A 93,188-nucleotide genomic window follows, 5' to 3' on the forward strand; every position below is an offset into this window, starting at 1 on the left:
GTGAGGTCATGTCTGTGAGTTGGCGCTATTCCTGAAATTCCAGGATCCACCTGAAGTGGATTAACATAGAAAAATCTTTTACCATCAAGCTGCATTCCGGCCAGAACAGTGTTGTAGAAAGCCTGCTCCATCACATCAGCGTATTCGCCCTTAACTTCATTCTCAAGCATTCTGGAAGCAAAGAACATAAGTCCAATTGAAGCGCAGGTCTCAGCGTAGGCTGTATCTGAAGGAAGGTCGTAGTCAACAGTGAAGGCCTCTCCATGCACAGTTGAACCGATTCCGCCAGTCAAGTACATTCTCCTACGTGTAATGCTGTTCCAGAGCCTATGACAAGCCTCCAGCAGCTCTTTATCATCAGTCTCAGAAGCAAGATCAGCCATTCCAGTATAAAGATATACGGCTCTTACAGCATGACCAACAGCGTCAGACTGCTCTCTTACTGGCTTATCAGCCTGTCTGTAATCATTGTCCATAGGATTAGAGTTCCATACAGACCAATCTCTTTTCTCAGCTTCCTTTTTGTAAAATTCAACATCAACGCCTCTTGCATCTATGAAATACTGACACAATTCAAAAGCGTGCTTATTTCCAGTTGCTCTATAGAACTTCATAAGAGCAAGCTCAATCTCAGGGTGTCCTGGGAATCCGCCGTTTTTCTTGTTGATGAAAACGTCGTAGATATGCTCTATATTTTTTTCCATAACATCAAGAAGCGTGCGCTTTCCTGTGGCCTCATAGTATGCCACAGCCGCCTCGATAAAGTGACCGGAACAGTAGAGCTCATGGGCTTCCAAGAGGTTACTCCAACGCTTATCTCTGTCCTTGATGGTAAAGAATGTGTTGAGATACCCGTCCTCATCCTGAGCAGCAGCAATGAGATCAATGAGGTCATCTGCTGCCTTCTCAAGCTCAGCATCCGGGTTATTTATAAGAGAAAATGCCACAGCCTCAATCCACTTGGCTGCATCGCTGTCCTGGAACACCATTCCATAGAAGCCATCACCAACATCCTCGCCCTTCAGAGCCTTAGCAGCGTTGACAAAGTTAGCTACCACATGGCTCTTTTCCGTATCAGGAGCCTTGTCCTGAAGAACGCTGTACTGATATGGAATAACAGTATCGCTTATGAGCTTCTGATATTTACCGATAAAACCTGCTGCCTTGTAGGCTTTTTCACTAATCTGGGATTGTTTCTTCATGTTCGGTCTCCTATTGTTCTTTCTATTATCCATCTATCTGGATTTCTGCTTATCTCATGTATTTCTATTTATACATTTTTGTTATCAAATAATTACTATTAAATATTAGATATTCCTGTCTTTTTTGAAACTAATAAAATATTCATCATACTATATATGTATTATAATATTATCCAAACAATAATAACATGGATAATAGGACTATCTATATGGACAATAATACTTTTTACGTACAAATTAATACAGTACAAAATCCCATTCTTTTGGAGTGCGCCGTGCTTGCAACTCCCACTCCCTTTATGCATGTGGATAGAGTTGCTGATTTCAATGTCATGATCGTCGTTCTAAGCGGTGTTATCTACGTTACTGAGAGCGATACAGACTACGCTGTACATGCAGGTGAATTACTGTTTCTCAAGAGTGGAATCCGTCACTATGGTAAGCTAGAGATTCCTGCCGGTACTCGCTGGTTCTACGCCCACTTTACTTCTGATGACGGAGGTCTCCCCGAATATCAGGAAGGCTCTTCTAACGGCGAATACAGCATCACTCTGCCCAAAGAGCTGTCTGTTCCTGAAGATTACATAAATCGCCTGATCCAGCTAAATAGTTCTTTTTCCAGCTCTGATCCCATGAGTAGGCTGAGCAAGAACGCCAAGTTATATGAAGCTCTTTTAACCCTTATCAGTATTCAACAGGCTTCTGAGGAATCCCTTACTGATAAGCTTTGCCACTTCCTGGCAAGTCATTTAGACAGGTCTTTTTCCAAAGAGCTACTCAGTAAGCAGTTCTTTCTAAGCTACAGCTATTTGTCTGCAACCTTCAAGCGCGATATGGGAATGTCGCTTGGGGACTACCACAACAAGCTTCGCATGAAAAGAGCCTGCGAACTCTTAACTTCTACCGAGAAGAGTGTGGGGGAAATCGCCAAAGAACTTGGCTTTGAAGACATGCTATATTTCAGCCGCCGGTTCAATAAAACAAAGGGCATCTCTCCTACTGAATATAGGAAAAACGCCCTCTCAAGATACTAAAATTATAAAGCTTCATTCATGCTGCCCATTTTGTAGCCATGCATATCAAGAGATACATATAAAAATCCGATCTCTTTGAAGCGCTTGTAAACTGCCTCGCGAATGTCATCTGCAGCAAGACGGGTAATATCTTTGGCCGGAACCTCAATTCTTGCAAGATTACCGTGCATTCTGACGCGTTCCTCGTAAAAGCCGTTCTCTATAAGGAACTTTTCTGCGCTTTCGATCATGTTCAGCTTATCTCTGGTGATTTCCTCGCCATAAGCTATACGTGTCGCAAGACATGCATAAGCCGGCTTACTCCAGGTCGGAAGCCCCATAGCCTTAGAAATCTCACGAATCTCGGATTTGTAGAGCTTAGCTTCTCGCAGCGGACTCGTAACTGCAAGCTCTTCAACCGCGCGAAGTCCAGGTCTATAATCTCCCAGATCATCCATGTTGGAGCCTTCTGCAATATACTCTATTCCATTTTCAGCCGCTACTTTCTTTATTTCTGTGAACACAGCACGCTTACAATAATAGCATTTGTCCGGTGCATTATGCCTGAACTCGTCGATCTGAAGCGGATCATATTCACATATGAAATGGCGAATTCCTTTTTCTTCGCAGAACTCTTTGGCTTCACCAATTTCACGCTCTGGAATAGCAGCATTTACCGTTGTAACTGCAATAGCCCTGTCACCCAGAACTTCATGTGCCACAGTCAAAAGAAATGTCGAATCCACACCACCTGAAAATCCTACTGCCAGTGAACCAAGATTCTTGATGTATTCCTTAAGTGCATCAAGCTTTTCCTGCAGCTCTTTTGATAAGTTTTCCATATAGCTACCTCTGTTATTGCATAAAACAAATTGTATACTATCTAATAGTAACACGTTTTGAATTGTGTGCAAGTTACATCTGTTTATATTTATCGTTGTTTATAAACCTTAGTATGGGTATCTATATGCCTAATTGATCTTAGCGCATTCATACAGAGATAATTCATGTCCAAGAAGCTCAATGATCCTCAGCTCGTCCACTGCATCATAAACTGCATTATGTACTTCGCAGTAGTAATTATCACCTGTGAGCATTCTTGTAATAGGTTCAACACCATAATTGGTCTTAAGACGCCCTGTTTTGCAGCAAGCCATAGACTCAGTAATAGCGCTATTGTACTGCTTGTAGGCAGCAAGTCTCATGATGTCGTACCACTCAAAATCATCAAGTTCTCGTAGGTGCCCCAAGTCAAACTTAGCATTATAAGCAAATATCTTAATGACGCCATTATCTGTCAGATATCGTTTCATCTCCTGAAGTGCCTTGCTTCTGGAAAGAGTCACTTCCAAGCATGAAAGCCTCCTCTCTCCGTTGTCCCTATAGTGGAGAACATTGGAATATATTCCGCCAACTCTGTACTCTGGATCTATGATGTAATATCTGGTATCAGTACACTTGAAGGTCTTACTATCTGCTAGAGCTACACCGATTGACATCACCTCATCTCGCCAGTTGGTCTCGGTGTCGATGACGGCAATTACACCTGCTGAATTTTTATCGACATCTGCTTTTGCCACATTTGTATGCTTCTTTATGCTATTGCTATCTGAAGTAGTCTTGCTGATACAACTATGTCTTACTGATACACTACTGACATCGGACTTGATCATATTCAGAAAATCTAGTGATGGATTATAACTCATTTCTTATCTTCCTATTCTAGAATCATGTTCTTTCAGTCACCGCATTAAATGCGATTTTTGATAATTCAGGTCAAGATATCATATCTTTCACAACCTCTGATGCTATAAAGAGCCCGGCTACTGATGGCACAAAGGATACACTTCCAGGAGTACTGCGCCTACGAGTGCCATTATCAGTGGTTTCTGTTTTCGGCTCAGATGTCATATTTGAAACTCCATCTGGATTATTATGATTGTCAGATACAGCTGGCTTGATCGGCTGCTCCTCAGAATAAACAACCTTCAGCTTATATACTCCTCTTTTCTTGAGTTCTCTTCTCATAACCTTGGCAAGAGGATCCATATGAGTCTTGGAAATATCTGTAACTGTCAGCATCGCTGGATTAAGCTTGTTTCCTGTTCCCATTGAGCTGATAACAGGCACATTTGCAGCCTTAGCTCTCATTATTATCTCTATCTTCGCTGTAACTGTATCCACAGCATCAATTACATAGTCATACTGAGAGAAGTCAAAAGAATCCGCATTTTCTGGTAAAAAGAAGCACTCGTGAACATTAACCTTCACATCAGGGTTGATATCAAGCATACGCTCCTTCATCACCTCAACCTTGCTCCTGCCTATGTTGCTATGAAGTGCAATTATCTGCCTGTTGAGATTTGATTCTGCAACAGTATCATTATCTATAATATCAAACTCGCCAATTCCGCATCGCACAAGCGCTTCGCAGACATATCCGCCTACACCACCTACGCCAAATATGGCAACTCTTTTCCCTGATAATTTATCAAGCGCCTCTGAGCCCAGAAGCATCTCGGTTCTAATAAACTGTTCTCTCATTTTTCATACCTATTATCTTTATACACTATCATGATTCATTTCCTTCAACATGAAATTCAGGAACTCATCCATGTCTTTATCATTATACAAGAATCAATATTATAACCAATATAATCTATGGTTAGAACTCTGTCCACATAGGGAAAATAGTTATTTCTCACAGTTTTCACTTACACAATTCGCATATTGTCTTTAGATAGTCTTTTATATTGAATTGATGATCTGCATCCTCAAAAGTCATAATTAGATTCTTTCCCTGGACTATTCCCATTTTCTCAAAATTTCTCATTTTCCAAAAGAAGCTTTCTCTATATCCTTCTGAGGCCATTTTGCCGAAATGTTCTATATATACGCATTCTCTTTTCCTGACATTTAGCACTGTAAAATCGGGATTAAACATGGTCTTGCCCTGATAAACATAAGGAAGCTCATATTGATAAAGGATTCCAAGCCTTAGCAAAGTATCCGCGATAATTACTTCTGATTTAGACCTCACTGCCTCGCCTCGTTATAGCTACGAAAAATGGATGGAATGTTACTATCGTTGTATGAGTTTATGATAGCATCTATCAATTCCTCTTTTTGCTCTAGCTCATGTATTACATCCTCAGCATATCTTTTCTGCGCCAACTTCTTCGCCAGATTCATATCTTTTGCCTTAATGAAAGTCCCAGTGCGGTCAGCGGAATTCTTGCGATGGTAATAGCGTGGATTAGATTTGGATCTTGTTATCCTAAGTGTCCCTTCAGGAGATTTCTCAATGTCTTCCCTTGCTTTTGACAGTATTTCTATTATGCGCTCCTGCTCGTTTAATAATTCTTCTAAAAACATGTTAATTAAGCTACTTCTCTCACTTTCTATTATTTATTATTAGCGCTAAATACATGCCACAAGCTTATATAGTACAGCTAGAGGTGTAGCTAGTGGTACAGCTAGGTAAGGCTACCCCTTTGTATATAGCACATCTGTATTCCTAAGCATATGTTGGTGAAATGTGTATTCGAACGCCCGATATGGACACACACTTTTCTAAGAAACATATAGAAACTGAAAGAGAGTATACTTCATCTTAATCTTGGTTGTCAATAAAATACATTGGTAATGGGTTAGCTTTAGCCGCATCAATTATTTTATGATGCTTTCGGCTAATGGGATTTTGTGGATTTTCGAGCTTGATTAGCCGAATCATTGGGTTATGTGAGTTTGCGGCTAATACATTTTCTTGGCTTCTTCGATAGTATTAGCCGCATTTTGCAGAATCTCGTGTTTGCAGCTAATGCCCGATGCTCTTTAAATTTCATGTCATTAGCCGCACAAAAAGGCTCATATCAAATGCGGCTAATGGCCTCAAAAATCTCTTGAATTTCCATTAGCCGCACTTATATCTCATCATACATTGCGGCTAACAGTTCCCAAATACCCCATATAATTCATTAGCCGCAAATACTCCCACATTTTATTTGTGGCTAATATTGATACTATAATGCCTCTAATACCCTTGCGTTTCCCTAATCATAAAACATAACAAAACCCGGCGGGTGCCAAATTATAGCATCCGCCGGGTTATAAAGCACCATGTTATATAGCGCCAGACAATAACTAGGCTAGTTATACGTCAACCCCTATCACTTATCTCATCTTATCCAACAACACCAAATCCAAGAATTGTAAATTTCTTGTCTGCCATGCCATCTGTCATCTTGATCTCGATGACGTGGCTCTCAGCCTTCTTGTTGTTGAAGATGATGACTGAATTGCAATGAGTCCAACCAACCTTGAGTGGATCGGCGTCCATTACCTTCTTGTCATCTACATACACTTCTGCAGTTCCGTGAGTAGGACTTCCGGAATCCTTGAACAGGAGCAGAAGCTTACTGCAGGTGATCTTCATCTTGAAGCTCTCTGTACCGCTCTCATGGCACCAGTTGTATGGGAACTCTGGAACTGGCTCAATCTGAGTATCCATTTCAACCATCTGAAGCTCCTCGTCAGTCTTGTTAAAGGAACCTTCTTCAAGCATACCAATGTGATACTTCTTCTTAAGTCTGGCAAGCTCGTGTCTGTCGATGAGCTCAACATTCTCGAAATCTGCTCCGATAACAGGCTTGATCTTGGATAGATCCTTCTCCTCGACACCTGTATCGAGACTTGTAGCATTGCCATTCACTTCATCCATCAGGTTGATGAGGCAATCGCTCATGATCTGGTGGCCCAGGTTACTTGGATGGAATACATCGTAAAAGAACTGATTCTTGGAAATAACTCTTCCGTCCTCTGGAAGTAGGTTAAACTGTGGAGTTACAGCATCAAGAACGCTGACCATAGGCACATCGTAGCGAACACCAACTGGTCCAAGTCTGTCCTGAAGATTCCAATCAAATGAGAATACTGCAAACAAAAGAACTACTGCAGGCTTCCATGGAAGTGCAAGAGCCTTACGAACAAGACTCTCATAGCATACGCCCTTGGTCTCATCACCTTCATCGTTAACAGCAAACTCGATAACGATCATGTCAGGTTTTCTGACACCGCCGCGAAGGATGTCTCTTTCAAATCTAACCATTCCAAGCTCTGAAGGAGTTCCGCCTACACCGGCTTTTAAAAGAGTAACCTTTCCGCCGTTAGCATATTTCTTTTCAAAACTATCTGCAAATACCTTGGGATAGCATTTTTCATTGATAGGAATAGCACCTGCGCCCTGAGTAATTGATCCTCCGATAAAGCCAAGAGTAACATCTTCGCCCTTGCCTGCTTTCTGTAGAACTTTCTCAAGTCGTCCTATGTTACCTGCCTGCATAAGGCTTCGACTGATCATCTCTTTATAGCCCTTTGATGTGAAATCAACCATAGATTCCATAGGCTGAATTGGTGCTACAAAGCCATTATTTAGATAAAATCTGACATCTGCTGATGCCTGTATACCAGAACTTGCAAATTCAAAGCGAATCTGTCCTGGTTCATAATCAGTTGATACCCAATCAACATCGGACATCTGGATAACCTGTTCCATACCGTCCATATCAAGCTCTTTGACAATCTCTGTTGATGGTTCACCTGGTTTTTTCGGATACATCTGAAAAACAAATTTTACTTTTTCGTCTTTTAATCTTCCTGATACACTTACCCCAATTGAGTGTACCATCTTCTTTAATCCCTCTGTGGTCTTAAGAAGTTCAAGCATATAATCATCTGTGATATTTCCGGCAATTTTCGCTGCATTTATGAGTCTGCCGCTATCCTCATAAATAAACTGGATTCCTCTTCCATCTGGCTGAGGTGCTCCAAAAATGTCTTTCCCCTGCATTATAAAAAAGAATGGTTTTTTCTTGATAGGATCCTTGGGTGCCTTGGGTCCTCTAACTTCTGTTGCGTCCATTGCGTATACCCTCTAGTCTAAAATAAGTCATAAAAAATGAGGCGGCGTTTTAAGACGCCGCCTCTATAAACCTTTAATTATAAAACCTCTAAAAGCTTAATTATTTGTTAGCTTCGTCAACATAAGCCTTCCATGTATCACGGATAGCTTCAACCTGCTCTGAAACAACAGCGCCAGGTCCGATGTTCCATACGAAGTCTGAACCAAGGTTAAGGTTAGGAACCATTCCGTGGTAAGCAACAGTACCCTTTTCTGTCATCATCTGGATTGTCTCATCAACTGCTCTCTCATCGAACTTACCATTTCTAGCTGTTGAAAGGTATCCGTTGTAATCAACGTACTCAGCTGCTGGTGGATTTGTCCAAAGGTTCCAAGCAAATGCGATCTTCCAAGCCTTATCAGCATCGTAGCAACCAGGGATTGCTGCTGGGTTGTTAGACCAAACGTTTACATAATCATCCTTCTTAGGTCCCTTAGGGAACATAACGAAGCCGATCTCATCCTGCATATCCTCAAGGAAGTTACCTGGGCATGCTGCATACTCATCTTCTACCATGAATGCTGCCTGACCGTTGATGAACTGCTCTTTGTAGTAATCCCACTCAGCGCCCTCTGGGTTAGCAACTTCTGCATCATATGTATCGAAGATCTTAACTGTCCACTCAAGAGCCTCAAGTGTCTCAGGAGACTCAAGGTTGTATACGAACTTACCGCTAGCATCCTTGTCGATGTAAGAACCGTTGTTTGAGAATACTGCAGCTGTTGTCATGTTACCTTCGTTAAGTGTAAGACCGTAAACATCGATTGTACCATCGTTGTCCTTATCCTGCTGAACCTTGCTCATAAGCTCTTCGAACTTATCCCATGTCCATGTTCCGTCAGCCTGCATATCGTAGATTGACTCAGGATCGATACCAGCCTCTGTAAGGAGTCTCTTGTTGAAGTAAACACCTGTACGAGCCTCTGAGTATCCAGCGAACATAGCGTAGATGCTGTCGCCCTTTGAATACTGCTTGTGAAGAAGGTTTCTCTGGAACTTAACATCGTTGAAGTCAAGGCAGTCAAGTGTTGAAAGATCATACATAAGACCGTTTGACATAGCAGATGTGATAGCTGGATCATCACGAAGGATGAATACATAGTTCTCATCTCCGCCTGTTGTAGCGTAGTCTACGAAATCTGTAGGTGTTGAACCCCAGTCAGACATAGCTGTCTGTGTAAGTGTGAAGTTGTATGTCTCCTGGATCCAATCTCTGTAATCCTTAAGTGCCTCTTCATACTCGTTCTGTGGCTCTGCTGGGTCGCCTGACCACCAGTCACGGATAACTACTTCGATGCCACCAAGATCTACTGGGTTGCCATCTGCATCTGTGATAATCTGATAAGGATCATACTCGTCAGATGCTGCTTCTTCTGCAGGTGCCTCTGTAGCTTCTGCAGTTGCAGTCTCAGCTGTTTCTGTTGCTGTTGTCTCAGCTGGCTGCTGTGTGTCTGTTGATGCTGGTGCTGTCTCAGCTCCGCATCCTGCCATGCTTGTGAGCATAGCTGCTGCTGCGATAGCAGCTGTTGCTTTTGTTGTTAGAGACTTTCTCATACTCTAATCCTCCTTGTTAATGTATCCCCTTAGGATATGTTTAACGAAAAAACTACTAACTTATATTATAAGTTTGTGCATGTTTTTCCGATAATCAACTATTGCTATAATATTCCCCAACTTCTCAAATATTGCTAAATTACATTTTGATTCCCGTTGCCGCAATACTCTCTACGAATGATCTCTGAGCGAAGAGGTAAAGTGCGATGAGTGGTACGATGATCATCAGTGTTCCAGTAGCAAGAATACAGTTGGAATAAGCTATTGAAATTGTTGTCTTAACGCCGTTAATTCTCTGAATGTATGCACCAAGGCTATCTACGATTCTTGAAAGACCTGTGCTGACAAGCTTGGTATTACCAAGGAACATTCTGGAATAGAATCCATCTGTCCACTGCCATACGAATGCAAACAGGAAGCAAGATGTAAGAATAGGTGTAGCCTGTGGAAGCATAATTCTAAGGAATGTCTTAAGTGTTCCACATCCGTCAACGTAAGCAGCCTCTTCAAGGTCGCCAGGAATGTTACGGAAGTACTGACGGATCATGTAGATATACAGACCGTTCTTAAGTCCCATACAGCCGGCACTCATCAGATAGTAAGGAATCTTGGAACCACGAAGGTTGATAGTGTCACCTGTGATAAGCTTGATGATTCCAAGGATATCAAAGTATCTGAAGTGAAGGTGCAGTGAGCTGGCAATTGTCTGTGGTGGAATAAGGATTACAAGGATAACCATTGCGAACCAGAGCTTCTTGAGTGGGAACTCAAATCTGGCAAATCCATAACCAACCAGTGTACAAACTGCGATCTGAAGTGCAGCTATAGTAAATGAAATAAGAAGTGAATTAAGTACCGCTGTCTTATAGTTCATAAGCTCAGCTGCAAGTCTGTAGTTTCCTGTTGTAAAGTGCTCAGGGATGGAAACAACAATCGGGTTATAAAGGTCTTTTTCTGTCATGAAGCTGACAGAGATCTTATTGAAGATTGGCTGAAGAATCAGGAAGCACATTCCAAATAACAGAATGAATCTTACGATACTAACAGCTTTCTCCATTATTACTTTCTGAAGAAGATAACCACCAGAGAGTTTATTTCTTTCCCAAAATGTTAACTTTTTGTATCCTGTGCTATTTTGTACATTACTCATAATAATAAACCCTCTTTGAAATCAAGAATGACGTAAGTCCTACAAACGCAAGTACCAATAAGAAGTATATCCATGACATCGCTGATGCATTTCCATACTGCTGCTGATCGATCATAACCTTCTGGATCTTCTCGATTACTGCATTGTCAGATCTCATACAGAAATCAACAACTGTGTAGAGCCAGTTTACAAGGAACAGTGAACTGATCATTGGGAATGTAATCTTCCAAAGGCTCTCCCACTTTGTACATCCTTCGATATCAGCTGCCTCATACATACTTGATGAGATAGTCTGAAGACCGGAAAGGAAGATGATAATCTGAATACCAGAGGAAAGTGCTACGTCATAAATGTTATCAATTACTTCAAAGACCTTCTCATAAGCTCTTACACCAATGCCCGCTGTTCTGAGGATATTCTCAAGGGCTGCTGTAACACTTATTCCTGAAGTCGTCTGCTCAATTGTCTGAGCCAACTGATCCATCAACTGGTTGTTGGACTCAAGTCCAATGATTACACCAGATGAGAGGATAACAGGAAGGAAGAAAATCGCTCTTACAAGTGCTCTTCCCTTGAACTTCTGATTCAGTATAAGTGCCACGAAGAAACTGAATACGATAATGGCAAGTGAATAAACCATCATTCTGGAAATTTCTTCCCACAGAAGTCTGTTAAACTCTGGATCAACTCTAAATGCAAATATGTAGTTTGTAATTCCATTCAAAGTCTTTGTAACGTTACCAGCTGCAAGACTTACCTCACAGAAGCTCATGTAACAAGACTCAAAAAGTGGCTTGACCATAAAGACCAAAAAACCAATTATGAACGGAGATATGAAAAGATATCCCGATATTGCCTTACGCTTTTGAAGCCCGGCTAATTTATTTTTCTGCTTACTCATGATAAATACCTCTTTTACCTTGTTACAATGTAATCTCTTGCAGGAACCTTAACACTACCAGCTGTGTAATCTGTATAGCCATAGTTGACATATACCTTAGTACCATCAGCGTATTCTGTGCAGGAAACATCAGTTGTAAGGTTCTCGTGACCTGTCATTTCCTGATTGAAGGTGTGTCCAAGTTCATTGTTGTATCTGGTATATATCTCTAGGACGTTGTCCTTGATAGAATCGAAATATGCACCGTAGTACTCGGTGTAAAGAGTCTTCTGAGTTGCAAAAGAGCTCTCTTTCATAAGTTCAAAGCAAAGGCCTGCGCCATACTCTGCTGAGTAAAGAACTTCGTTCTCCATGTTTCCACAGGTGTTGATTGCTCTTCCTGTGTAATCAACTCTGCCGTGTACAGCCAACTGGAAGAAAGGAATACACTCATCAAGGATTGTGTACTCACTTCCTCTAAGATCCATGTTTGTAACCATCTGGCAGAAAGGAACTGCGTAGTCGTTACCCATGTTGATCATAAGAGGTGTACCACCGTCATTGTAAGCCTCAAGCTTAGCTACCTGCTCGTTGAGAACCGCTTCGCGGCTGTAGGTCTTCTTTCTGTAGAAGTCAGATGAAAGATCCATTCCAAGATCCTGGAAAGAAGCTCCCGCGCTGTACTTCTGTGCTGCCTTTACAAGGTTGTCAGCATATTTGTTAGCAATATCTGTATGTAAGAGGAAATAGCTGTTATCCGCATTTTCTCTCTGTGCATATGTTACATTACTGTACTGATAGAGCTCTGCTCTTTCCTTACTGATGAGCTTAGCTGCATCTCTGTAAGAGAAGAATCCATCAAAGATATTGCTGTCATATGCATACTGTGTAACACCGTTGAGGTATACAGTATTGCCATTTGCTTCTGCTGTGTTAATGAGGTTCTGAAGGTCTTTCTTGCTACCAAGAGCATTTACTGTCTTAGCCTTAGACAGAACCTTCTGGTTAACACCACCGTTACACCATCCCTGGAGTTTAACGTGCATATTGGAAAGTCCCATAGCTGTGAGCTCGTTGAGGATTTCTGTTGTTTCGTTGTAGCTTGTGAGCTTAAGAGGTCTTGATACAGGAACACCAACAATCTGTTTAACCTTATCAATTGCTCCAACAATCTCGATAGCTACTGGTGTGCTTGTGTCGCTTACAAGATCAAGATATCCTGCATATTCGTTCTGGAGATACTCACCGTAAGTCTTGGCCATATCTACATAGCTTCCGGAATTAACGAATTTGTATCTCTGTGTGAGAGTCTCGTCTGGGAGTTTTGTTGCATACTCATAAATCTCACTGTTTGCGATATCACCTACGTCGTACTGCTCTCTCTGGCATACGCTGTACTTGGCATTTACAAAGTTGTAGCTATGATTCTTACCAGCGATATCTGCCTGAATTGATGCATAGCTTCTGCCCTCTTCGAGGATACATACGAAGGAGTCATTTCCTTCTGAAATGCCATAAACTCCGTAGTAAGCTCTAGTGTTATGTACTACAGCATCTCTTGAAAGGCACATGTCCCAACCATAAACGTTTGTGTAGTAACTGCTCTGTGATGTCTTACCGTTGTTGAAGTTTATAAGTGCTCCGCCGCCCTCAGGAACTACCATGAATCCTGTATCATCAGGACCGCCTGCTCCAAAATATGGAAGAGGAGTAATTGTATAAATAGGTGTTTCAGGATCGAAATCAAGATCTTTGAATGGTACTTCTACAACCAGGTCTTTTCCATCAAGCTTGTAAACAATACTTGCGTTGAAGATAGGTGTATCTGATGAAGATGTTGAAAGATCCAGTTCCTTGTCAGCAAGGTAATCATCATATGTGTATCCTGCTGCTTCGAATTTATCCTGAATTGTCTTACGTACGTTGTCCTTAGTTGCAGTTCTGAGTACGTAGATAACCTCTGTCTCCATGATAGGATAATTTGCAAGAAGTGCATCCTTGTCGTCCTTGGGAGTCAGCTTGTTGATATCGTACTTCTTGTAGTACTGCTTGATCAGATCAACTTCTTTTTTCTCCAGGTTAGCCATAAACTTATCGAAGTTTGTCTGTGTGATTACTGGAGGAATTGTGAATTCCTTCTGTACACTACCAAGTGAGTAATTAACTCTGATCTCATTCTCGCCAGGAACAATCTCATAGATTCCGTTCTGAGCACTGAATGCAAAAGAGTTATAGGTTGTCTCAAGTCCCTGTGTGATTGAGTAGGACATAACAAGTGGAGACTGAAGGTAATTCTTCTGATCATCAAGTGCTCCTGCATCTTCTGCAGCGCCCTGTGGGTTTGAGTACCAAACTTTTCCACTGTCCTTAACTTCAATTGAGAACTCTGTTGTCTTAGGATCCATTGTGAGCTTGAGCTGTCCGTTATCCACAACTACCGGCTCATCTCCACCTTCATAAGCATATGGTGGAATGGGTTCCTTTGTTTCTGTAGGAGCTTTGGTATTGATAACGTAAAGAGCAGCTCCAACAATTATCAAAAGAACTATGATTGAAGGAAGCAGGTTTAAAAAGCCCTTCAATATTTTTTGCTGTAATTCATTCTGCTTTTTATTCTTATCTTTTTTCAACTTGGTCACCTCTTCATTCCTACATTCGGAACATCAATTCTCTTGCCAGAGAGATGAAATATGCAACTCCCTGTGAAATCATGCTAAAGAAGATCATCAGGATGAAGATCATGACTAGCATTGCGAACAAAGTTGCTACTGTAAACAAAAGATTCTTACCAGCTGAGTACTCATGTATCTGTCCCATGGCTGCTATGACTAGCAGTGCTGCCCATACGAGAGACAAGGCACTGACTACGCTGTAGAACTCAGCTTCATCTACTGTTACAAAGTTACTGAAAATCATCAGTGGGAACTGGATAAGTGGATAAGGTGTAAGTGCATAGCATGTTGCCATGTAAACCTGTCCAAGTCGTCCCTTACCATCAAACAGTGTGGTAAGTCCCCAGTTTCCTACAACCCAAAGGGCAAGTGGGAAAAGAATACTAGCAAGGTATAAAAAGATATTAAGATCTTCCCAGTAAACCTTCAGGAAAATAAAGCTTGTAAATCTCAGCTTGAGAATACGAATCAGAAGTGTAAGGAAAAGAATCGTATTTGCAGCTGCATAAGTACCTCTTTTTTCATGAGTCAGATCCCAGAAACCATCGAGCGGATGTGTAATGCAATAGAACGCGAATTTCAGGGAGTCAAAATATTTATCTTTAGGATTATCTAATTGTTTAGTATTTGCTATCATATTCCTCACCCTTTTTTCTCTATTACAAAAATATCTGCGGTATCTATCTCATGACGAATTGCCTTAATTCTTCCTATAGTAAGAGGAATCAGGAACAACGCCAGAATTACAATTACTATGATCACGATGTGATCTTCTACCCAAATCTTTCTGTACTGCTTGTATGCTTTGGAATAGTTGTCCTCGTCGTACTTAAGCTCGAAATACTTCATAGCCTCTTCATACTGCTCCTGACGAAGAAGTGCTCTACCAATTCCAATGTATGCCAGGTCGTAGTTACCGTTCTGGTTCATTACTTTCTTCCAGGATTCTCCGGAAGCTTCGTACTGACCTTTATCGAACTGTTCGATGGCGTCATATACAAGTTCGCCGAACTGTGTAGGAACAAATACTGTTATTGAGTTATCCAAACTGTCTACTACGTAAAGCTCATGTCCTACATGATCGATAGCTGATGGTCTTCTGAAGTAACCGTCCATGTTACCGTTACCACCGAAAGCGAATACCATACGTCCCTGATCATCGTAACCAAAGAGTCGTCCTCTGTTTCTGTCAAGGCAGACATAAATGTCGTTGTCCATAACAGTTATATCTGTGAGGATTGATGGTCCTTCATAACCACCACCAGATCCAAGATAGAGGTCACCACCTACTGACCAGTCACCGTTAGAAACCAGGATGTCACTACCAAGAAGATTCAGCTTTCTGATAGCATTCTCATCTGATCTTGCCTGATCTTCTGTACGGGCCTTTGATGCATATATAAAGCCTTCATAGTCCATATAGATGTTCTCGTACTCTGTAGGAACGAAGGATTCCATCTTAGCTCTCTGTTCCTGAGAAGCAAGTTTCTTCCATATATAATCTGTCCAGTCAAAAGTAACTGGTGTAGCTCCTACAAATCCTGAGAAAGTAGTATCGTTCTCATACTTGATAAGACCTTTGTTGATACCAGTTGCGATACAGTAAACACGCTCTGCTGTATCAACTACTACCTTAGTTGGCTGGAATACCAGCTTAGGATCAAGTGTGTTGTCTGTAGGCTTAACAAATTCCAAAAGGAAGTTAAGATCCTTATCAACCTTGACTACTCTTGCATTACCATTATCTGCAATGAAGAGGTTTCCATCCTCTGATACTGCTATATCAGTAGGATTGTTAAGAGTATTAACGCTTGATCCCTTAATGGAATCAATTATCCTTACAACTTCAAGCTGTTCAGGTGATACTCTGTTAAGTTCTATGATTCTGTTATTACCGCTGTCACACAGATAAAGTGTGTTACCATCTGCGAAAAGACCCTGTGGATTCTTGAGCTTAACATCAAGGCCAAGCTCTGAGGATGTGAACACCTTGCAGGAATTGTAGAAGTCTGCACTGTCCATGTAATCGCCCCAGTAGTCATAGTTGTATGTGTAACTACCTTCATTTGTGTTCGCACTAACCTGAAGTGGCTGAAGAAATGCTGTAGCTAACGCAATTACTGCCATTCCAGTTCTTAAAAAGAAATTCTTTTTACGCATAATGCTTCAACCTTTCAAATTAATCCTTAAGTCCTGAGCTAGCCATTGTCTCGAGGATCTGGCTCTCAGAGAATACGAAAATCAAAATTGGAACTATCATTACTACTACAAGAACCGCAGCTCCCTGACCTGTTCTTGCGATACCACCACTCTGAATCTGCTGAAGAGCAAATACGAGAGTTTTCTTTTCCTCAGAATAGATATATGTTGATGCCTTGTTGTTCCACAAGCCCTGTACTGAGAAGATGATAAGTGTCATCCACGCTGGCTTAACGTTTGGCATAACGATTCTGGAAAAGACTGTCCACTCATTGGCACCGTCGATCTTGGCAGCCTCAATAAGTGCTGTTGGGAGACCTTCCATGAACTGCTTCATAAGGAAAAGACCCATTGGTGAAGCGAAAGCTGGGATAATGATTGCCCAGTATGTATCGATCCAGCCGAGTTTGTTCAAAATGAGGTAGTTAGGAATTGCTGTTACCCAACCTGTGAACATCATCGCTACAGTTACAATCTTGAAGAATGTCTGGTTACCAGGGAATTCGTACTTAGCAAGTACGAAAGCACCCATGGAAGCAATGATGAGGTGTCCTGCTGTACCAACAAAAGTGATGAACACTGTGTTGAACAGGTATCTTGTAAATGTAACCCATGACTTACCCATGGTTACAAACAAGTCTGAGAAGTTATCAAGTGTAGGATGCTGTGCGAAAATCTTAGGTGGGAACTTGAAAAGTTCGTCCAAAGGCTTCAACGCACTACTTACTGCGTATATGATTGGGAATGCCATTACGAAGGCAACCAACAACAGGAAAAAGTAAAGTGCTATATCGCCAGCAATTGATCTATTAGGCTTTCTTTTTTTAATTATTTTTGCGCTCATATCAAGTACCAACTCTCCTTAACAGACTCTGGATTGCCTTGTTGCAAAGTATCATCATAAGGAACAGGATTGTAGCTATTGCACAGGCATAACCCATTTCAAATCTTGAATAACCATAGTCAAACAGGTGTGTTACGATGGTACGTGCTGCGTAATCCGTACTAGGATATCCGCAAAGAGCCATTGTTACATCTGCAACTCCAAAAGAAGAAGTGATTGTCATAACCGCACCGAACATAAGCATTGGCTTCATGCTAGGAAGGGTGATGAACCACAGTTCCTGCCATCTGTTCTTGATACCATCCATGTATCCAGCTTCGAACATTGATCTGTCGATACCCTGGAGACCAGCTACGAATGAAAGGAATCCGGTTCCCAAACTCATCCACAGAATAACGATCATACAAATAGGAAGCATGTATCTTGGATCAATGAGCCATAATCTTGCTGTATCGATAATACCCAGATTCATCAGGAAGGCGTTTACGTATCCGTAAGCATCACCTCTGAAGAATACTGAGAAGATTACGTAACAGTTACCAGCAATGGAAGGGGCGTAGAACACGATGACCGCGATACTTCTGATCCACACTGGTAGCTCATTTATGAGCCAGGCAAAAAGGAAGGATAAAATATATCCAAGGGGGCCTGTAATCAGAGCTATCATCAACGTGTTCTTAACGCCTATCAGAAAGATATCATCCTGGAGTACCAGAGAGATATAGTTCTGCAATCCGATGAACCGAGGAGGTTCAAGTATGTTGTAATATGTGAAGCTGTAGTAGATTGAAGCCACTACAGGGAACACATAAAACATCGTGAATAATATTGCATATGGTGCCAGGAAGAGGTAACACATCTTACGGTTCTTGGCCTTCTTCCAGGCTACATTTAAATTATGTTTACGAAGTGTAAAATACTTCTGAAGATATTCCTTCATCACCTTGTCTCCCAATAAAGTGTTGTTTAGTCAACCGGCATACCAAACTCAATACGTTTCTTCTTGATCTCTTCATCAATCAGGATTGAGTAGTCAATAATTGTCTCTCGAGAATCAACCTTTTCGTTGATAACCTTTCTGATCGCGTTGGAGATATGTCTACCAGTGAAGTAACCACCAGGAACCTCTCTGATTCCTACTGTGCTATCCCACTGTGCATCGAGAACTTCAATGTCCTCTGTACTCCAGGAGAGATTTGCGAATGCATCTCTGTTTGCTGTTGCATATCTTGCGGATGATCCCAGGAGAGCTTCGATCTCACGGCCAAATCTAACCTGTGTTTCTGCATTAGCCCACCACTTCATGAATTCCCATGAAGCAAGTCGGAGTGCTTCATCATCAGTCTTGATCATCATTGTTGCACTACCAGTGATGAAGTCTGATCTATCAAGATACTGTTTGCCATTTGCATCTGTTCTGTAGGTTCCAGGAATAAGTGTGAAATCCCAGAGACCTCTGATCTCAGGTGCTGATACCATCAAAGTGTTGTAAGTAGAATATGGAGCAATTCCGATTGGCATTTCTCCTGAACGGAATCTGCTTACAAAATCGTAAACTGTAGGGATACCATAATCGTTAAAGTATCTTACATAATCATCGAATGCTGCTACACCAGCCTCTGTGTTAACAGTTGTCTTAGTGCCATCCTCGTTGTACATGTCTCCGCCATACTGATAAAGGAGAGCGAAGTACATTGAAAGATCAGGAACATTTGACATGATTGATGTTGAAGCAGCTGCTGCTCCACTACTTCCTGCTGCAGTAGGAATACCTACTGAAAGGTTGTTACCCTGAATTGTAGGAAGAAGCTCGATGAGTTCTTTCCATGTATTAGGAACTTCAAGTTCCATTTCTTCAAGTACGTCTTTTCTATAGAACATTACGTTGAAGGTCTGTGTCTCTGGAATTCCGTAGATGTGTCCATCTAATCCATACTGCTCATATGAGCTCTTTGAATAGTGGCTCATTACTTCTTCCCAGCCTTCGAACTGTGTAATGTCTTCTGCTGCTCCACGGAGCGCGTAGTTAACTGGCTGATCTGCACCAACTGAGAGAACTACGTTTGGTCCACGTCCAGCAAGTACTGCATTAAGAAGTGCTCCTGGGTCAACAATCTCTACGTTAACCTTAACTCCTGTTGATGTTGTGAAGTCATCATCAACCATTGTCTTAAGGATTGTTCCCTGATCACGTCCTGTAAGTACCCAAACCTTAACTACCTGGTCTGCTGTCTTCTCATCGTATACATCACCTACTGAGTTGTAATCTACAAAGAAGGATGCGATGAAGGACTTGATCTCGTGTGCTGCCTTTGTAAAGAAGTTTGCTTTTTCTTTCTTAGGTGTAACATCTGTTCCTGAAACTACCAGGTAATCTACATCAAGCTTGGTCTCACTGAGGTTAAGTGATGCAGTACCAAGTGATGTGATGTTATCTTTGAAAGTAACGAACTCTGTTGTGATCTTCTGTGGCTTCTCACAGAATCTCTCAAGCTGCTGAGCTATTGTCTGTGCTGTGGCGATGTTATCTGCCATCTGTCCTGAGTAAGCAACCATGTCATCAACAATCTTGTAAAGTCTCTTGGACTCAAGTTCCATAGCCTGCATGATCTCAGGATAGGTTGTATCAATGTGGTAATCTCTGTATACGTCTGGTGAAGCACCTGTGTATACGAGGATTCTTCTGTAAATCTGGTTAAGTCTGTAAGTGGAATCTTCCATCTCCTCAAGGATTGCACCCATACCACCAAGAGTTGCCTCAAGTCTGATTGTGTGCTGACCCTTTGTCAGGTAGAAGTTGAAAGGTGTTCCATTCTCATCTGCAAGATCCTTGCACTCCCAGTCGTTTCTATAATCAAATGAAATTTCTGAAAGATCCTTGAAAGGAACCTCGCCGTCAATAAGTACTGTTCTATTTGATACAGATCCTCTTGAGTAGTTCTGTCTAGCTTTTACCATGATGTTGTAGTAACCATCTTCTGGTACTTCGAAGTTCCACTCAATCCACTGTCCTGAACTTCTCCAGGCATCTCCACCTACATAGTTAAGAACTGTTGTTGTAACACTGTTAGGAACTGTTGTTGGTGAAGAACGATCATATTTAGCATATAAGGAAGATTCAGATCTAAGTGTTGAATCCTCACCCTGAACTACAAGGTTATATGTCTTGGCTGTATCTGATCCAGCGTTCTGTGGCTGCTGTGCAAGATACTCTTCGTAGCTTGGCTTATCTGTGATAGCTTTAAGCTCTACATTTGATAAAAGCATAGGCTCATTGTCTGCTATAAATGAAAGCTTGTTATCACCCTTTTCAAAGTAGAAGACATAAGGTTCAGCAACGAATCCCATATCATCCTTGAAATAAGCACTCTGCCATCCGAAGTATTCAACCTGACGTGGTCTGATCTGGTTGCCCTGGTTATCAACCTTGACATCACCACCATCCATCCACATTCTGGTGAATGCTATGTTTCTGGCATCTTCGAATGGAAGCACATCGTTGATCATTACTGTTCTCTCTGCAGGAACGCCTCTGCTCTCAGTAATCTTGTAATCAATGAAGAGTCTGTACATTCCAGCCTGTGGAACATTTACGTTCCAGGTTACTGTTGAACCTGTGTCAGTAAAAAGTGCATCTTTGTTATCATCAGTTGCTCCCTTTTCTACTCTGACTGTTCCTTCAGACTCATAGTTGAAGATGTCTACCTGAACATCATTTGCAGGATGTGCATCGTTAAGATGTTCGTTAACATATCCTGTGTAGGCTCCAACTCTTTCCATACCTTCAATTTCCTGAGTAAGATCTACTCCTTCATATTTAGCATGGAAATCTGTTCTCTCTCGTCTTGTTAATACAAGACACAGGCAAACGATTGCTGCCAAAATACCAAGTACTATCAATAATTTTTGTAAAGTCTTATTCATATTCTTAAGTCCTTTAGTTAGTTTCTGCAAAAACCCAAAATGCCGGCTTCGGCTTGTACAAATCATCAAAGAGCAGTGGGCATTGAGCCTTTTCCTTATTGCTGCCACCACCTACTGTAGATCTGTGCTGAAGCCATGAATACTTGTCAATTGTTCCCCAGAAGGTAATGCCCGTAACGTTCACTCCGGAATTCTGAACTGACTGAAGTGCATAATACTGAAGGTTGTAAGTCTTACGCATCTTCTCATATTCTTTTTCCTTGGACTCGGCACTACCATCGTAGTCGTCGCTGGAACTAAGATCCCATTCAGTTATCTGAATGTTTCCTACCACATCTCCATAAGCCTTGGCTGATGCCTCGACATCTGTATATGAAGGAGAATCAACACTGTAGTGTCCCTGCATTCCCATTGCCGTGATTCTCGTTCCAACTCCTGGCTCGCCTTCCTGTGATTTAACTTCCTGCAAAAGAGCTACAATTCCTTCTCGCTTCTTGGCTACGCATTCGTTGTAGTCGTTGTAGTAAAGTTCCAATTCAGCAGGCGCGTATTTATTAGCGTACTTAAATGCATTTATAATGAACTCTTCGCTTTGGTAAACATGCCACCAGCTGGAGTTATTACCATGTGTATCATTAGAAAGATCTTCGTTAGGATTCTCTGTATCTGTTCTGTAAGTTCCTGTAGCATCTGAAACAGCTTCATTAACTACGTCCCATCCATAGAAAAGATCTTTGTAAGGACTGTTGTCCCCAGTGAAATGAGTAAGTACTTCTCTTATGTACCACTCCTGTCTCTTGTCCATCTCCTGAGCTGATACATAAGGCTTGGTCTTGTCGTAGTCTTCATGGAAGAACCATTCGGGTGTCTGTGAATGCCACACCAGTACATGCCCTCTTACCTTGATCTCTCTGTCGGGATGAACTTCATTCCACTTAACTAATTTATTAAGTATCTTCTCGGGATTACTGAAGTTCAGAACCGGTACTGTAATAGTCTCACCGTTCAGCTCAGCTTCCTGAGTTCCCGGACATTTACCATTGCTATATCCAAATAGCGAATCCGGTTTAAGCTCATTTCCAAGAGTAACTGCATTGAAGTGGGTCGTTACTAGATTCCATAATGGAATGTCCCATGGTTCCTTACCCGTTATCGCGCATCCGATCCGGCATCCCATTTTTTGCTCTACGCAATCTCTAAGCGCCGGAATCGCCTCTTCTTCGCTCTCTTTATCCTGAGCGTCAGCTTCTACTTTATTCGATTCATCTGTGGAAGTATTGATAAGTGAATTATCTGATGTTGCCGCAACACTCTCAGCCTCAGATGCCGTAGCTACTTGACTTTCCGTGGTCCCCCCACAGGCTGTAAGTGCCAGCATCACTGAAGCTGCCGTGATGGCAACTAAAGATTTGCCTCGTTTGTACACTTTCCTTTTGCCTCCCAGTAAATAATACTCAAAACTTGCTACCATCGACCCCCATCGACAAGTATAAGCATAAAGGCTTTGGTCCGCTATCGCCTACCATTTTTTGCCTGATGGTAATCAGATGTTGCTTTTTACTATCAAAAAATGCGGTACAGTTTTTGTGCACTTTTAACAAAATAGACTATAAAAATCATGCACCATTTATTTAATGTGAGCACGAATCGGGCAATTATAGCAATATTTGATAAGAATGATTTGTCAGAAAATGTTATTATTTGCTAGTAATTTATCTGCTATTTGAGTAATGGGGAGGATGATCAAATGGCTAAGAATTCTGAGAACAATGTTACTTTAGATTACTATCAGCAGAACACCGACTTCAGAGAGCGTTTTCTTGATGGTAATAATGAAAAAGCAATTTTTCCAAAGGATAGTTCAATCCGTATCTGGTACAACGAACAGGCTTATGACTATCCATCTCACTGGCACAATGCATTGGAGATCATTGCTCCAATCGACAACTACTATGATGTAGAGATTGAGGGAGAAATACATCGTGTTAAGGCCGGCGAGATTGTCTTTATTCCGCCTAGGAAATCCCACTATCTTCACGCGCCTAATACAGGAAGCAGATATGTGTGTCTCTTTGATATTGATTTCTTTTCATCAGTAAGAGGCTATTCAGGACTTATGAACATGCTCCAGGACTGCATTCATATTACACCTGAAGCATATGCTCCTATATATAATGAAATAATGGCTTTATTCTCACAGATTTGGAACGAGTATTTCCAGAAAACTGAGTTCTACGAGTTTTCAATTTACTCACATCTGTTCCAGATCATGACAATTCTGTCCAGGTACAAGCTCAACAAGATCAATCTTTTCACTGAGTCTACACCTGTTAAGAGAAGAGAGTATTTTGAGAAGCTCAATACTGTTATCGACTACATCGATGAGAACTATGCTTACGATATAACTCTTGAGGATGCTGCTTCCTACAGTGGCTTCTCCAAGTTCCATTTCTCCAGATTGTTCAAGGAGTACATGGGTTGTACCTTCTATGATTACCTTATTGGTCAGAGAATCAAAGCTACTGAGCTGCTGCTGACAAGAGATGATCTGTCAATTACAGATATCGCTCTGCAATCTGGATTCTCCAGTATCTCTACCTTTAATAGGACCTTTAAATTAAAGAAGGGATGCACTCCAGGTGAGTATCGTTCACTCTTCTCCGGTGGTCTCGGCAAAGAGAAAGGCGATGTTTCTGCCAAGGTTGCGAAGTAATCAGGTTGGCGAATGCGAAAATGCAAAATGCAAAAACAGATAAGTGCCTTACGACGCTTATCTGTTTTTTCTTTATTGATTATCTTGCGATCCAACTGTATACATCATAGCCTTCACCAGCATATACAAAATATACGTTGTGCTCGCCGGTAATTGGCTGGTCGAATGTTGCTACGGCCTTTACGCCATCAGCCTTTTCATTCTCAATTACTGCATAGCCTACAGCTTCAGCTGAAGGGCTGTCGAGGCAAACCTTAATAGCTCCTCGGAAGTCTCCGTTTGTGTTTGTTTCTTTTACATCAACTGTAAACTCTATCTCTTTTGCTCCAGTTGTTCCAAAATCAACTCCGGCAACACTTGTCCAGGCACCGTCTGTGATTCCTGTAAGGATCATATCTCCAGATCCGCACTTCTTGGCTGTCTCACCATACTGTTTTGTATTGATTCCAGCAGCATTTGAAAGAGTAACTGCCTTAACTTCTGTGTATGGATCAAGAGCCTTGAGCTGTGCCACGCCGGCTCTTGTACCTGTGCTCTTGGATGGCTCATTCTTGTCGTTAAGAAGAAGCTTATCTACATTAGTGCTGCGGTAACCACCGTCCATATCAAGACCTTCCTCAAGAATTCTTGAGTGATATGTGATGTAGTATTCACCATTAAACTCAAACATGCAGTGATGGTTATTACCGCCACGGCCAAAGAATCTCTCAGGGTTCTTGAGAACTGCGTTACATCTCTCAAATGGTCCCATTGGAGAATCAGACTTCATAGTAACAATCTCACCTGATTCAAAGCCAAGTTCAGAAGTTGCCTGTGGTGTCACATTGAAGTTCGAGCAATATGAATAGTAATATGTTCCGTCGATCTTATTGATTCCGGAATCCTCAAAAAGATAATCTACATTCTCAATGGCAATTGGATCTCCATCAAGACTCATCATATCATCCCCAAGCTTGCAGACTCTTGCTGTTCCCGGGTTCGCAGCCTTATCAGGAGAAGGAACTCCTCCTCCTACATAGATATAGCTGCTACCATCATCATCCATAAGCACTGCAGGGTCAAAGAGCCATGTAACCTCTGCACAATTAGGAGTCTCTCTTGAAATAAGCGGCGTACCAAGTTCATCAACAAATGGTCCAACAGGTGAATCAGATGTGAGAACTCCGATACCATTTCCGTTATTGGCAAAGTATAAAAAGAACTTGTCCTTGCCATCAATGTTCTTATAAGCTGCAGCAGGTGCCCATGAGTTAGGTCCCCAGGATGCTGCGCCGGTCTTACCTGCAGCGTATACTGTTCCATGATCTGTCCAGTTAACAAGATCATCAGATGAAACTACATTAATAGTATTAATGTTGCCATATGTATTTTCTTTTACCGAACCATCAGCATTGTAGGATGGCTTGTCACCTGTCATATAAAGATATACTCTTCCGTCATAGACCAGTGCATATGGATCCGCACCAAAACGCTGTACCATAACCGGGTTATGATCAGTTATAGGCTTAGCGCTCTTAATAAGCTCTATTCCATCAAACACTTCCTTAGGATCAACCACTGCCTGTGTCTCCTTTTCCATTTCTACACTCTCCTCTACGTTTGTTACTTCTTTTCCTTCATTTCCCTCATAAAAACCGCAACCACTTACTAGAAGGCTTGTAGCCAGGATCAAGCCCATAAAGCTCTTTAGGCTCCTTTTGTACATATTTCTTTTGCCTCCAAAAAAATCATTTGTGTCATTTGCTCTAAACACTATAAAGGGTAAAAAATAATATAACCACTAAATAATTGCTGAATTAATCTCGCAAATTGCGCAAGCTCATAAGTTAGCAAAGAATTGAGAATTCCTAGCAATATTTGGGTGGATGATAAGGCTGGGATAAAGATAAATTTAATGTGAATATATTCTTATTATGAAGAAACAGAAATCTGCTATCACTGCTGCAGATTTAGATTTATAGCAAAAGAAACATATAAGATATCGGGGAGACACACTATGCTTAGAGAAACTACAGTCAAAAACGGCAAAGTCAGAGGTCAGGCCGGAACTGACCCCAGAATCACAGTCTATAAGGGAATCCCATTTGCAGCCAAACCAATCGGCGAGAACAGATGGCGCGCTCCACAGCCATGTCCAGACTGGGATGGTGTACTTGATGCCTACAATTTTGGCCCCATTTCATATCAGGACAGACCTGGAATGGGCACAGATATTTATTGTAGAGAATGGCACGTTGATCCAGAAGTTGAGATAAGCGAAGACTGTCTCTATCTGAACATTTGGACACCTGCTAAAAAGACAGATGAAAAGCTTCCAGTTCTCGTGTGGTATTTCGGCGGTGCTTTCCAGTGGGGATACACAGCAGAGATGGAATTTAACGGAGAGCAGCTGGCTAAGCGTGGAATCGTTGTTGTAAGTGTTGCTTACAGACTTAACTGCTTCGGTTTCCTTGCTCATCCTTCTATTACAAAAGAGGCTCCAGAAGCTCCTTCTAACTTTGGTCTTATGGATCAGTGCGCAGGACTTAACTGGGTTCATGACAATATTGCAGCTTTCGGAGGCGACCCTGATCATATCACTATTTCTGGTCAGTCTGCAGGCGGTTCCAGCGTTATGCACCAGTTGACACACAAGGGCAACGAGAAGCTCATCAAGGGCGCTGCTATTTTCAGCGGAATCATCAGACCTTCTGATCCTTCCGTAGATATATTCAAACCTCTTAACCTGACACAGGCTGAGAAGATCGGCGAAGAGTTCTTTGAGTGTCTTGGTGTCAAGAGCCTTGAAGAAGCAAGAGCGCTTACTCAGGAAGAAGTATTTAACGGTTACAACCGCTTTGTAGCTAACCATCCTAGAATGTTCCCTATTCAGGACGGCGTATTCTGCATGGATGATCCTGTTCAGCTCTTTATCGACAGAAAGTGCGCAGATGTTCCTGTTATGGCAGGTAACACAACAGACGAGTTCTCAGCTGCAGGTGTCAACACTGTTGAAAAGTCCGTTAAGTCAGTGTTTGATGCTGCTGGCAAGAATGCTCCAGACCAGAACTTCTATTATTATAGATTTGATCCTGAGATTCCTGGAGACGGACATCCTGGCGACAACTTCCCAGGCACCTTCCACTCCTGCGATCTGTGGTTCTTCTTTAACTCAATAGATAAGTGCTCAAGAGCCTACAGAGGTAAGCACTTCGATCTTGCAAGACAGATGTGTGACTATTACGCAAACTTCATTAAGACTGGTGATCCTAACAACACAGGCGATAAGTACATCATCCTTCTTCCAGAAGTACGCAGCGTAGAAAAAGATAACGGCGATCTTCAGCTTAATTACGATTACAAGTGCCGTGATAAAGAAGCTCTTCCACAGTGGCTTCCATTCAAAGCTGACAGCAGATATGAGATGGAATTCCTTGGAAACGGCGCTGCTCCTAAGTTTGAAGGTGGTATCAGACAGGGTAGCAAGAAGCAGGCAGTTAACCCTTATCTTCCATCATGGGAGTACATTCCAGACGGCGAGCCTTATGTATTTAACAATCGCGTTTATGTATATGGCTCACACGATCTGTATCAGGGCGAGACTTTCTGTCTTGGTGACTATGTAACCTGGTCTGCTCCAATCGATGACCTTGGCAACTGGCACTACGAGGGAGTTATCTATCCTAAGCTTGCTGATCCTATTAACAGAAATGGCAACATGTGTCTCTATGCTCCTGACTTAACAGTTGGTCCTGATGGCAGATACTACTTATATTATGTACTTGATAAGGTAAGCGTTGTATCAGTTGCTGTAAGCGATACTCCTGCTGGTCCTTTCGAGTTCTACGGTTATGTTCACTATGAGGATGGTACAAGACTCGGTGAAAGAGCCGGCGATGAGCCACAGTTTGACCCAGGTGTTCTGACAGAAGGCAATGATACATATCTTTTCACTGGTTTCTGCGGACAGGGTGACAAGTCAAGACACGGTGCAATGCTGACAGTTCTTGATAAGGACATGCTCACCATCAAAAAAGATCCTGAGTTTGTTGCACCTGGTAACTGCTATAGCGAAGGTACAGGCTATGAGGGACATGCATTCTTCGAGGCTCCTTCTATCAGAAAGCATGATGATACTTACTACTTCATCTATTCTTCAGAAGTTATGCACGAGCTCTGCTATGCTACTTCCAAGAGCCCACTTGGCCCTTACACCTACGGCGGCGTAATCATTTCTAACTCAGACCTTCACATTGACAGCTACAAGAAGGCCGAGGAAGCTACAGCATACGGTGCTAACAACCACGGTAGTATCGTAGAAATCGGCAGCGATTGGTATATCTTTTACCATAGACATACAAATGGAACCTGGTTCTCACGTCAGGGCTGCGCTGAGAAAATTCACTTCGAGGCAGATGGTTCCATCAAGCAGGTTGAGATCACATCTTGCGGACTTAACGGCGGACCACTTTCAGATGTTGGCGAGTATCCTTCATACATTGCCTGCAACATCTTTACTGATGAGCACAAGCTTTATGTTGAGCCAGGCGCTCCACGTGTAGTTCAGGAAGGCGGCGACGGAGATGCTAATGTTGGCTACATCAAGGCTATCGTAGATACAACAACTATTGGCTTTAAGTATTTTGATGTTAAGGATGCTACTGGTCTTCGAATCAGAACCAGAGCTTACTTCGACGGATGCTTCGATGTTAAGACAAGTCTTGACGGTGAAGTTATCGGCCAGATCAAGGCTAATGGTTCTAATATCTGGGAAGCACACGAGTGCAAATTCGCAGAAAAGTTAAATGGTGTGCACGCTCTTTACCTGCGTTATAATGGAAGCGGTAGTTGTTCACTCGCTAGTATTGAGTGGCTCCACTAATTTATAGATTAACTGGACGTTCTGTGAGTTGAAGCTGCTCCAGGATATACAGGTTAATACTCATGGTTCTAAGCATTCCATCAAGCCCAGAGAATCAATTGTTTCGTGCATGGGCACTCACAATTGATTGGTCTTGATTCCATAGAACCAAAATCGTTTTAACTCTGTATATCCTGATCGCAGACACATACTCGCAGAACTGTACACTAAAAGCTCTAAAAATATGAGGTTACATTATGAAAAAGAAGATTCTATCAATTATTCTTACAGCAGTAATGACGTTTGGAGTTTTATCGGCATGTGGAGAAACTGAAGTAGATACTACACCAGATAATACTTCTACATCAGTATCATCAAATGTTGAGTCTTCAGATGCTTCAAGCGAAGAAACATCTGTGGAAGATACTGCAGAGGAAATTTCGGTAGTCGTTAAAGGGATTACAGAAAGGAGCGATGAGATGCGTGATATTTCTGCAAAAGAGCTTGTAGCCGAGATGACAGCTGGTTGGAATCTGGGCAATACTTTGGAAGCAACTGGTGGCGAAGGTCTTTCATCTGAGACAAGCTGGGGAAATCCTAAGATTACCAAAGAGATGATCGACACAGTTTGCGAGAAGGGCTTTGATTCTATCAGAATCCCTATCACATGGGGTAATCACGTAAGCGAAGCTCCTGACTATACAATTGATCCTGAGTGGATGGATAGAATTGAAGAAGTTGTTAACTATGCTCTTGATGATGGCATGTATGTCCTTATCGACACTCACCACGAGGAGTTCTGGAGAATCCCTGATGATGAGCATATCGAAGCTGTTGATGCTGAGAACATTGCTCTTTGGAAGCAGATTGCAGAGAGGTTCAAGGACTACGGCGATCACCTTGTGTTTGAAGGTCTGAACGAGCCTAGAACTAAGGGAAGCGCTGGCGAATGGACTGGTGGTACTCATGAAGAGCGAGTTCTAGTAAACCGCCTCAACAAGTCTTTTGTCGACACTGTACGTGCTACAGGTGGCAATAACGAAAAGAGACTTCTTCTTATTACAACCTATGCCGGAGCAAATATGCCTGAGGTATTAAATGACCTTGAAGTTCCAGAGGATGAACATATCGGCGTAGCTATTCACGCTTATGAGCCATATAACTTCACCTTCGAGAACAGTGGAGACGGCGACTACAACACATGGGACGGAAGTCACAACGGCGATATCATCAAGCTCATGACTCGTCTTGAGACAACTTTTATCAAAAACGATATTCCTGTTCTCCTTACAGAATATGGCGCTATGAACAAGAAAGAGAACACCGAGGAAGTTGTTAAGTGGGCTGAAGCCTATGTTTCCCGCGCTACAGAAAGAGGTATTCCATGCTTCTGGTGGGACAACGGAATCTACACTCAACAGGGCGAGAAATTCGCAATCCTCGATCGTAAGAATCTCAAGTGGTATCGTGAAGAGGTTGTAGACACTATCATCCGTGAGAGCTACAAAGACAAAAACTAAAAAATGTCTTTTTCTGGCGGATATTATTAAATTTTATAAAACTCTTTTTGTAAAAAAAATCCTGTGCTATAATTTTTTCCGTTAGGCCAAGATAACATAGCTTAGCATAAATTTATAGTTTTACGGAGGACTAAGATGAGTACAAGAATCGGAATTTTGGGATATGGTAACCTCGGTAGAGGCGTTGAACTTGCTGTTAAAGAAGCACCTGATATGGAGCTTGTAGCAGTTTTTACTAGAAGAGATCCTTCTACACTTACAATTCAGACTGCAGGCGTTCCTGTTGTATCAGTTAACGATGTAGCTGATTGGAAGGACAAGATTGATGTAATGATTCTCTGCGGCGGAAGTGCTACAGACCTTCCTACACAGACTCCTGAATATGCTAAGCTTTTCAATGTAGTTGATAGCTTTGATACTCACGCAAGAATTCCTGAGCACTTTGCTAACGTTGATGCAGCAGCTAAAGAGGCTGGCAAGATCGCAGTTATCTCATGTGGCTGGGATCCTGGAATGTTCTCACTTGCAAGAGTTTATTCTAACGCTATTCTTCCAGATGGTAACGACTACACATTCTGGGGCAAGGGCGTTTCACAGGGACATTCAGATGCAATCCGTCGTATCAAGGGTGTCAAGAATGCCAAGCAGTACACAATTCCTGTTGATGCAGCTCTCGAGGCAGTTAGAAGTGGTCAGAATCCTGAGCTTACAACACGCCAGAAGCACACAAGAGAATGCTTTGTAGTTCTTGAGGACGGCGCAGATGCAGCAGCTGTAGAAAAAGAGATCAAAGAAATGCCTAACTACTTCGCAGACTACGACACAACAGTTCATTTCATCAGCGAGGAAGAGCTTCTTACAAACCACAGCGGAATGGCTCACGGCGGTTTCGTATTCAGAAGTGGTAAGACAGGTGCCAACAAAGAGCACAACCACATCATTGAGTACAGCCTCAAGCTTGATTCCAACCCAGAGTTCACAACAAGCGTTCTTGTTGCAGTTGCCAGAGCAGCTAAGAGAATGCAGGATGAGGGTATGAAGGGCTGCAAGACAATCCTTGATATTCCACCAGCATATCTTTCAGATAAGAGCGGCGAAGAGCTTAGAGCTCATCTTCTTTAATAAATACTTATTAGCAATTTTCAAGACACCTATGCAAATGCATGGGTGTCTTTTTGTGTGCCGAACTGATATACTAATTTATGCTGGTCGAGAATTTTGTATATGTATTAGGGGGACCAGTTTTTTGTGCATATACATGGGAGGTTACAATGTCACAAGTTAAGTTTCATTTACCGGGGTTACGTTACAATTTCCCCCTGAACATGTTCTGGCTGAACATGATGAAGCAGTATCCACATTATTTCAGAGAAGGTGTTGAGATTGCTTCTTTCTTCGGTTGTTTCCCATTCTCTCTTTGGAATGGCGGACGACTCATTTCAGATGATCAGTGCGATGCAGGCTTTGTTAAGCACGTCATCAGCAGCATTAACGCTCAGGGTATTCCTGTTCGTTTCACTTTCACAAATCCGCTTATTAAGGAAGAGGATCTTGATGATGAATTCTGCAATTTCTGCATGAAGGCTGGAGATAACGGCAAGAACGAGGTCCTTGTCTTTTCACCAATACTGGAAGAATACATCCGCAAGAACTATCCTTCCTACAAGATAGATTCCACAACCTGCAAAGAGATCAGGGATGTGGATACTCTTAACAAAGAGCTCGAGAAGTACTACAAATACGTAGTTCTTGATTACAACATGAACAATCAGTTGGATATAATTGAGAATCTGGACCACAAAGAGAAACTCGAGGTACTGATAAACGCTCTCTGCGTTCCTAACTGTAAGAGACGTGGCGATCACTACAAGAACATCGCCCTTAACCAGGAGATCATGAAGGAGAACAGAACTCTTCCTCCTGAAAAGAGAAAGCACATCATTCCTTGGACCTGCGAGTACGGAGATAAGAACAATCTCTACACCATCCAGGATTACTGCACTTTCGTTTCTCCAGAGCTTATCTGGGAGAAATATGTTCCAATGGGAATCAATAACTTCAAGATCGAGGGTAGAACAGCTAACCTCTTCTCTCTCATTGAGACCTATTGTTTCTTTATGATCAAGCCTGAGTATGTTGGAGAGGCCAGACTCCTTCTCCTTCATAACCTTGAAAAGAATCATTTCATCCAGGTCAACAAGCCAAGACCAGGAGTATTCAAACCTGAATAATCATTTACCGTTTTTTACATAAAACCTCATTTGCGGTAAAAGAATTAGCCCCTTGATCTTAGATACTTTTACCGCATTCTTGGCAAAGATAATTTTACGGTAAAAAAAATGATAGAAAAGAAAGATTGATATATAAATATCTTTACCGCATGCTAGGCGAAATCTATATTGCGGTAAAATAAAGAATAATTATTATAAAAAAACTTTACCGCATCATATGTAATACTAAATTTGCGGTAAAGTTTTTTTATCGGATGCTCTATTTGCCTCTACAAATATTGCATTTATCAGGATTCTTTTCCATTTACTACACTCAGTTTTCTATCTCGTAATATAAGCGCTTCCTTCTGCGCTCTGGTCATCTGCTTGATATGCCACTCACGGCTCATGGCTTCTTCCTTGGTATCAAACTCTTCGCGATAAACAAGTTTCACGGGAAGCCTTACCCTGGTGTACTTTCCGCCCTTACCAGCATTATGCGCAGCAACTCTTTTCTCCAGATCATTGGTCCAGCCGCAGTAAAATGTGCCATCTGCACATTCTAATATATATGTGTAATTCACTTGATCTTCCTCTTACTATCTACACACATTCGCCAATTACTTTTGGGTAATAATTTACACCAACTCAAATTCTGCTTCGTTTTCTGTAGCGCTGTCTAAGCCTATAAATACCTTGAACTTTCCAGCTTCGCTTTCAAATCTGTTTGAAGCAGTCCAGAATTTCAGCATTTCCTCTGTGATTTCGAATGAAACCTGAGAATTCTCTCCTGGTCCGAGGGATACTTTCTTAAAGCCTTTCAGCTCCTTGATTGGCCTGACTACACTGCCTGCCATGTCGCGAATATAGAGCTGAACAGTCTGGGTTGCTGCATAAGCGCCTGTATTCTTTATTTCTACAGATGCAATGGCTTTGTCAGAAGCGCTACTTCCTCTTGTAATACTTGTTTTATCCAATTTCACCTCAGAAATCTCAAACTCCGAATATGTAAGTCCGAATCCGAATGGATATCTTGCTTCATTTGGGCAATCAAGATATCTTGAGGTAAATATTGATGCTCCTTCAAAAGGCTTTGGTCTTCCTGTATTGAATCTGTTGTAGTATAAAGGTTCCTGGCCTACAGTCCATGGGAAACTCATAGGAAGCTTTCCCTGTGGTGAGGTCTTTCCAGTAAGGACATCTACTATTCCGTGTCCACTCTCAGTTCCAGGTCTCCAACAGATAAGGAGCGCATCAGATACCTCTGGAATATCCCCGAGATCAAGTGGTCTTCCTGTGAAGATAAGAGTAATAAGCTTCTTGCCTTTTTCTTTTACCTTGCCAAAAAGCTCCAGTTGAACCTGAGGAAGAGTTATCTTTGCTCTACTTGTAGACTCTCCGGACTGCATGAGACTTTCTCCAAGACACATGATTATCGTGTCACACTCATCCGCAATCTCAAGAGCTTCTTTCATGAGTCTGTCATTGTCTTCTCTAAAAGTATCCGAATGGAATTTCAAAAAGCCAAGGTCTGAATCATTGTCTACCATAAGGCTTCCATTGGAATATTTGACCTCTACATCACTTCCTGCAAACTCTTCTTCAAAAGCCTGCCTCAAGGTAATGTTATTTTCCTTGTTACATGTGATAGCCCAGGCACTATGTGTATCTTTATCATCAACATATGGACCGATAAGCGCAATCTTTTTGCTACTAAGAGGAAGTGTTCCTTCTTTGTTCTCCAAAAGAACAAGCGATTTTCTCACAGCATCCCTTGCCTTTTCTCTGCTGTCTTTTGAAAGTGTGATCTCTTTATATCTCTCTTCCGAAGCGCCATGATACGGATCTTCAAAAAGTCCAAGGTCATTTTTAAGCTCGAGAACACGCATTACAGCTTTATCCAAAAGAGCTTCAGAAACCCTACCTTCCTTGATTAAAGCCTCAAGACTTCCGCTGTAGCTTTCTGTACACATGTCTATGTCTACGCCTGCATCCATTGCCAGTGCAGCTGCTTCCTTGAGGTCCTGAGCAAAGCCCCAGTTCACCATCTCAGCAATAGCAGCCCAGTCAGAAATAAGAACGCCATCAAATCCCATCTCATCCCTTAAAACATCTCTCATGAGCCACTTATTTCCTGATGAAGGGATTCCGTTTAATGTGTTAAAAGAGGTCATAACAAGACGGGCACCCTCACTAATAGGCAATCTGTAGCCCTGCAGATACTGATCTCTTAGTGTGTGTTCAGATATTTCGCAGGTATTATAATCACGTCCTGCCTCTGCTGCACCATAGGCAGCAAAATGCTTAACACAGGCTGCCACATGCTCTTTATCTGCTATAGAATCTCCCTGATAGCCCTTGACCATGGCTGCAGTCATAAGACCATTAAGATATGGATCTTCTCCAGTGGATTCAACAACTCTTCCCCATCTTGCATCTCTTACAAGGTCTGCCATTGGAGAAAAAGTAACCTGAACTCCATCAGCTGCTGCCTCTTTAGCCTGCACCTGCGCTCCTACTCTGGCTACTTCAGGATCAAAGGTTGCACCCTGGGCCAGCGGACAAGGAAAAACAGTATCGTGTCCGTGAATAACATCAAGCATAAACATAAGAGGAATATGGTGAGGATGATTTTCCATATATTCCTTCTGAATTGCCTTTATCTTATCTGCCCCGTGAAGGCCCAAAACACTTCCAGCTAGGCTCTTCATCTTTTTAGCCTTTTCCATGTCAGCAAGACCTGTAACCGCGGCAGTTTCCTCAAAGGTTTGTCCTGGAAGCTGCACCAGCTGCATTATCTTTTCCTCAAGGGACATATCATTTAACAGTGCCTGTAAATCCTCTTTTTTCATAATCATTCACCCCACTGAATCTTCTCAAGATCCGCAACGCACTTGCACAAATAGGTTGCATTCTCTCTCATATGTTTCTCGTTCTCTGGAATATCAAAGCACCAGCATGCTGCAGCAAAATCAATGCCTGCTGCCTTGGCCATATCAAGACCTGGTTTAAGGTCGTCAATCATAAGGATATCCTCAGCCTTAAGATCATACTTTTCCATGATCTTGTAGATTGGAATTGGTGAAGGTTTTCTCTCTTCAAGAGGCTGCTCCCACCCAAAGATCATGTCAGGCTCAGGTAAGTCGTTATGAGCATAGTCCTTGAGGATATTCTCAGAATATGAATGAGAAACCACAACAACATAGCCACCCTCTGCCTTCTGGCGATCCATGATCTCTTTTATCCCAGGAAATGCATCTGCATAGTGATTCTTGGCAAAGTTGTACCAGAAAATCTCTTCCTGTTTGAGCTCCTCATCTGACATCTGACACATGTCCTTAAAAAAGGTGATAACGCCCGGATCAAAGTTGTAGCGGACATACTCTTCCAGCGAATACTGAACATCCGGACGATATTTATTCATATACTCAACAAAGCTTGGATAGTGAATCGTAGCTGTACTATTAACTGTTGTATCATCATGGTCAAAGACCAAGCACTTATACTTCATCTATATCAACTCTCCCTAAAACTTTTCATACCATTTCAGTCTTATGCAACTGACACAATACCATTCAAGTTAACATAATTCATACATCTGTCTGGATTATTATCTTATTTAACAAGGAGCCCCTGCATCTTCTCGATAATATTCTCAGTATCCTCAAGGAGCTTCTGCTCTGCCTTGGTAGGGTTCTTGTCCTTGTCATAAGTATAGACAAATACTGGAACTCCGGCAGCATGGAAGGTCATCTTGCCCTTGTAGCTGGCAACAAAACCTGGAATCTTACCTGAATCGATCTTGGCATTAGGATTGACCTTGATCTCAATCTTACCATTTCCGCCCTTGATCTCAGGAATATAGAGGGCATGCGCCCTTGTGCGTAAAAGAGATATGCGAAGGAGGTTGATCGCCGTCTCTGGAACTTCTCCAAATCTGTCGATAAGTTCATCCTTCATATCATCGCACTCGCCCTGATTCTCAAGGCTGGCAATTCTCTTGTATATCTCAAGCTTCTGCTCTTCATTGAGGATGTAATTGTCAGGAATAAAGGCGCTGACATCAAGATCAATACTGGTGTGGATATCATCAAGTGTGTAATCTCCATCAGCGTCATCACTCTTCTTGTGTCTGACCGCCTCTCCAAGCATCTTGCAGTACAGATCATAACCGACTGCCTGCATATGTCCTGACTGTTTTCTTCCCAGAAGACTTCCTGCGCCTCTGATCTCAAGGTCTCTCATGGCAATCTTGAAGCCCGAACCAAGATCTGTAAATTCGCGGATCGCAGACAATCTCTTTTCCGCAACCTCTTTGAGCATCTTATCCTTCTTGTACATTAGGAAGGCATAAGCCGTCCTGTTGGATCGTCCAACTCGGCCACGAAGCTGATAGAGCTGAGACAGTCCCATCTTGTCTGAGTCGTGAATGATCATGGTGTTAACATTTGGAATATCAAGTCCGGTCTCGATGATAGTAGTAGACACCAGAACATCAATTGTTCCATCAATGAAGTCATACATGATCCTCTCAAGCTCAGACTCCTTCATCTGTCCATGAGCAAAGGCAACATTGGCCTCTGGAACGAGCTTCTGGATCTGGGCTGCCACATCAGCTATAGTATTGACTCTGTTGTATACGTAGTAAACCTGACCATTTCTGGCAAGCTCTCTTGCGATAGCTTCTCTTATGAGCTCGTCGTTGTACTCCATGACATAGGTCTGAATAGGCATTCTGTCGTTTGGAGCTTCCTCCAGAACGCTCATCTCCCTGATTCCTACAAGAGACATATGAAGTGTTCTTGGAATAGGAGTTGCAGAAAGAGTAAGTACATCAATATTCTCTTTGAGGGTCTTAAGCTTTTCCTTGTGAGTTACGCCAAAACGCTGCTCCTCATCTACGATGAGAAGGCCAAGGTCCTTGTACTGCACATCCTTGGAAAGGAGTCTGTGTGTTCCAATAACTATATCAACGAGACCTTTTTTCAGGTCTACAATTGTCTTTTTCTGCTCTGCTGCTGTCCTGAATCTGGACATAAGATCCACTCTTACAGGGAAGTCACGCATTCTCTCAGAGAAGGTGTTGTAGTGCTGCTGAGCAAGAATTGTTGTAGGCACTAGAACTGCAACCTGTTTGCCATCCTGAACTGCCTTAAAGGCCGCTCTTATGGCAATCTCAGTTTTACCAAAACCAACGTCTCCACAGACAAGTCTGTCCATGATGATGCTGGATTCCATGTCGCGCTTGGTATCCTCGATGGCATTGAGCTGATCCTCTGTCTCCTGATAAGGGAAAGCATCCTCGAACTCCTGCTGCCATACAGTGTCTGGACTAAACTGATGTCCCTTGGCTTCCTGTCGCTTAGCATAGAGCTCCACAAGATCCTGAGCAACCTCTTCAACTGCTGCCTCAACCTTACTCTTGGTGTGGCTCCACTCAACGCTTCCCAGCTTATTGAGCTTGGGCTTATGAGTTGTCTCGCTGTCATCGCCGCCTGAAGCATACTTCTGGATAACCCCAAGGCCGGTAGCAAGAACATAGAGATTACCGCCATCTCCGTACTCGATCTTGATATAATCCCTGACTACATGGTCGGTCTCAATCTTCTCAATACCTCTGTAGATTCCAAGGCCGTGATCCTCGTGAACAACGTAGTCACCGATCTTAAGGTCTGAAAAGCTTGAAATCTTCTCGCCCTGATACTCGCTCTTTTTCTTCTTTTTGCGTTTCTTGACGTGCTCTGTGAAGATATCACTCTCAGCAATTACGGCAAACTTGATCTCAGGGTACTCAAAGCCCTTGAGAATCCTGCCGTAGTAGGTCATGATCTCGCCGGGCTTAAGAACTCTTCCCGGATCTTCGCTGTAAAATGCTGTGACCAGGTTGTCCCTAAGGTCATCAACGATTCTCTTGGCCCTTGTTCTGGAGCCTGAGAGAATAAGCACTCTGTAGCCTTCCTTAACATATTTCTTAAGGTCGGAAACGAGTGATTCAAAACTGTTATTATAAGGCGCAATACTGCGAGCGCGAATGTCCCAGGTCTTCTCAGGTTCAAAGAGGTTCTGGCTCTTTGGCATCTGAAGTGCTGAAATGAGAACGCGCCTTCCATTTCCCATTCTGGCAATACAGTTATCTATAGAATAAAGAAGGTCCATCTGACCTGGCAGAATATAGCCCTTTTCAGCCCTGTGGGTCATGCTCTCTTTAAACTCTGTCTCTACAGCCCAGGCATGCTCCTGAACTCTTTGTGGCTCGTCTATGAAAATGCAGCTCTTTCCCTTGGGGAACATCTCCTGCATTGTAACTGTGTCAGGGTAAAAATATCTGATGTAGCTCTCGAGGTTAACAAGTGACTTAAGCTCAAAGAGCTGCTCGCGAAGTTCTTCTGTCTGAGTCTTGAGCTGATGCGCCTCTTTGGTCTTAAACTCAGAGCGAAGAAGCTCAACTCTTTTATCGGTATCTTCCTGAATCCTGTCCATACCTTCTGACAGTAGTTTCTCATCAAGGATGATCTCGGAAGCTGGATATATCTCGATTGACTCAAGCTTTTCAAGAGATCTCTGTGACAGAATGTCAAAGCTTCTGATTGACTGAATCTCATCTCCCCAGAGCTCAATACGGAAAGGGTTATCCTCTGTCAGATCAAAGACATCCACAATATCACCACGAACAGAGAATTCGCCTGGTCCTTCAACCTGGTAGTTCCTGATATAGCCCATGGTTGTAAGGCGCTTTGCAATCTCTATCTCATCGATTGGCTTGTGTCTGTCAATTTCTAGGATATGTTCCTTAATTATCTCAGGCCTGATCTGTGGTGCCATGAGAGCAGCGAAGGTAGTGACAACTGTGACTGGTCTTCCCTCGAGAAGTCTTCTCATGGTGCGGATTCGCTGTCTTACTATCTCGTTGCTATGAACATCTGCCTGGTAAAAGATAAGGTCCTTGGCGGGATATACTGTGACATTCCTGTCATAAAACTTATAGTCCTCGTATATCTCTTTGGCTCTGAGGTCAGAATAGGTGACAATTATTCTGTACTTGAAACCAGCTCCCAGGCTGTCAATAAAATGAAGCTTCTGGGAGTCTACGCATCCTGTCACCTCTGCGCAGGCAAAGGGCTTATCAAGATATTCATTTATTTCCTGGAACTGCCTTAGTTCTGTTAAAGGAGTCTGAATCGCTCTCATATTTTTACACCATAAAAAATATACAATCAGTCTGCTACTTATTTATCGCTATCTTTTTTCTTGTTGGAATTGTACTTGTTCATTGCAGAATCAACGCCGGCAGCTATTATCTCTTCAACCGCGCCTACAGCTGACTCAATTCCTTCCTTGATGGATACTGCATCCTCGCCTTCAAAGTGGCCCAGAACCCAGTCCACCATATCCCATTCCTTGGGCTTTTTGCCAACGCCGACACGAACTCTGTTAAACTCGCTGTGTCCGAGCTGGGCAATAATGCTCTTAAGTCCGTTATGTCCACCGGCACTTCCCTTAGGACGAACTCTGATGTTTCCTACATCAAGCTCAACATCGTCAGAAATAACGATGAGTTCCTCCTTGGAATCCACCTTGAAGTAGTCGCAGATTGGTCTAATAGCCTCTCCACTAAGATTCATATATGTAAGGGGCTTAACGAGGATCACTCTGTCAGCTCCTATTCTTCCTTTTCCGTATACTGCCTTGAACTTTGTCTCAGTGAGCTCAATATGATATTTATCAGAAAGGGCATCGATAGTATCAAAGCCCACGTTGTGTCTTGTTCCAAAGTATTTCTTTTCAGGATTACCAAGTCCTGCTATAACGTACATCTTACCTGTTTCCTCTTCTTTCTCTTTTACAAACAATCTCTTTAAAAAATCAAACATTTCCCCACCTATTTCCACACAACAAAATGTCTTTTCCCACAAATAGCCCGATTTATGGGCATGCGTATATGCGCCGGAAGCAAAATGATGCCCCCTGCGTATTTGCAATCCTATAATAACATAAGGGAGCTCAGAAATCTAAGCCCCCTTATACATTATTTGATATTAAATTTTCTGATTTACTCTGCTACAGGTGCTGCAGAATCCCCCTCTGCAACTTCGTCAGCAGCCTTATCGTACGCTTCCAATATGGTGTCCTGAAGAACCTTTCTCATATCGGAGTTGATAGGATGTGCGATGTCTCTATACTCTCCATCAGTTGATTTCTTGCTAGGCATTGCGATAAACAAGCCTCTCTCGCCTTCGATCACTTTGATGTCATGAACTACAAATTCATTATCAAAAGTAACTGAAACTACTGCGCGCATCTTACCCTGCTTGGTGACTTTTCTTACTCTAACATCCGTAATCTTCATTTTGTAACCCCCTCTTGGTTAGACTGAAGCTGTCAATTGTTACAGTACGTACCGTTCATTGTTCTCGACAACAACCTTGATGCCGTTATCCTCTTTATAATAAGAGTTAGCCTGGATTGTACCATGGCTCTCAACAATGCAGTTCTCAATGTGTGAATTGTCCCCGATGTACACATCATTAAGTATTATTGAATTTTTGATATAGCAGTTATTTCCGATGAAAGCCCCCTTGAATACCAATGAATCTTCTACAGTTCCATTGATAATGCATCCACTGGAAATAAGACTGTTCTTGACGTTAACACCTACGTTGTACTTGGCAGGTGGAAGATCAACTACCTTGGTGTAGATTCCTGGATAATCGCGGAAGAAGTAGTTACGAACTTCTGGCTTGAGGAAATCCATGTTGGTTCTGTAGTAATCCTCAACTGATGCGATATTGTTCCAGTACTCCTTGATCTTGTAGCCGTAGATACGCTTCATATCCTTGTATCTAACGAGGATGTCTCTAACGAAGTCATATCTCTCTTCTGCCTCAGCCCTCTCGATGAGCTCGATGAGCTGTCTACGTCTGATTACGTAAATACCACAGGAAATGGTGTTAGATCTTGATACAACAGGCTTCTCTTCGAATTCCTCGATTCGGCTCTCCTCGTTCATACGGATTGTTCCGAATCTCTCTGTATCAATGCTTGCTGGCATATCCTTGCAAACCACTGTGATATCTGACTGCTTCTGAATGTGATATTCAAGAAGCTTAGCGTAATCCATCTTGTAAACACAGTCACCTGAAGTAATGATTACGTATGGTTCGTGACAACTTCTCAAAAACTCAAGGTTCTGTGCAATGGCATCTGCTGTTCCTCTGTACCAGAGGTTACCAGAAGCCTTAACTGCTGGAGTGAATACATACAGACCGCCCTGTTTACGTCCGAAGTCCCACCACTTGGAGGAGCTAAGGTGTGTGTTAAGACTGCCTGCGTTATACTGTGTGAATACGGCAACTGTCTGAATGTGTGAGTTGGTCATGTTACTAAGAGCAAAGTCGATACTCCTGTAAAAACCTGCCACTGGCATAGCACAAACCGCTCTGCGCTTGGAGAGCTCCTGCATTCTGCTACTGCTACCGCCTGCTAAAATAATGCCAATCGCCCTCATGTCAATCACCTGCCTTATCTAATGTTCTGCCGCTTTCAAGGATTCCGCCTGGGTAATCCTTTTCAGTGGTCTTACCTGAAATCATTGTATTCTTACCAATCTGTACATTGTCTGGAATAACTGATTTCTCACCGATAGTGCAGAGACCTTCACAATAAATTCCGGGCTTGGTCTCATTCTCTTTTTCTTCGAAGGCTCCGATTGTAACCTTGTTACCAATCTTAACCTTCTCTGCGATGATGCCCTTTTCTATGTTACAGCCTTCGCCGATCTCTGTCTCATTCATAATGATAGAGTGGCTGACTACTGTATCCTTGCCAATCTTGACGCCAGGTCCGATAACTGAGTTATAAACCTTACCATAGATCTCGCAGCCTTCACCTACGATACTGCGCTCAATGGCGCTGTCAGGTCCAAGGTACTGTGGTGGCTGAACATCGCTTGCTGTGTAGATCTTCCAGTACTCCTCATAAAGGTTGAACTCTGGAACGATATCGATCAGCTCCATGTTAGCTTCCCAGTATGATGTAAGTGTTCCTACATCCTTCCAGTAACCATCAAATTCATAAGCATAGAGAGCCTGTCCCTGTTCCTTGCAATAAGGAATTATATGCTTACCAAAATCAAGTCCTGCCTGGTCCTTGTTCTTGATAAGAGCTTCCTTAAGTGCCTTCCAGGAGAAGATGTAAATACCCATAGAAGCAAGGTTGCTACGTGGATGCTCAGGTTTCTCTTCGAAATCTACAATGCGCTTGTTCTGATCGGTAATCATGATACCAAATCTACTAGCCTCTTCCATAGGAACAGGCATAACTGCAATGGTAGCATCTGCGCCACTTGACTTGTGGAAATCAAGCATTGTCTCATAATCCATCTTATAGATATGATCTCCTGAGAGAATCAGTACATAATCTGGATTGTAGTTCTCCATATATTCTAAGTTCTGGTAAATAGCATTGGCTGTACCGGTATACCATTCACTGTTGGAACTCTTCTCGTATGGTGGTAAGACTGTTACACCACCGAAGTTACGGTCAAGGTCCCACGGAATACCAATTCCAATGTGAGAATTGAGTCGAAGCGGTCTGTACTGTGTAAGGACACCTACAGTGTCGACTCCTGAGTTAATACAATTGCTGAGCGGGAAATCGATTATTCTATACTTCCCCCCAAACGAAACGGCTGGCTTAGCCATCTTGGCTGTCAGCACGCCCAATCTGCTGCCCTGGCCCCCTGCCAGTAGCATTGCGATCATTTCCTTTTTTATCATGTTCCACCTCGTTGCAAAAAATCGCTTTATTTCCCTATATAAAAGTATATCATAACTATTTACCTTGGTGACGTGATTTTGCATGTTTTTTAAAATTTATAATTACTTAATAATTGTAATTTTGACATTGTTGTTATAAGTGCTAGAATATAATCCGGTAAAAGACATATTAATTATAGGTAGAATCGAGGACTATTTTATGTACCAGATAGATTTCAAAAACCCTGTCCACGTATATTTCATGGGCATTGGCGGAATTTCAATGAGCGGCCTTGCCCAGATTTTAATAGAAGAGAACTTCAAGATTTCAGGTTCAGACAACAAGGAATCAGACCTTACAAGATCACTTGAGAAAAGAGGCGTAACAGTATTCTACGGTCAGAAGGCCGAGAACATTGCTGCTGCCGGCGATATAGATGTAGTTGTTTACACAGCTGCAGTTCATCCAGACAACCCAGAGTTTATGGCAGCCCAGGAAGCCGGTATTCCAATGCTCACAAGAGCTGAGCTTCTTGGTCAGATCATGAAACAGTATGAGCTTCCAGTAGCAGTAGCAGGAACTCACGGTAAGACTACAACAACATCAATGCTTTCCAAGATTCTTTTGGAGGCAGATACAGATCCTACTCTTTCAATCGGTGGAATCTTCAAGGATATCAATGGTAATATCCGCGTAGGTAATTCTGAATACTTCGTAACAGAGGCCTGCGAATATACCAACAGCTTCCTTAGCTTCTTCCCTAAGGTCAGCATCATTTCTAATATCGATGCAGATCATCTTGATTTCTTCAAGGACCTTGATGATATCAGACATTCCTTCAGGAAGTTTGCTCAGCTCCTTCCAGCTGACGGAACACTTGTGATCAACGGCGATATTGAAAACGTAGGCGAGATCACAGATTCACTTCCTTGCAGCATTATTACTTACGGCTCCAAGGATAGCTTCGACTATTATCCAACTGATATTACCTACAATGAACAGGGCAATCCTTCATTTGTAGCTCACCTTAAGGGAGGCGAAACTCTTAACATCAGCCTTGCTGTACCAGGTGTGCACAATGTGTATAACGCTCTTGCTTCTATAGCAGTAGCTAATCTCTTTGGTATTTCCAAGGAGCACATGGTATCCGCTCTTTCACAGTTTGGCGGAACCAGCAGAAGATTCGAGTATAAGGGCGAGATTGGCGGCGTTACTATTATTGACGACTATGCTCATCACCCAACAGAGATCAAGGCTACACTTACAGCAGCTCAGAATTATCCACACAACAAGATCTGGTGCGTATTCCAGCCACACACCTACACCAGAACCAAGGCTCTTCTGAATGAGTTTGCTGAAGCTCTTTCACTTGCTGATCACGTTGTTCTTGCTGATATTTACGCAGCCAGAGAAAAAGATACACTTGGTATCAGTTCCAGAACTCTTCGCGATAAGATTGTAGAAAATGGACATGAGTGTAATTATTTTCCAACAATTGAAAACTTTAGTGAAATAGAAAAATTTCTTTTGCAAAATTGCACTAAAGGAGATTTGTTGATAACCATGGGAGCCGGCGATGTTGTGAAAATAGGGGATGAACTCCTTGGAAGATAAACTTATCCACATTTCCACTTTGGATAAGTCAAAATATTAAACGATTTCGGTGGATAACAGCCTGACATTTTCCACTTACTTTTTTAAAGGGTAAGGGTTGATGGTTAGGCTGTTTTTGATTATTCAGGTAAAAAATAATCCACGTTATCCACATTGTCCACAAAGTGGTCCAAAATCGGAAACCGCGCATGGGCACTGGATTTCTTCGTCACTTTTTCCAATATCATTTAAAAAATTGTCATGCTATAATTTCAATTGTTCAAGGGAGTGCAGGTGAAAAAGCTTGATTTACGTCTGACGTCGGATCAGACAGTAATATGACCTCAGAACACCTAAATATTTATAAGAGGTGATCAGATATATGATGGGGAAAGTAACTATAAGTCATAGTATGGGGGAGGATTCTACCAATGTTTCCAATATTTTCATTGACGAATACATGCAAGATGCAAATGATGCGCAGCTCAAAGTTTACTTGTTTTTATTGCGTATGATGGCATCGAACTTACCAACAAGCGTTCCAGATCTTGCTGATAAGTTCAACCACACAGAGAAGGATGTAATCCGTGCTCTCAAGTACTGGGAGAAAAAGGGTCTCATCAGTCTTGTTTATGATGCAGATCAGAATCTGACCAGTATCCACATGGAAGAGATTTCTTCTCACAGAGGCTATGGCAGAAGAAAAGAAGACAGCGTTATCCACGCTCTTCCTTCTATTCAGAAAGCCCCTGCTAACGAGGTTGCTGAACCGGTTTATGAGAAGCCACATTACACAGCAGCTCAGCTCCGTAATTTCAAAGAGAATTCAGGAAGCGGAATCATGTTCGTAGCTGAGCAGTATTATGGCAGACCTCTTAATCCTTCAGAGATGTCTACAATTTATTATATTCATGATGAACTTAAGTTTAGCGATGAACTTTTGGACTATCTGATGCAGTACTGCGTCGATAATCATAAATCTGATTTCAGATATATGGAGAAGGTTGCCATTAGCTGGAATCAGGAAGGCATCAAGACGCCAAGACAGGCTCGTGCGGAAAGCTACAAACATGATGGGGACATTATTTCAGTAATGAAGGCCCTGGGTATGGAAAATTCACCAACTATAACGGAGGGGTCCGTTATCAGTTCGTGGCGTGGGGAGCTCGAATTTTCGATGGATATCATTATGGAAGCCTGCGAACGCACTGTCATGGCCACACAGAAGAATCGCTTGAAGTATTGCGACAGCATTCTTCGTTCCTGGCATAAGAGCAAAGTAACATCAAGGGAGGATATTGCCAGATTAGACGATGCGCATACCGCTGACCTTCGTAAAAAGAAGGCTAAGGCTTCCGTTTCATCCATCGATGTTAAGGCCCGCTTAGACGAATCATATATTCGTCCTAACGGTTCCCAGAATCACTTCAATCAGTTCCAGCAGAATACATATAATTTTGCTGAGCTCGAGTCGAAGCTTCTGGACAACTGATATATGCATTTCTCATATCTGGCCTGGGAATCAGGTATGAGCATCACAAGAGCCCAGCCCTGTACTTTGTTTTGGTGGCGGTAGTACTACCTTCCCCGGAACACGTACGGGGCTATATTGTGCACATTACTACATAACTTGGAAAATTAAGGAGACATCATGGCATTAACCAACGCTCAATATGACGCAATAATGCATGAATACGAAGAAAGGCGCTCTCTCCACAGACAGGAGTTGGAGGACAGACAGCGCTATGTATATGATAACGTTCCAGGCTACAAGGAGTTAGAAGATGCCATTGCTACAACAAGTGTCAACTTTGGTAAAAGACTTCTCTCTGGCGAACGTCTCGACAGATCAGCACTTAGAAATGAAATCGCTGAGCTTTCCAAGCAAAAGCTTACTCTTTTAACAGAGGCAGGCTTTTCTTCTGATTATCTTGATATGGGTTATACCTGCCAGGATTGTAAGGATACTGGCTATGTAGGTAACGAAAAATGTCATTGCTTCAAACAAAAGATCATTGAAGCTCTTTATGATAAATCCAATCTTAAAATCATGACAAAATCCGCTAATTTCAAGCTTCTTTCCGAGAAGTACTACTCTGGAGAAGACCTTAAAAGATTCCAGGGTGCTGTTCGCACTAGTGAAGATTTTGTTAAGAATTTCAACTCTGACTACCAAAATTTATTCTTTTATGGTACAGTTGGTACTGGCAAATCATTCCTATCGGTTTGCGTTGCCAACGAACTACTTAAGAAAGGGCATTCAGTCATATATTTCAGTTCCCTAGGCCTATTCACAATGCTTTCCGAATATGCCTTTGACTACAAGGCCAAGCAGGAGCTCCACGATATCTACGAAGATTTGTACAACTGTGAGCTTCTTATCATAGATGACCTTGGCACGGAACGAATCAACAATTTTGTGTTATCTGAGTTTTTCTCCTGTATCAACGAGCGTGATATCAGGAAGAAATCAACGATCATAACCACAAACCTTTCTCTTGAAGACTTACAGGCTATTTACTCGGATCGAATAGTGTCGAGAATTGTCAGCAATTACAAGCTTCTCAAACTATCTGGTCCAGATATCCGTAAATTAAAGAAAATTGCTAAAAAAGAAAGCGAGGATTTGCAGTAATGCCAAAGAGAGAAGAGAAACGTAATCTGGAGACAATTCCTGTAGGATCACTTGGAATCATCCCACTTAAGGGTGTCAAGCCTCTTGCAGAAAAAGTTGATTACTATCTCGTTAAATGGAGAGCTGAGAGGGAGAACGAGCACAAAGGAAGTCTTGCTTTTACAGGCTATGAGCGTCCATCTTACATTCTGGATGCTGAGGTTCCAAGATTCGGAACTGGTGAAGCCAAGGGTGTTATCAGGACTTCAGTTCGTGGAGATGACCTCTATCTTCTCGTAGATGTATGTAACTATTCACAGACCTATTCTCTTTTTGGTCAGGAGAACCACATGTCTCCTGATGATCATTACCAGGATCTCAAAAGAATAATCGCAGCTGTTGGTGGTAAGGCTAGACGTATCACAGTTATCATGCCTTTCCTCTATGAGTCAAGACAGCACAAGAGAAGCTCAAGAGAATCTCTTGACTGCGCTATTGCTCTCCAGGAGCTGGTTAGCATGGGTGTTGATAACATTATTACCTTCGATGCTCATGATCCTAGAGTTCAGAATGCTATTCCTCTTAACGGATTTGAAACAGTCCGCACTACATATCAGTTTATCAAGGCTCTCCTTCGCAATGTATGGGATCTCAAGATTGATTCAGACCATATGATGGTTATTTCCCCTGATGAAGGCGGAATGGGAAGAGCTATCTATCTTGCCAGCGTACTTGGTCTCGATGTAGGTATGTTCTACAAGAGACGTGATTATACACAGGTTGTTGACGGACGTAACCCTATCGTTTCTCACGAGTTCCTCGGAACAAGCGTTGAGGGCAAGTCAGTTATTATCGTTGATGATATGATTTCATCAGGTGAGAGCCTTATCGATGTTGCCAAGGCACTCAAAGAGCGTAAGGCAGCCAGAATCTATGCATTCTCAACCTTCGGTCTTTTCACAAACGGACTTGAAGAGTTTGATAAAGCTTATGAGGAAGGTCTTATCGACAGAGTACTTACTACTAACCTTGTATATCAGACTCCAGAGCTGTTATCACGTGAGTGGTACATTAGCTGCGATATGAGTAAGTACATTGCTTACCTTATCGATACACTTAACCACGATGCTTCTATCAGCGATCTTCTGAATCCTGTAGAGCGTATCAACAGCATTATCGAGCGCTACAACAGTGGCGAGCTTCGTGCTTCACTTGAGGCAGAAAAGAAAATCTGATAATTTACAGCAAATATAAGCCTGGTTGTTATCTCTAACAACCAGGCTTTTCTATATCTATACCCTCTAAACCCCATAATCTGAATCTGATTAGAATGACAAGAATGTGAGCGAATCAATGATTCCTGCAAGTCTATCAGATACTTCCATATCCAACTCTTCATTACCACTCTTGTGGCCAATTACTTCAAAGGAAAGATATCCTTCCATGTAATCTCTTGTTACAGCTTCCATATAAAGACCTGAACCTGTCTCTGCTGGAGGACATGAAGCCCAGTATCCATGAATCTCTTCTGTTCCTGGGAAAACACCTTCTGATGTAGTTGCGTTTTCACCATATTCCTGAACAAATGCATCTCTGGCTTCCTTGGCACTCTTATCTACATCATAGGTAACCATGATCATGTTGGTTCCTACGCCCTCTCCGTTGTAGACAATAGCTACCTTGTTACCATCCTGAGTTATATCAAACAGATTAGGATCATACTTGATGCTCCATCCATTCTGATTCTCGTAGATGTAATCACCATCGCTTACATAGTTGATAGCGTTGAAGGTATCAGGATCTGCATCTGGAAGATACTCAAAAACAAGCTCAAGCTTCATATCATCGTCGTAGTAACCATAGACATTTCTGTCCTCTACGCCTGTTACCACTAATACATCCTCTAATACGTCAACACTGCCAAAGGAAAAGCGAACCTGTCCATCTTCCTGTACACAGTCAAATGGAATTCCTGCGCCATTTGATCCTTCCTCTGTACGCCCCCAGTCATCACCATTGAAGACATAGAAATAATTCTTGGCAGGATCTTCAGCATCTTTTGCATAGTTTACATAGACGCCCTTTTTGAAATACTGTATGGCTTCTGCAGCTTCTGAAGTCTCAGCTTCTGCTGCAAGTGCTACAGATTCTTCTTCAATCACTTCTTCTGTGATCTCTGAAACCTCAAACTCCGCAAGGTCTGATGCAGCTTCAGCGCTTCCACAGCCAGTAAGTGTCATTGCTGCAAGTGATAAGATTGCAGTAAGTGTGAGTAACTTCTTTGAAGACTGACTTTTCATAATATTTCTCCCTCCTAAATAAAAACTATGTTTCACTATCTCGCCCCTCATGTGAAATAATGTTACATTGAAGATTATATTACTCCTCTTATTGCCCCAATGATATTAATAAAATATAAAGTATTATAAAAACTTTATTTAAAAAGCCTGACTCCTCAGGTAGAATCAGGCTTTGTTACAGGTTTCATTATTCAAAAAGTTTTTTAATATCAAGAAGTGAATCTACGCAGGAGTAGAGCTTACCTCTTAGTTCCTCATCAGGCTGCGATAAATCTGGTACCATTATGACGTTGCAACCAGCAAGAAAAGCGCTTGTAACACCGTTAGGTGAGTCCTCTACAGCAAAGGTCTCATTTGGAGGAAGGCCCAGCTGCTCGCAGGCGTATGCGTATATGTCTGGCGCCGGCTTACCAAGCTTGACCATATCAGAGCAGATAATCCTGTCAAAATGGTCAAATAATCCCAGTTTATTAAGGTATCCCTTGGTTCTCTCATATTCATTGGCTGTAGCGATACAGGTTAATATTCCATGCTCACGAAGCCATATGAGAATCTCTTTTGCTCCAGGTTTAAGGGGAATTCCCTGCTCTTTAATAATATCTGCAACAAGGCCCTTACGATATTCTCTGACCTCGTTGTAATCAAAGTCCTGTCCAAACCACTCTTTGAACTTCTCAGGCGCAAAAGGCCTTCCAAGAGATCTTAGTTCCAGTGGCATCCATGGCTCGCACTTATATCCAAAGTGTGCAAGAGCCTCAGGCCAGGCCTTCTGATAGAATTTCTCTGTATCTGTAAGTGTACCGTCAAGGTCAAAGATTACTGCCTTAATGTCTTTGTTCATCAAATATATTCCTCGGATGCTTCAACATATTTAATAATATACGAATTGCTCCATGGCTTTCGACGCTTATATCATTAGATTATAGCTCATAATACTCCGCATTGATATACTTGGTATCATCTTCAAAGGCTGAAGGCTCAGAACTAACATTACTATCTTCTGCCGCGCTGCCAAATAATCCCTCAAATAGCGAACTTATGGTGTTTGTTCCGATAAGCGCAACATCGCTGGAAACAGAGCTAACAGCGCCCTTCTGGTCGTTGGAGCAGCTTACCTTAGCACAGTCTCTTATCTTAAGGCGCTGTCTGATAAGCTCAGGTGGAACATCCTTATCAATCTTAAGAAGTGCTACATCGCTTACAACCATTCCACCAGCCGCTGCTTCCAAGGTAGCCCTGTCGATATTAGCTATGGCAACATCTCTGATTTCTGTTCCCTGCTTAATAATGAGCTTATCGCATTTAGCTCCGATCTCCTCAAGTCTCTGAACGCACGCTTTCTCAGCACAGATATCACCCTCCACAATAAGAGTTTCAATCTTTTCTAGTGCTCCCAGATTAGAAGCTGCAATATCCGCATTTCCAATGATGTAAAGGCTTGTTCCATTGGCATTTACAAATTTCTCATCAATCTCATTCTGATCAGACACAACAACTGTGCAGTTATCAGGAATTTCCACGATCTCAGCCTCAATATTAAAAAGAGGAAGAGCTGTCTCAATGTTTTTCTTTCTAATGTACACTTTCTCTGTGCTAAACTTTATATTCTTCTCGGCCAGCTTTGCAAAATCTGTCTCTTTGTCCCCATCATAGATGAAATTCGCTGCAAAATAGCCCGTATTCTCAGGTGCTCGCAATGGAAAATACTTATCCAGCTTATACCTGTTGTCCATAAGTGTATAATCATCGGGATATGACTTGGTCATACCGTTGATGGACAGTCCAGGGAATGGCAAAAGAGCTGCAATACTCTTAGGACACAGAATAAGGCCATTGATAGAGATTCTGCTAAACTTTCTAAGCGCATCCTGTGCACCAGGCGCAATCTTGAGAAGTCCATTTATAGTGATAGCTGTTCCTTCAGCAACATCTGTCTGTGGTGTTATCTCATAAACGCCATTGATGTTGAGGTTCTTGTTGCCAGGATCCTCGCTCATATCCTTACTTCTGACTTCCTCAGCCTTGATATTGAAGGGCAATCTATTAAGAATCTCTTTACTTCTATCGTCAACAATAAGCTCTTCTGTATATATCCTTATCTGACTGAACTCTCTATAATTCTCTTCATTGATCTTTCTCGCATCACATTTCTGGCAGTTAATTCTAAGCTTCATCTTTTTTCCCCTTTCGTATTTCGCATCCCCTTGTAAACAATCTGTTTTACAATAACCTCTTTAAATGTTCTCTGGCTTCATGGAGCTTGCTTCTGACTGTTCCTGCAGGAATTCCCAGCATAGTACCGATCTGCCCAGATGAATATCCATCCACATACCGAAGTATCAGTAGCTTAGCCTCCTGTACATCCATAGAAGCAAGGACACTCATAAGCTCTTTTTCTGAGTAATTGTCAAAAGAATTTCCTGGTACTGGCCCAGTATCCATTCCACTTGTATCAGCAAAAAGACTTTCATTCTTGCGTTTTCTCATGGTATCAATGAAAATATTCTTGATAGTCCGATAAAGCCAGGCTCTCTGCTGATTAAAATCAAGTCCACTGATATCGCCATAGTGGTTTATAGCCCTAAGAAACCCTTCCTGGACAATCTCTCTTGCCATATCCTCATTCTGGGTCATCATAGAGCACCATTTGACTAGTTCAGGATTCAGTTTTTCATACAGGTATGCTATTTCCTGCTCCATTTCCCCATGCTCCCCAAAATAAGCAGTAATCAAAAGTACTTTCTGTATATATAACGTTTGGAAATTAAAAAGTGTTGGAAAAATTTAGAATTTTAGAATATTTTATTTCAAAAAGACGGAGTGCGTCAATCAAATCCGCACTCCGTCTGCATTTCAAGTATTTATATTGTATTAGAATCCCAGATTATCGTTAACAAGGATTACATGAATTCTGTCCTTGTGTCTTGAGAATCTTGTGATAAGGAACTGACAGCAGATAGTATCTGGTGACTTACAGTTCATACAAGAGCCTGTCTTGGCACATGGTGTGTTAAGTCCAAAACGCTGAGCATTGATAGGAGCAGCAACGTTTCTGGCTCTCTTCATGGCACCATCCACATCGTCGCAGATTTTGTTCATACCAACGATGAACAGAACCTTCTTTGGTCCCTGTGCTATAGCAGATACTCTGTTGGAGTTACCATCAATATTGACAATAACGCCATCTTCAGTCATTGCATTAGCACTAACAAGGAATACATCTGCATCGTATGCAGCAAGCATTGCAGCGCGCTTATCCTCTGCCTTATCTCTGTCGATGAAGTTATAATTGCCATTTTTAACAGCTTCTACAAGGCCGATCTCGTGAGCACTCATAGCTCCGCCCATAGTTACGCTGCTGCCTTCTGGAATAAGCTCAAGAGCTTTCTTGAGGGCTTCTTCCTTATTAGCTGCGTAATAGCCGGTCATGTTTCTGGACTCAAGGCCTGCGATAACCTTTTTTGCCAATAATTCGTTTCTCTTAACAATATTCTCGTTCATGCCATACCTCCTACAATCTTCACATCCAAAACCTGTATATATCAGATTCCTCTGAAGCTCATAACGAATGTAAGCTTCTCGTCATTAGGAAGCAGGAACTCAGGATGAGTCTTAGCTCCCCAGGTATCATCGCCAGCGATACCCATCTGCATGCTGCTGCAGCGAACGATAGTCTTAGTCACTCTTGGAAGCTCATAAGGATGATCTGCTGCTTCAAGTTCATCTGGAAGATATGGAATAGCGCTGAAGTTCATTGTATCAGGAGCTTCGAACAACAATCCTCTTCCTCTGTTATCTGTAACCTTTGCCCATCTAACACCGGTTCTGTTACCAGTCTCTTCTGGAAGAAGGTAGCTCTCCATAGCATCTGTAGTAGTTGTATTAAAGATGCCAAGCTTAGCTCCTCTGTTTCTATCAACATAGTTCTCCATAGGGCCATTTCCGTAGTACTCAACCTTGTTAAACTCAGGGCTGAATCTAAAGAGCATACCAAACTCAGGCATAGGAGTAAGTCCCTTAACTGGCTCGTACTCTTCCTTGATCCATACTCTTCCATCACCAGTAACTGTATATGTTACGAGTACAGAAGCTGCTGGAGTTGTAGGAAGATAGAACTTGCAGGTAATGCTAACGCTGTTCTCATCCTCTACTACCTTAGGATACTCGCGTCTCTCATCATAGCTTCCGTTTACGTATCCGTTGGACTCCTCGATGATAGGAGATGTTGTTGCATATGCGCTTGCGATCTTCCACTGAGCATATCTGCCAGCCATGTTGTTACCTCTGTCGTTTTCAACTGGTGCACGCCAGAAGTTTGGTCTTGGAAGTCCAAGTCCCTGGATCAGTTCTTTGCCAGCATAGTTATATGAAGTGATATTGCCTTTTTCTCTTGAGAACATCACGCTGAAGTGATTGCCCTTAACTCCGATGTTGTAGTCACCCTTAACTACCTTAAGACCACCACAGCTGATAACTGTAGAAGCTGCAATTCTAAATACGCCCTGTCCGAAAGCAACTTCATGGCCGCGCTCAGCCCAGATTGTATCATCACGAAGTCTGAAGGAAACTGTTACTGCGTACTCATCAAGAGGGAATGGACCATTCTCGTTATAGCCCTCTACTCCCATAACTGACATTCTTGCTGTAATAGCTTCTGGAAGCTCATACTCTTTTTCTGAAAGAGGTTCAACATCTGTAGCCATGCGCTTCTCTAAAAGCTTCTTGCCATCTCTTTCAAGGATAACTACACAGTCATATTCATTAGTATTAGTGAAAAGAGAAGTGTTAATGATCTTAACCTTATCTCTTTCTACAATTGCCTTGATGTTCTGATAGTTGAACTTAACATCCTGCATCTTGGCGTATGGCTCACGCTCTGAGTTAACAATTCCGTTACCACTGAAGCTATAGTCAGTAGGTCTTTCACCGTGATCTCCGCCATATGCCTGATAATCTTCACCAAAGCAGTTCTTGGTTCTGATTGTCTGATCTACATAATCCCAGATAAATCCGCCCTGATAGCGTGGTTCTCTGTCAGCAAGGTCTGTGTATTTGAACATACCACCGCAGCTGTTAGCCATGGCGTGTGAATACTCGCAGCAGATAAATGGCTTGTCAGGATGCTCAGCAAGGAACTTCTCGATGTCCTTAACTGGTGGATACATCTGGCTCTCCATATCACTTGTATCGTTGTAGGTTCTGTCGTGGCAGATTCCTTCATAGTGTACAAGTCTGTCTGGATCAAGCTTTCTAAAGAGCTGTGACATCTCATAAGGAACCTTGCCTCCGTGAGACTCATTACCAATTGACCAGATCAGAACAGAAGGATGATTCTTATCAAGCTGATAGGTTGAATTGATCCTATCAAGCATCATGGACATGCAGTTGTCACGACTTCCAGGAATCGCAAATGGAATAGCAGGCTCATTACCAAGGTGAGACCAGCTGCCGTGTGACTCTAAGTTATTCTCAGCGATCATGTACAGACCATAAATATCGCAGAGCTCATAAATTGCAGCAGAGTTCTGATAGTGGCTTGTTCTGATAGCATTGATGTTGTTGCGCTTCATAGTGATGATATCCTTGAGAGTATCCTCGTAGGAAACAACACGTCCGCTGTCGCAGGAGAACTCGTGACGGTTAACACCCTTGAACACGATTCTCTTACCATTTATCAGCATGAGGCCATCCTTCATCTCGAAGCGTCTAAAGCCCACATTCTGGCTTACAACCTCACATACATTTCCGTCTGCATCCTTAACCTTGAGAACCAGCTGGTAAAGGTTAGGATCCTCGGCGCTCCACAGCATTGGGGAATGCACTTTTTCTTTGGCCACCTGATCTGCCCCTGCAGGGATTGTTCCCTTAACAACAGGGTGATTATTTCTAAACAGTGTAAACTCTGTCTCTCCAACGTTCTTACCGCTTGTATTAAGTGTAAGCTCAAGCTCTGCCTCTGAGAAATCGTCGTTAAGCACAGTTCTGATCTTAACATCATCAAGATGTGCAGCAGGAATCACCTGTAAAAAGACATTTCTATATATTCCAGAGAATCTGAAGAAATCCTGATCCTCCATCCAGCTTGAAGATGTCCATTTAAATACCTGAACAGCAAGCTTATTAGTACCCTCTTTAAGGAAAGGTGTAAGATCAAACTCTGAAGGAGTGAAAGTATCCTCGCTATAGCCAACATACTGGCCATTGAGCCAGAGTGCGTAGCCACTTTCTACTCCGTCGAATACAACATGAACGTCCTGACCTTCCCACTGAGCAGGAAGATTAAAGTACTTAACATAACTTCCAACAGGATTAAACTCTTCTGGAACCTGGCCCAGCTCAATCTTCTCATGTCCATCCCATGGATACTGAACATTTATATAGGCAGGAATGTCATAGCCTTCCATCTGCATATGTGCTGGAACGTGAATATCATCCCAGAAATTGCAGTCATAGTCCTCTTTTTCAAAGCCTGGTACTACTGCTCTGTAGTTCTTGGCGTAGTGGAACTTCCACAGTCCGTTTAATGAAATTCTAAGAGAAGTATCGCCCTCTGCAAGCTCATCCTCTGTAGCAAAGCTCACAAAATCTCCGTGAGCAGGGAGTACGTTGTCTTTAAAAATTTCAGGATTTGCGATAAAAGAATAGTCAAATCTCTCCATTATTTTTCCTCCATAATGTAGGTAATAAAATGATTACCGTTTTCCTCAAAAAGCTTTTCTGAATCATTCATTCCGTATTTATAAACAGTACCAGTCGTTGGGTTCATCAGTACTGTATTAAGATCGTTGAAACCAATTATCAGCATTGCTGTGCCATCGTTGAGCATCGCCATTACAGGAATATCCTGATTGGTGTAATAGAGCATTGCTGACATCGGGCATCCATCCAGGTCAAGAATCCTTGCATCTGGAAGGGATGACTTGAGAATCTGGTAAACACTATCACCATCACTTAAAAGAGCATCAACATTTCTGTTTACTCCTTCGTAGGTCAGTATCAGGTCCAGACACACAGATACCGGATCCTTGCTGGTCATATCTGAATATACTTCTGCAGCTCTCGTAACTGACATATTCTGGTTGGATCTAAGGAGATTACCCTTTATCCAGACATATCTGTTATTGTCACCAACTACGGTGGCAGGAGCATTATATGCAAGCTTAACAGCTTCCGCAGGATCACTGTATATTCCGTTTATTCCCATGAGACCATATACATAATAGAATGGCTTCTCATCTGTGTTACGCTTAGAATCTATGCTGACATCTCTGTCACCTTCAAAAAGAGTCTGCGCAGGAGTCAAAACTCTTATCTGCTTGGTCTTGATCTCACTCTTAGCAGAAATCTGTACTATCTTTTCATATGTATCTACAGAAACTGTAGAAACCACATTGCTGCCCTTCTCAGCCTTGAGAGTACTCATGATCTGGTCATCATAGGTGCTTACGTACTTGGCTCCATCTTCATCTTTGACAACTCTGGTCATCCTGATCTGATTATCACTGATAGAAACAGATGTTACATATATTCCATCGGGATGGTAGTTCTCCAGGATATTTCCATCACCATCCTGAATCTTGATATTGTACATGGCATAAACCGGATTGCCCATCTGGTCGTTAAGTACGTCGCTTTCATGTACCATGCCATATACCATATCTTCGCCCATAAAGCCCAGAACTCTAATGAAATCTCCATCATCAGCAGTAACCTCAGAAACAGTCTTGGTTCCAAGATTCATCATGTTAAGACTCTTAAGGTCTCCACTTTGCCATGCGATTGTGTTCATGGACTCTGAAATCTTGTATTCGCCTGAGCCAATATCATCAACAACTGATGAATAGGTTCTGTCGTGAAGATCTATGGCATAAATGTTCTGATCCAGCATCACGAAAAAGACATCGCTGTTATTAACATAAGCAATAGTATCCACATACTCCATCAGGATCTGAGGATCGCTCTTACTCTTAATGAATACCTGCTCTTCCACTGCATTTATTGTTGCGTTGTAGTCGTAGACAGCTATTCCAACCTGACCTTCGTGCATTCCCCTGTTCATATAGCCAGCTACAGCAAACTTAACATTTCCAGCTTCATCGACCTTGAGTATCTTGATCCTGTTCTGATCCCACCTGGTCCTGATGTCATTGTTATTATCATCATAGAAGCCAAACAGATAAGCCAGCCTGTTCTCTGAGTTGTTGAGCATGTAGAGTCTGTTCTCAGATACGAAAGCAAAGGCACTACCACTGCTACTCTCAACAAGCTGAAGCTCCGGATCAGATATACTAAGTCCGATCACGTTCTTGGTAATAGAAAAAGACTTAACATCAAAAATATAATTAACTGTTCTCTCAAAGTTGAGAAGATATATTCTGTCACTGGTAAACCTGAGTCTGTAGGCCTCGCACACGTTGTAGACCTTGTTAAGTGCTCCTTCCTTGATACTGATCCTGTATCTCAAAAGGTAGCTTCCTGTCTGACCATGAATATCTGTTACATAAATCTCAGGGTCTGTATGCTCCACAATCTGCAGATCTCCCCATGTAACCTGGTTAAAGCTGCTGTGGATATTTACCTTGTTAAAAGTAGTATTGTCACCCTCTGAATTGGATTCCAAATATCTGGAATACTCTGTAGCTGCCTCTTTATCAAAGGTTGCCAGGCTGAAGTTTCTGACAAAGTCCACCTCATCATCCAGGTGATACCTGAAATCATCGTTAGTCCAAACAATTCTTGTATAGAATCTGGCTTTGCCACTTTCTGTATCCATGAGCATTACCAGCATATATTCCGATCCGGAAGTAATCAGGTCTTTTAACTGAAAAGTACCTGTGATGGTATCAGAAGTCTCCATATAATCCTGGAGCACAGTGTTCTCAACCAGTCCGGAGCCATCAATATTTCTGACCTCAAAACTAAGGTTTGAAACCTTCTGACCATAGGTGTTTATCTTATAATTGATATCTCTTCCGCTTCCTATTGGAAAAACAGTGCCTCTGATGTGGCTGATATCCATTTCCTCCAGGTATCCGTGAAGAGGATTGATTTCTTTGAAATTACTGATAAATGTAACTGTTGGCAGCGTAGCCTCTGGCATGTGTGCTGTCATATCCGCTTTATCACCAGTAGAGACTCTGCTGATGATCAAAACGGCTATTACAAAGATCAATACTGCATATATGGACTTTATTATAGTAAGTTTTACTGATTTACCCTGCATAATTGACTTTCAATTTGAATGATAGTAAGATTTTGATAATACAATTTAGGTTGTTTGCAGTTTTCTCGAAAGGAGAGAATATGGATCATCCAATCTTGTACCGCAAGCGCTTCATTCCAGACGAGTGCCTAGAACTCAAGGACGACATTATCCTGGAATGCAACGATAAGCTAATCATAACTAAATGGAACACTATCCACGCCAGATGTGATCTGGCCAGAGGATACTCCTGTTATTACATCGATCGCGGCTATAAAATCAGCAAATTCTTGCGCTCTGATGGATCTCTCCTATGCTGGTACTGCGATATCATAACCTGCGAATATGATTCTGAGAAAAATTCCCTATTAGTAATAGATCTTCTAGCTGATGTAAAAATATATCCAGATGGTCGTCAGCGTATTGTTGACCTGGATGAATTATCCGAGGCCTTCGAAAAACGCCTTATTGACGAAGCCCTTCTGAAAAAGAGCCTGCTCTCACTGAACAAGCTCCTTAATGATCTGTATGAAGGTGGCATACAACAACTTGCTGAGCCGATAGAAAAACTCATCGAAAACAACGATCAGTAGAATACATGACCACCAATATTTATTCCGCTAAGTCCTGGAACCGGTGTTCTGAAATAAACACAGTTTCCAACATTTGAATAACCTTTCATAGCTTCATCGGCAGCCTGATAACAGGCTGCTGTTGCTTTTCCTTCAGCAAGTGCCAGCGCAAGTCTTCCGCTGCTAGCTGGAGAAAACTGCTTGTTCTGATAAATAACTCCCACAACAGTATCCGGATAAACTGAACTCAGCACTCTGTTGATAACAACAGCTCCTACGGCAACCTTACCCTCGTAAGGCTCTGATCCCGCCTCGCAGTAGATCAGGTTCGCCAAAAGATATCTATCTCCCTCAGCAAACTGAACCTCAGAAATGTTCCTCCAAGCCGATGATGCTGCCAGTTTGGAAAGTCTCATTTCTTCAGCAAGCTTGGCCTCAAGCTTCTTGATATCTGCCTCCTGCTCCTTGATCTGATCCTCCAGGGCCTGAGCTCTGGCCTCAGCATCAGAAATATCGTTGGCATACTGCTTGATGGTTCCGGATGTCTGATTAACAAGACCTGACACCCTGCTCTGTTCTGCCTGAGCCTTGACCTTGTAGTCATCGAGCTGCTCTTTTTCTTCCTGAAGCTTGGCTTCCTTGGCTTCGATGTTCTGCCTGGTCTCGATATATTTCAGGAACATCTTCCTGTCATAAGCGGATAACTGTTCAATATAATTATTCTGATTAAGGAAATCTGCGAAACTTGTGGCTCCAAGGAGCATATCAAACAGCACAAAGTTCTGTTTCTCGTATATGAACTGAACACGCTTCTTCATGCTGGCATACTGATTAGTCTCAGTTTGTCTGGCTAAATCCAGCTCTGCCAGTGTATTCTCTATTTCAGTCTCTTTGTTATCAATCTGCTGTTCCAGGTCCTCAAGGTTACTGCTGACCTCTGAAAGCTGATTATTAAGTGTGTTGAGCTGAGTCTGAAGTGACGACTTCTCCTCGTTCATCTCGGCGATGTCGTCCTTGGTGTTATCCAGATCATTTTGTGACTGTTTCTTTTTCTCCTTAGCTTCTTCCAACTGTTTCTTGGTTGACTCCGTTGCTATAACCTTCACAGAAGGCACAGATGCAGCGCCAATGGCAAGCGCAGCCAGAATCGCTATTATTTTTTTACCACAAACCCAGTTAGTCTTCATCATAATTGTCTCAAATGGTAATTTTAATATTTCTGCCACTTGGCTGATACTGATAATACCTCACTCCTGCAGCATCAAACATCTTCTTGGACGCTCTGGTGCTGGCAGAAGTGCTGTACTTGTCACTGTCATAAACCACAGTACGGATACCCGCCTGTATTATAGCTTTGGCACATTCATTACAAGGGAAAAGAGATACATAAATCTTGGCACCAACAAGGCTTCCACCTCTGTAGTTGAGGATGGCATTGAGCTCACTATGAGTAACAAAAGGATACTTGGTACCCAGCTCGTCTTCGCCGTCTCTTTCCCATGGGAATTCCTCATCAGAACATCCCTTAGGAAAACCGTTATATCCCATTGAAAGAATATTGTTGTCTTCGCTTACTATGCAGCTTCCAACCTGTGTGTTAGGATCCTTGGATCTCATGGCTGCAAGCTTGGCAACTCCCATAAAATACTCATCCCAAGATATGTAGTCTTCTCTTTTCATGTATCCTCCCTTAGTTAGTCCGTGATAAATGCATGTCTTCACTCCGTGATAAACGGATAGCTTCATGCTTCGCATTCCCGCTATCCTACATACATTCGGAAATCAATATGCTCTCTACATTCGCATATTTTTTCCTCATGTATGTTCGGTCCTCAAGGTCACATTTATATACATGCAAGCATGCATAAATGTGACTTTTCGTCCCTATATCACTCATTTTGTACCGAAGATTCTATCTCCTGCATCGCCGAGACCTGGTACGATATAGCCATGGTCATTGAGCTTCTCATCAAGTGAACCAACGTAGATATCAACGTCTGGATGCGCTTCCTGCATTGCCTTAAGTCCCTCTGGAGCAGCAATGATGCACATGAAGTGAATATGCTTGCAGCCTCTGTCCTTGAGCATCTGAATAGCTGCAACTGATGATCCGCCTGTAGCAAGCATTGGATCAACTACGAAGATTTCTCTCTCAGCTACATCTGCTGGCATCTTGCAGTAATACTCAACTGGCTTAAGTGTCTCTGGATCTCTGTAAAGACCGATATGACCAACTCTTGCTGCTGGAATAAGAGCAAGCATACCATCTACCATACCAAGACCAGCTCTTAAAATAGGCACTACGCAGAGCTTTCTACCCTTGAGCTCCTTAACAGTAGTCTTGCAGATTGGAGTCTCGATCTCTACGTCCTGAAGCTGAAGATCTCTTGTTGCCTCGTAGCAGATAAGTGTTGCGATCTCTCCGATTGTATCTCTAAAGTCCTTAGTTCCTGTATCAGTTCTCCTGATATAACCTATCTTGTGCTGAATCAGTGGATGATCCATAATAACTACTTTTCCCATACATGCCTCCTAAAATGCTCTTAGTATTATTTTTATCGCACAGATCCTAGGATCTGCTATTGTCTTAATTACTCAAGCTCTGAAATCTTGGCAATTCTACGGCTATGCTTCTCAAGATTTGAAAATGGTGTATCAAGGAATGTATCAACAATCTCGTTAGCAAGTACAGGGCCTACAAATCCACCGCCCATTGCCAGTACGTTAGCATCGTTATGCTCTCTTGTAAGTCTTGCTGTTGAAATCTCTGAGCAAAGAGCACATCTTACTCCCTTAATCTTGTTAGCAACAATTGAAATACCAATTCCTGTAGTGCAGATCACGATTCCCTTTTCGCACTCACCTGCTGCTACTGCCTTAGCTGCTGCAGCTCCAAAATCAGGATAATCGCAGGAATCAAGACCATAAGTACCGAAGTCCTTGTACTCGATCTTTCTCTCATCCAGATGCTTCTTAACTGATTCCTTAAGTTCGAATCCGCCGTGATCACTTGCTAATGCTATCATTTCTCGTTCCTCTTTCCTTATATATTATAATGTTTTTACGCAATATTGAACATATATGATATGGTCATGGAGCAATTCGTATATCATATTATGCTATACCGACTTAATATTATGTCCTGCTGCCTTGAGAAGTCTGTTCATTATAGCCTGACCAATTCCACTGTCGTCAAAAGACTCTGAGAACATTATATCTATCTGTTCATCATCAAACTCACGGAGAACCTTGAAAAGCTCATGAGCTATAGTGCTCTCATCCTCTCTGTTTCCTACGCTCTTAACAACATCCGCTCTGTACATGGCCTTGGTAGCATCCGTAGCTATTACGCCAACACGCTTTCCCTCTGCCATAGCCTGCTGTGACTTATCATTAATATATGAAACAACATTGTCCTGAGCGCCCTGAACTATCATAAGATCGCCCTTAGGTGCGTAGTGCTTGTATTTCATACCAGGAGCCTTGGGCTTCTCAGTAGATGTGCTATCAATAATGGTCTTATCAATACTGATCTTGCCAAGTACATCTTCCAGCATCTGTGCTGTAATGTAGCCTGGTCTCAATATCATAGGAACTTCAGATGTAAGATCAACAATTGTTGACTCAAGACCGATACCTACCTGGCCTCCATCAATTATCATCTCGATCTTGCCAGAAAGATCCTCTACACAGTATCTTGCAACTGTTGGGCTTGGCCTTCCTGATGTATTAGCAGAAGGCGCAGCAATATAGCCCCCAGACTGTCTTATCAGCTCGAGAGCTATCTTATTGTTAGGCATTCTGATTGCTACAGTATCAAGGCCACCAGTTGTTTCGTAAGGCACCTTGTCATTTTTGTTCATTATCATTGTAAGCGGGCCAGGCCAAAAAGCGTCAGCCAGTTTCCTTGCAGCTTCTGGAACCTCTTTTACAATATCTGCAAGATCATCCATATTGGCAACATGCACTATCAGTGGGTTGTCAGATGGTCTGCCCTTGGCTGCATATATCTTCTTGGATGAAAGAGGATTAAGTGCATCTCCGCCAAGACCATAAACTGTCTCAGTTGGAAAAGCTACAAGACCGCCGTCTCTGATTATCTGTCCAGCTTTCTTAAGGCCTTCAAGGGCCTCTTCATCCATATCACTTTCTTCTATTACTATTACTTCTGTTTCCACTTCTTTATTCCTCAATATAACTTGCAATCACATCCCAGACATCTGCTGTTTCCATGCCAAGAGACCATGCTGCTATTCCAGCAATGTTCTGTGCTCTCATAGAATCTATCTTCTGTCCGATAGAAGTTGCATCCTCCATCCATATCTGGTTAAGTGTACCATCAGATGAAGTGAATTCACCATAGTTCTGTCCAGCCTCTGCATCCCAGTTCATCTGAATGCTGTGGTTAGAGATATACTCCTTGGCTGTCTGCATTGATACAGCTTCACTTGAAAGTGCTCCGCCTGAAGTATGCCATATTCTGGTATAGAATGGCACTGCGTTGATAACCTTGGAAGGATCTGCCTTGGCAGTTGTGCTGATAAGTCCATTTTCTACATAGCTAAGAGAAGCTACTGAACCAGCCTCTGCTGAACCTGCATAATGTTCGTCATAGCCCATGATAATAATATAATCAGCAACAACGCCCTGCTCGGCAATGTCGTAGTGGTCATTGAAATGAAGCGGTACATAATCATCTATAGAATAAACAAGGTTATTAGCTCTGCAGGCAATTGATAATTCCCTTACAAACTCTACATAAGCCTGTCCATCTGCAGTATTGATCTGCTCAAAGTCGAGGTTAATACCGTCTACACCGCTCTCTGCAGCAAGTGCCATAAGCTGACTGATGGCATTCTGTCTGCTGCTATAACGTGAGAGGAACTCAGATGTTGAGAAATCTCCAGTACCTGTAAAGTTATCAAAAAGAGCCCATACTTCAAGCCCCTTATCGTGAGCTGTCTTAACATAAGAACTTGATGCAAAGCTAGTTACATCACCAGCGCTTGAATTAAGCTTGTACCATGTAGGTGAAACAACATTAAGACTCTTAGCCTGTGCTACAACTGATGAAAGTGTATCATTACCAGCCGGGCCACCAATATTGTGGAATCCAAGATTGATCTTGTGTCCTCTGTTAAGAGATGTGTATTCCTCTTCCACATAATCAGTTACTGGAATAGGGCTTCTGGTTGTAGTATCTGAAAGCCTCTTATTCTCTACATAACCGATGTAGGAATCAGCGCTCTTGACCTTAGACCAGTTCTCAAGTACCTCGAGAACAACAACTGTGTCATCCTTGGCAAGATCCTCTAAGATCTCACTCTTAACACCGCCCCTTAAACGAAGCTGTGTATTCTTATTAATAGTAGCAACCTGTTCCTCTTCCCAGCTTGTAGTAAGCTGCATATGATTAGGCTCTGTAAAGCCTTCATAAGAGAAATTAGTAAACTTCTTAACATAGTCAAGAGCCACATAGAGCTCCTCGCCTTCTGTTCTGGCGATAACATAACCAAGATCCTCAGATGAACCTGTAGAATCTGTCATAAGAGAAGATCCAATCTCAGCCATGATCACTTTGCTAGCTGTTGTATAGAATAAGGTATTATCTGCCTCTCCGTAGTAGAATCTTCTATTAAGATACTTCTGAACTGATGCAAAATCCATGTAATAGTGGCCATCGAGGAGTCTGGCTCTCTCTTCTATCCTCTCATTGCCAAGGATAATGGCTACATCTGTATCTCCACTAATATCGAAGTAACTATTGAGATCAGCTCTCTCAGTACTATAGGAATAATGCTGATAAGCTATCTGTCCGGCGTATATTCCGCCAATAATTAAAATAAGAGCGATTATAATAATCGCTGGAATCACTTTCTTTTTCATGCTCTAGCTCCTTTACAATCGCTCTATATTATAACAGACTATTAAGTTTACGTCATTATCAAAGTCTATGGGCAAAAAGCCATCATGAATTGTATATGTCAAGGCGGGGTCCTCTCGATTTACATAAATTTATTAGTTAAAAGATTGATAGTTTTTACCCACTTTTGACTTCTCAAATTGTGTATTTCACGCAACCAAAAGGTTTCTTCCATGTGATAAATTCTGAAGCATTTCCATAAAATACACTCTTATTATTGACGTTTTTTAATATTTGAGGCGCCACTAGCCTAGTCCTTTGTTTTGATGAGTGTCGAGCTCACCAAATATGGTATAATAAAGTTAGGAAAATACCATAAGTTGTCTATGCAATTAGTGTTGTTGTTGTGATTAATTTAAGAAACTTAAATCGAAAAAATCTTAGTAAGACATTTCATACATCGGTATGAAACAATGAAAAAAAGAAATAAAACGATTATGTTTCTGATTCTCGCCTCCTTTCCGGACTGTGATGTCCAGGCAGGCGCCTCACAAAATTTATGGTAACAGGAAATTCTTAAGATTTACCGTCGAAATTTCTTAAGATTTTCTTAAGATTGAAAATAATTTCCTTTTTCCTTATCGTTTGATTGTATAAAATTTAATTTTTTTGTAAAATCTGACGATAACTCTATTGACATAGAATACTCAATAACTTAGTATCTATGTATTCCAAAGTCAGGAGGTAAGCATCATGAAAATTGAAAAAGTCAATGATCACCAGATTAGATGCACACTTACCAAAGATGACCTTGCGAAGCGCGACCTTAAGATTACAGAGCTTGCATATGGAACTGAAAAGGCTAAAGAGTTGTTTCAGGATATGATGCAGCAAGCAAATTTACAATATGGTTTTGACGCAGAGGATACTCCTCTTATGATCGAGGCTATCCCCATCAATTCAGAATGTATTGTTCTTGTCATCACCAAGGTAGAGGATCCGGAAGAGCTTGATACTCGTTTTTCCAATTTCGCTCCATCTGTTCACGAAGAAGATGATGAAGAAGAATATGACTACTATGATGAGGATGAAGAATACGAGGAGGATGAGGAAGAGGATGTAATGGGACTCTTCAGAAGATTACAGCATAGTAATCTTGGAGATTCACTTGATTCCTCAATGAGCAGTCCTTTCGCAGATTCCAAAAAGCTTAAGGAGAAAACTACTAATCCTCGCAAGAAGGGCCAGCCTAGCAGAAAGGGCTCACGAATCTTTTCATTCGACTCCCTTCATGAGGTTACTAGATTCGCTGCAATAGTTAGCAGGAAATTCAATGGTAGCAACACCCTGTACAAGAATGAAGTAAATGGTAAGTTTTACCTGATCCTTCATCAGGGCGATCTCGAAGATAATGTTTTCGCCAACATCTGCTCACTTCTTACAGAGTATGGCAAGACAGAAATCGGTAGTACAGCTGAAGAGCAGTATCTCTCAGAGCACTACACAACATTGGTCAAGGATAATGCAGTACAGGCACTTTCCAAGATCTGATAATGCATCTAAGGACAGGAGATTTATCTCCTGTCTTTTTTTATTGCCTGAATACTTATCCACATAAAAAGGAGCCGGTTCATTACTGAACCGACTCCCTTATTATTTGTTATCAAACTAATTCCTGACGGAATCAATCCTTACCATAAAGAGCAACAAGCTTCTCAAGGTAAGCTCTGTGCTCCTTAGCATGCTCTGCAGCAGCAGCGTTGAGCTTAGCAGCTCTCTCAGGATTCTTGAGCTTAAGTGAAAGGTATCTAACCTCACCGTCAAGGAAGCTCTGGAAGTCTTCTGTAGCTGGCTTAGAATCAAGAGTGAACTTGTTCTCTGCCTGAGGATTGAATCTGAACATATCCCAGTATCCTGTAGCTACAGCCTTCTTCTCCTCATCCATAACCTTGTTCATGCCGGCCTTAAGACCCTGGTTGATACAAGGAGCATATGCGATGATAAGTGAAGGTCCTGGATAAGCTTCAGCCTCTTTAATTGCATTGATTGTCTGCTGCATATTAGCGCCCATAGCGATCTGAGCAACATATACGTAGCCATAGCTCATTGCGATAGAAGCAAGGTCTTTCTGCTTAATCTCTTTACCACCTGCAGCGAACTGTGCAACAGCACCTGTAGGAGTAGCCTTTGATGACTGTCCACCTGTATTTGAGTAAACCTCAGTGTTTACAACGAGAACGTTAACATCCTTACCGGAAGCAAGTACGTGATCGAGACCACCGAATCCGATATCGAACGCCCATCCGTCACCGCCGAAGATCCACTGTGACTTCTTAGCTGCGAAGTCTTTGTTCTTGATGATGTACTTAGCAGCATCTGAGTTGTCGCCCTTAAGAGCTTCAATAAGAGCATCTGTAGCAGCTGAGTTCTCAGCGCCGTTTGAGAATGTATCGAGCCACTTCTGAGCAGCATCCTTAGCAGCGCCGCCAGCAGCTACAACAGCCTCAACCTGCTCCTTGATAGCATCACGAAGTGCGTTCTGAGCAAGTACCATACCCATACCAAACTCAGCATTATCCTCGAACAGTGAGTTATCCCATGCAGGACCCTGTCCCTTAGCATTTACTGTGTATGGTGTTGAAGGTGAAGAGTTACCCCAAATTGATGTACATCCTGTAGCGTTTGCAACGTACATTCTGTCACCAAAGAGCTGAGTAACAAGCTTAACGTAAGGAGTCTCACCACAGCCTGCGCAAGCGCCTGAGAACTCAAGGAGTGGCTGCTTGAACTGTGAGCCCTTGATTGAGCCTTCACCAAACTTAGCAACAACATCATCCTTAATAGGAAGTGTTACAGCATAATCGAAGTACTTCTGCTCATCCTTGTTAGCTGCGATAGCACCCATCTTGAGTGTCTCGCCCTTGTTGTTACCAGGACATACATTTGCGCAAGATCCGCAACCTGTACAGTCAAGAGCAGAAATAACAACTGAATACTTATATCCATCCATTCCAGCGAGAGGCTTTGTCTGAAGTCCCTCTGGAGCCTTAGCGATCTCGTCGTCTGTAAGAGCGATTGTACGGATTGCAGCGTGTGGACATACAAGTGAACAGAATCCGCATCCGATACATGTTGTAGCATCCCATGCAGGAACGTTAACTGCGATACCTCTCTTCTCGAATGCAGCTGATCCTGAAGGTGTAGCACCGTCAACATATGGAAGACAATCAGATACCTTAAGAGTATTACCTTCCTGAGCGTTAACCTTTGTCTGGATGTTGTTAACGAAGTCTACAACGTCCTTACGGCTTCCTTCAGCCTTCTTGAAGTCAAGACCTTCATCCTGTGCGTTAGCCCATGACTCAGGAATCTCAACCTTGATAAGGTTCTTAGGATCTGCACCAGCATCGATAGCATCCCAGTTCTTCTTAACAACGTCTTCACCCTTACGGCCGTATGTCTTCTGAGCAGCGTCCTTCATGAACTTGATAGCGTCTGCTTCAGGAATGATCTTAGTGATGTTGAAGAATGCTGACTGAAGAATTGTGTTAATTCTTGTAGGTCCCATTCCAACTTCAACACCGATCTTAGAACCGTTCATGATGTAGAAGTTAATCTTGTGATCATACATGAACTTCTTAACCTGTCCAGGAATCTCAGCCTCAAGCTGATCTACTGTCCATGGGCAGTTGAGAAGGAATGAACCACCATCAACAAGTTCCTGAACCATGTTGAACTTGCGGATATATGATGGATTGTGGCAAGCTACGAAGTCAGCCTTCTTGATGAGGTAAGTTGACTTAATAGGCTTCTTACCAAATCTAAGGTGAGACATTGTAACACCGCCAGACTTCTTGGAGTCATAGTCAAAGTATGCCTGAGCATACATATCTGTGTTATCACCAATGATCTTGATTGAGTTCTTGTTAGCACCAACAGTACCGTCAGCACCAAGACCCCAGAACTTACAGTTTGTTGTTCCCTCTGGAGTTGTAACAAGAGGAGCACCAGCATCAAGTGAAAGATTTGTTACATCATCCTCGATACCGATTGTGAACTCTTCCTTCTTGTCGTTCTCGAATACAGCAACGATCTGTGCAGGTGTTGTATCCTTAGAACCAAGACCATAACGGCCACAGAATACAGGAACTGACTCGAACTTAGTTCCCTTAAGAGCTGCGATAACATCAAGAGCGAGAGGCTCACGATATGATCCAGGCTCCTTTGTTCTATCAAGAACTTCGATTCTCTTAACTGATGCAGGAATAGCATCAACGAGAGCCTTAGCTGAGAATGGTCTGTAAAGACGAACCTTTACAACACCAACCTTCTTGCCCTGCTTCTCAAGGTAATCGATAGTCTCTTCGATTGTATCGTTTACAGAACCCATAGCTACGATAACTACCTCTGCATTAGGATCGCCGTAGTAGTTGAATAGCTTGTAATCTGTACCAATCTTAGCATTAACCTTGTCCATGTACTTCTGAACGATCTCAGGAAGCTCGTTGTAACCTGTGTTACAAGCTTCTCTTGTCTGGAAGAAGATATCAGGGTTCTGAGCTGAGCCCATCTGGCAAGGGTGGTTAGGATTAAGAGCGCCAGCCTTGAAAGCATCAATTGCTTCATGGTTAACCATCTCGTCAAGATCCTTGTAGTCCCAAACCTCGATCTTCTGAATCTCGTGTGATGTACGGAATCCATCGAAGAAGTTGATGAAAGGAATTCTTCCCTCAATAGCTGCGCAATATGCTACAGGAGTAAGGTCCATAACTTCCTGTACGCTGGAATCACAAAGCATAGCAGCACCTGTCTGACGGCAAGCGTATACGTCTGAGTGATCACCAAAGATGTTGAGCGCGTGAGAAGCTACGCAACGAGCTGATACGTTGAATACGCCAGGGAGTCTCTCACCTGCTACCTTGTAAATGTCAGGGATCATAAGAAGAAGTCCCTGTGAAGCTGTGTATGTAGATGTAAGAGCACCTACTACCAGTGATCCGTGTACAGCACCAGCTGCACCAGCCTCAGACTGCATTTCTGTAATCTGTACTGTACGGCCGAAAATGTTCTTCTTTCCGGCTGTTGCCCATTCATCTACATGCTCAGGCATAACAGATGATGGTGTGATTGGGTACATAGCAGCAACTTCAGTAAACGCATAAGATGCATATGCGGCTGCTTCGTTACCGTCCATGGTTTTCATGTTTCTTGCCATTTTGATTCCTCCTACCTTAAATTTTTGGATTATTTTGGCTTATATAATAAGTTGTATAGAAAACCTAAGAAACCGCGCAAAAATACCGTTCACATTTTCTTCCTCCCGTGGAAAACAGATGTGACCGATATTTCACTCGTATTCTGCCGTATTCAATAGTATCATCAAATCTATACTGATGTCAATGTTTTCAAGGGTTTGAAGCCAATTTATGTAAACGCTTACATTTACCGAATTTATCCGTATTGTCAGTTAATTTATATTTATTTTATGTTTTGCGCTGATAAAAGTTTTCGTTTATGGTCTTGCGCAAAAACTTTTGTTATATTATCATTATCATGTATCAGAAATGGCGTGGCTAGCCATTTCGTTTTGTTACACAATATGGCATTTTATATGATGGAAGGAGACTTATTATGGCATACGTTATTAGTGATGGTTGCATCAGCTGCGGTTCATGCGCTGCTCAGTGCCCTGTTTCAGCTATTTCTCAGGGAGACGCTCAGTACGTTATCGATGCAGATACATGTATCGACTGCGGTTCATGTGCAGCTCAGTGCCCTGTTAGTGCTATCTCACAGGGTTGATAAACGCATATTAAAAGAGCTTCTCTTGCGAGAAGCTCTTTTTTTGTTGTCTTAATGTCCTTTTTCCAAATTGGCGAATTTCGTATACTGAGGAAGCCACAGCAGCTCTACTGTTCCGATTGGGCCGTGTCTCTGCTTGGCGATAATAACTTCTGCAACACCCTTCTTCTCAGTATCTTTATTATAATAATCATCTCTGTACAGGAACATTACCATATCTGCGTCCTGCTCGATGGCTCCGGACTCTCGAAGATCAGACAGCATAGGTCTGTGGTCTGGTCTCTGCTCAACTGCTCGTGACAGCTGTGAAAGAGCTATAACAGGAACATTTAATTCTCTGGCAAGTGCCTTAAGAGATCTGGATATCTCTGAAATCTCCTGCTGTCTTGATTCTGAAGCTCGTCCTGTTCCTCCTGACATAAGCTGAAGGTAGTCGATCATGATAACCTGAAGATCAAACTCCATCTTGTACTTACGGCATTTGGATCTCAGCTCCTGAATTGAAATACTAGGTGTATCATCGATTATCAGCTTGGAAGATCCTATAACATCTGCACTTTCGATCAGTTTCTCCCAGTCCATATCTGACATATTACCAGTTCTGATGTGCTGTGAATCAACGTGTGATTCCATGGAAAGGAGACGGTTTACAAACTGCTCCTTAGACATTTCCAGTGAGAACATGGCAACGCACTTATTATCATGAAAAGCCATATACTCAGCAATGTTCAGAACAAAGGCTGTCTTACCCATAGCAGGTCTGGCTGCGATAAGGATAAGGTCAGATGGCTGGAAACCAGCTGTATTAAAGTCAAGGTCTGTAAATCCTGTGGAATGACCTGTAACATTACCCTTCATCTTGCTTGCAATCTCAATTCTGTTGAGGGCATTCATAACTACCTGATCGATAGAAACGAAATCACCAGTGTTACGCTTCTGTGTTATCTGGAAGACTTTCTTTTCAGCGTCGTTAAGTACGCCTTCCATATCATCTGCGTCATTATAGCAGGCATTGATTGTCTCTTCGCTTACATGAATAAGCTTTCTTAGAGTAGATTTATCAGCTACAATCTTGGCATAGTATTTAACATTAGCTGATGTAGGAACTGCATTGATCAGATCTCCAATAAATTCTACACTGCTGACATTAGGTGGAACATTCTTTTCACGAAGTCTGTTCTGAAGTGTGACAATATCAACCGCGCTGCCTTCTCTATTAAGTTCAACCATTGTTTCAAAGAGTGTTCCAAGCTGCCTGTTGTAGAAATCATCAGCAGTTACTATCTCGGCTGCTATCTCGATGGCATCCTTATCCATCAGCATAGCACCTACAACAGACTGTTCTGCTTCAAGGCTGTTAGGCGCAACCCTTTTTAACAGCGTTTCTTCTGCCATATTACTGTTCCTTTACGCATACCTTAATTGTAGATGTAACCTGTGGGTGAAGCTTAACAGGTATCTCATAAGTTCCAAATGACTTGATTGGCTCAGCAAGCTGAAGCTTCTTCTTGTCGATATCAAATCCAAACTGCTGCTTGGCAGCTGTAACAATTTCCTTGGTTGAAACGGAGCCAAATACTCTTCCGCCCTCTCCAGCCTTCATTGTAACCTGGATTGTTTCCTTGCTGATTCTCTCGCCGTAAGCTTTAGCCTCATCGAGCTGCTGCTGTGCCACGATACCATCTCTCTTCTGCTGATTCTTGAGCTCATTGAGTGCCTTCTGAGTTGCCTCAACTCCAAGCTTCTTGGGTATTACAAAGTTCTTGGCATAACCATCACTTACCTTAACAATCTCGCCTTTTTTGCCAAGTGTCTTAACATCTTCTAATAAAATTACCTGCATTTATTATAGTTCTCCTTCTTCCATCATTCTATCCAGCGTCTGCTTGACTATTTCTATAGCCTGCTCAGCATTAACATTCTCAATCTGACATCCGGCAGAGCTCATATGACCACCGCCGCCAAGCTTCTCCATGATGACCTGTACATTGACTTCATCAATTGATCTGGCACTTACGTATACCTGATTCTGATACTCAGTGCAGATAAAGCTGGCTCTTACGCCCTTGATATTAAGAAGTTCATTGGCTGCCTGAGCACCAATGATTGTAGGGCTCTGAAGCTCATCGTTCTTGAGAACGGATATAGCAAATTTTCCTTTATAAACCTGTGCCTGACTGACAACATCAGCCTTAGCCTTGTATTCAAGGGCATCCTCTCTAAAGAGCTTACGCACACGGGTAACATCCGCGCCATTTCTCCTGAGGAATGCTGCTGCCTCAAAGGTACGAACACCGGTTTTATTCATAAAGTTATTGGTATCAACGATCATACCTGAATACAGGCTGTCAGCCTCTTCGTTCTTGATCTTGACGTTTTCTCCAATATACTGCAGAATCTCTGAAACCATTTCACATGCAGAAGAAGCATAAGGCTCTACATATGAAAGAGTTGCATTCTCGATAACTTCTGTACCAGCTCTATGGTGATCCAGCACCACGATAGTCTTACAGAATCTGAGAAGCTCAGGACACTCTGTAATGCTGGGCTTATTAACATCGACAACTACCAGAACTGTGTTGCTGCCTGCCATATCAATGGCCTGCTGATTGGATATGATCATATCCTCTTCATAGTCCGGATTATTCTTGAACAGGTCAACCAATGGCTGCATGGAAGTTGTCACGTCATTCAGAACGATATGACACTTTCTATCAAGAGTCTTGGCTATTCTATAGATACCAACTGATGAACCAAAGCTGTCTACATCGCCGATTCTGTGACCCATAACAATAACTGTATCCTTGCCGGAGATGATCTCTCGGAGGGCATGAGCCTTAACTCTCGCCTTAACTCTGGTGCTCTTCTCGATCTGCTGACTCTTACCACCATAGTAAGAAATATTGTCATTACTCTTAACAACCGCTTGATCTCCGCCTCGACCAAGGGCAAGATCGATGGCGTTTCTGGCAAATTCGTAGTTCTGAGCGTAGGAAAGACCATCAAGTCCGATACCAATACTCAGTGTTACCGCCATCTCATTACCGATATTAACAGTCTTAACATCCTCAAGAAGATCAAACTTCTGATCTCTAAGCATCTCACAGGACTTCTTGGGCATTACTACAAAGTACTTGTCCTTCTCAATCTTCTTGGCAATACCATTGCAGGAAGCAATGTACTTGTTGATCTTTCTATCGATAAGGGCTGTCAAAAGAGACCTTCTAACCTCTTCTACACTATCAAGAGCCTCTTCATAGTTATCGAGGTAGATAAGACCTGCTGCCAGTGACTGATTATCAACTTCTTCAATAGCAAGCCTCAGTGCTGTCTCATCGAAAAGATAAATTGCAATAAGACTGCCTTCATATTCCTGAGCATCAATAATATCGCTGTTAACAGCCATCTCATGAAGGGAGATTCTCTTTATCTTCATGGTGTAATTGCTGTTCTCATAATCTATCTCGTAGGATAATTCCTCATAGCCTTCCGGGAACTTGTCCGGAGTAATGCTCGGGAAAAGAGTTGTAATAGACTTTCTGTAGCCTCTCTCTAAATGAACAATTCTCTCAAAAGCCTGGTTGGTCCACACAACCTTACCAGTGTCATCAAGAACAGCATGTGCCAGGTCCAGCTCTCTAAGGAGCTTCTTCTGAATCTGCCCATACTCCGTGGCAAAGCTCACAAGCTCATTCATGATAATCGGCTTATTATAGAAATTCAGGTAGAGAACTACCACGAAATATAGACCGGTGAATGCTAGCAAAATAAGACCTGCTGTGAAATCAACAGTAAACACCGCTATATTGATCAGAATCAGCAGAATTCCAAGATATGTAAAGACACGAAGATATGTCTTAAGCTTCCCCTTTAACTTAACTCTGTTCTTGTTAGGCATTATTCTAAGTCCTCTTCCCCAAAAATTTGGACATGTTATCACTTACTATAGTATAGCACAAAACTCCGTGATAGAAATCTCTATCACGGAGTTTATAAACTAAAGCATATTTACTTTTATAACGCCTTAATTATGGTATAAGTCTACCTTCTCCATCAAATGTATACTTGTGGAAATATCTTGTGATCGTCTCGTTTCTTGCAAGTGTTCCATCCTTCTTAGCATAGTATGTATAACCATCTACTGTAAACATAGCATCCTTGGCAAGTCTACCGTTCGCCTTACCATAATATTTCTGTCCTTCAAACTCAACAATGCCCTTAACAGCCTTGCAGTCATCGCCCATGATGTACTCTGAGTGGTATTTCTCAATCTTTACATTACGTGCAAGCTTACCATCTGCAAGTGAGATGTAGTAGTCATCACCGATATTGATAAGGCCTGACTTGGAAATCTTACCATCTGCCTTAGCATAGTACTTATCGCCGTTGTAATCGAAGATAGCTGATGTTACAAGCGCACCTGTATTATCGAGGTAGTAATCTGAGCCGTAAACAGTAACAATCTCATTCTGAGCAATTCTACCATCTGCAAGAGCTCTGTACTTCTTGCCATCATAGTTAACCCACTTAGTAACAGCCATTACACCAGTTTCTTCATCAAAGAAACGACGGATTCCGTCTACATAGTGGAAGCCTCTGAGCTTATCGCCATTCTCATCAATGAGGTAGTATCTGCCATACTTCTTAACCAATGTAGCTGTTGGCTCTGGAGTAGGCTCATCTGATCCAACTGAAACAAGTTCAATTTCTGCTCTGTCACGAACTCTCAGGCACGCTCCGTCAGGATTGTAGTATGAAAGACCAACTGCGCTTACAGTGTTTCCAACTACAGCATCTGCAGCTACTGTATCATTTCCGTCAGAAGCAAGGATATAACCATCGATGAATACTCTTGCCTCAACGCCTGACTCATCTACAACGTAGAAGTAGTCAACACCTGAAGAGTTAGTTACAACCTTTGTAACCTTACCTTCAACCTTAAGAAGTGATCCGCCAAGTGCGTTGTAATCAGCAGCCTGCGCAGTTGTTACTTTCTTAGGCTCAATAACCTTCTTCTCAGCATCAAGAACCTTGTAGTTGTAAATCTGGATTTCCTTATCGCCCTGATATCCATCTACAAATCCTGTTACTCTTACCTTAGTTCCAAGTTCGATACCTGTATCAGCGATAGGGAATACTGTTGTACCAGCAGTCTCATCCTGAATATAGATTGTATCAAAGAACTTATTTCCTTCTACTGCTGTTCCTGCTGTTACATAACCTTCTACTGTGAAAATATCACCAGGCTCACCAGCACGAAGCTCAGCAATTGTGCTAACCTTGATTTCTTTCTTGTTCTGTGAGAGGTAGTTCAGAAGAATGTTGCGGTTAGAGTAGTACTCCTGTCCGCCGTAATCAAGCTCTGTCTTAACCTCAAAGTTTGAAAGGAATACAGTACCAGCAACAATGATCTCTGATCCACTTGAAAGTGTTTCTCTTGCTGCTGCAACTACGCTTCCCTTAGGAACTTCAACATACTGACCGCCAAACTCCTTGCAGTCCTTGGTGTATGTTGTTGCATGACCATAAACAATAGCTTCTGCCGTACCAGCTGCAACAGCTTTCTCGTCAAGACGAACTGAGCATGCACTGTATGCGCTATATACCTGAGTATCTGATACTCCCTTTGTAAGGTAGCAGTCTCTGTTATGCTTATCAAAGTAGAGTCTGTACTCCTGACCGCCATTCTTGTCATTATCAACGATCTCGTCAGAGTTAAGTCTTGTTGTAGCACCAACAGCTTCAAGAAGCTTATTGATCTCTACTGATGACTGTCCATCCTTGGTATCCTGATAGTCAGCAATACCGCAGACAATAAGATTTCCGCCATTAGCCACAAACTCTTTAACCACTTCGATAAATGAATCCTCAAAGTGCTTTACATCGCCATACCTGGTGTTCTTGTTAGGAGCTGAAACTACGAGAACAGCTGCATCTGCAAGAGTCTCTCTTGTAATCTCATTCTTAACAACATCAACCTTAACATAATCGCCAGCAGCGATATCTGCAAAGTTTCCAACGTTACCAGCATAGTAACCTGATACATAGTCGTTAAGGTGTGAACCATCTACAACCACGTGTGAAACCATCTCAGGTGCTACGAATACAACATCCATAGATGCTGTGTACTTCTTCTCTTTACCGTTAAGATAACCTGTAAGAACTACTTCTACGTACTTCTTACCTACTTCGTTACAAGTGTACTCAAAAGTATCATCGAACTCACTCTGGCTCTTGATCACAGATGTGTTCTCGTCAAGCTCAAGGCTGCGAACAACTTCACCAGAAACATTGTATGTGATAGATGTTACTTCAAAGTCAGATGCTTCGTTGTTGTAGAAGTTAGCCTTAACCGTTAAAGGCTCTCCTGCAACAGGAAGTGCTGTCTCAGTTGTGATTGATCCGATACCAACTGCCTCTACATCTGAAAGCCATACAGGAGCTGTAACTGCAATGTTACCATCTGCCTGAGTTACTCTGATGTAGTAGTAGTTATAGTTAGGAGCAAGTGTAAAGGTTGTCTCAGCTTCTGCCTCTGCAACAGTCTTAGATGCTACAGAAACACCGCCGTTTGCAATAACCTCTACAGTCATTCTGCCTGAATCTGTAGGATCTGATGTCTTAACCTTGATGTTAACCTCTGAAGGTGTCTCCTCAAGGATAGTACCCATATCTTCACCGTTAAGTGTGTAGTAGATACTAAGGTCATTATCTTCTGTTGCATATACTCGCATGTTACGGATAGCATCGTAGATGTTCTCACGTGAAAGAGTATCTGCAAGAATTACAGTTCTTCCTGTGTTAGCATCTCCCCATCTGCCCTTATGGTTATCCTGGTTGTTTGCAGGAGCTACATGCCAGCCCTTATCAAGTGCTCTTGTGTAATACTCATATGAAGGGAAGTAACCTGCGCTTCCGATAGCACCTTCACCGTTACCAACCTCGATAAGAGTGATCTGCTGGTCATTAGCCTTAGTATAGTAAGCAAAGTCATAGAAATCACCGAAGGTTGTACCTGGGTGGTTGAACATGCTGATTGAATCAGGTGTGTTAACGAGCTGTGCATAGTAGTTCTGAAGAGCTGTTCTGGACTTACTCTCATAACCTGTCATGTTACGGCTCATGAATCCGCCTGTATTAAATGTGTTCATATGACCAGGAGCTCCGCCTGACCATGTCATCTCGTATCCGTAAAGAGCTACGAAATCATCTGCTGTGTACTTATCAGCAAGCTGATGTCCCTCAACCCACTCTGATGATACAGAACCATCTGTGATAGTTGCCTGTGTATCATTGTCAAAAGAGTTTGAGTGGTCTGTTACTGCAAGGAAGTCAAGGTTCTCAACTTCGTTAGCAGCGTGATTGAATGCTTCGTCACAAGTACCAGCACCATCTGAGTAGCTTGTGTGTGAGTGAAGCTGTCCAAAATAAATGTTGTAAGACTCATTAACTCTCTCAGTAAATGTGAAAGTAGCTACTGCACTGTCAGCGTAATTCTCGCAAGTTGCCTTAGCAAGTACAGTTGCTGGAAGAGTCTCAAGCTTGAATGGTTCCTCATAATCAAGCCATGTCTCGCCATTATCAAGAGAGTAGAATATCTTAGCTCCCTCTGTTGCTGTTGCAAGAGTAACAACATTGCTCTTTCTGATTGCACCGCCGTTAGGACTAGCCTTAACAGTTGCAACCTGTGCCTGTGTATAAACAAATGTCTTCTTAACACTGTCTGAACGGCCTTCGCTTGTAGCATATGCTACTACTGTAGCCTTCTTGACAACATCAAGTGCAGAAGAAGTAACAAACATATCCTGTGTAAGAACAGGCTTAGATGCATCGCTATACTCTGCGAACTCGCTATCATTGATTGAATATAGAATTGTAGCGCCTTCTGTAGCGCAGCTCATTGTAAGTTCCTGTCCAAAAGGAGTCTCGCCTTCTTCTGGAAGAATACTTACTGAAGCAGTGATATCAGGAGCTGCTACAGGGCTACCTGTAATCGTGATTGGATTAAAGCGGTTTACTCCGCCACTTGCTACAGTTTTTCCATTGATTGATGTTGAATCTGCAGGTCCAATCTTGAAGTAGAGCTTATCAACATGCTTAACTGTAGCTGGAACGCTGAAAGTATACTCTTTCCAGTTAGTAGATACTTCGAACTTATCTCCAATATTTGAGAAATTCTCGCCATCTGTACTGTAAGCTACTGTCCAGTTCTTGGCACCAGTATTTGAACCCTTCATGGAGAATGTAAGCTTGTAAAGACCATAACCCTTACCAGTTACTGTTACAAGGTAATAATCCCCTGAAGTCATTCCCTTTGAACCAAGAATGCTTACATTGTTATCTCCGCTCTTATAGGTATAAACAGGAGAAACCTGCTTGCCACTCTGATAAGCTGTTATTTCATGATCCTTGTTCTTGCCATCGTTGACTGCAGCACCATCTGCATAAATAACAAGGTCTGATGCAAATGCTGAAACGTCACTTCCTGTAAATGTTGCGATGTTCATTGTAACAGTGTCATCTACAACAGGGTCTACAGGCTGTGAAGGCTGTGGAGTTACAGGCTCATCCTTAACAACCTCTACCATCTCATGAGTAGCATCAGAATAAAGAACTATCTGAATGCCCTTATAATCGCTGACAGCGGCTGTTACATTAACCTTGGTGCCTTCTTCGAGCTCGCCAAAAGCCTTAGTAACATTATTCTTGTCATAAACAAGAATTGTTGTATCTCCACTGGCAAGTGTTACCTTGCCCTTTGTAATATCAGCCTTAGATGAAACAGTTACGTTCTTGAGAATAACTCTCATGCACTCATAGTCATCATGATTAGCTACAAGTGTTGCAATCTCGTCACCATCAAAGGTTGTAAATCCATAGTCTAATGTGTTAGTTTTGTCATTCTCTACAAGAGTTGCACCAGACAACTCAAGAAGTCCGTTGTAATCCTGGAATGTTCCCTTTGCTGTTACAAGATTGCCAACAGCAAGTCCTGTAATACCATACAGGCAAATAGCACCAGTATCATCCTGCACATAAGCGTTCTTGCCACTTACATAGTTAACAACGCCCTTTACAGTAAATTCTCCAGATGCCTTTTCCTTTACTTCCTTAATAGAAGTAATTGTTACGGCTGCAGCTGCCACTTCTTCGGTCTCTTTAATCTCAGTAGGCTCAACTGCCTCCTCTTTTACCTCTACTGGAGTACCTTCTGTAGCTACATCTGTCTGCTCTATAGCAGGTGCAGCCTCATCCACGGTAACTTCAGCAGAAGCTTCTTCAGATGTAGCCTCGCTACTAGCATCAAACACAACAACTTCTTCGTCAGATGATGCTTCCAGGCTAGCTTCTGTCACAGCAACTTCAGTTCCCTCTGTAGCAAATGCTACAGTGCTTGTAGACTGAAACGCTGTTGTTACTGACACAAATCCAGCAAGGATAAGGGCCAATAAACGCTTTCTGTTCTTCATACGCTCCCACCTTTCAATACTTTTTCTTCCCTCTCTCAATTTCTTTTCTCTATAGTGGCAGAGAGAATTGCCACTATCGGTACTGTAAGTACTATCCCTATACTGCCTGCCAGCCCCTGAATAACTTCTCTCGCAACCATATCAGTGTTGATAAGCTGCGTAAAACCAACGTTGTAATAATAGATAAGAAGGAGAAGTGTAAAGGATGATCCTACAAAAGCAAGGATCAGGGTGTTGGCCATAGTTCCCATAGCATCACGTCCAATGTTCATCCCTGAACGAAATAGCTCCATGGCCGTCATCTGGTCGTTAACCTCGTGAAGCTCATGTACGGCAGATGCAATGCTCATTGCAACGTCCATTACTGCTCCCAGAGATGCGATCAGAATACCCGCTGTAAAAAGACCTGAAATTTTCATTCCATGGTCTGTACCGATCAACAATAACTCTTCAGCCTCATTAGTCTGAAATCCTGAAATGTGTGAAACATAGCCGGCGAATGCCGCAAAAATACTTGCGATCAAAACTCCCGCAAGAGTTCCGAGTGCACCACTGATGGTCTTCTTATTGATCCCATCAATCAAAACAAAAGTGAATACCGTAGTATAAAAGACAATTAGAACAGTAGCAGGTATGGCTGGAAAACCATACTCAAGAAGCGGGAACAATATCCACACTATAGCAAAAAGAGTAAACAACAGAGAAACCAGCGCCATAGCGCCCTTGCCTCTTCCTATTAATATAAGAGACAACGCAAACACTCCAAACATCACCAAAAGTATCCCGGTTCTGTCATAGCTATAGATAAAAGCACTATAGCCTTCGCCCTGAGGATCAAGACGCACAATAACTCTCGTCCCTTCCTGCGCATTTATATTAAACAGTGCGCTCAGGTAATTAGTGGTCTGATACTGTTTGCCCTTAAAGGCTCCAGATGACACCTGTACTATAACTTCCTGTGATCCACGAAGGATTCCTTCTGTATTCTCATCTCTCTGGGTATTATCCTGAATAAGCTGCGTTACACGCGCTCTGACGAAATGCGATGTGGCACTGGTATCGGACTTCTCTACCAGTCCAAATCTGATCAGACAAACAGACACGACAAAAATTGCCACCAGAATAGTAATGGCCGCAATACGTTTAAAGTCCCATTTAGGATTAAGAGTCCTTGTCCCCCGAACATTCCCCATTATTCGACAGTAGCTCCTCTAAAAATACATGACTAAAAACCGATAAAAAACGCACGCCTGAATTATTATTTTCAAGGGGTGCGTTTAATATTCTAACAGATTAAATTCATAATTACTACATTAAATCTTAAGATAATTTTAATATTTTTTGCTGAAGGACAGAACGTTATGGTTGTCCTCATATTTATAAGTCATAGAAGTCATTGTCTTCTTGACCATAAATATTCCAAGGCCACCAATCTGCCTCTCACTTGGAGGCTTTGTGACATCAGGATCAGGCTTTTCCAGTGGATTATACTTAAGTCCACCATCAATAAACGTAATCGTAACCTCCTGATTCTCATCAGATACGATCACCTCAATCGGCCCTGTTCCCGAATCCGGGATGGAATCTCCGTTTTCATCCAGTTGCCCATAGGCATAGTGGGCCACATTAACGTAGATTTCTTCCACAGCCACAATTATCTGGTCATGGACAAGTTCGTCGGTAATGTGTTCACTTATGATATCATCGACAAAACCTGTAACCACGTTTAAATTGTCCATCGTAGCTTCTAATTTAATATTTTTATCCATTATTCAATCTTCAAAAAGTCTGAGAAACCTGTAATTTCGAATACTTCCTGAATCTGAGGGCCTGCGTTTTTGATAACAAGCTCGCCCTGATCATTCATAACCTTCTGAGCATTAAGGATTACCCTTAGGCCTGCAGAGGAAATAAACTTAAGGTCAGTAAAATCAAGTACCATCTTCTTGGTGCCACTAAAGGATTCTTTAAGTGCTGCATCAAGATTAGGTGCTGTTGTAGTATCCAGCTTACCCTCAAGAGCAATAATAACTTCATCACCGTTTTGAGTCTTGTTGATTGTCATGGTTATCTCCTCCATGTTCTTTTTAATGGTTATTTTTATAGTAGCACATTAACGAGTTTCTGTGCAAAAATATCCGGATTATCCATAATAAACATATGGTTACCCTCAAATTCTTCAGATCTAAATTTATTGGCTGTGTTTTCCCTATACCAGTTAACCAGCTTAGGAGAAAATATAGACCCCGGATTAGCATAGAAATATACCAAAGGAACATTCATCTTTTTGACAACAGCTCTGTTATCCTGCGCATCCAGTGATTTGATAAGGCTTCTAAGTACGGTCTCATCACAATCATCAAGTCTCATTTTGATCAGTCTGTCCAGAACAGGCTTGGGAACCTCAATAAGCTCAGGCATTGACTTAAGGGAGAAGTCCTTGTAAATAGTATAGAAATCATACTTCTCGTAATCATCTGCTTCTTTTATTAATGAATCTTCTATCTTACTGCCAAGCTTCCACTCCGCGTCATTTAGCTGCTTGGGAGACATATCACAGATAATGGTCTGCTTGATCTTGCCGCAGCCATACATATCAATGTACTTAAGAGCTACAGCGCCGCCCATGGACCACCCAAAGAGGTTGATATCCTTAAGTCCAAGGGTAGTGATCAGTTCATTAAGGTCTGAAGCCAGAGTCTCTATTCCAACCTGTTCCTTGTTGGCATCCTTACTCTCTCCATGTCCGCGAAGGTCATAGATGATAAATCTTGCCTTTTCCTTCATAAGCTCAACCGGTCTTGAATAGATCTCGTGAGAGCTTGCCCATCCATGCACCATTACAACAGTTTTCCTGCCACTTCCTATATCCTGGTAAAAAAGCTGTTCTCCGTCCTTTAATGTTAACCAGCTCATTTAGTCCTCCTGGAAGAATTTAGTCACGTCATCAAGAACTTCAATACTTTCCGGCAAAAAGCTCTTCTGTGCAGGAAATGCATGTGTCAGTTCCTTGTTCCCTCTATAGAACATGACTTTGCATTTATTTCCCGCTCTCTTAAGAGCATCAGCAAAAGACAAAGTGTATTTGCCAAGAAAATCCACATCACTGGATGTCAGATGCATCGGCGGGAGAATATTTATTATCTCCGGATTTTCCGGGTTCATGAGCTTCATGAATTCCTTGTCCTTGCGCATTTCCTTGAATATCTGCTGCGGATAAAGTACCCCAATGAGATCTAGCTTATCTGTGTAGTACATTCCGCTAAAACATGCCATTTTCCTTATATTAAGTGTAGAAGTTCTGCAGTTTATCTTTTCCCACAGAGCCTGAGATCTGTGTATAGCCACAGTGTAGATTGACAAATAAGCTCCAGCGCTCTCTGCCACTACATTTACCCTGTCCCTGTCGCCATTATAATCCTGCAGATGCTTGTCTACATATCTAAAACCTGCTGCCACATCTGCGATTTCCTGCATGAGTGTTGCGTCATCCATCAGACGATATGAAATAGCAAATACCAGAAATCCCCTGATAGCCAGTAGCTGACACAGGTTATACTCGATGGTCTGATTGCCTGTGTACAACCCTCCGCCATGTACCATGATGATAACTGGGAGTTTTGCACCAGACTCAGCATACTTTTTACCTCTGTAGACATCCACCTTAAGAGGATTTCCATCATCTCCACGGTATTCCAGATTAAGTTCCGCTGAAATATCATCCCTTATAACCGGAGTAATTGACTCCAGTATCGGGTCTGCTTTCCTCTGAACAAGCTTGGAAAAGTAGTACATAAAGCTGTTCATAGCTTAATCCTCATAGTAATAGTCAGTCTTGGAAGGCTCAAACAGAACTGCAAGCATTGCCATAAGCTGCTTCTTGGACTCTTCTTCTGGGTTCACATCCGCAGCTGCAGGCTTAGCGTTCTTTTTCTGACCAGCCTGTCCAATGATATTCATGACAATAATTCCAATCTTCTGCAGAATTTTATTCATGTCATGGACATTTCCATTAATATCTTTCCATATTAATGGGTTGTTAACTGCAGGAGCAGCCATTGGTCTTACCATAGGCACCATGCGAGGCGCCTGCATCTGCTTAACTGGCCCAATACTGAACAAATCCTTATCTGACTTCGTTCTTCTGCCAACTGCCTTCATCAGATAGTTATTCAGGACTACTATCTGAGGGTGGGCTCCATGCTTAGCAAAGAAAGCCTGAAGTGCTGCCATTTTCTCTTTTTCCATCTTCTCTGTGAAAAGATATACCACATCAAGGCTGGATGCATTCATCTTATGTCCCTTGGCATAATTTACGATTCTCTCGATATCGATTCTCCTCAGGAACAGGTAGTTAACGTGATTTCTGCACACATTCTTGAAGAACTTCTTGTTATAGCCTGCCATATGAGTGATAACAAGCTGATTTCCAAGGAAAAATGTAAGCTGAAGCTGATTGATCATGGCTGCACGCGCATACAGATCACAGGACAATGCAGTGATCGCTGTCCTTCCATCCTTGGCGTAGAGTGAGCCAAGCTCATAGATACTCTTGTTTATCTGATCATCAGAAAGCTCCACTACTTTATACTTATCCTCAGTGTCATTAACTTCATGGAAAATGACAGTAGGTTCATCAGTGTTATCAGAAGTAACGATTGGTGTCGCCTCATATTTCTGGATAAGCTCTGACATGAAGCTTATTCCCTGAACCTTCTTAAGGAGCTTGACGTTATTCTTCATCAGATTGAGATTAGCTTCAGCAATCTCTTTCTCCTCGAGCTTGGATTCCAGAACTATAATATTTCTAAGACCAAGCTTGTCCTTGTTATCCACAAGATACTTAGCATAGCTTGGAGGAGTCGCATAATCTGTGAGGATCACGTCTGTGATCTTCTCATTCTGTATCAAGGTAGCAAGCTGCTCAGGATAGCCCAGAATCTGATATGGGCAAAGAGATACTACCGCGCCTGTCATATTAAGTGCGTAGAAGCTGTAGATTGCCTCCGTTGTCATAGCACCCGGAATCGCAACACGGGCTTTATTCTTGCCTGTAAGACCTATAGCAGAAAATACTTCTGCATAGTTATCCCATTTTCTGAACATCTGACGGTAGCTGACCGCCTTGTCGTTACTCTTAAGGGCAGGTGCATCAAGTCTGTCATCTCCAAAGGAATTGACTGTTCTGATAGCCTTATGGAGCTTGATCTTACCAAGCTTTCCTGTCTCCATCTGCTTTTTAAGAGCCTTGAAATCCTTTTCCTGCTGAACAGAGTTAAGCTGTCTTTCTGCATAGATAGCAGCCTCTTTTTCAAAGAATTCCAGCATTTTATTGTTGGCATCGATACTCTGCTCAAGGTCGGGATGTGCAAAGTTAAAGGTATGCATCAGGTAATCTTCGCTGTAATAGAGCATCTTGGAAGTCTTGCCCGCACGCTTTAATGCTTTGTTAAAAGAAATAGTGTACTGGTTAAGGAAATCGCCCCTACTTGTAACAAGGAAGGTAGGCGGAAGGTTATTAACAATTTCAGGGTGCTCAGGGTTCATGTACTGGATGAAATTAGGATCATCCTTCCTGTCACCGTAGAACTGCTCAGATAAAAGAGCTCCCAAAATATCGTCCCTGTTGGTATAGAACATACCACAGGAAATACCAAGAGCCTTGAATACCATACGGCTTGGCTCATGGCCGATAACCTTCTGAAGCTTAACTGAATTCTTCATGGCAGCTGTATAGATAGCAAGGAATGCTCCTGCACTATCGGCTGTCAGGAATATTCTGGAGTAATCAACATCGTATTCAACCAGCTTTTTACCCACAAGATCCAGTCCGGCGCAGACATCATCAAGCTGCTCGCAGACATTGGCTCTAGGCGCAAGCCTGTACTCTATAGCGAATACAAGATAGCCCCTTGAAGCCAATTCTCTTGACAGATTAAGGGAAATCTTACGATCTCCGGTAATAAGTCCGCCGCCGTGAATAGCAACGATTACAGGAAGTTCTCTGCCTTCATACTCTTTGCCTGAAGGTTCAAAAATATCCATGGCAAGAGGGATTCCTTCACGGTTAATATACGGATTGTTCCTAAGTTCCCTGACATTCTTGGGAACCTCTTCCTCTGATGGTTGCGCAACACTACCTGTGTTTAATCCCTGGAGCACCTCGAGTCCGATACGGATAGCTCCGCGCCTAATTTTTCCGGCCATAGCAGCATTTTTATCAGCCATGATGAATTCCTCCTTTCCGGATATCATTTAAGTTTTCCTAGTCCTCTTTCATTCATTACATCTACAAAGATCTTGTCATAAGTAGGTATCATGCCAGGATCGTTATGTAAACTAAAGTGATCTCTGTCAGGGAATTCAATAACCCTGAAATCTGCAGAGTTCTGCTTTGCAAGGGCTACTCTGATCTCAATCTCCTCCTGGGTATTATTCTGCATTGCAAGAAGGAGTATTGTAAGACCTTCATAGCACTCAAAGCTCTTAGGTCCAGCATTGAGGAAACTAAGCATACTGTACGCAAATAGCATGTTCTCCTCAGGAATATTGTTCTCTTCAAACTTCTGAACAAGGAACTCATCCAGATCTTCATGCTTATAAGTCTTAGCGAAGCTCTCGCCCTGTGAAGGAACCATGTCAGAGTCGCCAAGGAATACAGTAGGTGCACTTCCTCTGATTCTTCTGGTCTTGGAGGCCAGACTGTGTCCAAGCTCTCCACCAAAGGAATATCCGATAAATCCGAATATGCCGTCGTCCTTAGGAATAGACAGCTCCAGAAGAGTCATAACAGAGTTGGATACCTCATCGAAGTTCTCACCTGGATACAACTCGTTGTAGTTGTAGTTAATATCTTCAACTACGATTACGTTAAATCTCCTGCACCAGTCATCCACAAAGTGCTGAATACTCATCTGAAGAACGATTCCCAGAGTAATTACCATTGTAGGCTTTTCTGGAACATACTCATTGTAGTACTCGAAAACTCTCATTCCCTTGCGCTCAAGCTTTCTGACAAAGGATGTGCCCAGCATATCTGTAAGAGCAAAGTTATCCTTGGTTATATCTGCAAGATAGGACATTACCTTGGTGGACAAAAGATATCCTGTAAGTCCTGTGCAAGCACTGATAACTGGATGGCACGCTATTACAAGGAAGCTTTCATCGCCCTTTCCTGTGATGCAGAATACGTTAAAGAGCTGCTCTGTAAGAGTATTAACCTTCTTATCCAGAAGCTCTGTATGAAGCTTCATAGCCTCTTTTTCCGGATCTGTCTTACCAGCATCTATGAAGGTTGCAGTGAGCCTTCGGCTTGTAAATACGAGCCTGTCTGCTTCCACGTTCTCATGAGCAAAGGCAGTATTAACAACTGTAAATCTGCTGTTTACCTTATCAAGAGTCTTCTGAAGGTCTTCTTTACCAATCTTGGTGCCAACCTTGAATACTCCTGCGTAGTTGTACTTACTAATGTCGCTGCCTTCAAGTATCTGAGTAAGATCATCTGCTTCAGCCTGTGACAGAGGTCTTATACTCTCAATTGCTTCTCCTGCAGAAGTTACCTCATTCATTACGTAGTCAAACTCTTTCTGTGACCACTCCTTCTCCTGATAATCTTCAGCAGTGTAGATAGTTTCTTTCTGAGCATTCAGGAAAAGAACTTCATCCTGCAGCTGAGTTAAGATATTCTCTGCAATACTCTCTATCTTGTTCTTACTGTAAATAGCCTCATTGTAAGTAATATCGATTCCGAAGTTACCGCCAGTAACCACGCAGTTAATGTTAATATCAGAGCCAAAGCCATTTTCGCCGAGGTTACTATCTGCAAATTCTGGAAGCTCAAGTACTCCCTGAACTGGCTCGAAGTATCCGCCTGACCTGTCGGCATCATCCATTTCACCCAGATAGTTAAAGCTGATCTTGGCAATATGATCTGCTGAGTATGTAACCTTATTATCTCCATCTATGAAGCGGAGAATGTTGTAGCCAACACCCTTAACAGGAACTCTGTGAAGAGTTTCCTTGGTAAGTACCAGGTCAGCTTTAAGGTCATCTCCCTTACCACCTGTGATTCCGCTCAGTACAACTGGGTAGATAGAAGTAAACCATCCAACTGTTCTGTCAGTAGCAAGCATTTCAGAGATATCCTCTCGTCCATGGCCCTCAAGCTGAATAGAAACGTCAGATACTTTTTCTTCCTGACAATAAGCTCTTGCAACTGCTGTGATGAGAACATCGTTCATATCAAGATGGATCACATCTCTCTTAGCACCCAGAAGGGCCATTGTATTGCTCTTGTCCATCTTAAAGCTTACAGAGCCAAAGGTTCTGTTATAATCCTTGGCATCTGAATATGGCATTGAAGAAAGCTTCTCTTGAACCTTATTCCAATATGGAATCTCTGATGCAAGAACGTCACTGTTTCTATAAGTCTTAAGAGCATTTACATAATCTCTGTAAGTACTTGTCTTGGAATCAAGAGTAATCTCTTTATCCCTGAGTGTAAGCTTATAAGCCTTCTCAAGATCCTGAACAATGATTCTCCAGGATACACCATCGATGATAAGGTGATGCGCTGCAATAAAGATCATATCCTGATCATTACCATGAATAAGTGCTACTCTTACAAGAGCCTTCTCCATGTTGATACCATTCTTTACATCACTGCAGATCCTTGCCACATCACTATCTGACTTGGCTGTGTATTCCTCGAGTGGCACGTCACTACTTACGCCATTTACAAGGAGTTTACCATCTCTATAAACTGCCCTTAACAGGTCATGCTGATAGAAAATAGCCTTAAGTGACTCTTTTAACTTATCTATTTCTGCACGCTTCTTCATACCAAGCAGAATCTGCTGTGTGAAGTGTGCGCCCTGTGGAAGATCAAGGTCCTTATAGAAGGCTACGATCGCACTGTCTTCAATCTCTCCCTCTATTGGATTCTGATCTATGTCGATGAGGAACATTTCTTTCTCAACCTTGGCAGCAATATCACGTGCGGTCTGCAGGCTGAGGATATCGCCAATCCTGAGCTGTATTCCCTTGTTATGAAGGATACTTACAAGTCTGATTCCTTTGATGGAATCCCCGCCAAGTGCCTGGAAGCCTGCTGTTACGCTAACCTTATCAGTCATTCCAAGAGCTTCCTGCATAGCATCAGCTACTATCTCTTCATACTTGGTCTCTGGCTCAACATAAGCGTCTTCGTTCATTATCTCTGGCATAGGAAGAGCCTTACGGTCAACCTTGCCATTGACTGTCATAGGAATAGCATCAAGTGCTACAAATATGGATGGAACCATGTAATCAGCAAGCTTCTTGGCCATATACTTGCGCAGATCTTCACTTACCTTATCTGCTTCAAGGCTTGCCTTCATAGCTTCCTTGAGTGTGAAGTACAGGATCAGCTGATTCTTTCTGACATCAGCTACTGCCTGCTCTACAGCGTAGTGATCATCAGCAATCTTCTCAATTTCACCAAACTCTACTCTGAAGCCGCGAAGCTTAACCTGATTATCTATTCTGCCCACATACTCAAGCTGATCGTCAGCATTGTATCTTACAAGGTCACCAGTCTTATATGCTCTAAGCTTGTTTCCAGCAACTGTTATCTCTACGAAACGGTCGCGGGTAAGTTCATCCTGATTCCAGTAACCCTCTGCAATCTGAGGTCCTGCCAGGTAAAGCTCACCTACCATCTGCTGAGGAAGGAGCTTGCCATAAGGATCACATACAAGGCTCAAAGTTCCCGGAACAGCTCTACCGATAGGAATATCTTCCTCATCTCCGTTTACTACATAGTAGGAAGAACATACTGTAAACTCAGTTGGTCCATAGCCGTTTATTACCTTGAAGGATGTAGCAGCAGAAGGAAGAAGCTTCTCGCCACCCATCATCAGGTAATCGAGGTCAAGATCCTGATCATACTTCATAAGTTCCATACCAATAAGTGTGGATACAGTAAGACCAGCAATCTTGTGCTCTGCTATATACTCATCCATCTCAGGAATATTCCTACGGAGGTCTTCACTGAAGATGTGAAGTGTTGCACCAACCGCAAGTGGACAAACAAGGTCATCAAGTGATCCATCAAATGCAAAGCTGTTAAAGTGTCCATAGCTCTTTTCCGCACTTATCTCAAGCGCCTTGGTTCTCCAGCTTGCAAAATGTCCAAGTGATCTGTGGCTCTGAACAACGCCCTTAGGTCTTCCAGTAGAACCTGAGGTATAGATCATGTAAGCATAGTTATTAAGAGTAGGAAGATTTATCTTCTCCTTACCATTTCTTGCAACTGCTTCGTCAATGATCTCCTGAGTCACAACAACCCTGGCTCCTGAATCCTCCAGCATATATCTGATTCTCTCTGGTGGATACTCAGGATCAACAGGAACATAAGCTGCTCTTGCCTTCATGATACCAAGCGCTGCTATTACAAGCTCTTTGCAGCGGTCCATCTTAACTGCAACAAAGCTGTTCTCTTTGACCTTCTGTGAAATAAGGTAACGTGCAAGGGCATCCGATCTCTCATTAAGCTCCTTGTAGGTCAAACTTCCCTTATTATCAATAACTGCCACATGCTCAGGATATTTTTCTGCCGATGCTACAAACATATCAATCCATGTAGCCTTATTCTCGGCTGCCTTTTCTCCCTTAGACAGCTCAAACAGAGCCTTTTCTGTCTTCTTATCAACAGTCTGAACAGCTGAAAGCTGCTCTTCTTTTGCAAGAGACTGTGAAGTCTGTGCGATGGCTTCTGCGAAGATCTTCATATCTTCCTCAGAATATCTGTTTCCGTCATATTCGATAGCGATATTGTAATCATCGCCCTCTGGATATACAGTTACAGCAATCGCAAACTTAGTAGTATCTGTTGAAAGAGCTATCTGCTCTATTCCATCAATCTGTCCACCTTCGAACAATCCGCCCTGGAAGATGTACATGATCTGCGCATGCTCGCCAAGGTCTGTAGCGATCTTTGTATATGGATACAGCTCGTTGGCTGTTGTTGCACGCATCTGCTCATTCATATCCCTTACAAAGGAAAGTGTATCTGCAGGAGAAGCGCTTCTGTCTACCAGAACAGGAAGTGTTCTTGCGAACATACCTACGCTGTTCATAAGTCTTGTATCAGCAGAACGTCCGCTACTGATAGTTACATAGAAGGACTTATCCTGTCTTGTTACTCTCTTTAAGGTCTCTGAGAATGCAGCCTGCATGAAGCTTGCAGCAGTAACCTTATTCTTCTTGCAGTACTTATCTATTGTCTTGGCACTAGTCTTAGTGTTGATTATTCCGTAGGCCTTTCCATCAGGCTTAACAGAATCCATGTAGGAAGCTGCCTCTGCGCCGCTAAGAAGCTTATCAAAGTATGTCTTGGCGTCATTGTAGGCCTGTCCCTTTATGTAATCCTGTTCAAAGAGTGCATACTCACAGCCTGAAACAGTCTCTTTTTCCAGAGTCTGTCCATTATAGGCTGCCATAATATCGCGCATGAGAACTCCAGCGGAAATTCCATCGTAGATAATGTGATGGATATCCATAAAGAGCCATGTCTTCTTAGGTCCGGCAATTACTCCGATTCTGTAGAGTCTGTCACCAATAAGGATAAATGGCTGAACTCTCTTCTGGAATTCTTCAACTGGTGGCTCTTCCGGTGAAGCGTTAAAGAGAATCTGAGGTTCCTCATCTCTTCGCTTCTGCATCAGCTCACCATCCTCGAATACAATCCTTGTACTAAGATATGGATGGGCATCAATTGCCTTAGCAACAGCACCTGCAAGGCGCTTAGCATCAACACCTTCAAATACGTACAGGTTAGGCACATTGTACTGAAGAGTTGATCTGTTAAGCTCCCACTCTACGTAGATACCGCGCTGGTTCTCAGAGATAGGATAATATTCCTGCTCCTCATAATCAGGGATGCCGAGGGCCTTCTTATCAGCGCCGCCATCAAGCATAGTTGCCACATCGCGGATTGTAGGAGTCTTTAATATATCTGCTACAGTAATCTTCCTGCCGAGCTCTTTATTTATCGCTGCAGCAAATCTCATGGAAACGATAGAACTCATTCCTGCTCCCAGAAGATCATCTGTAACACCAAAGTTCGAGCTTCCGATAGCCTTGTAAGCAAGGTCAAGGAGCTGCTTTTCAAGCTCTGTTTCTGGCTCAACCTTCATGAAGCCTTCAATCTCAGGCTCAGGCATAGCTTTTCTGTTAACCTTGCCATTAGGTGTAAGAGGCATGTCATCCATCAGTACGTAGACTGTAGGAATCATGTAGTCTGTAAGTTCTTTAGCCAGGAACTTACCAAGCTCCTTGGTATCTACCTTCTTACCA

General features: G+C 42.3%; 64 protein-coding genes (1 of these 64 cut by a window edge). 13 read left to right on the plus strand and 51 right to left on the minus strand.

Annotated elements, in window-relative coordinates:
• On the minus strand, positions 1-1,202 hold the 5' portion of the coding sequence (locus IJI01_RS01320) for a glycoside hydrolase family 127 protein (protein WP_292184652.1). Its footprint begins 694 nt before the window's first position; the window shows 1,202 of its 1,896 coding nt (coding positions 1-1,202); it begins with the start codon at positions 1,200-1,202; its stop codon lies beyond the left edge, outside the window.
• A gap of 275 nt (positions 1,203-1,477) precedes the next feature.
• On the opposite strand from IJI01_RS01320, the gene IJI01_RS01325 reads away from it, so the two are divergent.
• Positions 1,478-2,236, plus strand: a complete 759-nt coding sequence (locus tag IJI01_RS01325; RefSeq protein ID WP_292184655.1) for a helix-turn-helix domain-containing protein — start codon at positions 1,478-1,480, stop codon at positions 2,234-2,236.
• Positions 2,237-2,238: 2 nt separating this feature from the next.
• Here the strand turns inward: IJI01_RS01325 and larE are convergent, their stop codons facing one another.
• From larE to IJI01_RS01405, 16 genes are all read right to left on the minus strand, one after another.
• Positions 2,239-3,057, minus strand: coding sequence for an ATP-dependent sacrificial sulfur transferase LarE (larE, locus tag IJI01_RS01330; RefSeq protein WP_292184657.1), 819 nt, complete (start codon positions 3,055-3,057; stop codon positions 2,239-2,241).
• A gap of 129 nt (positions 3,058-3,186) precedes the next feature.
• Positions 3,187-3,921, minus strand: a complete 735-nt coding sequence (locus tag IJI01_RS01335) for a hypothetical protein (RefSeq protein ID WP_292184659.1) — start codon at positions 3,919-3,921, stop codon at positions 3,187-3,189.
• A 70-nt stretch (positions 3,922-3,991) separates the two neighbouring features.
• Positions 3,992-4,759 (minus strand): tRNA threonylcarbamoyladenosine dehydratase, encoded by a 768-nt coding sequence (locus tag IJI01_RS01340; protein ID WP_292184661.1) that lies wholly within the window; start codon positions 4,757-4,759, stop codon positions 3,992-3,994.
• Between the two features lie 166 nt (positions 4,760-4,925).
• A complete protein-coding gene (locus IJI01_RS01345) occupies positions 4,926-5,255 on the minus strand; it encodes a hypothetical protein (RefSeq protein WP_292184664.1) in 330 nt (109 codons plus the stop codon).
• A complete protein-coding gene (locus IJI01_RS01350) occupies positions 5,252-5,590 on the minus strand; it encodes a hypothetical protein (protein ID WP_292184667.1) in 339 nt (112 codons plus the stop codon). The genes IJI01_RS01345 and IJI01_RS01350 overlap by 4 nt, the downstream gene beginning before the upstream one ends.
• A gap of 808 nt (positions 5,591-6,398) precedes the next feature.
• Positions 6,399-8,135, minus strand: a complete 1,737-nt coding sequence (locus tag IJI01_RS01355; RefSeq protein ID WP_292184670.1) for an SGNH/GDSL hydrolase family protein — start codon at positions 8,133-8,135, stop codon at positions 6,399-6,401.
• Between the two features lie 100 nt (positions 8,136-8,235).
• Positions 8,236-9,729, minus strand: coding sequence for an ABC transporter substrate-binding protein (locus IJI01_RS01360; RefSeq protein ID WP_292184673.1), 1,494 nt, complete (start codon positions 9,727-9,729; stop codon positions 8,236-8,238).
• A 139-nt stretch (positions 9,730-9,868) separates the two neighbouring features.
• A complete protein-coding gene (locus tag IJI01_RS01365; protein WP_292184676.1) occupies positions 9,869-10,879 on the minus strand; it encodes a carbohydrate ABC transporter permease in 1,011 nt (336 codons plus the stop codon).
• Positions 10,872-11,780 (minus strand): carbohydrate ABC transporter permease, encoded by a 909-nt coding sequence (locus IJI01_RS01370; RefSeq protein ID WP_292184679.1) that lies wholly within the window; start codon positions 11,778-11,780, stop codon positions 10,872-10,874. The genes IJI01_RS01365 and IJI01_RS01370 overlap by 8 nt, the downstream gene beginning before the upstream one ends.
• Positions 11,781-11,794: 14 nt before the next feature.
• Positions 11,795-14,389 (minus strand): DUF5696 domain-containing protein, encoded by a 2,595-nt coding sequence (locus IJI01_RS01375; protein WP_292184682.1) that lies wholly within the window; start codon positions 14,387-14,389, stop codon positions 11,795-11,797.
• Between the two features lie 19 nt (positions 14,390-14,408).
• Complete coding sequence (locus tag IJI01_RS01380) at positions 14,409-15,068, minus strand: Yip1 family protein (protein WP_292184684.1); 660 nt, start codon at positions 15,066-15,068, stop codon at positions 14,409-14,411.
• 5 nt (positions 15,069-15,073) lie between these two features.
• Complete coding sequence (locus tag IJI01_RS01385; RefSeq protein ID WP_292184687.1) at positions 15,074-16,591, minus strand: hypothetical protein; 1,518 nt, start codon at positions 16,589-16,591, stop codon at positions 15,074-15,076.
• Between the two features lie 19 nt (positions 16,592-16,610).
• Positions 16,611-17,474 carry a carbohydrate ABC transporter permease gene (locus IJI01_RS01390; RefSeq protein WP_013279712.1) on the minus strand — a complete coding sequence of 288 codons (864 nt, stop codon included), beginning with the start codon at positions 17,472-17,474 and terminating at the stop codon, positions 16,611-16,613.
• A gap of 1 nt (position 17,475) precedes the next feature.
• Positions 17,476-18,414, minus strand: a complete 939-nt coding sequence (locus IJI01_RS01395; RefSeq protein ID WP_292184692.1) for a carbohydrate ABC transporter permease — start codon at positions 18,412-18,414, stop codon at positions 17,476-17,478.
• Positions 18,415-18,440: 26 nt separating this feature from the next.
• Positions 18,441-21,398: an extracellular solute-binding protein gene (locus tag IJI01_RS01400; RefSeq protein WP_292184695.1), complete on the minus strand. Its 2,958-nt coding sequence runs from the start codon at positions 21,396-21,398 to the stop codon at positions 18,441-18,443.
• Between the two features lie 13 nt (positions 21,399-21,411).
• Entirely contained in the window at positions 21,412-22,824 is a 1,413-nt protein-coding gene (locus IJI01_RS01405) for an endo-1,4-beta-xylanase (RefSeq protein WP_292184698.1), read from the minus strand.
• Positions 22,825-23,145: 321 nt separating this feature from the next.
• Here IJI01_RS01405 and IJI01_RS01410 point away from each other — a divergent pair, with 321 nt between their 5' ends.
• On the plus strand, positions 23,146-24,111 hold the full coding sequence (locus tag IJI01_RS01410; protein WP_292184699.1) for a helix-turn-helix transcriptional regulator: 966 nt from the start codon (positions 23,146-23,148) through the stop codon (positions 24,109-24,111).
• Between the two features lie 79 nt (positions 24,112-24,190).
• Here IJI01_RS01410 and IJI01_RS01415 read toward each other — a convergent pair whose 3' ends face one another.
• Positions 24,191-25,816 (minus strand): glycoside hydrolase family 43 protein, encoded by a 1,626-nt coding sequence (locus tag IJI01_RS01415; RefSeq protein WP_292184701.1) that lies wholly within the window; start codon positions 25,814-25,816, stop codon positions 24,191-24,193.
• A gap of 291 nt (positions 25,817-26,107) precedes the next feature.
• Here IJI01_RS01415 and IJI01_RS14800 point away from each other — a divergent pair, with 291 nt between their 5' ends.
• From IJI01_RS14800 to IJI01_RS01440, 4 genes are all read left to right on the plus strand, one after another.
• A complete protein-coding gene (locus IJI01_RS14800) occupies positions 26,108-28,972 on the plus strand; it encodes a carboxylesterase family protein (protein WP_330622984.1) in 2,865 nt (954 codons plus the stop codon).
• 236 nt (positions 28,973-29,208) lie between these two features.
• Entirely contained in the window at positions 29,209-30,471 is a 1,263-nt protein-coding gene (locus IJI01_RS01430) for a glycoside hydrolase family 5 protein (protein WP_292184704.1), read from the plus strand.
• 135 nt (positions 30,472-30,606) lie between these two features.
• Positions 30,607-31,593 (plus strand): diaminopimelate dehydrogenase, encoded by a 987-nt coding sequence (locus tag IJI01_RS01435; RefSeq protein ID WP_292184707.1) that lies wholly within the window; start codon positions 30,607-30,609, stop codon positions 31,591-31,593.
• Between the two features lie 149 nt (positions 31,594-31,742).
• On the plus strand, positions 31,743-32,702 hold the full coding sequence (locus tag IJI01_RS01440) for a hypothetical protein (protein ID WP_292184710.1): 960 nt from the start codon (positions 31,743-31,745) through the stop codon (positions 32,700-32,702).
• Between the two features lie 287 nt (positions 32,703-32,989).
• On the opposite strand, the gene IJI01_RS01445 is transcribed toward IJI01_RS01440, so the two are convergent.
• The 8 genes from IJI01_RS01445 to IJI01_RS01480 form a co-directional block, all read right to left on the minus strand.
• A complete protein-coding gene (locus IJI01_RS01445) occupies positions 32,990-33,265 on the minus strand; it encodes a GIY-YIG nuclease family protein (protein WP_292184712.1) in 276 nt (91 codons plus the stop codon).
• A 54-nt stretch (positions 33,266-33,319) separates the two neighbouring features.
• Entirely contained in the window at positions 33,320-35,533 is a 2,214-nt protein-coding gene (gene bglX, locus IJI01_RS01450; protein WP_292184714.1) for a beta-glucosidase BglX, read from the minus strand.
• 2 nt (positions 35,534-35,535) lie between these two features.
• Positions 35,536-36,192 carry an HAD family hydrolase gene (locus tag IJI01_RS01455; protein WP_292184717.1) on the minus strand — a complete coding sequence of 219 codons (657 nt, stop codon included), beginning with the start codon at positions 36,190-36,192 and terminating at the stop codon, positions 35,536-35,538.
• A gap of 104 nt (positions 36,193-36,296) precedes the next feature.
• Complete coding sequence (gene mfd, locus IJI01_RS01460; RefSeq protein ID WP_292184720.1) at positions 36,297-39,869, minus strand: transcription-repair coupling factor; 3,573 nt, start codon at positions 39,867-39,869, stop codon at positions 36,297-36,299.
• A 38-nt stretch (positions 39,870-39,907) separates the two neighbouring features.
• Complete coding sequence (gene pth / locus IJI01_RS01465) at positions 39,908-40,495, minus strand: aminoacyl-tRNA hydrolase (protein WP_292184847.1); 588 nt, start codon at positions 40,493-40,495, stop codon at positions 39,908-39,910.
• A 236-nt stretch (positions 40,496-40,731) separates the two neighbouring features.
• On the minus strand, positions 40,732-41,028 hold the full coding sequence (spoVG, locus tag IJI01_RS01470; RefSeq protein ID WP_292184722.1) for a septation regulator SpoVG: 297 nt from the start codon (positions 41,026-41,028) through the stop codon (positions 40,732-40,734).
• Between the two features lie 39 nt (positions 41,029-41,067).
• A complete protein-coding gene (gene glgD / locus IJI01_RS01475) occupies positions 41,068-42,186 on the minus strand; it encodes a glucose-1-phosphate adenylyltransferase subunit GlgD (protein WP_292184725.1) in 1,119 nt (372 codons plus the stop codon).
• A gap of 1 nt (position 42,187) precedes the next feature.
• Positions 42,188-43,456, minus strand: a complete 1,269-nt coding sequence (locus IJI01_RS01480) for a glucose-1-phosphate adenylyltransferase (protein WP_292184728.1) — start codon at positions 43,454-43,456, stop codon at positions 42,188-42,190.
• Positions 43,457-43,655: 199 nt separating this feature from the next.
• On the opposite strand from IJI01_RS01480, the gene murC reads away from it, so the two are divergent.
• The 4 genes from murC to IJI01_RS01500 all read left to right on the plus strand — a co-directional run bounded on the left by murC (position 43,656) and on the right by IJI01_RS01500 (position 48,878).
• The gene (gene murC / locus IJI01_RS01485) at positions 43,656-45,050 is read left to right on the plus strand and encodes a UDP-N-acetylmuramate--L-alanine ligase (protein ID WP_292184730.1); all 1,395 of its coding nucleotides are present in this window, start codon (positions 43,656-43,658) and stop codon (positions 45,048-45,050) included.
• Positions 45,051-45,411: 361 nt separating this feature from the next.
• Positions 45,412-46,521, plus strand: coding sequence for a DnaD domain protein (locus IJI01_RS01490; protein ID WP_292184733.1), 1,110 nt, complete (start codon positions 45,412-45,414; stop codon positions 46,519-46,521).
• A gap of 159 nt (positions 46,522-46,680) precedes the next feature.
• Positions 46,681-47,664, plus strand: coding sequence for an ATP-binding protein (locus IJI01_RS01495; RefSeq protein WP_292184736.1), 984 nt, complete (start codon positions 46,681-46,683; stop codon positions 47,662-47,664).
• Positions 47,664-48,878 carry a ribose-phosphate pyrophosphokinase gene (locus tag IJI01_RS01500; protein ID WP_292184739.1) on the plus strand — a complete coding sequence of 405 codons (1,215 nt, stop codon included), beginning with the start codon at positions 47,664-47,666 and terminating at the stop codon, positions 48,876-48,878. Before IJI01_RS01495 ends, IJI01_RS01500 begins: the two co-directional genes overlap by 1 nt.
• Before the next feature lie 90 nt (positions 48,879-48,968).
• Here IJI01_RS01500 and IJI01_RS01505 read toward each other — a convergent pair whose 3' ends face one another.
• From IJI01_RS01505 to IJI01_RS01535, 7 genes are all read right to left on the minus strand, one after another.
• Positions 48,969-49,943 carry a hypothetical protein gene (locus tag IJI01_RS01505; protein ID WP_292184748.1) on the minus strand — a complete coding sequence of 325 codons (975 nt, stop codon included), beginning with the start codon at positions 49,941-49,943 and terminating at the stop codon, positions 48,969-48,971.
• Between the two features lie 187 nt (positions 49,944-50,130).
• Positions 50,131-50,784 (minus strand): HAD family hydrolase, encoded by a 654-nt coding sequence (locus IJI01_RS01510; protein ID WP_292184755.1) that lies wholly within the window; start codon positions 50,782-50,784, stop codon positions 50,131-50,133.
• Positions 50,785-50,863: 79 nt separating this feature from the next.
• Complete coding sequence (locus IJI01_RS01515) at positions 50,864-52,117, minus strand: hypothetical protein (RefSeq protein ID WP_292184758.1); 1,254 nt, start codon at positions 52,115-52,117, stop codon at positions 50,864-50,866.
• A gap of 46 nt (positions 52,118-52,163) precedes the next feature.
• Positions 52,164-52,643, minus strand: coding sequence for an RNA polymerase sigma factor (locus IJI01_RS01520; protein ID WP_292184761.1), 480 nt, complete (start codon positions 52,641-52,643; stop codon positions 52,164-52,166).
• A 171-nt stretch (positions 52,644-52,814) separates the two neighbouring features.
• Positions 52,815-53,444 carry a lactate utilization protein gene (locus IJI01_RS01525; protein WP_292184764.1) on the minus strand — a complete coding sequence of 210 codons (630 nt, stop codon included), beginning with the start codon at positions 53,442-53,444 and terminating at the stop codon, positions 52,815-52,817.
• 41 nt (positions 53,445-53,485) lie between these two features.
• Positions 53,486-56,602 carry a glycoside hydrolase family 2 TIM barrel-domain containing protein gene (locus IJI01_RS01530; protein ID WP_292184767.1) on the minus strand — a complete coding sequence of 1,039 codons (3,117 nt, stop codon included), beginning with the start codon at positions 56,600-56,602 and terminating at the stop codon, positions 53,486-53,488.
• Complete coding sequence (locus IJI01_RS01535) at positions 56,602-59,166, minus strand: hypothetical protein (protein WP_292184770.1); 2,565 nt, start codon at positions 59,164-59,166, stop codon at positions 56,602-56,604. Before IJI01_RS01535 ends, IJI01_RS01530 begins: the two co-directional genes overlap by 1 nt.
• A gap of 80 nt (positions 59,167-59,246) precedes the next feature.
• On the opposite strand from IJI01_RS01535, the gene IJI01_RS01540 reads away from it, so the two are divergent.
• Positions 59,247-59,738 carry a DUF402 domain-containing protein gene (locus tag IJI01_RS01540; protein ID WP_292184773.1) on the plus strand — a complete coding sequence of 164 codons (492 nt, stop codon included), beginning with the start codon at positions 59,247-59,249 and terminating at the stop codon, positions 59,736-59,738.
• On the opposite strand, the gene IJI01_RS01545 is transcribed toward IJI01_RS01540, so the two are convergent.
• The 6 genes from IJI01_RS01545 to IJI01_RS01570 all read right to left on the minus strand — a co-directional run bounded on the left by IJI01_RS01545 (position 59,732) and on the right by IJI01_RS01570 (position 65,603).
• On the minus strand, positions 59,732-60,907 hold the full coding sequence (locus IJI01_RS01545) for a cell wall hydrolase (protein WP_292184776.1): 1,176 nt from the start codon (positions 60,905-60,907) through the stop codon (positions 59,732-59,734). The two genes, IJI01_RS01540 and IJI01_RS01545, sit on opposite strands and share 7 nt — an antisense overlap.
• 7 nt (positions 60,908-60,914) lie before the next feature.
• Entirely contained in the window at positions 60,915-61,397 is a 483-nt protein-coding gene (locus tag IJI01_RS01550; protein WP_026662902.1) for a deoxycytidylate deaminase, read from the minus strand.
• A 213-nt stretch (positions 61,398-61,610) separates the two neighbouring features.
• Complete coding sequence (gene upp, locus IJI01_RS01555; RefSeq protein ID WP_292184785.1) at positions 61,611-62,240, minus strand: uracil phosphoribosyltransferase; 630 nt, start codon at positions 62,238-62,240, stop codon at positions 61,611-61,613.
• A gap of 68 nt (positions 62,241-62,308) precedes the next feature.
• Positions 62,309-62,743, minus strand: coding sequence for a ribose 5-phosphate isomerase B (rpiB, locus tag IJI01_RS01560; protein WP_292184789.1), 435 nt, complete (start codon positions 62,741-62,743; stop codon positions 62,309-62,311).
• Positions 62,744-62,836: 93 nt separating this feature from the next.
• Positions 62,837-63,895 carry an L-threonylcarbamoyladenylate synthase gene (locus tag IJI01_RS01565; protein WP_292184793.1) on the minus strand — a complete coding sequence of 353 codons (1,059 nt, stop codon included), beginning with the start codon at positions 63,893-63,895 and terminating at the stop codon, positions 62,837-62,839.
• A 4-nt stretch (positions 63,896-63,899) separates the two neighbouring features.
• On the minus strand, positions 63,900-65,603 hold the full coding sequence (locus IJI01_RS01570; RefSeq protein ID WP_292184796.1) for a glycosyl hydrolase family 18 protein: 1,704 nt from the start codon (positions 65,601-65,603) through the stop codon (positions 63,900-63,902).
• Between the two features lie 730 nt (positions 65,604-66,333).
• On the opposite strand from IJI01_RS01570, the gene IJI01_RS01575 reads away from it, so the two are divergent.
• On the plus strand, positions 66,334-67,131 hold the full coding sequence (locus IJI01_RS01575; protein ID WP_292184798.1) for an adaptor protein MecA: 798 nt from the start codon (positions 66,334-66,336) through the stop codon (positions 67,129-67,131).
• Positions 67,132-67,264: 133 nt separating this feature from the next.
• On the opposite strand, the gene nifJ is transcribed toward IJI01_RS01575, so the two are convergent.
• Positions 67,265-70,795, minus strand: coding sequence for a pyruvate:ferredoxin (flavodoxin) oxidoreductase (gene nifJ, locus IJI01_RS01580; RefSeq protein ID WP_292184801.1), 3,531 nt, complete (start codon positions 70,793-70,795; stop codon positions 67,265-67,267).
• A gap of 416 nt (positions 70,796-71,211) precedes the next feature.
• On the opposite strand from nifJ, the gene IJI01_RS01585 reads away from it, so the two are divergent.
• Entirely contained in the window at positions 71,212-71,382 is a 171-nt protein-coding gene (locus tag IJI01_RS01585) for a DUF362 domain-containing protein (RefSeq protein WP_026517500.1), read from the plus strand.
• Between the two features lie 51 nt (positions 71,383-71,433).
• Here IJI01_RS01585 and dnaB read toward each other — a convergent pair whose 3' ends face one another.
• The 11 genes from dnaB to IJI01_RS01640 all read right to left on the minus strand — a co-directional run.
• A complete protein-coding gene (gene dnaB, locus IJI01_RS01590) occupies positions 71,434-72,777 on the minus strand; it encodes a replicative DNA helicase (protein ID WP_292184808.1) in 1,344 nt (447 codons plus the stop codon).
• Position 72,778: 1 nt separating this feature from the next.
• Entirely contained in the window at positions 72,779-73,225 is a 447-nt protein-coding gene (gene rplI / locus IJI01_RS01595) for a 50S ribosomal protein L9 (protein ID WP_292184811.1), read from the minus strand.
• Positions 73,226-73,228: 3 nt separating this feature from the next.
• Positions 73,229-75,280, minus strand: a complete 2,052-nt coding sequence (locus IJI01_RS01600; RefSeq protein WP_292184814.1) for a DHH family phosphoesterase — start codon at positions 75,278-75,280, stop codon at positions 73,229-73,231.
• 130 nt (positions 75,281-75,410) lie between these two features.
• The gene (locus tag IJI01_RS01605; RefSeq protein WP_292184817.1) at positions 75,411-80,852 is read right to left on the minus strand and encodes a CehA/McbA family metallohydrolase; all 5,442 of its coding nucleotides are present in this window, start codon (positions 80,850-80,852) and stop codon (positions 75,411-75,413) included.
• Between the two features lie 35 nt (positions 80,853-80,887).
• Positions 80,888-82,045 (minus strand): YibE/F family protein, encoded by a 1,158-nt coding sequence (locus tag IJI01_RS01610; RefSeq protein ID WP_292184820.1) that lies wholly within the window; start codon positions 82,043-82,045, stop codon positions 80,888-80,890.
• Between the two features lie 138 nt (positions 82,046-82,183).
• Positions 82,184-82,621, minus strand: a complete 438-nt coding sequence (locus IJI01_RS01615) for an ATP-binding protein (RefSeq protein WP_292184823.1) — start codon at positions 82,619-82,621, stop codon at positions 82,184-82,186.
• Entirely contained in the window at positions 82,621-82,917 is a 297-nt protein-coding gene (locus IJI01_RS01620; RefSeq protein WP_292184826.1) for an STAS domain-containing protein, read from the minus strand. The genes IJI01_RS01615 and IJI01_RS01620 overlap by 1 nt, the downstream gene beginning before the upstream one ends.
• A 35-nt stretch (positions 82,918-82,952) precedes the next feature.
• Positions 82,953-83,768, minus strand: a complete 816-nt coding sequence (locus IJI01_RS01625; RefSeq protein WP_292184829.1) for an alpha/beta fold hydrolase — start codon at positions 83,766-83,768, stop codon at positions 82,953-82,955.
• Positions 83,769-84,659: an alpha/beta hydrolase gene (locus IJI01_RS01630; protein WP_292184831.1), complete on the minus strand. Its 891-nt coding sequence runs from the start codon at positions 84,657-84,659 to the stop codon at positions 83,769-83,771.
• Between the two features lie 3 nt (positions 84,660-84,662).
• The gene (locus IJI01_RS01635) at positions 84,663-87,080 is read right to left on the minus strand and encodes an alpha/beta hydrolase (protein WP_292184833.1); all 2,418 of its coding nucleotides are present in this window, start codon (positions 87,078-87,080) and stop codon (positions 84,663-84,665) included.
• A 23-nt stretch (positions 87,081-87,103) separates the two neighbouring features.
• The coding region (locus IJI01_RS01640) for a non-ribosomal peptide synthetase (protein WP_292184836.1) at positions 87,104-93,188 on the minus strand (6,085 nt) is incomplete at its 5' end.

This window comes from Butyrivibrio sp. (assembly GCF_017433805.1).
In the GTDB taxonomy this organism is placed as follows: Bacteria; Bacillota; Clostridia; order Lachnospirales; family Lachnospiraceae; genus Butyrivibrio.

Bases quoted from the DNA above. Each gene is read 5' to 3' on its own strand.
- IJI01_RS01535 (WP_292184770.1), bottom strand. From the start codon at position 59,166: ATGCAGGGTAAATCAGTAAAACTTACTATAATAAAGTCCATATATGCA.
- IJI01_RS01385 (WP_292184687.1), bottom strand. From the start codon at position 16,591: ATGCGTAAAAAGAATTTCTTTTTAAGAACTGGAATGGCAGTAATTGCG.
- IJI01_RS01510 (WP_292184755.1), bottom strand. From the start codon at position 50,784: ATGAACAAAGACATTAAGGCAGTAATCTTTGACCTTGACGGTACACTT.
- IJI01_RS01540 (WP_292184773.1), top strand. From the start codon at position 59,247: ATGGATCATCCAATCTTGTACCGCAAGCGCTTCATTCCAGACGAGTGC.
- IJI01_RS01335 (WP_292184659.1), bottom strand. From the start codon at position 3,921: ATGAGTTATAATCCATCACTAGATTTTCTGAATATGATCAAGTCCGAT.
- IJI01_RS01530 (WP_292184767.1), bottom strand. From the start codon at position 56,602: ATGGAGAGATTTGACTATTCTTTTATCGCAAATCCTGAAATTTTTAAA.
- IJI01_RS01340 (WP_292184661.1), bottom strand. From the start codon at position 4,759: ATGAGAGAACAGTTTATTAGAACCGAGATGCTTCTGGGCTCAGAGGCG.
- bglX (WP_292184714.1), bottom strand. From the start codon at position 35,533: ATGAAAAAAGAGGATTTACAGGCACTGTTAAATGATATGTCCCTTGAG.
- murC (WP_292184730.1), top strand. From the start codon at position 43,656: ATGTACCAGATAGATTTCAAAAACCCTGTCCACGTATATTTCATGGGC.
- IJI01_RS01365 (WP_292184676.1), bottom strand. From the start codon at position 10,879: ATGAGTAATGTACAAAATAGCACAGGATACAAAAAGTTAACATTTTGG.
- nifJ (WP_292184801.1), bottom strand. From the start codon at position 70,795: ATGGCAAGAAACATGAAAACCATGGACGGTAACGAAGCAGCCGCATAT.
- IJI01_RS01525 (WP_292184764.1), bottom strand. From the start codon at position 53,444: ATGAACGAGAATATTGTTAAGAGAAACGAATTATTGGCAAAAAAGGTT.
- IJI01_RS01400 (WP_292184695.1), bottom strand. From the start codon at position 21,398: ATGAATAAGACTTTACAAAAATTATTGATAGTACTTGGTATTTTGGCA.
- IJI01_RS01350 (WP_292184667.1), bottom strand. From the start codon at position 5,590: ATGTTTTTAGAAGAATTATTAAACGAGCAGGAGCGCATAATAGAAATA.
- IJI01_RS01440 (WP_292184710.1), top strand. From the start codon at position 31,743: ATGTCACAAGTTAAGTTTCATTTACCGGGGTTACGTTACAATTTCCCC.
- larE (WP_292184657.1), bottom strand. From the start codon at position 3,057: ATGGAAAACTTATCAAAAGAGCTGCAGGAAAAGCTTGATGCACTTAAG.
- IJI01_RS01630 (WP_292184831.1), bottom strand. From the start codon at position 84,659: ATGAACAGCTTTATGTACTACTTTTCCAAGCTTGTTCAGAGGAAAGCA.
- mfd (WP_292184720.1), bottom strand. From the start codon at position 39,869: ATGAGAGCGATTCAGACTCCTTTAACAGAACTAAGGCAGTTCCAGGAA.
- IJI01_RS01395 (WP_292184692.1), bottom strand. From the start codon at position 18,414: ATGAAGGAATATCTTCAGAAGTATTTTACACTTCGTAAACATAATTTA.
- IJI01_RS01620 (WP_292184826.1), bottom strand. From the start codon at position 82,917: ATGACAATCAACAAGACTCAAAACGGTGATGAAGTTATTATTGCTCTT.
- IJI01_RS01610 (WP_292184820.1), bottom strand. From the start codon at position 82,045: ATGGGGAATGTTCGGGGGACAAGGACTCTTAATCCTAAATGGGACTTT.
- IJI01_RS01500 (WP_292184739.1), top strand. From the start codon at position 47,664: ATGCCAAAGAGAGAAGAGAAACGTAATCTGGAGACAATTCCTGTAGGA.
- rpiB (WP_292184789.1), bottom strand. From the start codon at position 62,743: ATGATAGCATTAGCAAGTGATCACGGCGGATTCGAACTTAAGGAATCA.
- IJI01_RS01615 (WP_292184823.1), bottom strand. From the start codon at position 82,621: ATGGATAAAAATATTAAATTAGAAGCTACGATGGACAATTTAAACGTG.
- IJI01_RS01625 (WP_292184829.1), bottom strand. From the start codon at position 83,768: ATGAGCTGGTTAACATTAAAGGACGGAGAACAGCTTTTTTACCAGGAT.
- glgD (WP_292184725.1), bottom strand. From the start codon at position 42,186: ATGAGGGCGATTGGCATTATTTTAGCAGGCGGTAGCAGTAGCAGAATG.
- IJI01_RS01505 (WP_292184748.1), bottom strand. From the start codon at position 49,943: ATGAAAAGTCAGTCTTCAAAGAAGTTACTCACACTTACTGCAATCTTA.
- IJI01_RS01390 (WP_013279712.1), bottom strand. From the start codon at position 17,474: ATGAGCGCAAAAATAATTAAAAAAAGAAAGCCTAATAGATCAATTGCT.
- pth (WP_292184847.1), bottom strand. From the start codon at position 40,495: ATGTACGTTATAGCAGGACTTGGTAATCCTGAAAAGAAATACTTTGGA.
- IJI01_RS01435 (WP_292184707.1), top strand. From the start codon at position 30,607: ATGAGTACAAGAATCGGAATTTTGGGATATGGTAACCTCGGTAGAGGC.
- spoVG (WP_292184722.1), bottom strand. From the start codon at position 41,028: ATGAAGATTACGGATGTTAGAGTAAGAAAAGTCACCAAGCAGGGTAAG.
- IJI01_RS01550 (WP_026662902.1), bottom strand. From the start codon at position 61,397: ATGAAAAGAGAAGACTACATATCTTGGGATGAGTATTTTATGGGAGTT.
- upp (WP_292184785.1), bottom strand. From the start codon at position 62,240: ATGGGAAAAGTAGTTATTATGGATCATCCACTGATTCAGCACAAGATA.
- IJI01_RS01430 (WP_292184704.1), top strand. From the start codon at position 29,209: ATGAAAAAGAAGATTCTATCAATTATTCTTACAGCAGTAATGACGTTT.
- IJI01_RS01515 (WP_292184758.1), bottom strand. From the start codon at position 52,117: ATGAAGCTTAGAATTAACTGCCAGAAATGTGATGCGAGAAAGATCAAT.
- IJI01_RS01455 (WP_292184717.1), bottom strand. From the start codon at position 36,192: ATGAAGTATAAGTGCTTGGTCTTTGACCATGATGATACAACAGTTAAT.
- IJI01_RS01370 (WP_292184679.1), bottom strand. From the start codon at position 11,780: ATGAGTAAGCAGAAAAATAAATTAGCCGGGCTTCAAAAGCGTAAGGCA.
- IJI01_RS01380 (WP_292184684.1), bottom strand. From the start codon at position 15,068: ATGATAGCAAATACTAAACAATTAGATAATCCTAAAGATAAATATTTT.
- IJI01_RS01415 (WP_292184701.1), bottom strand. From the start codon at position 25,816: ATGTACAAAAGGAGCCTAAAGAGCTTTATGGGCTTGATCCTGGCTACA.
- IJI01_RS01520 (WP_292184761.1), bottom strand. From the start codon at position 52,643: ATGGAGCAGGAAATAGCATACCTGTATGAAAAACTGAATCCTGAACTA.
- IJI01_RS01635 (WP_292184833.1), bottom strand. From the start codon at position 87,080: ATGGCTGATAAAAATGCTGCTATGGCCGGAAAAATTAGGCGCGGAGCT.
- IJI01_RS01495 (WP_292184736.1), top strand. From the start codon at position 46,681: ATGGCATTAACCAACGCTCAATATGACGCAATAATGCATGAATACGAA.
- IJI01_RS01585 (WP_026517500.1), top strand. From the start codon at position 71,212: ATGGCATACGTTATTAGTGATGGTTGCATCAGCTGCGGTTCATGCGCT.
- IJI01_RS01480 (WP_292184728.1), bottom strand. From the start codon at position 43,456: ATGATAAAAAAGGAAATGATCGCAATGCTACTGGCAGGGGGCCAGGGC.
- rplI (WP_292184811.1), bottom strand. From the start codon at position 73,225: ATGCAGGTAATTTTATTAGAAGATGTTAAGACACTTGGCAAAAAAGGC.
- IJI01_RS01410 (WP_292184699.1), top strand. From the start codon at position 23,146: ATGGCTAAGAATTCTGAGAACAATGTTACTTTAGATTACTATCAGCAG.
- IJI01_RS14800 (WP_330622984.1), top strand. From the start codon at position 26,108: ATGCTTAGAGAAACTACAGTCAAAAACGGCAAAGTCAGAGGTCAGGCC.
- IJI01_RS01355 (WP_292184670.1), bottom strand. From the start codon at position 8,135: ATGGACGCAACAGAAGTTAGAGGACCCAAGGCACCCAAGGATCCTATC.
- IJI01_RS01600 (WP_292184814.1), bottom strand. From the start codon at position 75,280: ATGCCTAACAAGAACAGAGTTAAGTTAAAGGGGAAGCTTAAGACATAT.
- IJI01_RS01575 (WP_292184798.1), top strand. From the start codon at position 66,334: ATGAAAATTGAAAAAGTCAATGATCACCAGATTAGATGCACACTTACC.
- IJI01_RS01490 (WP_292184733.1), top strand. From the start codon at position 45,412: ATGATGGGGAAAGTAACTATAAGTCATAGTATGGGGGAGGATTCTACC.
- IJI01_RS01360 (WP_292184673.1), bottom strand. From the start codon at position 9,729: ATGAGAAAGTCTCTAACAACAAAAGCAACAGCTGCTATCGCAGCAGCA.
- dnaB (WP_292184808.1), bottom strand. From the start codon at position 72,777: ATGGCAGAAGAAACGCTGTTAAAAAGGGTTGCGCCTAACAGCCTTGAA.
- IJI01_RS01545 (WP_292184776.1), bottom strand. From the start codon at position 60,907: ATGATGAAGACTAACTGGGTTTGTGGTAAAAAAATAATAGCGATTCTG.
- IJI01_RS01605 (WP_292184817.1), bottom strand. From the start codon at position 80,852: ATGAAGAACAGAAAGCGTTTATTGGCCCTTATCCTTGCTGGATTTGTG.
- IJI01_RS01570 (WP_292184796.1), bottom strand. From the start codon at position 65,603: ATGAAAAAGAAAGTGATTCCAGCGATTATTATAATCGCTCTTATTTTA.